Raw genomic sequence first — 114,693 nt, 5'->3', positions numbered from 1 at the left:
ATCTTGCGATCGAGCTTGAGCTCGGCGTTACCGGTGCCCTTGAACTCCTCGAAGATCACGGTGTCACCCGTGGAGCCGGTCTCGACCATCGCCGTGGCGATGATGGTCAACGACCCGCCGTGCTCGATGTTGCGCGCGGCGCCGAGGAAGCGCTTCGGCGGGTACAGCGCGGTGGAGTCCACACCACCGGACAGGATGCGACCCGAGGCCGGGGACGCGTTGTTGTACGCACGCCCCAGACGGGTGATCGAGTCCAGCAGCACGACGACGTCCTTGCCCTGCTCGACGAGGCGCTTGGCCCGCTCGATCGCGAGCTCGGCGGCCTGCGTGTGATCTGACGGCGGACGGTCGAAGGTCGAGGCGATGACCTCGCCCTTCACCGAACGCTGCATGTCGGTGACCTCTTCCGGACGCTCGTCGACGAGCACCACCATGAGGTGGCATTCCGGGTTGTTGCGGGTGATCGCGTTGGCGATGTCCTGCATGATCGTGGTCTTACCGGCCTTGGGCGGTGACACGATCAGGGCGCGCTGCCCCTTACCGATCGGCATGATCAGGTCGATGACGCGGGTGGTCAGCCGGTCGGGCGTGGTCTCCAGGCGCAGCCGCTGATTCGGGTACAGCGGGGTGAGCTTGGTGAAATCGGGACGGTTCTTGGCCGCCTCGACGGGACCGCCGTTGACACTGTCCAAACGCACCAGCGGGTTGAACTTCTGCCGCGGGTTCTGCCCGCCGCCACCCTCGCCCTCGCGGGCAACCCGGACCGCACCGGTCACCGCGTCACCGCGGCGAAGACCGTTCTTGCGGACCATGTTCATCGACACATACACGTCGTTCGGCCCGGCCAGGTAGCCCGAGGTGCGGACGAATGCGTAGTTGTCCAGGACATCGAGGATGCCGGCCACCGGCTGGACGACGTCGTCCTCGCGCAGTTCGGTGTCGTTGCCACCCTCGGCGCCACGCTCACCACGACGGCGACGGTCGCGGTCACGGAACCGGCGGCCGCGACGGCCCTGACGGCCGTCCCCGTCCCCATCGTCATCGACGTTGGAAGAGGAGTTGCCGCCCCGGTTCTGCTGGTTGTCCTGCTGATCGGACTGCTCGCGACCCTGACCCCGGTCCTGCTTCTGGTCGCGGTCCTGCTTCTGGTCGCGGTCCTGCTTCTGGTCGCGGTCCTGCTTCTGGTCGCGGTCCTGCTTGTTGTCGCGCTTGTCGTCCTGCTTGTTGTCGGCCTTGTTGGCCGCGTCGGACTGCTCGCGCTTGTCGCGCCGATCCTGCCGGTCGCGCTTTTCCTGCCTGGCCGGCTTCTCCTGCGGCTCGGCGGCAGCCTCAGCGTTCTTGACGCCGGCCTCGGCCGCGGAATCGGCCTTCGCCTCAGCCTTGGCGGATTCACCGGCGGCCTCGCTACCAGCGTCTTTACCGGCGTCGTCCTTGACGGCATCGGCGGCCGGGGCACCGGCCTGACGCGTAGAACCGCGGCGCTCACGGCGACGCGTCGCCGGCTGCTCGGCAGCCTCGGCGCCGGCGTCCGGCTGGACGGCGGCGGGGGCCTGCTTGGCCTCGGTGGTGGCACCGTTGGATTCGCCACGGTGGGCGCGAATAGCTGCGATCAGCTCACTCTTACGCAAACCGGACGCGCCTTCAACGCCGATTTCCTTGGCCAGCGCTCGCAACTCAGGCAGCACCATGGTCGACAGCGCCGCGGGCCGGGCGCTCGAAGCGCGCCGCGCGGTGTCGGTTCCGGGCGCAGAGGCAGCAGCCGGCGTTGTGGCGTCAGCGGTCGCAGTGCTTTCAGATGTCACGGCGTTCTGTAGATCCCCAGCGCCATTTGCGCTGTCAGCCGTGAAGAGGTCCGTATCTGTCACGGATTTCCTTTCTTTCCCTCGCGCATCATGTGGTGCGAGGGTTCCCCAAAGGTCGATGCGCGTTCAGCTGAACCGCTGACCGCGTAGCTCACACCGTCGCCTGCGCAACGGCGATCGCCAGGATTCGCCGATATAAGGCGAACCGTCAGTCCACGAGTAGAACACAAGAAGATTGGGTGGTCGTCCTGGTGTCGACGCAGGCAGAGACCCTGCGAGTGCTGGACGAGAGCGAGAATATCTCGCTTTGGTGAAGTAATCAAGCAACGTGGACGCTTGGCGTGTGGCGTTTGCTTCTTCTCGCGCCGCTCAATCGTCAATTCCTGGCGGCCACACCCGACGTCCAGCGGACGCCTGCTCCGACCGACATCTCCCTGACGGTGAACCCGTTGGCAGTGCCGTAATCCATGGCCTCATCAGGCAATCCCACCTGAGAGCTGAGGCCCAGAACCGTAGGTCCGGCCCCGGACAGCACCGCTGCCACCCCACAACGCCGCAGGAGTCCCAGGTATTCCGCGGAGGCCGGCATTGCCGCTGCACGTTGTGGTTGATGCAACACATCCTGCGTGGCGGTCATCAACAGATCGGGCCGCTCGGTCAGCGCCACCACCAGTAGGGCGGCGCGGCTGAGGTTGAAGCGGGCATCGACGTGACTGACCTGCTCGGGGAGCACGGCCCGGGTCTCGGCGGTGGACGACCGCTGCTGCGGCACCGCGGGGAACAGGCGGATATCCGGATGCACCCGCACCGGCACGGCGCGGTACCTCGGCCGGCCGTCGTCATCGGTTTCGGTCCAGGACACCACGGCCCCGCCCAGGACGGCCGCTGCAGCGTTGTCCGGGTGACCTTCGAACTCACTGGACAGCTGGATCAGCTGATCTTCGGTCATCGGATCCGAACCAGCTTGCGCCACAAGGCCATTGACTACCGCCAGGCCACCGACTACCGCAGCGGCCGATGATCCGAGCCCACGCGAATGTGGAATTTCGTTGCGGCAGCGCACGATCAGGCCGGCGGCACGGTGGCCCGTGGCCTGCAACCCGGCCTCGATCGCGCGGACCACGAGATGCGTCGCGTCCAGCGGAACGTGCCCTGCGCCCTCGCCCTCAACCTCTAGCCGGAGGCCGGATTCGGTTGTCTCGACGATGATTTCGTCGTACAGACTCAGCGCCAACCCCAGGCTGTCGAAGCCTGGTCCGAGGTTGGCACTGGAGGCTGCGACAACGGCAGTGGCCGTGAGTCCGGCGGGCAGGGTCTGATTCACCAGGCTCAGACCAGTCCGAGTTTGGCGACGACGGCGACGGGATCGACGGGCACCGGGGTGACGGTGGGCATGTCCTTGAGTGCGGTATCTGGATCCTTGAGGCCGTTGCCGGTGACCGTGCAGACCACTGTCGAGCCGCGCTTGACCCAACCGTCCTCGATCGACTTGAGCAGGCCCGCCACGCTGGCGGCCGACGCGGGCTCGACGAACACCCCTTCGCTTCGGGCGATCAGGTGGTACGCGGCGAGGATCTCCTCGTCGGTGGCCGCCAGGAACCGGCCCTTGGACTGCTGCTGGGCCTCGACCGCACCGGACCACGACGCCGGCGAACCGATGCGGATGGCGGTGGCGATGGTCTCGGGCTCCTTGACCGGCTCACCCAGCACCAACGGGGCGGCACCGGCCGCCTGGGTGCCGAGCATGCGGGGCAACCGCTCCGACAGCCCATCGCGGTGGTACTCGGTGTAGCCCTTCCAGTACGCGGTGATGTTGCCCGCGTTACCCACCGGCAGCGCGTGCACGTCGGGGGCGACGCCCAGTGCGTCGACGATCTCGAACGCGGCGGTCTTCTGCCCCTCGATGCGGTACGGGTTGACGGAATTCACCAGCGCGATGGTCGGGAAATCGGCAGTGATCTTGCGGGCCAACTCCAGACAGTCGTCGAAGTTGCCGTCGACCTGGATGATCTTGGCGCCGTACATGACGGCCTGCGCGAGCTTGCCCATGGCGATCTTGCCCTGCGGGATCAGCACGGCACAGGTGATGCCGGCCTGAGCCGCGTAGGCCGCTGCCGAGGCCGAGGTGTTGCCGGTGGAGGCGCACAGGACGGCCTCCTGACCGCGGGCCAGTGCCTCGGTGACCGCCACCGTCATGCCGCGGTCCTTGAAGGACCCGGTCGGGTTCAGCCCCTCGACCTTGAGATGCACTGTGCAGCCGGTGAGTTCGCTCAGGCGCTTGGCATGGATCAGGGGCGTGCCGCCCTCGAGCAAGGTGATCGGCGTCCAGTTGTCGCCGATCGGGAGGCGATCTCGGTAGGCCTCGATCAATCCCGGCCAGGGCCGGTGCACCGGCCCTGCGCTGGTCTTTCCTTGCGTCCCGGGGTTCATGCGTTCGTTCCTTCCATACGCAGCACGCTGTTGATGGTCTGCACCACGTCGAGATCGGCCAGCGCCTCGACGGTTTCCGAGAGCGCGGCATCGGTGGCCCGGTGGGTGACCACCACGATGCGCGCACCACACGGCCGGCCCTCGTCGTCGACCATGCCCTCCTGGCGCACCTCGGCGATGCTGACCTCGCGCTTGGAGAATTCTGCTGCCACTGCGGACAACACGCCCGGCCGGTCCGAGACGTTCATGTTGACGTAGTAACGGGTGGGGATGAACCCGATCGAGGCGATCGGCAGCTTGGCGTACTTGGATTCCCGCGGACCACGGCCACCCTGGACGCGGTTACGGGCGGCCATCACGACGTCGCCCATCACGGCCGATGCGGTCGGCGCTCCCCCCGCACCCTGCCCGTAGAACATCAGCCGGCCGGCCGCCTCGGCCTCGACCACCACCGCATTGAAGGCGCCGTTGACCGCGGCGAGCGGGTGCGTCAACGGCACCAGCGCCGGGTAGACGCGTGCCGAAACACGTTGCTTGCCTTCATCAGTGGTGAGCCGCTCGCAGATGGCCAGCAGCTTGATGGTGCAGCCGAGCGAACGGGCGGACTCGAAATCAGCCGAGCTCACCTTGGTGATGCCTTCGCGGTAGACGTCGTCGGCGGTAACCCTGGTGTGGAATGCGATGGAGGCCAGGATTGCGGCCTTGGCCGCGGCGTCGTAGCCCTCGACGTCGGCGGTGGGATCGGCCTCGGCGTATCCCAAGGCACTGGCATCGGCCAGCGCCGAGCTGTAATCGGCTCCGGTGCTGTCCATCTCGGACAAGATGTAGTTGGTGGTGCCGTTGACGATTCCGGCCACCCGCAGCACGGTGTCACCGGCCAGCGACTGGGTCAGCGGGCGGATGACGGGGATCGCCCCGGCCACCGCGGCTTCGAAATACAGGTCGACGCGCGCCTTTTCGGCGGCCTGCGCCAGTTCGCCGGTGGACTGTGCCATCAGCGCCTTGTTGGCGGTGACCACTGACTTGCCCTGTTCGAGGGCGGCCAGGATCGCCTTGCGGGCCGGCTTCACCGGACCCATCAACTCGACCACGATGTCCACGTCGTCGCGCGACACCAGTTCGATGATGTCGTCGGTGAGCAGGTCCTCGGGCACGCCACGGTCACCGGAGACCTTGCGTACCCCGATGCCACGCACCTCGAGCGGGGCGCCGATGCGAGCGGCGAGATCGGTGGCGCTCTCGTTGATGATGCGCACCACTTCACTGCCGACGTTGCCCAGCCCCAGTACCGCTACGCCGATGGGCTTCTCACTCATTGACCACTCACCTCCAGGCTCAAAAGATCGTCGACGGTCTCCCGACGGAGCACCAACCGCGCTTTGCCGTCTTTCACGGCCACCACGGCAGGTCGGCACAACAGGTTGTACCGGCTCGACATCGAGTAGCAGTAGGCACCGGTTGCGGCAACGGCCAGTAGGTCACCGGGCACGACGTCGTCGGAGACCCAGGTGTCGCGGACCACGATGTCACCGGTCTCACAGTGCTTTCCGACGATGCGTGCCAGCGTCGCAGGGGCGTCGCTGGCGCGGGACACCAGGCGGGCGTCGTACTCGGCGTCATACAGCGCCGGGCGGATGTTGTCGCTCATCCCGCCGTCGACGCTCACGTAACGTCGCTGCGCGGTGGTGCTGATCGCCACGTCCTTGACGGTGCCGACCTCGTACAGCGTGATGGTCCCTGGCCCGGCAATCGCGCGGCCCGGCTCCACCACGAGCTTCGGAGTCGGCAGGCCGACGGCCTCGGACTCGCTGCGCACGATGGCCTTGAGTTTGTCGGCCAGTTCCTTCATCGGCGGCGGGTCGTCAGACGGGACGTACGAGATCCCCAGTCCCCCACCGAGGTCGATCACCGACATCTGCGAAGTCTTCTCGACACCGAACTCGGAGACGACGTCACGCAGCAGGCCGATCACCCGGTGGGCGGCGACCTCGAATCCGGCCACGTCGAAGATCTGGCTACCGACGTGGCAGTGCAATCCGACGAGACGCAGGTTGTCGGTGGCGAACACCTTGCGCACCGCTTCGATCGCCGCACCGCTGGCCAGCGACAGCCCGAACTTCTGGTCCTCGTGAGCGGTCGAGATGAACTCGTGGGTGTGCGCTTCCACTCCCGGCGTCACGCGGACCAGCACGTCCTGGACGATGCCCGCGGCGCCGGCGACACCGTCCAGACGCTCGATCTCGATCAGGGAATCGACCACCACATGCCCAACCCCGGCCTTGACGGCCATGGTGAGCTCGGCGACAGATTTATTGTTGCCGTGCAATGTGATTCGATCCGACGGGAAGTCGGCATGGAGCGCCACTGCGAGCTCTCCCCCGGTCGCGACATCCAGCGACAGGCCTTCGGCGTTGACCCAGCGGGCGATCTCGGTGCACAGGAACGCCTTGGCCGCGTAGTGCACGTGGTCGCCGCCACCGAAGGCTGCGGCGATGTCGCGGCAGCGCGACCGGAAATCGTCCTCGTCGATCACGAACAGCGGGGTGCCGTACTCGGCCGCCAGATCTGTGACCGCCACTCCGGCGATCGACACCACGCCGTCAGCGCCACGAATCAAGTTGCGCGGCCACACGTTCGGCGCCAACAGCAGGACTTCGTCGGGGCTCTGCGGTTTGACGGGAGCGCCGGGGTGATGGATCTCTTCGGCGTGCCGGGGTCCGGCGGGATGTGCGTTCACATCCGCTCCGGGGCGGTCACACCGAGGATGCCCAGACCGTTGGCGATCACCTGGCGGGTGGCCTCGCACAACGCCAGCCGGGCCGCGTTCAGATCGCCCGGGTCCTCATCGCCCTGCGGCAGCACACGGCAGGCGTCGTAGAACCGGTGGTAGTCGCCGGCCAGGTCCTCCAGGTAGCGGCACACGCGGTGTGGTTCACGCAGTTCGGCAGCAGTCTTGAGCACCCGGGGGAACTCGCCGAGGTTGCGGATCAGGATGCCCTCTTTGTCGTGGGTCAGCAGATCCAGGTGGGCGGTATCCGCGGTGACCCCCAGATCGGCGGCGTTACGGGCCAGCGCCGACAGCCGCGCGTGCGCGTATTGCACGTAGTAGACCGGGTTTTCGCTGGACGCACTGGACCACAGCGCCAGATCGATGTCGATCGGGGTATCCACCGACGAGCGGATCAGCGAGTACCGGGAGGCGTCGACGCCGATGGCCTCGACCAGATCGTCGAGGGTGATGACGGTGCCGGCGCGCTTGCTCATGCGCACCGGCTGGCCGTCGCGGACCAGATTGACCATCTGGCCGATCAGCACCTCGACGGTGTCCGGGTTGTCGCCCAGCGCCGCGGCAGCGGCCTTCAGTCGCGCGATGTAGCCGTGGTGGTCGGCGCCGAGCATGTAGATGCACAGGTCGAATCCGCGCTGACGCTTGTCCAGGTAGTAGGCCAGATCGCCGGCGATGTAGGCCGCGTTGCCGTCGCTCTTGATGACGACACGGTCCTTGTCGTCGCCGAATTCGGTGGTGCGCAACCAGGTTGCGCCGTCCTTCTCGTAGATGTTGCCGGTCTCGCGCAGCTTGGCGATGGCCTGCTCGACGCGGCCGGAGGTGTGCATCGAATCCTCGTGGGTGAACACGTCGAAGTCGGTGCCGAACTCGTGCAGCGATTCCTTGATGTGGGTGAACATCAGGTCCACGCCGATCGCGCGGAACGTCTCCTGCTGCTCGTCGGCGGGTAGGCCCATCACATCGGGACGCTTGGCCAGCACGGAGGCGGCGATGTCGTTGATGTAGGCGCCGGCGTAGCCGTCTTCCGGGGCCGGCTCCCCCTTGGCCGCGGCGACCAACGAGCGGGCGAACCGGTCGATCTGTGCGCCGTGGTCGTTGAAGTAGTACTCGCGGGTGACGTCGGCACCTTGAGTTGTCAGCAGCCGGCCCAGCGCGTCGCCCACTGCGGCCCAACGAGTGCCGCCGATGTGGATGGGTCCGGTCGGGTTGGCCGAGACGAACTCCAGATTGACCTTCTCGTTCAGCTCGGTGGAGTTGCCGTATCCGGCGGCCGCGGTCAGCACGTTCGTGACGATGACACCCTGCGCGGAGGCTTCGATCCGCAGGTTGACGAAGCCGGGCCCGGCGACGTCGGCGGCGGCGATGCCATCGGCCGCGGCCAGGGCGGTGGCCAGCCAGCCCGCCAACTCGCGGGGGTTGACGCCGACCTTCTTACCGAGCTGCAGCGCGAGGTTGGTCGCGTAATCGCCGTGCTCGAGGTTGCGCGGACGCTCGACCGTGACGGTGTCGGGCAGCGCGGCGGTGTCCAGGTCGTGTTCGGCCAGCACCGCGGCGGCAGTGGCCTTGAGCAGCTCAGCAAGGTCAGCGGGGGTCACGAGGGTCCATCCTATGGTCTGGGGTCCCCGCGCCCCGAATCCGTATTCGCTCCCCCATGCGCTACGCTATCCAAGCCCAATCGGCGCAGCTGATCTCCAGCCCGCGCCCCCGTAGCTCAGGGGATAGAGCGTCTGCCTCCGGAGCAGAAGGCCGCAGGTTCGAATCCTGCCGGGGGCACTCTTCAAAATCCGGCTCTACCTGGGTAAACGGGTCACGCGGGGCTATTACTGCCCTTCGACCACGCCCACGCTGTCAGTCGCCAACCGTCGTCACCGTTGCGGAGGGCGACCGTGAATACTCCCCCGTTCTGCACGATCTGTTGGCCCTTGAGGTCGAATGTCATCGTCGTCGGGACGACGACGTAGCCGCAGTCCCCGTTGACATCGACGTGCCGAGGCTCGCCGAGCGTTACGTAATAGCCCGACGCACCGACATGCTCACCTTCAGCAAGGACGTCACGCCACCATTCCTGACTGGCCGTCGACCCCTGCCATACATGCGGAGCCATTCCGTCGAGAATCTGCATCGGATCTGCGCATGCCGCTGCCAACGCATCCACGTCACCCCGATTGAACGCATCGATGTACTCGCCGACCGCCGCCATCGGTTCATTTGGTAGAGGCATCGCAGGTCCTCCTTGCGGTGGTTGCTACTTCAGGAACGCTAGGCCCCACCGTCCGCGGCCGCGTCGGAACAAGAGCTCTATAGAATATTTTCTATAGAATTTGAGGAAGGATGCCACATTGTTCACCTTGTCCGCCGAAGAGCAGGCCATCGTCGAAACCGTCCGCGACTTCGTCGACAAGCAGGTGCGCCCCGTCGTCCGTGAACTCGAACACGCCAACACCTACCCCGAGGACCTCATCGAGGCGATGAAGCAGATGGGCATCTTCGGCCTTGCCATCCCGGAACCGTATGGCTTCGCCGCTGTTTCGATGCCCTGCTACGCCCAGGTCACCGAGGAACTCGCCCGCGGCTGGATGAGCCTGGCCGGCGCGATGGGCGGGCACACCGTGGTGGCCAAGCTGCTGCTGCAGTTCGGCACCGAGGAGCAGAAGCAGCGCTACCTGCCTCGCATGGCCAGCGGGGAACTCCGCGCGACGATGGCCCTGACCGAACCCGGTGGCGGCTCCGACTTGCAGGCCATGCGGACGGTCGCGACGAAGGACGCATCCGGCTATGTGATCAACGGGTCGAAGACCTGGATCAGCAACGCACGCAAGGCCGGACTGGTCGCGCTGATGTGCAAAACCGATCCGGCTGCCTCCCCCGCCCACAAGGGTGTGTCGATCCTGTTGGTGGAGAAGGTCCCTGGTTTCACGGTGTCCAAGGACCTGCCGAAGCTCGGCTACAAGGGCGTCGAGAGTTGCGAGATCAATTTCGTCGACTGCCACGTGGATTCGGAGGCACTGCTGGGCGGCGTCGAGGGACGTGGATTCGCGCAGATGATGAAGGGCCTCGAGGTCGGGCGGATCCAGGTCGCCGCCAGGGCAACAGGTGTCGCCCGCGCCGCCTTCGACGACGCGCTGCAGTACGCCCAGGACCGCGAGAGCTTCGGTGTGCCGATCTGGCAGCACCAATCCGTGGGCAACATGCTGGCCGACATGGGCACCAAGCTGTATGCCGCACGCAGCCTGTTGCTCGACGCGGCGGAGCGGATCGACGCGGGCGGGCGGTGCGATATGGAGGCCGGCATGGCCAAGTTGTTCGCCTCCGAGACCGCGATGGAGATCGCGCTGAACGCGGTGCGGATCCACGGCGGCTACGGCTACTCCACCGAGTACGACGTCGAACGCTATTTTCGGGATGCGCCGTTGATGATCGTCGGTGAGGGAACCAACGAGATCCAGCGCGGCGTGATCGCGAAGCAGTTGGTCAAGCGCGGCGGAATCGACATCTGAGGCATGACCGCGAACGCGAAGAGACGTACGCCCATGCGGTTGTCCGACGTCGTCTCGGCCCACGTGCGCGAGCTCATCGTTTCGGGGCAACTGCATTCGGGAGAGTTCATCCGTCCGGAGGCGGTCGCCGACGAGCTCGGGGTCAGTGCCACCCCGGCGCGCGAGGGGCTGCTGCAACTTCAGACCGAAGGATTCCTGTCCGTCGAGCCTCGACGTGGCTTCATGGTCACCGCCCTGTCGAGCGACGACATCCGCGACATCTACGACGCCCAGGCGCTGCTGGGCGGGGAACTTGCCGCCCGCACCGCCACGACAATCACGCCGGAGACGGTCGACGAGCTCGAACGGATCCAGGATGCGCTCGAACGTGCCGCTGCTGCCAAGGATTTCGACGAAGAGGAACGGCTCAACCATCAGTTCCACGCCCTGATCTACCGGCTGAGCGGATCACGCAAGATGCGCTGGCTGATCAAGACGACACTGGCGTACGCGCCCCGCAAGTTCTTCGCCGCGGTGGACGGGTGGCCCGAGGCGTCCGCCCAAGATCACCGCGCCATCATCGAGCATCTGCGGGCAGGCGACCCCGAGAATGCCCGGGCCGCAATGGCCCAACACATCCGTAACGCCGGTGCACTGCTGGCCGAACACCTGTCGCAGAACGACGCCTCCGCCTGATCATCACTTCACCCGACAGTGCGGTTTTGGCAAACGAAAGTTTGAATCCATCGACACGCCAGTTTCGAGGGCCCTGCCTGCTGTGAACAGACTGCGGAACCGGTCGCCGAAGCAGCTGAACAAAAGCCTTTGGCAAACTGCCCCAAAGGTATACAGTTGCCGCAACGTTTCAGCATTCCATCGGGGGGACAACAGCATGCAGAAGCTCGTCGCAGCGGCGGTGGCCGCCGCAGCCTTGGGTGCCGGACTCGCACTCGCCGCGCCGGCCGCGGCCGCACCGAACTGCTCCGACATCGTCGACAAGATCAACAGCGAGGACGGCTACGCGCCCACCAGCGGTGAGAAGTGGTCCTGCGCCACCGAGATTCAGGCGAACAAGTGGGCTACCTTCCCGGGCAGCATCACCGGTAAGTGGAGCAACTTCCCCGCCAGCGCCGCCGATAAGTGGGCCAACGCCCCCGGCGACGTCGCCAAGAAGTGGAGCGACTTCCCCAAGAACCTTCAGGACAAATGGTCCGGTGGCGGCGACGAGGAGGAGTAAGCCTCCGAACACCGCCTCACATCAGTGGTGATCCGTTTACAGCGGGTCACCACTGATCTGTTTCGGCTCCTACCCCACTCCGAGTGCGGTGAGCAGTGCCTCGCGATGTGCGACAAACTCGGGGTTGCGGTAGGTGCGGGCGTCGGGCGTCTGAAAATCGAGATCGCGATCGACGACAAAGGATCCGCCGTCGAGCACGAGCACGCGGTCGGCCAGGGTCACGGCCTCGTCGACATCGTGGGTCACCAGCAGCACCCCGGGTTCGTACTTCGCGCACAGCTCTTTGAGCAGATGGTGCATGCGAACCCGGGTGAGGGCGTCGAGAGCGCCGAAGGGCTCGTCGGCCAACAGCAGCGCGGGATTGCGCACCAGTGACCGGGCCAGTGCCACGCGTTGCTGCTCACCACCGGACAGCTCGTACGGCCAGGCCTGCTCGCGCCCGGCCAAGCCGACATCGGCGAGCACCGAACTCGCCCGGTGTCTGATCTCGTGGCCCGACAAACCGAGCGCGACGTTGTCGAGCACCCGCGACCACGGCAGCAGCCGGGAATCCTGGAACACCACCGACACGTCGCGGGCGACGAACAGGTCCCCGGCGCCGGCAACGCCGTGGTCGAGGCCGGCCAGTGCACGCAGCAGCGTGCTCTTACCGGAGCCGCTGCGTCCCAGCAGGGCCACGAATTCACCCTTACGGATCGTCAGGTCAACAGCATCGAGAATCGTTGTGCCGCCGAATGATCGGCTCAGTTGCCGGACAACGGCAACTTCTTCGGTCAGGTTCCCAGTGCGCGCCGCCACGACAAGGCTCTCCTTTCGACGGCCCGAACCGCATAATCCCCGGTGAGCCCGAACACCGCGTAGACCAACAGTCCGACCACCACAACGTCCAGCTGCCCGTACAGCCGGGCCTGGGTCATCAGATAGCCGATGCCACTGGTCGCATTGACCTGTTCGACGACCACGAGCGCGGTCCACGAGATGGTGACCGCGAGCCGCAGTCCGGTGAAGAACCCGGGCAGCGCCCCCGGGATCGCCACCTTGCGGATGAACTGACTGCGCGACAGCCCAACGGTTTCGGCCAATTCCACGTGACGCAGGTCGACGCCCTTGAGCTGGGCGGTGGTGTTGATGTAGACGGGGATCAACACACTGGTGGCGATGATGATGATCTTCATGGTGTCACCGATGCCGAACCAGATGATCGCCAGCGGGATGATGGCCAGGGTCGGCACCGCCCGTTTGACCTGGACCGGCCCGTCGACGATGGCCTCCCCGATCCGGCTGAGCCCGGAGATCAGCGAAAGTGCCAAGCCGAGTGTCACTCCGATGGCCAGCGAGATCGACGCCAGTTTCAGGGAAGCCAGGATGTTCGCCGGCAACCGGCCGTCCGACCACATCTCGCCGGCGGTGCGCAGGATGTCCAGCGGCGGCGGCAGGGTGCGAGGATCAAGGATGCCGAGTTGCGAGGTGGCGATCCAGATCGCCAGCAGCAGTAGCGGTCCGATCGCCAGCGACGCGGGGATCGCCCGACCTGGCCCCAACCGGCGCCGCCGCTGCGTTCCCGATCGGTGCTCCAGGTGCGGATAGTCATGGCGCTCGGCCGCATTCGGCTCTGACCTCACCGTCGAACCGGGGGCCGCCTGGACGGTGGTCACTGGTTGCCCGCCGTCGTCGCGTTGAGATGGGCGAAGCGGGAATCGAATTCGTCCTTGGCGTGCAGCTCTTTCCCGGGAAACGCGCCGGCTTGCTGGAGCAGGTCGATGGTCTCCTGCTGGGTGTTGATCAGCCCATCGGTGAATCCCGGCACCGAGGAGCGTCCGTCGGCTGCCGCGATGGCCTTGGCATCCTCCGGACTGACCTTCTGATCCTTGATCAGGTACTCGTCGATCCAGGTCTGCTTGTTGTCGTTGAGCCACTGCTCGGCGCGGTACCACGCGATGACGAACTCGCGGATGGCCGCGGCGCGGGCCGGATCGGACAGTGCTTCCCGGCTGGCGTACACGTAGTACAGACCGGGATAGGCGCCGGGAGCATTGGGGATTTCGATGCTCCCCTCCCCCTTGGTGGAGGCGAGGTAGCGGACGCGGTCCGGTTGCTTGAGCACCGCGGCATTGACCTGGTCGGCACGCAGGCCGTCGGCGAACTCGGCCAGGCCCAGATTGATCGGCTGCACGTCCTTGATGCTCAGGCCGACTGACTTCAGATTGCGCAGCACGACCGCCTGCTGCGCCGTGCCCTCGTTGATCGCGATCTTCTTGCCGGCCAGGTCTTTCAGCGATGCGATGCCAGAACCCGGTGAAGTCGCCAACACCAGCCCGTTCCCGTCGTACTTCACCGCTCCGACGATCGGCACCCCAGCGTCCGAATACTGCGCGAGGATAGGCGGCACGTCGCCGACCCGACCCAATTGCGCATTGCCGGAACGGATTGCCTCCAGGCGCAGCGGCCCGCTGCTGAAGTTGGCGTAGGTGACATCGGCGCCGAGCCGGTCCTGCTCACCCGAGAGTTTGAACAGTGTCTTGAGCCGGTTCGCGTCGTCAGCCACCACCAGGCTGGTGCCCTTCGGAACCGCCACCGGAATCGGTGCGTCGGCCGACAGGCCGCCGGCACCCGAAGCACCGGATCCGGACGACTGGCAGGCGGCTACCACGCTCGCGACGAGGCCGGCGGCCAGAATCACCCGAGTCACGCGGGTCAAGGGATTACGCATGTCGGATTCCTTGTCAGCTCGCCGCCGACACGGCCGCATCCGTGTCGGTACTGAATCGGTTGGCGGGCCGGTCCAAACCGAGGTGATCACGGAGTGTGGTGCCGGTGTATTCCTCGCGGAAGATGCCGCGGCGCTGCAACTCTGGGACCACATGGTCGACGAAATCGGCCAGTGACGACGGCAACGCGGGAGGGATGAGGTTGAATCCGTCGGCCGCACCGGTGGCGAACCATTCCTCGATGGTGTCGGCAACCTGCTCGGGTGTGCCGGCGAACAGCCGGTGCCCGCGTCCACTGCTGAGCCGCAGCAGCAGTTCACGGACGGTGAGGTTCTCGGTTTCGACCAGACGCTTCACCAGCGCGAGCCGGCTCTTGATGAACGTGTCGCCCGGGTCCTCGGACGGGAAGCTCAGTTTCCGTTCGAGATCGTCCTTGGTCACCGCGAAGCCGACGATGGCGCTGAGTTGATCCAGCCCGTAATCAGGCACGGTGAGATCCTCGAAATCGCGCTGACGCTGGTGCGCCTCGGCTTCGGTGCTGCCGATGATCGCCGACAAGCCGGGCAGGACGTGCACCTGGTCGGGGTTGCGACCATGGCGGCGGACGCGCGCCTTGACATCTCGGTAGAAGTCGCGGGCCTCTTCCAGCGTGGGCTGTGCGGTGAAGATGGCCTCGGCGTACCTGGCGGCGAGATCCTTACCGGGCTCGGATGATCCGGCCTGGAACAGCACCGGGTGCCCCTGCGGAGAGCGCGGCACTTCCAGCGGCCCGGCCACGTCGAAGTATGCCCCGGAATGGTTGATGGCATGGATCTTGGCCGGATCCACGAAGCGCGGCGCCACCTTGTCGCCGACGATCGCGTCGTCTTCCCAGCTGTCCCACAACTTCAACGCAACCTGAAGAAACTCGTCGGCACGCCGGTACCGCTCCGCGGGGTCCGGGTGACTCGGCACCCCGAAGTTGGCCGCGGCTGACGCGTTCGCCGTCGTCACGACGTTCCAGCCGGCCCGGCCCCGGCTCACATGGTCCAGCGTGGCAAACCGCCGCGCCAGGCCGTACGGGTCGTTGTAGGTGGTGGACGCCGTCGCAATCAGCCCGACACGCGTGGTGGCCCCGGCGAGCGCGGCGACCAGGGTGACCGGGTCCAGGGCGTCGAACGGGCGGAACTCGGTCTGGTCCTTGAGCACTGGATGGTCGGCGAAGAAAACCGCGTCGAGTTTTCCGCGTTCGGCGATGCGGGCCAGTTCGATGTAGTGGGCGATGTCGGTGATGCCCGCCAGATCGGTCTCGGGAAGGCGCCAGGCCGCTTCGTGCTGGCCGATATTGCGCAGAAATGCGTTGAGGTGCAACTGCCGTACGGGCGCAGCCATGGCGACGAGCTCCTTTGGTCTTCCGAACCGGGCTGCGTCTATTTCAGGGGGCGGGCTGCGCTGCGAGAACAGTTAGGATCAGCGAAATTTCAGCTAACCCCGCCGCACATCAGCCCAGGCCGGTCCACTTCTTCAGAACCTTGCCCGGGAAGCCGCCCCACTTCTCGGCCGTCTTACCGGGGAAGGTCGCCCACTTCTCGGCCGTCTTGCCGGGGAAACCGCCCCACTTTTCAGCCGTGTCACCGGGGAACTTCGTCCATTTGTCGACGATGGGGCTCTCCGGCAGGTCGACCCCGCCGGTGAGCGCACTCTTGGCGGCGTCGGTGACGGCATCGGTGACCGAAGAGGACACGCGATCACACGGCGAGCACCCGACGGTGCTGTTGCCCTTGGAGTCGGCCGAAGCCGGTGCGGACAGCGTCACGGCGGCACCGACGGCCCCCGCTGCCAAGGCCGTGGCGATCAAGCTCTTCTGGATCATGAGTTCCCCAACTGTCGTATCCGCCGCCGCCCGACGGCGACGCCAATTTGACACGCTAGTCCCAGAACCCCGCGAACGCCGCGCCATGCCAGGCGCCCGAGATGGTTTGCTGTAGCTGACCGAACCCCGGGAGCCCGTCAGCTGCGGCCCGTCACACCCCGGCACGCGGGCCACCGAAATCGAACAGCAGGTAACCGACAGGTGAACTACTGCTGGGCAAGCGTATTCACCATGTATTTCCCGAAGTTTCAGGGTGGCGCCCACAGCACTCCTCTTGCCGGCAGCACCGGGAAGCTCCATGCACTTTCGAGACCCAGACCACGTGGCACGCTTCCGAATGATCTTGCTCACGGTTTGCTGAAACAGCCGCGACGGAAGAACTCAGGCGAAGGCTTTGGCCACCTCGGCCACCCGGCGCAGCTGGTCGATATCGGAACTGGTCGGGATCAGGTGCACCTCGTCGGTGCCGATGCCCTCGAACTTGCCGAGCACCTCGATCAGTTCCTCTTCGGTACCGGCCCACCCGGTCATGGGAGCCATGGCGTCGACGTACTCGGCCGGGATCCAGTTCATGTACCGGCGCAGGTGCCGGTGCACCTGGGCGCGGGCCTCCTCGGGCTTACCGATCGCGAACCAGAACGAGGTGGCCAGGTGCGGCTTGGGTTTACCGGCCGCCGCCCACGCGGTCCGGGCGACGTCGAACAACTCGGCCTGGCGAGCCAGATCCAGATCCAGTGTTGTGCCGGCCACGCCGTCCGCCCAGACCGCGGCATCCCGGATGGTCTTGGGCCCGATGGAGCCGATCTGCAGGGGTGGCCCACCGCTCTGAACCGGTGGCGGCCCGACCGGGAGCACCGATTCGGTCACCTTCTCCCCGGCCCACACCCGCTTCATCACCGCGACCCGCTCGGCCATGCCCCGCCGGGTCTGGGACTCCGGGTCAGCGCCGACCGCGTGATAGTCCTCGTGACGGCCGCCGACACCGATGCCCACGGTCAACCGCCCGCCGCTGAGCAGATCGCCGGTGGCCAGGCCTTTGGCCAGCATCACCGGATCGTGCAGCTGCGGCACCACCACCGTGGTGACCAGCCGCACCCGGTCGGTCCACGCCGCCAATGCGCCCAGCAGCGTCAGGCTGTCGGGATTGTCGAAGGCGATGCGCTCACCCCAGCACAGCGACGAGAACGGGCCTTCGTCGATGACACGCGCCCAGGAACGCAGCGTCGTCGCATCCAACTGAGGTTCCATGACCGGCATCGTCATACCCACGCGCACGCACGGATTCTGTCACGTCCGGGTGGCAGCATGAACCCCATGGCCATCACCACGTCCTCGGTCGCACATGTGCGGCTCACAGTCACCGATATCGAAAGGTCCCGGCAGTTCTATGAGAGCGTTTTCGGCTGGCCGGTCCTCATCGAGCTGCCCCAGGACGCCGACGTCGCCGCCCGAGCTCGGCTGAGTTTTCTGTCCGGCGGGGTGATCTACGACGCCGGAGCAACGCTGATCGGCCTGCGCCCGGTAGGGCGCGATGCGTTCGACGAGAATCGAACGGGGCTGGACCATCTGGCCTTCCGGCTGAGGAGCCTCGCGGAACTGAACGATGCCGCGCTGCACCTCGATGATCTGGCTATCGCGCACGAACCCGTCAAGGACATCGGCCCCTCCTACATCCTGGAGTTCCGCGACCCGGACAACATCGCGTTGGAGCTCACCGCACCCAAGTAGGCTTCAGCGCCGCAGCCCGGCGACCCTGAGCAACTCGGGGCGTCGGAGCACCAGTCCGATCCACATCAGCACGCCGAGGTAGACCGCGAACAGCGTGTGGCTGAACAACGGTGCCTCGACCCGCATGTTGGCGGTGACCGCGCCGCCGAGGTAGGCCGTGATGCCAAGCGCGCCCAGCACCGCCGTGCGCGGGACGGCATAGACAATGACGCACGCCGCCAGGACGATTCCCATCACGAGAGCTTGTCCACTGGGAAAACCGAGAGCAGCAGTTCCGTCCTTGACCTGCTGGGGAAGTGTGAACTTGCCGAATGCGTCGAACACGAGAAAGGCGCCGACGAGCCCGCTGATCCCTATTCCGATCTTCCGGCTCAGCGACTTGTCGGCAGGGCCTTGGGCATGGGTGTCGGGAGTAGACAGAACGGCCATGGTTTGCTCCTCGGGTCTCAGGGGTGACAGCGGGTAGACCGGACCACCCGGCCAAACTCATCGCCGGAGAACAGGGGTGGTTATCCCCCAGCAGGCTCTGGGGAAAACGCTGTGTCGCCGGGCCGCACAACTTCGTAGGTTGGAGGCATGGTCGCAATCAGCGAAACCGCCCTGCCCGCACCTGTCCCGTCCGCGTCCGGGCCCGTTTCGAAATCGCGCAACATCGGTGTCGTGCCGACCGCGTCGATGATCACCGGTGCCGCCGTCGCGCTCGTCTGGTTCTGGATTCCGTTGTCCATCATGGTCATCGGGGTCTCATCGATTCCGTCGGTGATCGGATTCCTGCTCGCCGGGGTGGTGTTCATCTACCTGATGCGCGGGGTGGAACGGCTCGAGCGGACCCGCAGTGAAGCCGTGTTCGGTTTCGGAATCGGTATCCCACCCCGCCGACTCTCACCGCATACGGGCTTCCAGGGCTGGGCGCATCAGCTGTGGCTGGACGTCAGCAGTACCCGATTCTGGAAGGGCGTCTGCCACCACTACCTGCGGATGACCTATGACATGCTCGCCACCGGCCTCGCCTTCGCTCTGCTGTCCTTCGCCTTCCTGGGCCCGGCCGCCGCCGACGCCATCCGCCACAGCGACAACGATGCCGGTCTGGTTTTCCTCTCCCCACCGATCGCGTGGCTGCTGGCGATCGTCGCCGTCATCGCCGCGGTAGCCATCCTGGTGCTCGCCCCGGCCGTGGATGCCGCGATCGACCGATGGCTGCTGTCGCCGTCACCCACCGCGGCCCTGGAATATCAGGTGAACGCGCTGGCCGATGCCCGGCAAGGTGCGGTGTCCTCGGCACAGACCGAAAGGCACCGCATCGAGCGGGACCTGCACGACAGCGTGCAGCCCCGCCTGGTGTCCCTGGCCATGACGATCGGCCTGGCGCAGACAAAGCTGGATTCGGACCCGCCCGCCGCCAAGGCGCTGATCGCCGAGGCTCACGACGACGCCAAGGCCGCACTCGTCGAACTGCGCAACGTGGTGCGCGGCATCGCGCCGACGATCCTGTCGGACCGAGGTCTGGACGCAGCACTGTCCTCGGTGGTGCAACGTGCCGAAACCTCTGGGGTACCAACCACATTGCACATCGATCTGCCCCGAAGGCTGCCCGATGAAGTCGAATCGGTCGCCTACTTCGTGGTGGCCGAGGCGTTGACCAACATCGCCAAACACGCCAACGCATCGGCGGCGGTGGTCACCGTGCGCCTCGATGACAGCGCCAACGTGCTGCACGTGTCGGTGTTCGACGACGGTCAAGGCGGCGCCGTCGTCGACGCCGGCGAAAATGCCACCGGCCTGCGCGGACTGGACGAACGCGTACGTGCCGCCGGCGGATCCTTCGCGGTGTCCAGTCCCACCACGGGTCCGACGATCGTGACGGCGGTGCTGCCATGCGCATCGTGATCGCCGAGGACTCGGCGCTGCTGCGGGCCGGTATCGAGCGGATCCTGGCCGACGCCGGGCACGAGGTGGTGGCCGGGGTGCCCGACGCCACCAACCTGCTGCGACTCGTCAACGAATACCACCCCGACCTGGCCATCCTCGATGTCCGGATGCCGCCGACGTTCACCGACGAGGGTATCCGGGCTGCGGCCCTGCTGCGCAGCCAGAATCCCGAGTCGCCTGTGCTGGTGCTCTCGCACTACGTCGAGGAGCGTTACGCGGCCGATCTGATCGCTTCGGACACAAGAGGATTCGGGTACCTGCTGAAGGACCGGGTTGCCGACGTACCGGCATTTCTCGACGCCGTCGAGGTGGTGGGTGGCGGCGGCACGGTGCTCGATCCAGAGGTGGTGTCACAAATCCTGGTCCGTTCGGCCCGACACAGTGTCCTGGACCAGCTGACGCCGCGCGAGCGCGACGTCCTGCAACTCATGGCAGAGGGCAGGACGAACTCGGCGATTGCCGCCGCATTGCACATCTCGGTCGGCTCGGCCGAGAAACACATCGCCTCGATCTTCACGAAATTCGACCTCGCTCCCGACGAGAGCGAGAACCGCCGCGTGCTCGCGGTGCTGCGTTACCTCGAGACCTAGACCGAACATCCCCACCGGGAAGGACTTTCATCGTGACCACCATCGCTCCTCCGCCACCGGTCAACCCGCCGCCTCAGCTGACCCCCGGCGGACGCACCGCCTTCCGTCTCGCCCTCATCGCCGCAGCGGCGCTGCTCGTGGCCGGTTCGGTGGCATCGCTGGGTGTCGCGGCGTGGGCCGTGAGCACCGTCCGCGTCGTCACCGATCACGAGGCCCTACCGGGCACGATGCGATCACTCGTGATCGACACCGCTCGAATCCCCTTCGCGATCCGGATCATTGCGGACCGCGAAACCCGGGACGCCGCCGCGGACCTGCGCCTGGTGAACACCACCCACAGTGGTGCACACCGGCTCGAGGTCACCACCGACGGCGACGAGACCCGGATCGCGGTAGTGGGCAACCCTTCCCGTGTCCTGGAATGGGCCCGGGGCGGCGAGATCACGGTCGCCGTACCGCCCGAGCAGGCCCGCCGGCTGACGGTGCGCACCGAGCAGGAGATCGGCGCGGTGATCGCACAGGCGGACCTGGACCAGTTGATCGCCCGCACCACCGACGGTCCGATCATCCTGCGGGGTGCTGCCCGCCGCGTCGAAGCCCACACTGTGAACGGTGAGATCTTCTCCCGCTCCCCTATCGCGGTCACCGAACAGTTCAACGCCACCACGTCTGACGGTGACATCGCCGTCGACTTCGGCGACGCGGCACCGCGGCAGGTCGAGGCGGTGAGCCGCACCGGTGATGTGACGATCGGTCTGCCCGGGCGGGGGCCGTATCTGGTGCATGCCCAGTCCGGGTCCTCGACCCAGGTGCGTGTGCCCGAGACGACCGTCCCCGATACTGCAGTCGCCGAGGTCACGGTGCGCTCCGATGACGGCGACGTGGTCGTCGAGGATGTCGGCCTCGGAGAACGCTAGCGGTCCGGGGTCAACCCTTCGATGATCTCGGCCACCGAACCCGAACGGGCCTGGCGCCACCCGGTTCCCGCCCACACATTGGTGGCCTGTGGATCGCCGGCGGCTACCGAGGCCTTGCGCACCGGGCTGGTCAGGTAATGGATCTCGGGGTAACCCAACGGGGCCTGCCCATCGTGCTCGGTGATGAACCGGTTGCGCAATCCGCGAGCATAGCGACCGGAAAAGGCGCGCGTCACAACGGTTTCAGTGAAATCGGGACTCTGCAGGGCAGCCCGGTGTACGGGGCTAGTACCGGATTCATCGGCCAGCAGGAACGCCGTGCCGAGTTGGGCCGCCACCGCGCCGGCTGCCAGAACGCCCGCAACGTCGCCGGCGCCGATCAGCCCGCCCGCGGCCGCGACCGGAATGTCCACCGCCGCCAGCACCTCGGCGAGCAAATGGTCCAGTGGTTGCGATGCGGGCGAGGCGCCCGGATCGAACGTGCCGCGGTGTCCACCGGCTGCGGGCCCCTGGACGGCGAGGGCATCGACCCCGCGGCTCACCGCCAGCCAGGCTTCGTCCAGCGTCGTCACGGTGCCTACGGTGCTGATCCCGGCGCTGCGCAACCGGGCGATCTCGGTCTCGCCCGGCAGGCCGAAGGTGAACGAGACCACCTGGGGCCGTAGATCGAATACCGCGTCCAACTTGGCGGCCCACGCGTCGTCGTCGTACCTCGGCTCACCGAGTGCCACCCCGTAGCGCCGCGCCTCTCCTGCCAATTCCCCGGCGTACGCCTGGATCTGCTCGGAGGTACCCGCACTGGGCTGGGGCGCGAACAGATTCACCCCGAGCGGTTCGGACGTCAAACCGCGTGCCGCCGTGACCCTCTCGGCGAGCGCGTCGGCCGTCAGATAACCGGCCGCCAGGAACCCGAGCCCGCCGGCGTTGCTGCTGGCTGCGGCCAATTCCGGCGTCGAGGGTCCGCCGGCCATCGGCGCCACGATCACCGGACGTCGCAGCCCGCGAATATCGAATGTGCCCATCACCGCACCGCCTTTCCGAACAACAGGACGTCCTGAGGTTCATCACTGATATTCGGGAACATCGCGTACCGCGCGAGCCTTCCCTCCAGTGACAGACCGCACCGGCGCAGTACGCCGGCCGAACCCGCATTGTCGACATGACAGTAGGCCGCGACCCGGTACACCTTCGGATCCAGATGTACGTCGGCCAGCATCAACAAAACCGCTTCCGACATCAGACCGCGTCCCCACCACTGCCGGGCCAGGCAGTAACCGAGTTCCGCCGAGTACGGCTGCGGGCGTCGCCGAGCACACAGCCCGGCCACCTCGCCGTCGACTTCGATCAACCAGGTCTGCTCGTCACCGACGTTGAACAACGTCGTGATGACACGGCGAGTCTCGGCCACCCCCGAATGCGGGCGCCAGGACAGATACTTCGTCACCTCGGGATCGGAGGCGATCCGGGTGTACAGCGCTTCGGCGTCCTCGACGACCGGTGGCCGCAGCCGCACCTGTGGCCCGGCCAGGATCTGGGTGTTGGGCATGGCTCCATCCTGCACCGTTGCCGGGGCGCGCGGACAATGCGGCACCTCGCGCCGTCGCAAGTCCACTTCACCGGTGACGCGCCTTGTCGCATGACAATCCCCTCAAATCCTCAGCGGAGCAGAACAATTGCCCCCACGCCATCACGGTCTACCCGAGAAGGCGGCCGTCCCGGGTGCCGACAATCGGTGCGCTGCGCGGGCACAGCATCGACTTAAGATGGGAACGTGGGGTTGACGCTTGGGGTAGATCCGACCGCGTTGCACGCGGCAGCCAGCGATATCCGTCAGGTGGGAGCTGACATTCCCGAACTCACGGTCAGCTCGGCGCTGGGTAACACGGGCGCCGCGCTGTCCACACTGGCCACCGGTGAAGCATGTCAGCGGGCGGCAACGGTGCTCGAATCGGCCTGTCAGCGCTTGTCAGGCGGCCTAACCGAGTTGTCTACAAAGCTGCGCACCGCGGCCCAGATGTACACCGACGCCGACGCTCAATCGGGTGCTGCGCTGAAAAAGACGATGAATCGGTGACGGTCACCGTTTCCGCGGTCCAGAACTCACGTCCTGAGCAGTTGGCTGAAGCCGCACAACACGCGGCGCAGTCGGCGACTCGGGTCGACCAGCAGGTTGCGACGCTTCGCGCGAGTCTCGCCCGATTGACGGCAGGCTGGCGCGGTGACGCTTACGGAGCGGCTTCCGCCACTACCGAAAGGCGTATCGCCGAGCACGAGAAAATGGCCGGGACCCTGCGTCGTATGGAGTCGGTGCTTGCCGGCGGAGGCAATCAGCTGACCACCACGCGCACCAACGTGGTGACGCTCGTCGACCAGCTCAAGAGCCAGGGTTGGCAGGTGGCGGATGACGGGACGGTGTCCATCCGCCCTGGCAGCGCTCTGGAACAGTTCGCGAAACTCAACCCGGTCAACGCGATACGACTCCAGACGCTCGCTGCTGACGCCTCAGTCCGGATGAAGACCATGCTCGCCGAGTTCGACACTCAAGATCGCGTGCTGGCCAAGGCGATCCATGCAGCAAGTTCCGATGTCAGCGGTCCATCCGATGTCGGTGGTCCGGGCGATGACGGCGGTGATCCGGCGAAGCGCAAATGGACAGACAAGGACCTGTTTCCTCACGACCCGACGGCCGCCGATATCCAGCAGGACCAAATCGGTGACTGCTATCTCGATTCGACGTTGGGCGCTGTCGCCAACGCCAATCCCCAGAAGATCAAGGATCGCATCAAATACGACGACGGCACGGGCAATTTCGACGTGACGCTGTGGGACGGCCACGAGTGGAAACACATCACAGTCACGCAGGACGACATCAACACCAACATCGACAAGCACGGTGCCAGCCGACTCGACAACGGCGATCCCAACGCTCCGCTGTGGCCGGCTGTCATGGAGTCGGCATACGCGAAGCTCAAGGCACCAGGGTCCAACATGAACGACGCGCTCAACACGATCGGCAAAGGCGGTCAGACCAAGGACGCCCTGGAAGCTGTGACAGGCAACCGGGGCGACACCTTGGTTCCCGCAGATGCCTGGCGCACCGGGGACCACATCGACTCCAGGATCACCGAGGCACTGGCCAATCATCAGCCGGTCACCCTGTCCACCAGCTCCGACGCTGGGCCGTTGGTGCACAATCACGCATATATCGTCGAGAGCATCAGCGGCACCGGAAACAATGCCACGGTGACCCTGCGGAACCCATGGGAATCCAATCCGAACGGAGGAGGACCGCTGATCACCATCCCGATGAGCGTCTTGATGGGATCTGGTACCCCGAGGTGGGGCGACCACCCCGTCAGCGGCATCAACATAGGCAACATGTGATGAGGGCACCGATGTTCGTGTGGATCTTGGTCGTGCTGATCGTCGCCGCCTTCGCGGGCGGCGGCTATGTCTTCTACCAGTACCGAGTCGCGCAGAAGTCGGAGCTTGCTGACATCCCGCCCTACATGATGACCCAGCAGTCGTATCCGATCGATTCGTTGCCGGCGGCCGCGCGCACGTCGGCCGAGGACGCGCTACGGACATTCGTCGCCGGCGTCGAGCCTGGCTTCGCCATCGTGGGAGAGCGGTTCTTCGCGGCAAAGGGACATGTCATAGGAGATGCACTGCGGCACAGCGTAAACGACCACCTAAGCGAGGTATCGAATTACCAGCTGGACGGTCAGGGCGACAGCTCGAACTTCTACATGGTGTGGCGGCGCGACAACCAACTACAGCGCTGGTTCTCCGATCACCGGATCGTGGCGGCCGTGCTGGACGCGCCAGTCGAGTCAGGCGCCACCGACGGGCAAATCTTCGTCTACGGGTACTTCGAGTTGGCGCCGCGCTGAGCTCTGCGAGCGGATCCGACGGTGCATCCGGCGGAAGTTGTGTCGCACCGTTGCCGGGGCGACCCGTCCAACGGTTTACTGGACTGATATGGCAATCACCTTCAACCACACCATCGTCGCCGCCAAGGATCGGCAGGTCTCGGCCGAGTTCTTCACCGAGTTGTTCGGCCTGCCCGGCCCCCAAGAATTCGGTCCGTTTCTCGCCGTGACTCTCAATCACGGCGTCAGTCTTGATTACGCCCAGGTGGGTCCTGACGAGGAAGTCCGGCCGCAGCACTACGCATTCCTGGTGTCCGAGGACGAGTTCGACTCGATCTACGGCAAGATCCGCGACCGCGCCATGCAGCACTGGGCCGATCCGCACGGTCAGCATCCGGGCGAGATCAACCACAACGACGGCGGCCGTGGGGTCTACTTCCAGGATCCGTCGGGGCATTACCTGGAGATCATCACCCGACCGTACGGCGGCTGACCGGCTTCAGCGATGGCCGCGCTCGTGTTCCTGATCGCGGTAGTCGTTGGCCAGCGTGTCCACGTGGCCAGGCAGCGACCCGGCCGCCACATCGGCCAGGCTGGTCTCCTCCAGGACCGAACGCATGCTGGCCCGCAGCGCACGCCAGACGTCGGTCAGCGCCGCCGTCGGGCCGGAGTACGGCAGATCGCCCAGACCGATGTCGCGCACGCTGGCCAGCGGTCCGTCGATGCAACGCAGCACGTCGGCGATGCTGATCTCGCCGGCCGGCCGCGCCAGTTCGTAACCGCCATCGCGGCCTCGGTGGCTGCGGACCAGGCGGTCCGTACGCAACACGGTGAGAATGTCGACGAGGAACTGCGCCGGGATGCCCTGCGCCTTGGCCAGGTCATCGGTTTTGACCAGCTCACCATCATCGACCGTCGCGAGCTGAACCATGGCTCGGACGGCATACTCCGCCTTCGCCGACATCCGCATGCTCAGGATTGTGCCAGTTCAGTCATCGCGCACCGATGTGGGAAGCGGGAGCCCCGGCCGCGTCGTCACGCCTAATCCTGGATACCTGCGGCATCCGGGACGACGATGGCGAACAAATCCGACATCGCGGCCAGGCTCGCCGTCTGCATGACCGCAGCCGGAACCGGTGCGCTGTCCGGGCCGGCGAGCGTGCGGGTGGCGGTCGCAGCGGCCACCACGGTCGGGGCGTAGCCGAGATTGAAGGCGCCACGTGCGGTGGAGTTGACGCACATGTGCGTCATGAATCCGGCCAGCAGCAGGTTCGAGGCCCCCAGGCCCTTCAACCGGTTGTCGAGATCGGTCTGCACGAACGAGTTGGGGAACTGCTTGACCACCACGGGTTCTCCCTCGCGTGGGGCCACCGCTGCGACGATCGCGCCGCTTTCCCCCTCGATGTCATACAGCGAGCCGGGGCCGTCGGAGTGCTGGATGTGGATGATCGGGATGCCCGCACTGCGGGCCCGGTCGAGGAGTTGGGCCGTCTGCTCGAGTGCGGCCTGCACTCCTTCGAGCTCCATGATCCCCTGGGTGTAAGTGTTCTGGCAGTCGATCAGGACCAGGGTGGAATCGGCGAGACGGGCCGGTGCGGCGGGGAGGCTGGCCAGTTCGCGCAGCGTGGGGCGGCTCATTTCGATGAGCCTAGTGATGGGCGGCCGTGGTTAGGCTGCATTGGTGGGACTAGCGGACTGGTCGAGCGGCAAGGTCAGACTCGTGATGCTGGCAGCGGCGGCACCGATCATGCTGGCCATGGTCGTGTCGAAGTATCACGAAGAGACTGTCCGCAGGGAAGATCCGAGTGCCGACTGCATCCACGCGGATCAGGCGGCGCAACAGTTGGCATTCATCCTGCCGGCTGCCGGCCACAAGGGGTTGCCCTGGCACGCCGCCGATGCGGCCCGCGAGGATGCCCTTGCGACTGACGCGGTCGCCGCCATCCGCGATGAGGCCGCAGCCATCGAGGATTGGTCGTTGCGCGGCAGCGTGACGAGACTGGCCGACCATGCCGAAAAGCTCAGGGCCAGTTACCCGCGCGAATTGCAGGCCACGCTGACCGCGCTGCACGAACTCCAGGACGCCTGCCCGAACGTCGCCAGCGGCCCTCCGCCTTCGGACATTTCACCGATACCGCCGGCAATGCCATAGCGCGGTCACCCCGCCGTGACGGCCAGTACCCGCTCAGCCAGCTCCGGCCGGCACACGATTAGGTCGGGCAGCGTCGGATCGGCCGAGTTGTAGACCAACGGCGAGCCGTCGATCCGCGAGGTATGCAGGCCGGCCGCACGGGCCACCGCGACGGGCGCAGCCGAATCCCACTCGTACTGACCGCCGGCATGCACATACACATCGGCGACACCGCGGACCACCGCAGCGACTTTGGCTCCGGCCGAACCCATTTCGACCAGCGTCCCGTCGAGGGCCTCGCGCACGGCCAGTGCCACCGCGGGCGGCCGGGTGCGGGACACCACGACCCGCGGCGCGCCGTCGAACGGACGCGGTGCGGCCACCTCGGGCGTGGACAGCGTGGTGTTCTGGGCCGGCAACGCGACCGCCCCGGCCACGAGTTCGCCCGCACTCCACAGGGCCACGTGCACGGCCCAATCGTCACGGCCGAGTTCGGAGAACTCCCTGGTGCCGTCGAGCGGGTCGACGATCCATACTCGGTCGGCACTCAGTCGGGTGGGGTCGGCCCGCTCATCGGCCGTGGCCTCCTCGGACAGTACCGAGTCACCGGGAACCAACCTGGCCAACTCGGCCATCAGGAAATCGTGGGACTGCTTGTCCCCGGCTGCCTTTCGCTCGGCAGCCGAGGCATCGGCGAAGTCGGCACGGACGTCGAGCAGCAGATCCCCGGCCCGGGTGGCCAACCGGGCGGCCAACTCATGATCGTTCACGAACGTGATTCCAGCAGCTCGATCACCTGTTGTGCCAGCTCGTCGGTACTGAGGTCCGGAGTGAGCCGCAGATCCGGGTTCTTCGGCCGCTGATACGGGCTGTCGATACCGGTGAAGTGGGTGATCTCACCGGCACGCGCCTTGGCGTACAGGCCCTTGGGGTCGCGGCGTTCGCAGTCCTCCAGCGGGGTGTCGCAGAACACCTCGTAGAAGTCCAGCCCGGCATCGGTGGTCACCTGCCGGGCCAGCGCGCGATGCTCTTCGAGCGGGCTGATCGCGGGGACCAGCACAACCTGTCCGGAGTCGGCCAGAATGGCCGCGATGTGAGCCAGCCGGCGCTGGTTCTCGGCCCGATCAGCCATCGAGAAACCCAGGTCCGCGTTCAGCCCGTGGCGCAGGTTGTCCCCATCCAGAACGTATGCCGGAACACCCTTTTCGAGCAGCTTCTGCTCGACGAGAACCGCCACCGAGGACTTGCCCGAGCCGGACAGTCCGGTGAACCACACGGTGCGGCCCTTCGACAGCCGATCCTCGGCGGTGCACAGCGACTCGTGCCGAACTGTGTTGGGGCTCGCGATGTCATGGCGGGTCTCACGCAACACCATGCCGGCGCCCACGGTGCCGTTGGTGGTGGGATCGATCAGGATGAACGATCCGGTGGCGGCATTGCGGCTGTATTCGTCGAGCAGCAGCGGTGCCTGGGTGCGCAGCGAGACACGGCCCAGCTCATTGAGTTTGAGCGCAGTCGCGGACTTGTCCCGGTGCAGGGTGTTGACATCCAGCCGGTAGTCCAGTCCGGTCACCTTGGCCCTGGTGGTGCGGGTGGTGTGCTTGACCAGGTATTCGCGGCCGGGCTCCAGTGACGATGCGTCGGCCATCCAGCACACCGTGGCGTCGAACTCCTGGGTGACCCGGGGCTGGTTGTTGGGCCGGGCGATCATGTCGCCGCGGGAGATATCGATATCGTCGGACAGGCTGATCGACACCGCCATCGGCGGGAAGGCCTCGTCGACCACGCCGCTCGGGCCGTCGATCTGGGTGATGCGCGTGGGCTTTCCGGCCGGCAGCACGATCACGTCGTCCCCGGGACGCAGCACACCGCTGGCCACCGTACCGGCGTAGCTGCGGTGATCGGCGTGCTCGTGGGTCTGCGGCCGGATGACGTACTGCACCGGGAAACGTACGTCGACGAGGTTGCGGTCACCCGCGATGTAGACGTCTTCGAGGTGACTCAGCAGCGACGGGCCCTCGTACCAGGGCGTCACATCGGATTTGGTCACCACGTTGTCGCCCTTGAGCGCCGACAGCGGGATGGTCGTCACGTCGTGCACGTCCAACCGGGCGGCGAACGCATGGAACTCGTCGCGGATCGCCTCGAAACGTTCCTGGTCCCAGTCGATCAGGTCCATCTTGTTCACGGCCAGCACGATGTGCTGGATGCCCAGCAGCGACGCCAGGAACGCGTGGCGGCGCGACTGCTCGAGCAGTCCGTGGCGGGCGTCGACCAGCACGATCACCAGCTGTGCGGTGGACGCTCCGGTCACCATGTTGCGGGTGTACTGGATGTGCCCCGGGGTGTCGGCGATGATGAATTTCCGCTTGGCCGTGGCGAAGTAGCGGTAGGCGACATCGATCGTGATGCCCTGTTCCCGCTCGGCGCGCAGGCCGTCGGTGACCAGTGCCAGATCGGTGTAATCGTGGCCGCGTTCCTTGGAGGTGCGCTCGACGGCGGCCAGCTGATCCTCCATGACCGCCTTGGAGTCGAACAACAGCCGACCGATCAGGGTGGACTTGCCGTCGTCGACGGAACCCGCGGTGGCGATGCGAAGAAGCGTTGCCATGTCAGAAATACCCCTCGCGCTTGCGATCTTCCATTCCGGCCTCGGAGATGCGGTCATCGGCGCGGGTGGCGCCACGCTCGGTGAGCCGGGACACCGCAGTTTCGGCGATGACCTCCGAAACCGTTGCGGCCGTGGACTCCACACATCCGGTGCAGGTGACGTCACCGACGGTGCGGAACCGCACGGTCTTCTCGATCACCGGTTCGTCCTTGCGGGGCTGCAGGTACTTGTGCACCGCGAGCAGCATGCCGTCGCGCTCGAACACCTTGCGCTGGTGTGCGTAGTAGATGGACGGCAGCTTGATCTTCTCGGCGCCGATGTAGGACCAGATGTCGAACTCGGTCCAGTTGGAGATCGGGAAGGCACGGATGTGCTCGCCCTTGTGGTGCCGCCCGTTGTATAGGTTCCACAGCTCGGGGCGCTGCACCTTGGGGTCCCACTGGCCGAACTCGTCGCGGAAGGAGAACACGCGCTCCTTGGCGCGGGCCTTCTCCTCGTCGCGCCGGGCACCGCCGAAGGCGGCGTCGAACTTGTTCTCCCGGATACCGCGCAGCAGCGTGACGGTCTGGATCGGGTTGCGCGACGGGATGGTCTCCACCACGCGACCGGCATCGATGTCGTCCTGCACCTTGGCGACGACCAGGCGCGCGCCGTAGTGCTCGACGAGCTCGTCGCGGGCCTCGTAGACCTCGTCGAAGTTGTGACCCGTGTCGACGTGCATGACCGGGAACGGCAACCTGCCCGGCGCGAACGCCTTGACTGCCAGGTGCAGCATGACGATCGAGTCTTTGCCGCCGGAGAACAGCAGCACGGGCTTCTCGAACTCCGCGGCAACCTCGCGGATGATGTGGATGGCCTCGGCCTCCAGCGACCGGAGGTGGCTCAGCTCGTAGTTGCCGGCCCGTCCGGATTGTTGATCGGTTTTCTGTGCGGCGGTCATCACTTCCCCATTAAGTTGGTAGGAATGGCCAGAATTGCAAGCATGGCCAGGAATCTAGCTGCCCGGTCCCCGCGGTGTCAATGGCGTGCACTGTCACACCCGGTGCCCGCTGACGTGGGCGCCTGCCTGCCGTGGCAGTCGCACGGTCTCGACGATTGTCAGCGCCAGCAACGCACCCAGGATCAGATAGGTCAGCGAATACGAGCTCCATTGGCTGAGCAGCAGCGCCGCCACCGCGATGCCGAGCCCGGCCGCCAACTCCTGCACCGAGGCATTGAGGGTGTTGGCATGCGTCAGGTGTTCCCCGTCGACGTCGGAGAACGCCAGGCTGTTGTAGGCGGTGAAGCCGATCGACCGCAGCGCCCCGCTCAGATAGAGGACGACAGCCATCACGACGACCGGCAGCCCCGGCCGCAACGCGGCCAGCAGGCCGAAACAGGCGACCGACGCCAACCCGTTGACCAGGAGTACGGTCCGGATACCGAACCGACGCATCAACGGTGTGGTCAGCGGCTTGATGGTCAGGTTCCCGGCGAACAGCGCGGCCACCATGACGCCGGCGGCCAGCGGCGTCCAGCCGAACTCCAGCTGGAACTGCAGCGGCAGCAGAAACGGCACCGCGGTGATCACGAGCCGGTACAGCGATCCCGCTGCCACCGTGATCCGCAGCGTATGTACCCGCAGCACCCGCAACTGCATCAGCGGGGACGACGCGGTGAGCAGTCGCCACACCGCGCCGGCCAGCAGCAGGACCGCCGCGGCACCGCACCCGGTGACCAGCCCCCAATCGGTCCCCGAGACCCGGATGTGCTCCAGCGCGACGAGGGCCGCAGCAATCCCCGAGCCGAGGGCCAGCAGGCCCGGCCAATCCAGCCGCCGGACCGTGGACTGTGCCTCGCCGTGGACGAGTTTGATCGCGAGAACGATTCCGATCACGCCGATCGGAATGTTGACCGCGAAGATCCACCGCCAGCTGCCCAGGGTCGCGATCGCCCCGCCCAGCACCGGAGCCAGCACCGGTGCGGTCAGGGCCGGCCAGGTAAGTAGCGCGATGGCCCGGACGAGGTCGGACTTGCCACTGTGCCGCAACACCGCCAGCCGGCCGACCGGCACCATCATGGCGCCGCCGGTGCCCTGCAGGATCCGCATCAGCACCAGCATCGGCAGCGACGTGCTCACGGCACACCCGAGGGAGGCCAGCGTGAACACCGCGATCGCCCCGATGAACACCCGCCGGATTCCGAACCTGTCGGCCAACCATCCACTCGCCGGGATCAGTACCGCCACGGTCACCAGATAGGCCGAGATCGCCACGTTGACGTCGATGGCCTCGACGCCGAACGACGCGGCGATCAGCGGGATGGCCGGCGCGATGACCGTGGCATCCAAGATTTCCATGAACAGCGCGCCGGCCACCAGCAGCGCCATACTCCTCGGGAACCGCGGATTCACGGGGCGGTTACCCCACAGGTAATTGAGACACTGACCACCCGCGGCACACACTGGCGGCCATGAGTATCCAGACCGGCCCCGAGGTCATGGCGCAGTTCCTGCCGCGGTCGCCGTTCGTGGCCAAGCTCGGCATCGTCGCCGAAACGCTCGAGAGCCCCGAGGTCCGGCTGCGGTTGCCGTGGGATCCGTCGAACATCACGATCGCCGACATGGTGCATGGAGGTGCGATCGCCGCATTGGCCGACGTGACGGTGATGGCCGCGGCCTGGGCACGGGCCGAGGTTCCGGATTCGCTTCGCGGAGTGACGGTCTCGATGACGATCAACTATCTGGCACCGGCCCGGGCCACCGATCTGATCGCCCTCGGGCGCGTGCTGCGTCAGGGTAGGTCCCTGGTGAACTGTGACGTCGATATCGCCACTCCTGACGGCGAGGCGGTGGCGAAAGCCATCGCAACGTACAAGGTGGGGTGAGCGGGCACCCGCTACAGGGTCACCTCGTCGAGCTTGCCGGTGGCGACGTCGAAGATGAAGCCGCGCAACGATTCGTGCTTCGTGACGAACGGACTGGCCTCGATGCGACGCAACGACTGACGCACGTCCTCGGCCAGGTCGACGAAGGACTCGGCGGCCCAGTTCGGCTTGATACCGGTCTCGTCCTGGATCTGCTGTTTGAACCCGTCATCGGTGAAGGTGAGCATGCCGCAATCGGTGTGATGGATCAGGATGATCTCCCTGGTGCCGAGCAGCCGTTGGCTGATGGCCAGCGACCGGATCTCGTCGTCGGTGACGACGCCGCCCGCATTGCGGATCACGTGCGCCTCACCGTCACCCAGGCCGAGGATCCGGTAGACGTCCAGCCTGGCATCCATGCACGCGACCACCGCGACGTGCTTGCTGGGCGGCAGCGGCAACGGCCCCGAGAAGGTCGTGGCATAGACCTCGTTGTTGGCCAGGTACTGGTCGGTGACAGACATGAATCGACGCTAACCCCGAGCCGCGACCAGGGCCAGAGGAAGAATCAGGCTGAGCCGATGGATACCCCGAGGCGGCGGCCGTCCTGCCGGGGGGATGTGGACGGCCGCCGCGGTCTGGGGGGTCAGGCGAGCGGTGCCGCCAGGTCGTACACCGGGACGTCGCCGACCACGCTCTTGGAGAAGTGCTGCCTCACCCAGGTGGTGATTTCTCCTGCGCTCCCGCTCGGATCGCGAGGCGGTCCGGGTGGGCCGCCCCGACTGCCCTCGGACCGATCGAGGAAGTAGCGGACCTGGCCGTCGGCGACGTACCGCTGGAACTGCGCGAGCGTGGGCGAGTTGTCACTGCCGGTGAACCCGCCGATCGCCATCAACGACTCGCCGGTCTTGAGCTCAAGATCGCTGACTTGCATCGAGCCCACGCTGGCTGCGGCCCAGCGACCATCGGTACCAGCGATCAACTCGGCCAGTGCCGGGTCGTCGGCCCGCCCGAAGCCGGGAGGCCCTCCTGGACCTCCCGGCCCACCGAAGCCCATGTCCCGGTTGGGGCCCGAGGTCGCCATGGGCCCACCGCCGTGGACCTTGGCCACGGTCTCGATGGTGTAGGCGCCGGTCGCGGCGAGCCCGAAGACCATGGCCGCCAGCGCCACCACGACAGGCAACTTGCCCGGACGGTGGGCAGTGATCGCCAGGACGACGGCCGTCAGCACCGAGCCGACCAACACGATCCAGCGCAGCGCCGGTAGCCAGTCGGGCGTCCGGTTCAGCAGCACGAACGCCCACACCCCGGTCCCGGCCAGCATGACCGCCAGCGCCGCACGAGCCGCGAATCGTGCACGAACCCGCCATAATTCGACGACGGAGATGCCCACCAGCGCGGCGACCGCGGGCGCCAGCGCCACGGTGTAATAGGGGTGGATGATGCCGTCCATGAAGCTGAACACCACCGCGGTGACCAGCGCCCAGCCGCCCCACATCAGCAGACCCGCCCGCAGGCCGGCCGTCCGCGCGGTGCGCCTGGTCAGCCACAGTGCAGCCACCAGTCCGAGCAGCGCGGCGGGCAACAGCCACGACGCCTCGGTGCCCATGGACATCCCGAACATCCGGCCGATGCCGGGGTCACCGCCGAACATCAGGTTGGGACGCCCGCCGGGGCCGTGCCCGAAACCGGGTCCACCCGGTCCCGGACCGGTGCCGGGCCCTGAGCCCTCCCGGCCCAGGATGCGTTGCAACCCGTTGTAGCCGAATGCCAGTTGCAGCAGGCTGTTGTCGGTCGATCCGGCGATGTAGGGCCGCGAATCCGCCGGCCACAGTGCCACCATCGCGATGTACCAGCCCGACGAGACGATCATCGTTGCCGCACCGATCAGCAGAGTGCCCAACCGTTTCCACACGCCGGCCACGGGCGCGGCGACGAGGAACATCAGGGCCAACCCCGGCACCACCAGGAAGGCCTGCAGCATCTTGGTCAGGAAGGCAAAACCGAGCGCACACCCCGCCAACGCCACCCACCCCGCGCTGGCCCGCGCCGACACCGGACCGACCGCACGGACCATGAAGTACGCCGCCAGCACCAACAACAGGACCAACAGTGCATCGGGATTGTTGTAGCGGAACATCGAGGCCGCCACCGGTGTCAGCGCCAGCGCCGTCCCGGCGATCAGGCCGGCGCCGGGTCCGCTGGTGCGCCGCACGGTGGCATAGAGCAGCGCCACCGCACCGACACCCATCAACGCCTGCGGCAGCAGCATGGTGAACTCGTTGAAGCCGAACAGCCTGCCCGACAACCCCATTGCCCACATTGCGGCCGGCGGTTTGTCCACGGTGATGGCGTTGCCGGCATCCAGCGACCCGAACAGCCAGGCCTTCCAGGACTGGGTACCGGCCTGGGCCGCCGCGGCGTAGTAGCTGTTCGCCCACCCCGAAGACCCGAGCCCCCAGAGGTAGAGCACCGCTGTGCCGGCCAACAGAGCCCAGTAGGACGGCCGAACCCAGCGCGGGGCCAGGGCCTTCGGTGATTCCGCGATCTGCGCCGCGGCCTCGGGTGGCACGTCAACGGTGGTCGTCATAGTTCTACCCCTCGATTCGGTGCAGCGGCCTGCCCCGTCCGCGAGGGATGGAATACCCACCCCCGCAACAGGACGAAGCGCACCGCGGTGGCCAACAGGTTGGCCGCCACCAATACGGCAAGCTCGACACCGCGGTGCGGCACGGGCGCCACGATGTGCAAGAGTCCCAACGATCCGCTCGTGATGGTCAGCGCGACCCCGAACACCGTCAGACCCTCAAGGTGATGGCGGGTAACGTTGCCCGCCCCGGCGATCCCGAAGGTGAATCGACGGTTGGCAGCGGTGTTTCCGACCGCGGTCACCAGCAGCGCGATCAGGTTGGCGGCCTGCGCACCGACCCCGGCCCGCAGGGCGGTGAACAGCAGCAGGTAGGCCAGCGTGGAGACCACGCCGACCGCGCCGAAGCGCACTGCCTGGCGCAGCAATGACCCGGGGGCAGCCGATTTCCGCGACGATCCGAGCTGTGCGGCGATCGTGTTCACCGGAATCGACCCGTTGGCGAAGCCGCGCAGCAGCCGGCCGATGCCCTTGAGGTCGGCGGTGGCGGTGGCGAGAATGTCCACTCGGCTGTCCGGATCGTCCACCCAGTCGACCGGAACCTCGTGGATGCGCAGGCCGCTGCGTTCCGCGAGCACCAACAGCTCGGTGTCGAAAAACCAACCGGTATCGGCCACATGTGGCAACAACTGGCGGGCAACGTCGGCCCGAATTGCCTTGAAACCGCACTGCGCATCCGAGAACCTCGCCGCCAGAGTCGATTTCAGGATCAGGTTGTAGCAGCGCGAGATGAACTCACGCTTGGCACCGCGGACCACCCGTGAGCCGCGGCCCAGCCGGGTGCCGATGGCCAGGTCGGAGTGGCCGGAGATCAGTGGTGCCACCAACGGCGCAAGCGCGGCCAGGTCGGTGGACAGGTCGACGTCCATGTAGGCGAGCACCGGCGCGTCCGAGGTCGACCACACCGCGCGCAGTGCGCGTCCGCGCCCCTTCTCCTCCAGCCGGACCACCCGCACACCGTCGAGCTCGGCGGCCAGCTCGGCTGCGATGCGCGGGGTTTCGTCGACGCTGGCGTTGTCTGCGATGGTGATGCGGACCGGCACCGCGAAGTTCTCGGCGAGATACCGGTGCAGCCGGCGCACCGAATAGGCGAGCGCGGCCTGCTCGTTGTACACCGGCACGACGACGTCGAGCACCGGCACTCCGGCCTCCCGGGCGGCGAGGCTGGCGTTCGGCCGCGACGCGAAACGAAAACGCTGCTCGGGTTCTTCGACCAAAGTTGTCATGAGTTCATCGTTCTCCGCAGGCTTGTGATCCGGGTTGGGCGAAGCTATGCGCCGGCTATGTGTTCGTCGCACGCTGCGTCAGGTCGTAGAAGGTGACGTCGTCGACGGTGACCGGGTTGTAGTGGGCCTGGACCCATTCCGCGATCTCGATCGCCGCCTGGCTGCCGCTGGGCGTATGTCCGCCGAATCCGCCGGCCATGATGCGGGATCGGATGAAGTAGTGGATGGCGCCGTCATCCACGAGGCGCTGGAACTCCTGAAGTGTGGGTGCGGGATCGGTGCCGTTGAAGCCCCCGACCGCCATCACCGGTGCGCGGGTGGCCAATTGATAACCCGCGGCATTCGACGAACCCACCACGGCCGCCGCCCACTGGTAGCGGTCGGCATCGGCTGCCAGGGTCGCGGTCACCGCCGGCCCGGGTTCGGGAGCTGCGAACATGCCTCCGAATCCCCCACCACCGCGCGATGGACCGACGGACGGTATCGCCCCGGTGTGCGCGCCGGCAGCCGTCGCGATCGAGTACGCGGCCGGACCGGCCAGGCAGGCCACGATCGCCAGCGCCGCCGTCACCCGCACCATCGGGCGCTCCAACCGCCCCACCACGAGCAGCAGTACCGCGGCTCCCACACCGACCACTGCCACCGCAGCCCGCAGCCACGGATACGCATCGTCGTTGCGGGCCAACAGCACCGCGGCCAGGATGGCGGTCACCAGCACCGCACCCGACATCGCCGTGGCGGCTCGGATGTCGGCGCGGCACTTCCACAGCAGCGTGGCGCCGATACCGATCACAGCGCCGATCGCCGGGGCGAGCGCCACGGTGTAATACGGATGGACGATGCCGTTCATGAAGCTGAACACCACCGCGGTGACCAAAAGCCAACCACCCCACAGGATGAGACCGGCACGGGTCGGGTCGGTGCGGGCGGCCCGGCGGGTCAGGTAGAGGCCGGCCACCAGACAGATCAGCGCCGCGGGCAGCAGCCAGGCGATATCGGCGCCCATCTGCGATGCGAACAGCCGGCCCGGGCCGACGTCGAAATTCAGGTTGCCCAGGCCGCCCGTTTCATCGCCGGTCAGCCGGCCCAAGCCGTTGTACCCCAAGGCCAATTCGACGATGCTGTCGTTCTGCGAACCACCGATGAAGGGACGCGATGAGGCCGGCCACAGCTCCACCAGCACCAGAAACCAGCCACCGCTGACGATCATGGCGACCAAGGCCGTGACGACGTCGAGCACACGCCGGCCCAGCGGACGGTTCCCCCCGATCAGCGCCGCCGCGGCGAAGGCCGGCAGAACCAGGAACGCCTGCAGCATCTTGGCCAGGAAGCCGAAGCCGACCGCGGCCCCTGCAGCGACGAACCACCAACGGCTGGCGTTCTTTTCGATCCCGCGCTGCACGCAGTACGCCGCCACGACGAGCAGCAGCACCAGCAGCGCATCGGGATTGTTGAACCGGAAGATCAACGCGGCCACCGGCGTCAGTGCCAGCACTGTACCCGCCAACAGGCCGGCTCGCGGTCCGGCCGCTCGGCGCACCGCCGCGTAGAGTACCGCGACCGCGCCGACCCCCATCAGCGCCTGCGGTACCAGGACACTCCACGAGCTCAGCCCGAACAGGCGCACCGAGAGGTCGATGATCCACAGCGCCGTGGGCGTCTTGTCCACGGTGATGGCGTTGCCGGCGTCGCTGGACCCGAACAGCATCGCGGTCCAGTTCTCGGCGCCGGCCTGAGCGGCCGCCGAGTAGAAGGCATTGGCCCACCCGCTGATCGACAGATTCCACAGGTAGAGCACCGCGGTGCCGGCCAGCAACAGACCGAGGGCGATGCGTTGGGCGGTCGAGGTCGAGCTGAGGGGCTTCGACCGGTCGGGTGTCGCCACCTGCACCTCGGCAGCGGGATGCGCGGCAACAAGGGTCACCACTTCATATTTGTCGTGGCTGCTAGGTGCCCGATTGGTCCGTCCTGTGCGTGCCCTGTGAGCTCTCACCCGGGAGACGCACCACGAACTCGGTCGAACCCGCCGTACTGCTCACCTCGATGGTGCCGCCGTGTGCCTTCACCACCGCGGCCACGATCGCCAGGCCCAACCCGGTGCTGCCCTCGCGCCGCGAACGCGACGAGTCGCCGCGGGCGAATCGTTCGAACACGTCGGGCAGCAGTGTCGCGGGTATGCCGGGACCGTCGTCGGCGACGGCCAGGAGAACGGCACCGACGTCGGGTTTCAGCGACACAGTCACCGAGGTACCGGCAGGGGTGTGTGTCCGCGCGTTGGCCAGCAGATTCGCCAGCACCTGATGCAGCCTGGCCTCGTCGCCTTCGACCACCACCGGGTCTTCGGGCAGATCCAACGACCACTGGTGGTCGGGGCCCGCGACGTGAGCGTCGCTGACCGTGTCGACGATCAGCCGGGACAGATCGACACTGTCGCGTTCCAGTGGGCGACCGGCGTCGAGGCGGGCCAGCAGCAGCATGTCCTCGACCAGTTGTGTCATGCGCGTGGTCTCGGACTCCACCCGGTTCATCGCATGGGCCACGTCGCCGGGCAGCTCGTCTCGCTTGCGCTGGGCCAACTCGGTGTAACCCCGGATCGCGGCCAGCGGTGTCCGCAGTTCGTGACTGGCGTCGGCGACGAACTGGCGCACCCGGGTCTCACTGGCGTGCCGGGCCGACAGCGCGCTGGCGATGCGGTCGAGCATCCGGTTCAACGAGGTGCCGAGCTGGCCGACTTCCGTGTGGGCGCTGGCCGGGTCGACCGGGACGATCGGTGTGGGCAACTCCACCTCGCCACGGTCGAGCTCGAGATCGGCCACCCGGCGCGCGGCCGCCGAAACGCGTGAGAGCGGGGCCAGCTGGCGCCGGATTATCAGGGTCCCCGCGGTGGTCGCGGCGATCAGCGCGATCACCGCCAGCACACAGAACATCCCGAGCACCCACAGCAGGGTGTCGTCGACGACGGCGGTCGGCAGCCCGGTCACGATGGTCTGCGGCCCGCCGTGGCGCGGGTGCAGGCCGATCAGCCGGTAGCGGCCCAGCCCGTCGACGTCCACGGTTTCGGGATCCCGGGTGGCCGGAATCTGGGACAGCTGGGCGGCCGCAGCCGCGCTGACCTCGACGCGGTCCCCCTCGGCGGTGATCACCCCCGCGTCCACCGGCCGACTCGGTGCCACCACCGCCCCGACCGTGCGTGCGGCCTGACCCGGTGCGTTGAGGAATCCGGGACCCGGCCCATCCTCGGGGTCGAAGGGAACGCGGTGATGACGACGCATGCCCGGTGGCGGCGGGAATCCGGGTGGCGGAGGCGGCAATTCGAAGATGGCGGCCGAACGCCGGCCGGCCTCGATCAGTTGATCGTCGAGTTGGTTCATCAAAAACCGTTGCAGCGCAAACTCTGTCGCTACGCCGATGCTCGCGCACACCACCGCCAGCAGGGCTACCTGGGTGACGACCAGCCGAGCGCGCAGCGACCAGGTCCGCGGTGACCACCACCGGGTCGCGCTCACCGGCCCGGCCGTCACCTCAGCGGGCGGGCCGGAGGACATAACCCGCACCGCGCAACGTGTGGATCATCGGTTCCCGTCCGCTGTCGATCTTCTTGCGCAGATACGAGACGTACAGCTCGACGATGTTGGACCGGCCGCCGAAGTCGTAACTCCACACCCGGTCCAGGATCTGGGCCTTGCTCAACACCCGCTTGGCGTTGCGCATCATGAAACGCAAAAGCTCGAACTCGGTGGCGGTCAGGGTGATCGGGTCACCGGCGCGGGTCACCTCATGACTGTCCTCGTCGAGTACGAGATCGCCGACGACGATCTTGGCGCCGCCGTCTTCACTGGTCACCCCGGTGCGCCGGAGCAGCGCCCGCAGCCGCAGCACCACTTCCTCCAGGCTGAACGGCTTGGTGACGTAGTCGTCGCCGCCGGCGGTGAGACCGGCGATGCGGTCCTCCACTGAATCCTTGGCGGTCAGCAGCAGCAACGGCAGGCCGGGAATCTGTTCGCGCAGTTTGCGCAGGACGTCAAGACCGCTCATATCGGGCAGCATCACGTCGAGGACGACCACATCGGGCGGGTTCTCCCGGGCCGCGGCGATCGCGCTCGCGCCGTCGCCTGCTGTGGCGATGTCCCAGCCCTCGTAGCGCAACGCCATCGACACCAGCTCGGCCAGTACCGGCTCGTCGTCGACCACCAGGACCTGGATCGGGTTGCCATCGGCACGGCGCATGACGGCGCGCCCGGACTCGGAATCGGTGCCATTGGTCGTCCCGTTGGTCGCAGTGCTCACCCGCTCATTATTCGCCCGCTCGTTAGGCCCAGACTGAGCGCTCTCTATGCGCCAGCTGTGAAGAATCCCCACATCCGGGGCAGAGGCCATACACAGCCGACACCCAGACAGCACCGGCAGCGTGGATCGCATGAGCATCCGACCCACGGTGGCCGCCGTCGGCATCGCAGTGGCTGTTGCGGGGCTCGGCGGCGCGGCCGTCTACGCCGCCACCGATACTCAGGGCCCGGGCGATCACGGCGCCTGGCAACCGCCCGACCGGCCCGATCCCGCCACGATCCACAGCGAGGCAGTGCTGGCCGGCCGCGACGGCGGCTACCGTACGACGCTTGTCCAGACCGGCACGATCACCGACCTGAGCGCATCCTCGGTCACCGTGCGGAGCAACGATGGATTCACCCAGAGCTACTCCCTGCCCGACGCTGCCAAGCCCCCGTTCGGGGTCAACGACCGGGTCCTGATCAAGGCCACCCGCAACGGGTCGGCACCAGCGGACAAGCCGACCGTCGCCAGCATCGGCGAGGCGCCCGGCCGTTAACCGTTGCCGTACCCGTCAGGCAGCTCGACCTTGACCTTCGGCTTCGCGAAAGAGGTCTCGAGTTCGGTGGGAGCCGTTGTCTTGGTTACGGTTTCACCGACATTGACCGCCGGCACCGCCCCACTGCTCGGCGCTTGGGCCATCAGGGCACCGAACGCGCCCATCGCTGCCAGTGCGATCGCTCCGACGCCGGCCATCGCGTACTTCGTCCGCTTACTGCGTTCGTCTCCTGTCACACAGACCTCCCTACCGGGGCCTGTGGACGGGGTAAACCCGACCTCACCGGCACCGGTCGGTGAGATCCGCCGCGATCAGTGTGGTGTGGCAAACCCCGACGGCGTGGTCGCGGAGACCGTAGGCGTGCCCTTCGAAGTCTCGGGGGCCGTCGGCGGAGTCGTCTCGGTGACGGTTTGGCCAGTGGTGATGGCCGGCGGTTCCACCCGCTGCTGCGCGCCGCTTAGGCCACCGCCCAGCCCCACCCCGAGGACCGCCGTGGCTAACCCGCCGATCGCCCCGACCCCGGCTGCGATCAGTTTGAGATTTCGCTGATTGTTTTCCTTCGCGCTACCCAATGCGCTCACCTCCCGCGCGACGTATAGCCGCAGCGGGTGGCGGTGAAACCACTTACCCGGCGCGTATCCGCGCGCTCAGTGCGTGGTGGCGAACCCGGACGGCGGCGTGTACCCCTTGATGGCGGGCACAGCCATCGACACCACCGGCGCGGTCGGCGGCGTCGTCTCCGTACTCGTCTGACCGACGTTCATGTGGGATCCGGAAGCCACTGCTTGCGTACCGGCCCCCATCCCCAGGTGTACGTCCGAGACCGCTCCGAACACGCCCAGCCCCACCACTGCCGCCCCACCGGCGACCGCAGCGATCACTTTCACATTCTTCAGTCCGCTGACCTTCATGTATTTCAGTGAACCCCTGATTTCTATGCCGAGGCTGTGGCTCCACTGTCTATTACCCACCGAGTGCGGGCGCGCCGAACGCACACATCGCCGCGCTGACCGGATTCCGGTTCCCGGCTGCTCTACCCTGTCTGGCATGCAGCCGTGGGCGGGAACAACCGGATGACGCGCTTCCTGGCGCGCCGGCTGCTCAACTACATCGTGTTGCTGGCCCTGGCCTCGTTCCTCACGTTCACGCTGACGTCGCTGAACTTCAAACCCCTCGACAGCCTCGAGCAGCGCAATCCGCGGCCCCCGCAATCGGCGATCGACGCGAAAGCCGCTGAACTCGGCCTCGATCAGCCCATTCCGCTCCGCTACGCGAACTGGGCAGCCGATGCCGTCCGCGGCGACTTCGGCACCACGGTGACCGGCCAGCCGGTGGTCGACGAGTTGTGGCGACGCATCGGGGTGACCCTGCGGCTGCTCGTCATCGGCGCGATTTCGGGCGCCGTGATCGGCGTGGTGGTCGGGGCCTGGGGTGCGATCCGCCAATACCGGCTGTCCGATCGCGTCATTACCGTGCTGTCCCTGCTGGTGATCAGCACGCCGTCCTTCGTGATCGCCAACATGCTGATCCTGGCCGCACTCAACGTGAACTCGATTCTCGGCGTTCAAATTTTCGAGTACACGGGGGAAACGGCGCCGGTGCCCGTCGGCGGCGCCTGGGACCAGTTCGTCGACCGGCTACAGCACCTCGTGCTGCCGACGTTCACCCTGGCGCTGATGGCGATCGCCGGATACAGCAGGTACCAGCGCAACGCGATGCTCGACGTGCTCGGCCAGGACTTCATCCGCACCGCGCGGGCCAAAGGCCTGACCCGGCGTCGCGCCCTGTTCAAGCACGGGCTGCGGACCGCACTCATTCCGATGGCCACCCTCTTCGCCTATGGGGTGGCCGGGCTGGTCACCGGCTCGGTGTTCGTCGAGAAGATCTTCGGCTGGCACGGCATGGGCGAATGGGTGGTGCAGGGCATCGCCACCCAGGACACCAACATCATCGCGGCCATCACCGTGTTCACCGGCACTGTGATCCTGGTTGCCGGCCTGCTCTCCGACGTCATCTACGCGATGCTCGATCCGAGGGTGCGCGTCACATGACCCAGACTTCCGCCCCCACCGGTGATGCCGCCGCGGCCCGCTCGGGCCTGCACACCGAGGAGTTCGCCACCCGGCGCACCCTCGTGTTCCGGCGGTTCCTGCGCAACTGGCCCGCCGTGGCGTCGCTGACACTGCTGGTGATCATGTTCGTGGCCTGCTACGCGCTTCCGTCGGTCCTGCCCTACAGCTATTCGGACCTCGACTACTACGCGCTGCAGGAGCCGCCATCGGCCGACCACTGGTTCGGCACGAACGCCCTCGGCCAGGACATTTTCGCCCAAACCCTGCGCGGTATGCAGAAATCCATGCTGATCGGCATCTGCGTGGCCTTCATCTCGACCATCATCGCCGCCACGGTCGGCTCGATCGCCGGATACTTCGGCGGCTGGCGCGATCGCACCCTCATGTGGATCGTCGACGTGCTGCTGGTGGTACCCAGCTTCATCCTGATCGCCATCGTCACGCCGCGGTTGAGCCAGTCCGATCGGGTGTTCTGGCTGATCGTGCTGCTCTCGGCGTTCAGCTGGATGATCAGCTCACGCATCGTGCGCGGCATGACCCTGAGCCTGCGGGAACGCGAATTCGTCTTGGCTGCCCGCTATATGGGTGTCAGCAGTTGGCGCATCATCGTGCGACACATCCTGCCCAACGTGGCATCCATCCTGATCATCGACACCGCGCTCAATGTCGGCGTGGCGATCCTGTCCGAAACCGGTTTGAGCTACCTGGGATTCGGCATCCAGGCGCCCGACGTATCGCTGGGCACGCTGATCGCCGACGGCACCAAGTCAGCGACCACCTTCCCCTGGGTGTTCCTGTTCCCGGCCGGCGTATTGGTGCTGATAATCCTGTGCGCCAACCTGATCGGTGACGGCTTGCGCGACGCACTCGACCCGGGAAGCGGCCGGTTGCGACGGCGGCGTCGGCAGCGGAAGGACGGCGGCCGATGAGCCGGCTACTCGAGGTATCCGATCTGACGGTGGACTTCCCCACCGATACCGACGCGGTACACGCAGTGCGGGGCCTGAACTTTCACGTGGATTCCGGTGAGGTGGTCGCACTCGTCGGGGAGTCCGGCGCCGGGAAATCGGCCAGTGCCATGGCGGTGGTCGGGCTGCTACCCGAGTTCGCCGAGGTGTCCGGGTCGGTGCGGCTGCGTGGCGAGGAACTGATCGGGCTGTCCGACGCACAGATGTCACGGGTCCGGGGCAACACCATCGGCACCGTTTTCCAGGACCCCATGTCCGCCCTCACCCCGGTCTACACCGTGGGCGATCAGATCGCCGAGGCGCTCGAAGCCCACAACCGCAACCTCGGCCGCCGCGCGGCCCGGTCCCGGGCGGTCGAACTGCTGGAGCTGGTCGGCATCGCCCAACCGGAACAGCGCGCCCGATCCTTCCCGCACGAGTTGTCCGGCGGCGAACGCCAACGGGTGGTCATCGCCATCGCCATCGCCAACGATCCCGACCTGCTGATCTGCGACGAGCCCACCACCGCTCTCGACGTCACGGTGCAGGCCCAGATTCTCGACGTTCTCAAGACCGCGCGCGACGTCACCGGGGCCGGAGTTCTGATCATCACCCACGACCTCGGCGTGGTCGCCGAATTCGCCGACCGGGCCCTGGTCATGTACGCCGGGCGGGCCGTCGAGGACGCTCCGGTGGCCACGCTGTACGAGAAGGCCCGGATGCCCTACACCGTCGGCCTGCTCGGCTCGGTGCCACGCCTGGATGCCGCGCAGGGCACCCGCCTGGTGCCCATCCCCGGTGCACCGCCGTCGCTCACCACGGAGCCGCACGGTTGCCCGTTCGCCCCACGTTGCCCGCTGGCCATCGACGAATGTGAGGCCGCCGAGCCAGAACTCATCGAGTTGGCGCCGGATCACCACGCCGCGTGCATCCGCACCGATCAGGTCAGCGGGCGCAGCGCCGCCGAGATCTACGAGGTACCAGGCGCTGCCGGAACCACCACTGAGAAACGTGGCACCGACGCCGACGTGGTGCTTCGGGTGCACAACTTGTCCAAGACCTACAAGCTGACCAAAGGGGTGGTGCTGCGCCGGCAGGTCGGCGAGGTCCGCGCGGTCGACGACGTCAGCTTCGACCTGCGCAGTGGCCGCACGCTGGGCATCGTCGGTGAGTCCGGTTCGGGCAAATCCACCACCCTGCATCAGATCTTGAATCTGACTGCACCGCAATCAGGTTCGATCGAAGTACTCGGCTCCGACGTAGCCACCCTGAACCGGAGGACGCGCCGCGGACTGCGCACCGATCTTCAAGTGGTGTTCCAGGATCCGGTAGCTTCGCTGGACCCGCGGCTACCGGTGTCTGATGTGTTGGCAGAGCCGTTGACCGCCAACGGTTTCGACAAACCACGGATCGACCAGCGGGTGGCCGAGCTACTGGAGTTGGTGGGCCTTCGGCGCGCCGACGCCGGCCGCTATCCGGCCGAGTTCTCCGGCGGGCAGAAGCAGCGCATCGGGATCGCCCGCGCCCTGTCGTTACAGCCCAAGATCATCGCGCTCGACGAACCCGTCTCCGCGCTGGACGTCTCCATCCAGGCCGGGATCATCAACCTGCTGCTGGACCTGCAGGACCAGTTCGGCCTGGCCTACCTGTTCGTCTCCCACGATCTGTCGGTGGTCAAGCACCTGGCCCACGATGTCGCGGTGATGTACAAGGGCGCGGTCGTCGAACAGGGCTCGGGCGATGAGGTGTTCGCCAACCCACAGCACGCCTACACCCGCAAGTTGCTGGCCGCGGTTCCGCAACCAAAGCCGGTCAACGGTTAGGTATTGCCGCATCCACCGGTGTCGGCATCTAGCATCGACGGGGTGAGCGGGTTCAAGCGGTTCAGGTTCCAGCGTTTCGCCGTCGTCGCAGCAGTCACCGCACTGGCTCTGGCCGGGTGTTCGGGCGGCGAACGGGAAGCCCCGTCGGCCGGCGGCAACGCCGAGCTCGGCACCACCAACGACATCAATCCGCAGGACGTCGCGAACCTGCGTCAGGGCGGCAATCTGCGCCTTGCCCTGACCGAGTTCCCCTCGAACTTCAACCCGCTGCACCTCGACGGCAACACCGGCGACGTCGGCGCGCTCACCAGGGCCACCATGCCGCGCACGTTCGTGATCGCCGCCGACGGATCGGCGACGGTCAACAGCGACTACTTCACCAATGTCGAACTGACGGGCACCAACCCCCAGGTGGTCACCTACACGATCAACCCCAAGGCGGTGTGGACCGACGGCACGCCGATCACCTGGGAGGACATCAAGTCCCAGGCCGAGGCCAACAGCGGCAAGGATCCGGCGTTCGTCATCGCTGCGCCCAACGGCTTCGAGCGGGTGGCCTCGGTGACCCGCGGCGTCGACGACCGCCAGGCCGTGATGACATTCGCCAAGCCCTACGCGGACTGGAAGGGCATGTTCGCCGGCAACGGCCGGCTGCTGCCCAAGAGCATGACCTCCACCCCCGAGGCCTTCAACAAGGGTCAACTCACTGCGCCCGGGCCGTCGGCGGGCCCGTTCATGGTGACCAACGTCGACCGGGGCGCTCAACGGATCACGTTGAGCCGCAACCCGAAATGGTGGGGTACCCCGCCGCTGCTGGACACCATCACCTACCTGGTGCTCGATGACGCCGCCCGCATCCCGGCGCTGCAGAACAACACCATCGACGCGACCGGCACCGCGTCGCTGGACGAACTGACCATCGCCCGTAAGACCGCGGGGATCAGCATCCGACGGGCACCGTCCGCCAGCTGGTACCACCTGACCTTCAACGGGGCACCCGGCTCGATCCTGGCCGACCCGGCGCTGCGCAGCGCGGTCGCCAAGGGCATCGATCGTCAGGCGCTCGCCAACATCACCCAGCGGGGTCTCACCGACAACCCGGTCCCGCTGAACAACCACATCTTCGTCGCGGGTCAGCAGGGTTACCAGGACAACGCCGCGTCGGTGGCGTTCGATCCCGAGAAAGCCAAGGCCGAACTCGACGCCCTGGGCTGGAAAGTGCCTGAGGGACGGCAGTTCCGGGAGAAGGACGGCAAGGAACTCGTCATTCGCAACGTGTTCTACGACGCGGGCAGCACCCGGCAGGTAGCCCAGATCGCGCAGAACATGCTCGGCCAGATCGGGGTGAACCTGAAGCTCGACACCAAGCCGGGTACCGGGTTCTTCACCAACTACATCATCAAGGGCGACTTCGACATTGCCCAGTTCGCCTTCCTCGGCGACGCTTTCCCACTGAGTTCACTGACCCAGATCTATGCGCAGGACGGGGCCAGTAACTTCGGGAAGATCGGCAGCCCGGAGATCGACGCCAAGATCGAGCAGACGCTGGAAGAACTGGACCCGGCCAAGGCACTGACCCTGGCCAACGAGCTGGACAAGATGCTGTTCGACGAGGTGTTCAGCCTCCCGCTGTTCCAGTCACCCGGAAACGTCGCGGTGCGCAGCAATCTGGCCAATTTCGGGGCCCCCGGCCTGGCCGACACCGACTACACCAAGGTCGGTTTCGTCAAGTAGGCCGTTCCCGCGTTTTCGCGGTCGGCACCGCCGACTCCACGGCGGTGGCCGCCGCGATGGCCGATACCGCCGCCCGGATCAGGGGACGCGCAGGCAAGGCGTCCAGTTCATCGCCGGTGGCCGGAAGTTGTTCGGACACACCGTCGCGCACTGCACGGATCACCGCAAAAGCGGCACGTTCCCTGGTGTCGATCACGCTGTGCACCACCGTCGGCATCCGAACCAACACGGCCCCGGGCACCAGTTGCGCGATCCGCTCGGCAACAGCCGGCGGCGTGGTCAGATCCCGGCCGCCGGACAGCACGACGGTGGGCCAGTGAAAGTTCGGCAATTCGGCCGGTAGGTCGAATGGTTCGGCCTCGAACGGTTCGAAGAACTTCGCGCTGCCGATCATGTCGGCCATCTCCAGCGCAGGGTCCAGCGGCAGGCCGTCGGGCACCCCGGCATAGTTCAATTCGCGGAAGGCAATCCGCCCGACGAGGTCTACCTCGTTGCGGTACGGCGCTTTTCGTGCCGATATCCGACTCAGCCGGGCGAGCGCAGACCACACCACCGTGCGCCCGCGCAGCAACAGGTCGAGCTGGCGGCCCAGCAGGTCGGCGCCGCCGAAACCGTACAGCAGACCGGCCAGTTCCCCTCCCCTGGTGGCCAGCGCCCCGTCGGCCACCAGGCGCCGAACCTTGGGTGCCAGGTCCGCGGTCTCCGGGACCGCACCCTCCCACAGGAGACCCCGAATGGCACTGCGCATTGCTTCGATATCGGCGGTGGACAGCAGTGGCGAGTCCAGCACCATGGCCGCCAACCGGTCCGGATGGCGGACACCGAAACCGGCGGCGACATAGCTCCCGTAGGAGGTGCCGTACAGCACCGCGTCGCGCACGCCCGCGTCGTCGAGCACCGCGGCGATGTCATCGACCACCTGCTCGACGGTGATGGCCGCCGGCGGCAGATCCGCACCCGCGTCGGTGTGCCGCGACATCCCGATGCCACGGTGCTCGATCATGATCACGTCGAATCCGGCCGCGGCCGCACGTCTACGCAACGACCGGTACGGCAGGATCGATGCCACGCCGGGGCCGCCCGGGATGATCACCACCGGGTGCGCCGATTTGCGCCCGGCCCGCACGTAGAACAGGTCGAACTGCTCGTCAGAACCCGGACTGACCGGGCGTCGCACCGCCCGCACCCCCGGTAGCGCAGCCAGCTTGTCGTGCACCCGCCTGCGCTTGGCGCTCATCGTCATTGCGCTCCATTGTGCCGCGCAACGCTCAGATCAGATAGATGGCGAAAATCGCCCCGAACAGCACCACCAGCCAGCCGTCCGTGGCGAGTTTGAGCCACTTCGGTGCCGTTCCGACCTCCATGAACTGCCGGATGATCAAACGGGACTTGATCAGTGTCAGCACGAGCACCAGCGCGGTGATCGGCACGCTTGCCCGCAACGCGTCCGAATACTGTGCCGGTGCCAACCACCAGGATCCGACGGTGATGGCGACCAGCACCAGCCACGTCTGAGTCACAGCCTTGTCGGTCATCGTCACCTCACCACGTACAACAGGCCGAAGATGATCACCCAGAGCAGGTCGACCATGTGCCAGTAGACCGCGCCCGCCTCCACGACCGACGCGCGGCGGCGGGACGGGTTGCGTAGCTCCCGCACGATCACGCCCAGCACGATGAGCCCGATCAAGACGTGGATCAGGTGCACACCCGTCAGCACGTAGTAGAACGAGTAGAACATCTCCGAATTGGTGTGCCCGTTCCGGATCTTGACCACCCATTCATAACCCTTGCAGGCCATGAACATCAGGCCGCCGACCCCGCCGGCGCAGGTGAGTCGGACGGCTGCTTCGTGACGGCCGGCACGGGCCGCCAGTACCGCACGAGCCACCAACCACGAACTGGTCAGCAGGATCACCGTGTTGAGGACACCGATCGTGATGTCGAGATGCTGTTGGGCACGCAAGAATTCGTCCGGATGCATGGCCCGGTAGATCATGAAGACGATGAAGTAGCCACCGAAGATGACGAGATCTCCGAGCACCATCACCCACATGTGTCCGTCACCGGGCACGTGCTCCGACGTTGCCCGGGGTTGTGAATCAGTCTGCGTCATTGCATGCCGCCTCACGCATCGCTGCCTGCCTCAGTAACACGATCAATGCCGAGAGCCAGACAGAGAACACCACCACCGCCCACCAGAACGCGATCGACCCGTTCCAGGCGAACGGCCCCGACTGGAACAGGAACATCTGGGTGGCGATCACCTCGGTGATGATCTGCCAGATGGTCACGTAGGCGAACCACGCCGGGAAGATGTTGTTCTTGTCGTAGAGGATGGCGATCGCAAATACCAGGTAAGCCGCCGTAAAACAGCCCAACGAGCCGTTGTAGGAAAGCATCCCGAGGTCATAGAGCAGGCTGATCAGTTCCGGGTCGCGGTCGGGCCGGAAGGCAGCGGTGAGAAAGCACACCGATACCAACAGGAAGCCGGGCACCGCACCGACACCCATGCCGCCGATATAGCCATAGGCGAAAGCCGAGCCCACCGACATGCGCTTGATCTGGTAGGCGACCAGACCGTTGGTCATCGCCGCGCCGCCCAGCAGGATCAGCAGCAGACAGAAACCGACCTTGATGGTCAGCCCGTGTTCGGTGAAGAACGCCACCTTGTCGGCCGCGGTGACATCGGGCCGGGGTGGCGGCGTCACTCGGGTCAGGATGCAGATGATGACACCGAATGCCCCGTACCAGGCCGGGAAGAACCAGGTCATCAGACGCACATCGGGCCTGCCCGGTGGCGCCTGGGTCAGGACGGTCACGCCTGAACCCTTCCTTCGGCGACGCCCTCGGACACCGCCTGGCTGATCACCGCACGGCGCAGCACGAAGAACATCACGATGACGAAGAGGGCGAAAGCACCGTTGCGCAACCAGAAGGACAGCACGCCGTCCCAGGCCAGCGGCCCGGTCTGGAACACCGCCGCGCCGGCGGCGGGGACCATCGCCACCGCGGTGGCCAGCGAGTAATGCCCTACCCAGCGGGGAAACACCGGGGCGGGCCCATTGTCGAAGTGGACCGCGACGGCCAGCAGCACAAACTGTGACACCACCATGCCGACCGGCGCGACGAACACGATCCACGCCAGGTCGTTGAGAAGCATGACCAGCTCGGGGCTGCGGTCCGGACGAAACGCGGCCACCAGGAAGAAGACATTGGACAGCGCGAAGATGGTGGCACCGCTGACCACCGCGGTGAGATAGCAGTAGGCGAATACGTGGGTCTGGCCCTTCATGCGCTTCATCTGGACGACGATCACCATGAAGAACGGCAGAATCAGGATGCCGCACAGGTTGAACGTCACCTGGCTGAACCGGATCCACGCGGTGTGATCGGCGTAGAACTCGGCGACCTGCTGTGCATTCCAGGTCGGCGACATCGGTGGCCAGAAGCCGGGGAACGCCAGCAGCGCCACCACCAGCACCACACCCACCGCCGGCCCGGTCCACAGGCTCACCCACTGGGCCTTGATATTGCCGGCTTTCGGCAGGTCTTGAACCTGCTCCAGGATCTGCACGCCAACCTCCAAAACTGACTCCAGTCAGAACCGATCGTTGTCGAAACCGTAGCGGCAGTCCGGAAGAAATGAAAGACCGATACTGAGTACAGTCAGTTTCCTGATGTCATAGCATCGGGACTGTGCTCACCGGATCGCCACGCAGCCGCAAGGGCCTGCAGACACGGGAGCGATTGTTGGGCGCAGCGATCTCCGAGTTCAAACACAACGGCATGGCCGCGGCCGACACCGCCGCGATCGCGTCGGCCGCCGGCGTCGCTCACGGCACCTTCTTCTTCCACTTCCCCACCAAGGAACACGTCCTGGTGGAACTGGAGCAGCGCGAGCAACTTCGCATGGCGACCGAGCTCAGCCGCTTCTTCGACACGCCGCACGACGTGTGCGCCACCCTGTCCGAATCCGTACGCATGCTCGAGAAACTCGAACGACGCCTGGGCGACCGTCTGTTCAAAGACTTTCTGGCCCTGCACTTTTCCACCACCCGGCCACCGTCGGAGGAATGGGCCCGTCACCCTGTGATCGTCGCGCTGGTCGAGGAGCTACAGCGGGCTCAGGAGCGCGGCGAGATCCCGGCCGAAGTGGACGTGATGCACAACGGCGTGTCATTTCTGGTCGGCCTCTACGCGCTGTTGATCACCATCCCGCACACAGCCGAGGTCCGGGCTCCGGTGATCGCCGAGTACCTGACCACCTACCGGTACGGCTTGCGGGTTCCTGCCTTAGGTTCGGGCTGATCCAAACGCGTGCCCACCGATAGCCGGTGCGGATACAACAGTGCCATGACCACCGTCGAGAACGTGACCCGTGTTTTGCCCGGTACACCGGAATGGGATGACCTGCTGGCCTCGATCGCTGCGGGCGCCAAGGACCGCGACCTCAACGACGAGAATCCCTTCGACCAGGTCGCCGCGCTCAAGCGCGCCGGGTTTGGCACCCTCCGCCTGCCCGAAACCCTCGGCGGCGCCGGATTCACTGTGCCGCAGCTGTTCTCCGCGGTGATCGACGTGGCCAAGGCCGATCCCATCGTGGCCCACATCTTCCGGACCCACTTCTGGTTCACCGAAGAACGCCTGCGCAGCGCCGACGATCCGGTGTCCAAGCACTGGCTGGGCAAGATCGCCGGGGGGAAGCTCTTCGGCAACGCCTTCAGTGAGAAGGGCTCCCTGGCGGTGGGCAGCCTGGTGTTCAATACCCGGCTGCTGGCCGACGCCGACAACCCGGGCGCCTTCCGGCTCACCGGCGAGAAGTACTACAGCACCGGCACCTTGTTCTCGGACTATCTGACCGTGACCGCCACCACCGATCACGACTCGGTGGCCAACGTCCTGGTGCCCACCGACCGTGACGGAGTACGGCTCGTCGACGATTGGGACGGATTCGGCCAGCGCCGCACCGGAACCGGCACCACGACGCTCACCGATGTCGCGGTCGCGGCCGACGAGATTCTGTCCGACACACAATATGACGCCGAACCGGTGCCCACCGTCCAGTACGCCGCGCTGCAGTTGTTCATCCACGCGGTCGTCGCCGGCATCCTGGCCAATGTCGTCGACGACGGTGTGGCGCTGCTGCGCTCGCGAGAACGCAACTTCAGCCACGCCGTCACCGAGCGGCCCACCGACGATCCCCTGCTGCAACGCCAGCTCGGCGTTCTGGCCAGCACGGCCTACGTCGCCCGGGCCGCCGTGTTGGACGCGGCGGCGGCGATCGGCGCTGCCACGGATTCTGCCGTCGACGGCGTGCCCGATGCGCGGCTCGCCGCGGTGCCCGATGCGCGGCTCGCCGCGGAAGCCCAACTCAAGGTCGCCAAAGTCAAAGTGCACCTCGACGACGTCGCCCCCGAGGCCGCCACCCGCCTGCTGGAGCTGGGTGGCGCCAGCGCAGCTTCCCGGCAGCGCAACCTGGACCGGCACTGGCGCAACATCCGCACCATCACGTTGCACAACCCGGTGGCCTACAAGGCACGGGTGATCGGCCAGAACCTGTTGCACGGCACGCCCATTCCGGCCAACGCCTACTTCTGATTCCCTGGTGATTTGTGGAGTTTCAACCGTGCTGAGCGCGGCTGAGACTCCACAAATCGCAGGGTGTGAGTGCCTCAGCCCGCGATCAGGTCGGCCGCTTTCTCGCCGACCAACACACTGGGCGCGTGGGTGTGACCGCGGATGAGCGTCGGCATCACCGATGCGTCGGCGACCCGCAACGCCTCGACTCCCCGGACCCGGAGCTGAGGGTCGACCACGCTGTCCTCATCGCTGCCCATGCGGCAGGTGCCGACCGGGTGATAGAGGGTGTGCGACACCGATTCCAGTGCACGCATGAGTGTCTCGTCATCCAGCGTGGAGGCATTGAGCGGCCGGGCCACCTTGCCGATCACGTCCCGCAGAGCCGGGGCCTGGGCGATCTCGGCAGTGATCCGCAGGCCGGCCATCAGCGCGGTTCGGTCGGCTTCGTCGCTCAGGTAGCGCGGGTCGATGATCGGCTTGTCCATCGGGTCGGCGGAGGCCAGCGTGATGGTGCCACGGCTGCGGGGTTTGAGCAGGATGGGTCCCATCACGATGGCGTGACCGTACGGATCGCCGATGCCCTCGTCGAAGAAGGGAGCCGGAGCGAAGATCAGCTCCAGGTCCGGAAGGTCCAATTCGGCCCGGCTGCGGACGAACCCGTAAGCCTCACCGACATTCGAGGTCAGCATGCCCCGGCGCCTGGCCAGATAGTTGACGAGCTCGAACGGCTTCTCGGCGGCGAACAGGCTGTCGTCGCGGACCTCGAATCCCAACGGAACCACCAGGTGGTCAAGCAGATTGCCACCCACGCCAGGCGCGTGCCGGATCACCTCGATACCGTGGCCGGCCAGCTGATCACGGTCGCCGATGCCCGACAGCATCAGCAGCTGCGGTGAATTGATCGCACCCCCGCACAGGATGACCTCGCGGCGTGCCGTCACCACATCCCGAACACCGCCCTTCTCGAATTCAACTCCGACAGCGCGGTTTCCGGCGAAGACGATCCGGGTGACGGTGGCCTCGGTGACCAGGTCGAGATTTCGGCGGCGCAACGCCGGCTTGAGATAGGCGTCGGCGGTACTCCAGCGGGCGCCGCGACGCTGAGTCACCCTGGTCTCGCGGAACCCGTCGTGCCCGCATTCCCTGGCTGCGGTCAGCCACGCTGCCGTCGAACTGCGCGGACTGCGCTGCGCCGCGACGACAAGCGGCCCGGCCTCGATCCGCTTCAGGTACTTTTCCAGGCTGGCGTAATTCCAGTCGGCACCGGCGTGCTCGCCCCACTCGTCGTAGTCGGCGGGGAAACCCGGTACCCACATCATCGCGTTCATCGACGACGAGCCGCCCAGGGTCTTGCCACGCGGCCAGTAGATCTGGCGACCGCCGAGCTGCGGTTGGGGCTCGGTCAGGTAATTCCAGTCGACTTCGCTGCGGAACAGCTTCGAAAATGCAGCAGGGATATGGATGAATTTGTTGCGGTCGCGCGGCCCGGCCTCCAAGGCCAGCACCGACACGTCCGGCTGGGTACTCAGCCGATTCGCCAGTACCGCGCCTGCCGAACCGGTCCCCACCACGATGTAGTCAGCCTCCACGTGGCGGAGTGTATGGCCCCGGCGCGGCCGATCGCGGCTAATTCGATGTGGTGGTCAACTCGATGTGGTGCGCGCCGCCGACGGCGGCGTACCGCTCCGGGCTGCAGGTCAACACGATGACCTGCCCGTCCCCGCCGACCGCGTCGAACACGGCACCCATCTTGGTCAGCCGGTCCGGATCGGTGAAGCCGAGCGCGTCGTCGATGATGACGGGCACGCTGTCCTCCTTGGCCACCATCGTGGCACCGGCGAGCCGCGCGACGATGGCCAACTGCTCCTTGGCGCCGCCGGACAGCGATTCGTACGGGACCGTCCGGCCGGCCAGCGTGCGGGTCCGAATGTTGAGATCGCTGTCGACCTCGATCTCGAAATCCTCACCGAATACGAGCCGGCCCAGCCGCTGCACCTCGAGGCGGAAGGGATCGGCGTAGCGCTGACGGGTGGCATCGCGGTGGCGCGCCATCACTGAGCGCAGTGTCTCGGCGGCACGGGCCCGACGATGCACCCGAAGGTACTCGGTGTGGGCATGCTCGCGTTCGGTCTCGGCGGTATCGAGGTGCCCCTTGCGCCCCTGGGTGCCGTACACCTTGAGTTGTGCCGCCAGCTCCCGCAGCCCGTTGGCCGCCTCCCGGTGGCGAGTATCCAACACCTCGGCACAGCGGACCGCCTCCTCGAACGCCGCCTTAACCGAATCCGGTGCAGTGGCAGACAGTTCGGTGCGCAGTCCGGCCACACGGACTGCGGTGGCGGTGGCCTCCTCGTCGGTGACCTGGGCCTTCACCGCCAACTCGTCGTCACCGGCCTGCGCCCGCTGGAGCTCCAACCGACCGCCGGCTACCGTCAACTCGGCTTGCGCTGTGGTGAGCTTCTCCCGCAGCACGCTCTGGCGGGTCGACTTCTCCGTCAACTTCTGGGCCGCCGCGGCGACCACCTTCCGGCTGGTCTCACTGTCGGTCACCGCCTTGCGGTGCAGCGCCACCGCGGTATCGAGTTCGCTTCGGGCGGCCGCGATATCGGCGGGCCCGGCCAGCTCGAACAAGCCGGCCTCATCGGGCTGCCCGGCACGCAGTTGCGCCAGCCGGTCTCGCAGATCCGCCAGCTGGTCATCCCCGGTGAGGGCCTCGACCGTGGCGCGCAACCGATCCCGGCTGCCGAGCAGTTCCCGGCGCCGGCCGTCGAGGACCCGTGCGGCATCGACGCCGTCGACGCTGGCTGCCGCCAGCGCGGCGGTCAGCACATTCTGCGCGTCGTCGAGACGGGCCTGTGTCTGCGCGGCCGGGGCTCCCGGCACCACGCGGACGGTGAGTACGCCGGGCACGTCGATCTCGGTGTCGGCGGTGGTGTTGACCGACCACGGTTGGCCGGCCGCCAAGGACACCTGCGCCTCGTCGACCCGGACATCGCGGTCAGCGACTGCCACGAGTTCGATACGCGCCGAGGCGAGTTCGGCCTGCCCCGCCGCGCGTTCCACGGCGGCTGCCGCCGCCTCGATGGCCCGCATCCCCGCATCGTCGAGCTTGATCCCGTCCAGTTCGCGCTTGACCCGGTCGAGATCACGCACGGCGGCGTCGATCTTGCTCAGCCGGGTGGTCAACCGATCGGCCTCGTCACGGTCGGTCATCCGCGCCAGGGTGCCGCGAGCGGCCTCCACACGGGCTTCGCACTCCTGCGCTGCCACCCGAGCCTGTTGGGCCGTGGCTTCGGCAACCTCGTGAACCTCACGGGCCGTGGTGGTTTCATCGTCGGCCACGTCGAGCGCGGCCTGCAGTTCGGTGATCGTGGCGGCCCGCTCGTCGAGGTCGGCACGCAGCCGCCGGCGTGCGGTGAGCGCGGCGGCCGCCGCCGCCTGCGCCACCCGGGCCGCGTCGGCCACCACCTCGGCCTCCTTGAGCCGTTGCACCAACGCGGCAACCGCCTCGGCCGCTTTACGGGCCGCGGCCAGGCCGGCCTGCGCCGCTTCGTGTTCAGCGGACAGTTCGCCGACCTCGATGCTGAGTTCGGCATGCCGGCGCACCGCATCGTCGACCTCAGCCACCGCCGCGGCGCGGTGCGCCACTTCCTCCTCGGCCGCGGCCAGTCGCTTGGTCACCGCAGCCCACTCGCCGGTGGGCCGGCCGGTGGCGGTGAAATAGCGCAGATACTCGACGTCGATGCGTTCGATCAGCAACGGCTCGTCTCCCGAGAGCGCCACCGCCTCACCCGCGGCCACGTCCAAGGCCCGGGCCAGCGCGTCCGAACCAGACAGGTCGACCGGAGCGGTCGAGCTGGACTGCAACACCCGCTGGGCCTGCCACAGGCTGGTGTCCACGGTCTCGGCGAGCATGGCCAGCACCCGCTCGTGCGCCTCGTCGCCGCTGAGCTGCTCGCGTACCGGCGCCAGCACGGTCAGCTGGGTTTCGGCACGCTTGTGAAAACGCTTGCGGTACATGAAATGGTAAGGGCCGGTGGAGATTTCGGCCATCACCTCGGCACCGACATCGGCATGAGTCGGCTTGACCTGCTTGACCTCCTTCTTGCCCGAGCGGTCCTTGGCCTCGAGCAGCAGATCCAGTGCCTCGATCATCGAGGACTTACCGATCTCGTTGGCGCCGCTGACCACCACCACACCGTGATCGGGGAACTCGATCTCGCGGTGGGCGACGCCGCGGTAGTTGGTCAGGACCAGGCGGTGCAGTTTCATGCCGCACTTCCCCGATCCACCAGGCGCAGCAACAACCCCAGCGCCGCCCGCGCGTCGTCGGCTCCGGCCCCGTCGGTACGGGCGGTGGCCACCAACTCGTCCACGGCAGCCGCCGCGAACCCGCCGATACCCAAGTCGTCGAATTCGCCGTCGGCGGGCAGTACCGCGATCTCGGTGTGCCGCTCCCACTCGGTGAGGGCGGCGAACAGCCGGGCGTACCTGTCGAGGCAGGCGTCGAGCGCGGCCTTGTCCGTCACGGTCAGTGAGCCCGTCAACGCCAGGCGCACCACGGTGCGTTCCTTGTCCGCCAACAGATCCAGATTGAGATCCAGATCGGCCACGTCGCGGTCGGTGTCCACCTCACGGCGCAGCGTGATGAAGCGCCAACGGCCCACCCGCTGCGAATCCACCCGCACCGGACGGTGTCGATCGGTCTCGTCGATATCGACCACCAGGACATGCCCCGGATCGGATTCGATGTCGTCGTAGTTGGTCACCTCGGGTGAACCGGAATACCACACCCGGCCGGTCGACCCGACCTCGGTACGGGAGTGCTTGTCCCCCAACGCCACATAATGCACCGCACCGCGCGCCAACGCGTCCTCGACGACGCCCAGCCGGATCACCGACGGCTTGTCCTTGTCCGGATCGAGGATGTCCACCCCGCCGTGGCCCACCACCACCCGGGTGGTCCCGTCGGCGGGCAGATCGGCCAGCACGTCACCCACCAGGTCGGAGGTAGGCGCCTTGGACCGCCACGGAGCGGCAACGATCTGCAGGCCCGGTCGCACCTCGTGCACCCCCGCGCGATCGAGGACCACCACGTTGTCCGGGCATTCCGCGGTGAACAGCGCGCTGGTGTAGACCGAGGCGGCATCGAGCGGATCGTGGTTGCCCGGCAGCAGATACACCGGCACCCCGATGGCACGCATGGCCTCCAGCGACAGGCTGACCTCCCGCGGTGCCAGCTGGTTGTGCTCGAACACATCACCGGACACCACGACGAACTCCGCACCCGTGGCCGCGGCCACCGGGCCGAGGGCCGAGACCGCTTCGCGGCGCGCCGCCGAGTAACGGGGCTGGGCCTCGCCGTCACCGGTGCTGAGGAAGTGACGGGTCATGCCGAGCTGCCAGTCGGCGGTGTGCAGAAAACGCATCGGCCCCGTCCTTTCTCGTCGGCTCATCTTTCGAGCAAGGCGAGTGTAAAACCGGGGGCCGACAAGTCCCGGGACCTGCGGCGGCATGGCCCCGCCCGGTTGCCGATACCGTATGACGCATGGCTAACCCGATTAGTCCGATCAGAACCCTGCTGCTGATGCGCCACGCCAAGTCGGGCTACCCCGACGGGGTCGCGGACCACGACCGCCCGCTGGCCGCGCGGGGCATCAGGGAAGCCGGGCTCGCCGGGGACTGGATCCGGGCCAATATCGCCGAGGTGGACGCAGTGCTGTGCTCGACAGCGACGCGGACCCGTCAGACATTGGAACTCACCGGCGTCGACGCGCCCGTGCAGTACGCCGAACGCATCTACGACGCCAGGCCGGGCACCGTCATCGACGAGATCAACGGTGTCGCGTCACGTTTCGGCAGCGATCCGTCGACGGTTCTGGTGATCGGCCACGAGCCCGCCATGTCCGCGGTGGCACTCGGCCTGGCGGACGGCTCCAACCGGACTGCTGCGGAGAGCATTTCACTGAAGTTCCCGACCTCGGCGATCGCGGTGCTGCGCACCGACGGCCCCTGGGACCAGCTGGCACTGGGCGGCGCGACACTGGTGCGTTTCCACGTGCCCCGCTAGGAGTTGGTGGCCAGCGTCAGTTCCATGAGCTTGGTGGCCATCGGGCAGGCATCGATCCCCGGTGCCTGCGGGTTGACCCACCAGCCGACCACGCCGGCCGCATCGCTGGCCACGCCGCAAGCCCCGTTGAGCCCGTTGGGCCTCATGATGATCGAATCCACGCCGGCGATCCGGCGCTGTTCGATCGCGTACTGCAGCTTCTCCGCGGTCTGACGCTCGTTGTCCAGGCTGCCCTGCTCGTACCAGAACCGGGTGATGTCGACCAGGCCGGCCGGGTTGGCCGCCTGCCAACGACACACCGCGCCGACGAACGTGCTCTGGATGTCCAGCGGATCGGCACCCACGGTCTTGGCCAGGATGTCCGTGGTCAGGACATCACATTCCTTGAGCAGGTTGGGATAGGTCTTCTCGGACTTGTTGTTGCTGGGCCCACCACCGGAGCCCTCCTTGGCCGCGGTCCCGTCAACCGTGGTGGTGCACCCGGTCAGCCCGACGAACACCGCCAGCGCGCCCATCAGCGGGGCAAGCCGTCGCGTCATCATTTGGAATTCACAATCGACTGGCGGGTCAGCTCCTTGGCGACCTCACACGGATCGGGATAGGGCTTCTGGTCGAAGCTCACGGACCACTCGATGAAATCGTCATCGAACTGGATACCGATCTCACACAGGTTCACGTCACCGGCCTTGAGCGGGTTCTCCCCGACGGCGATGAAACCGCCGTGGCCCTCGATGTTGATGTCCTCCACGCTGGTCCGCGACAGCTCCTCGGTCTTGCGTTCCCGGCCGATCGGGCTGCCCCGGAACCAGGTGAACGAGAAGTGCGGGCCCAGGATGCTGCCGCCCTGCAACCACTGGCAGCCCGAGGAATTGGTCGCGGTGTTGACCAGTCCCTGAACTTGGGTCAGCTCCGTCACCGTCTGATCGCTCACGCCGCCGCAGTGTGGAAAGTGCGGACCGTGCTTACCCGCGCCACCGGCACTCGGCGCCTCGGTCTGCGGAACCTGGGGGGACGTGGGCTCGTCGGTCGAGCACCCGGCGAACACCGGGACCATTGCCGCAGCCAATATCGCCAAGGCTCTGGCATTGCGGAGTAGTGGCTTGGTGGCCGTGCGGACCGTCACGCCATGCACTGTAGCTGTAACACCTATGCCCGATAACGACATACCGACTGACCTGGACTTTCACCGAGCCGGACACGGCGGCGGCTGCACACTGCCGTCAGCCCGCGGTGTGCGAGAGTAGCCAGATGCTCTGGGCGCTGCTGCGACAGTACGTGCGGCCGTACCGGCGGCTGCTCGCCATAGTCGCGACACTGCAGGTGATCAGCACTCTGGCGTCGCTCTACCTGCCGACGGTCAACGCGGCCATCATCGACGACGGGGTGGCCAAGGGCGACACCCGGCGCATCGTCGAACTCGGCGCAGTGATGCTCGGTGTCACCGGTCTGCAGGTGGCATGCGCGATCGGCGCGGTGTTCTTCGGATCGCGCGCAGCCATGAGTTTCGGCCGCGACCTGCGCTCGTCGGTCTTCCACCACGTCACCACATTCTCGGCCGAGGAGACCGGCCGCTTCGGCGCCCCGTCGCTGCTGACCCGTACGACCAACGACGTCGGCCAGATCCAGCAACTCCTGCAGATGACCGCCACCATCCTGATCACCGCCCCGATCATGTCGATCGGCGGAATCCTGATGGCGTTGCACCAGGACGCCGGACTGTCATGGCTGCTTCTGGTGAGCGTGCCGGTGCTGGCACTGACCAATTACTGGATCATCAGGCACCTGATGCCGATCTTCCGCCGCATGCAGCGGTTGATCGACGGGATCAACCGGGTGATGCGCGATCAGCTGTCCGGCATCAGGGTGATCCGGGCCTTCGCCCGCGAACCCGTCGAGCAACGGCGCTTCGCCGACGCCAGCGAGGCCCTGTCGACCACCGCGCTGGAAGCCGGGAAATGGCAGGCGCTCATGCTGCCGGCGACCACCCTGGTGATCAACATCTCCAGTGTCGCGCTGATCTGGTTCGGCGGGCTGCGCATCGACTCCGGCCACATGCAGGTGGGCTCGCTGATCGCGTTTCTGGCGTACTTCATGCAGATCCTCATGGCCGTGCTGATGGTCGCCGTACTGGGCGTGATGCTGCCGCGTGCCTCGGTGTGCGCCGAACGCGTGACCGGGGTGCTGGCCACCCGGCCACGGATCACCAGCCCGGCCGATCCGGTCCGTCTGCAGACCGTCACAGGCGAGATCGTCTTCGACGACGCGTCGTTCAGTTACCCCGGTGCCGATCGACCGGTGCTGCAGCAGGTTTCGTTGCGCGTGCCGAGAGGAACCACCACCGCAGTGGTGGGATCCACCGGCTCGGGAAAATCCACCCTGCTCGCCATGATCTGCCGTTTCTACGACGTCACCTCCGGTGCGGTCCGCATCGACGGCGTGGATGTCCGGGAACTCGACCTCGAGCTGCTGTGGGCATCGATCGGGCTGGTCCCCCAACGCGGCTACCTGTTCTCCGGAACCGTCGCCGAGAACCTGCGCTACGGCGCCGCTCCGGGAACCGAACTCACCGAGGAACAGATGTGGGAGGCGCTGCGAATCGCGGCGGCCGACGACTTCGTGGCGGCCCACCCCGACGGGCTCGACCGCCCGGTGGCCCAGGGCGGCATCAATTTCTCCGGTGGGCAGCGCCAACGGCTCGCGATCGCGCGCGCCGTGATCCGCAGGCCCTCGATCTATCTGTTCGACGACGCGCTATCGGCACTCGACGTACACACCGATGCCCGGGTGCGCTCCGCCCTGCGCGAGGTGTCGGCCGACGCCACGGTGGTGATCGTGTCGCAACGGATCTCGACCGTGATCGAGGCCGACCAGGTGATCGTGGTCTCCGACGGCCGCATCGTCGGCCTCGGCACCCACGAGACGCTGCTCGCCGACTGCCCCACCTATGCCGAGTTCGCCGCATCGCAGGCGGTCACCGCCGGGGGCCCGCGGTGACCGGGGCCGTGCTGCGCCGCAGCGGCACACCCGCCGCGCCGGTCGAACGCACCCGGGACTTCCGCGGGTCGGCCCTGCGCCTGCTCAAACGGCTGGTGCCGCAACGGGGTCTGGCGATCTCGGTGGTCTTGCTCGGGGTGGGCGGTATCGCGATCGGCGTGATCGGCCCACGGATTCTCGGTCACGCCACCGATCTGCTGTTCAACGGAGTGATCGGGCGCGAACTGCCCGCGGGGCTGACCAAGGAGCAGGCCATCGCGGCAGCCCGGGCCCGCGGAGACACCACGTTTGCCGACCTGCTGTCCGGGATGAACGTCGTTCCAGGCCAAGGGGTGGACTTCGCGGCGGTGGCCCGTACGCTCGCCCTGGCGTTGGGCCTGTATCTGCTTGCCGCGGTGCTGGTTTGGCTGCAGGCTCGGTTGCTCAACGTCACGGTGCAACGCACCATGGTGGCGTTACGGGCCGAGGTCGAGGACAAACTCCACCGGCTTCCGCTGTCCTACTTCGATTCCCGTCAGCGCGGCGAGGTGCTCAGCCGGGTCACCAACGACATCGACAACGTGCAGACCTCGGTGTCGATGACCATCAGCCAACTGCTGACGTCGGTGTTGACGGTGTTCGCCGTGCTGGTGATGATGCTGACCATCTCGCCCCTGCTGGCACTGCTGACCGTCGTCACGGTGCCGCTGTCACTGTGGGTGACTCGCTGGATCACCCGTCGCTCTCAGCCCTTGTTCGTGGCGCAGTGGCGCAACACCGGTCGGCTGGCGGCTCACATCGAGGAGACCTACAGCGGATTCACCATCGTCAAGACCTTCGGTCATCGGGAGGCGGCTCAGCGCCGGTTCGACGAACTCAACGACGAGGTCTACCGGTCCAGCATCGGGGCGCAGTTCTTCTCGGGTCTGGTCGGCCCGGCGACGAGTTTCATCGGCAACCTCAGTTATGTGGCCGTTGCGGTGGTAGGCGGTCTGCAGGTGGCAGGAGGACAGATCACCCTCGGCAGCATTCAGGCGTTCATCCAGTACGTGCGGCAGTTCAACCAACCGCTGGGCCAGGTGGCCGGGATGTACAACACACTGCAGTCCGGAATCGCCAGTGCCGAGCGGGTCTTCGAGCTGCTCGACGCCGAAGAGCAGTCGCCCGAACCGGAGCCGGCCCTGGAAATCCGCAGTGGCCGCGTCGAGTTCGACCGGGTGAACTTCAGCTATCTCCCCGGCACCCCGGTGATCGAGGACCTCTCCCTGCTTGCCGAGCCCGGAAGCACCGTGGCGATCGTCGGACCGACCGGAGCGGGCAAGACCACGTGTGTGAACCTGCTGATGCGCTTCTACGACGTCGATTCCGGCCGGATCCTCATCGACGGTGTGGACATCTCGACGGTGAGCCGGCAGTCCCTTCGATCCTCGATCGGCATGGTGCTGCAGGACACCTGGCTGTTCGGCGGCACCATCTACGACAACATCGCCTACGGCCGGCCGGATGCCTCCGAGGACGAGGTGATCGAGGCGGCCAGGGCGGCCTATGTGGATCGGTTCGTGCACACGCTGCCCGACGGGTACGCCACCCGCGTCGACGACGACGGCGGCGCCATCAGCGCCGGCGAGAAGCAGTTGATCACGATCGCCCGTGCGGTGCTGGCACGACCCCGCATGCTGGTGCTCGACGAGGCCACCAGCGCGGTGGACACCCGCACCGAACTGCTGATCCAGCATGCGATGGCCGAATTACGCCGGGACCGGACGAGTTTCATCATCGCCCACCGCCTTTCGACGATCCGCGATGCCGACGTGATCCTGGTGATGGACGCCGGCCGCATCATCGAACGCGGCACCCACGAAGAACTCATGTCGCGGCATGGCCGGTACTGGGAGATGACGCAGGTTTAGCCTCCAGATTCCATTACAAATTGTAGTGTCGGTGTAATGACCGCCAGTACCGTGCACACGTTCTGCCGGTACTGCCTGGCGTCCTGCGGTCTGGAGGTGACGGTCGAGGACGATCGCGTCGTCAAGATCGCCCCCGACAAACTGAACCCGCACAGCTGGGGCGATTTCTGCGCGAAGGGCCGCACCGCCGGCCAGATGGTGGAACATCCGCGCCGCATCCTCGCGCCGATGCGCCGGGTCGGTGACACGTATGTCGAGGCGACCTGGGACGAGGCGATCGCCGATATCGCACAACGGATGAACCACATCATCGATGCGGACGGCCCGGATGCGGTGGCGGCCTACTACGGCAATCCGGCCGGGTATTCGTCGTCGAATCTGGTGTTCATGAACGCCTGGCTGGACGCCATCGGCACCTACAACCGCTACGCCGTCGGATCGGTGGACCAGAACGCGCTGCACGTGGTGGCCGAGGCCATGTACGGGTCACCGTTGATGGTGCCGGTGTCCGATGTCGACAATTGCGACTACTTCCTGATCGTCGGCGCCAATCCGGCTGTGAGCGCATGGAATTGGGTCGAATCGGTGCCGGGCGGCTGGCGCCGCGCGCTGGCCCGGCAGAAGCAGGGAGCCCGCATCGTCGTGGTGGACCCGATCCGCACCGAGAGCGCGCAGGCCGCGGACCTGCATCTGCCGGTTCGTCCCGGCGCGGACTGGGCGCTGCTGCTGGCGATGGTCAAGGTGATCCTCGACGAGGGGCTCGAGCATCGCGCCGACTGCGCCGAGCTCGCCGTCGGGGTGCCTGATCTACGTGCCCTGGTCGCCGATGCCGACCTCGACGATCTGGCCGCCCGCTGCGATATCGCCCCCGAGCTGATCGAGCGGGTGGCACGCGAATTCGCCTCGGCGCCAGGGGCGATGGTGATCACCCGCACCGCGGTGTCACTGCATACCGCGGGGACGGTGGCCGAATGGCTGGGTCATGTGCTCAACCTGGTCACCGGGCGGATGGACCGCCCCGGTGGGCGCCGCTTCGAACCAGGCTATGTCGACACGCTGCGGCTGGCCGGTCTGGCGGCCACCCGCCCGCACACCAGTAGAGTGGCCGGGCGCGAGCTGGTGGCCGGGGCGCACGCTCTGGCCGAGCTGCCCGACGAGATCACCACGGCGGGCCGCGGCCAGATCCGTGCGTTGCTGATCAATTCCGGTAACCCGGTGATCTCCGGGCCCGACGGGGCCCGGCTCGACGAGGCACTGGGCCAGCTCGAGCTGCTGGTGGCCATCGACCTGGTGCAACGCGAGAGCCACCGGCACGCGCATTGGCTGCTGCCCGCGGTGCACTGGCTGGAACGCGACGATCTGCTGGCCTTCACCAGCGGCATGCACGACGAGCCGTATGTGCAGTACGGCGTGAAGGCCGTCGAGCCACCCGCAGGTGCCCGCGAAGAGTGGCGGGTGTTCACCGACCTGGCGCTCGCCATGCACCGCCCGCTGTTCGGCGCCAAGGGCTTCAACGGCTTCGTCCGCGCGACGCGCCGGCTGGCGGCGCGGACCCGGCGGCCCCGGTTGGCGTTCGGGCCGCACTGGATGGACCGGCTGATCATCCTGACGTCGCGAAAGGTCGACGGACACAAGCTCACCTGGCGCGAACTGAAGGCACACCCGCATGGCCTGGTGCTCGGACCGCGGCAGTTCGGCCGGTTCCGCGAAGCGTTGCGCACCTCGGACCACAAGGTCCATGCGGCCCCCGCGGAGTTCGTGGCACGGGCCCGCGAACTGCTCACCACATCGGATCTCGAAGCGCCGGAAGGATTCCCATTCCTGCTCGGTAACCGGCGCCGACGGCACTCGATGAACTCGTGGCTGAACGAATTGCCCGGCCTGCATCCCGGCGGCAAGGACAACGAGATACTGCTGCACCCCGAGGACGCCGCGGCGCTCGGCGTGACGGCGGGCGACCGGGTGCGGGTGGTCTCACCAGTCGGACAGCTGGAGGTGACAGCGGCCCTCAGCGACCGGCCCCGGCGCGGCGTCGTCGTCCTCGATCATGGCTGGGGCTCAGGGGTATTCGACCCTCGCCACGGGAGCCCACGTGAGTCCTACGGCGTCAACCGCAACCTGCTGGCCGACCGGGCATCGATCGATCCGCTCTCGCAGACCTCAGCACTGGGGTCGGTGTACGTGGGAATCGAGCGGCTCTAGGCGCCGGGACCCTCGGCCCGCAGATCGTCGACTGCCTTCATGGCGTCGCGCAGCTTGTCCAGCCACTCCTCGGTGTGCTCACCGACCAGGCGCACCGACCAGGCCAGGGCATCCGAGCGGGACCGGGCCACACCGGCGTCGACCAGGGTGTCGAGCACCTGCCGTTCGGGCTGCTTCAGGCGGGTCATCACCGGTACAGCGATGTGCGTGAACAGGATTCGCTCCGGTTCTGCGTCGCCGGTACTGATTTCCACCCCCCAGGAGACCTTACGGTCGAAACGGCCCTGCGCGTCGTCGGCGATGCGCATGCGCTCGCCGCGCGTCTCCTCCCGGAACCTCGAGGCGCGTCCCGACGCACGGGCTTTGGTCTCGGCTTCTTCCGGATCGGGAAGCCGGCCGATGACGGTGATCTCCTCACGGTCGACGACCACGATCGGATCGCCCGTGAACCAGGTGTCGGGCAATCGGCCCGCGAACCACTCGGCGGCCTCGTCCGCGGACCGGCGATGGTGTTGATGTTTGGTCATGATTACATGATTACACTGTTACACCGCTGATGGGGCGGCGTTCACCCCCGGCGAACACGGGGTGCCGCTTTCCGGGGTCAGTTGCGCTTGAGCAGGAGCGCGGCACCACCGGCCAACACCAGGGCCACCAACAGGAGCCCCGCCCAGCCCGCGCCGGCGATCCACCACACGGCGCCAAGCACAACGATCACCGGTGACACGGCGAACAGCACCATGCCGGGGTGCTGCTTCAAGACCGCGAGCGCGCCCTGGGCGCGGATCGGGTCGATTTCCTTTGCCATGCCACCAGAATGCCAGGGGTTGGCCGCGTTCGTAACTTGTAACCTGGTCTCGATCTCGACTCCCCCACCCGAATCAAGGAGAAACCGTGAGTACACCCGGACAACCCGGTTGGCTGCCCGATCCCGAAGGCCGCTTCGAATACCGGTGGTGGGACGGGCAATCCTGGACCGATCAGGTATCCCATCAGGGCCAGGCCGGCCGGGCGCCGATGGGTGCAATGCCGCAGCAGGAGCAGCCCCAACAGGCTCAGGCTCAACCCCAGGGTGACGGGTTCGCCGGCATCAGCGGGGATCTCGTCGACGGGCGGTTCAGTGAGAAAGAGGCGACCCCGATCGCCAACCAGAACCAGAAGATGCTGCGGGTGCGCCTGGGCGAACCTTTCATGGCCCGACAGGGCTCGATGGTCGCCTATCAGGGCAACGTCGACTTCGCGTTCGAAGGCGGCGGCGCAACGAAGTTCATCAAGAAAGCCCTCACCGGTGAAGGCCTTCCGCTGATGCGTTGCCAGGGCTCCGGCGACGTATTCCTGGCCGACCAGGGTTTCGACGTCCACCTGCTGCAGCTGACCAACTCGGGCCTGTCGATCAGCGGCAAGAACGTGCTCGCCTTCTCATCCAGCCTGGACTGGAACATCGAGCGGGTCCGCGGCGGCAGCATCGCCACCGGCGGCCTGTTCAACACCACCCTGCGCGGCACCGGGTGGGTGGCGCTGACCACCGACGGCCCGCCCGTGGTGCTCAACGCGGCCGAGGCGCCGACCTTTGCCGATACCAACGCCGTGGTGGCCTGGTCGGCCCATCTGCAGACGCAGCTCAAGACCAGTTTCAAGGCCGGCGCACTGATCGGCCGCGGCTCCGGAGAGGCCCTTCAGGTCGCGTTCCACGGCAACGGTTTCGTGATCGTGCAACCGTCGGAGGGCGTCACCGTTCCGATGCAGTGAGCGATGCGGGCGCCAGCGCCCCGCCGTCCCGCATCAGCACATAGAGCGCCGCCGCGGACACCAGCCCGATTGCCGTGAGGCCCAGCCACACCAGTTCGGCCAGGCCCGCGGCGCGCGCCGCGCCGATCAGCGAGCCGGTGGCCACGTTGCCCAGCAGGATCCCGATACCCACGACGGTGTTGTAGAACCCGTAGTGGGTGGCCACCAGCCGATCCCCCGACAACGTGACGACGGTGTCCATCTCGAACGGGAACACCGCGGCCGAGCCCAGCGCCAGCAGCGCCGACGAAGCGAGCAGTGCCGCCACCGCGGCGGCGGTACCGAACCGGCCGCCGTCAGGCACCACTGCCATCGGAACGAAGGCCGCCGCCAGTACCAGCAGGCCGACCACCAGGCTGCGCCGCGGCCCCCAGCGGTCGGCGAACCACCGCGTGATGCGGAGCTGCCCGCCCACCGCGATCAGGCCGGACACCACGAATATCGCTGCTACCAAGGATGTTTCGTTGCCTTGCCGCAGCTCGGCCGCTTGCAGCGGCAACGCCAGGTACACCTGGAAGGACAGCACGTAGGTGCCGATCATCGCCACTGCGAACAACAGGAACCCGCGGTTGGCGACGACGCTGCGCCAGTCCTCGAGCACCGAACTCCGCTGCTCGACAGGTTCGGCACAGTGCTTCGGTAGGGCGAGCAACTGAGCCACCGTGAGGACCGCGAATACCCCGGCCGCCACCGCTGCAGTGACCCGGAAATCGAAGACCAGCAGCGCCATTCCGGCCAGCGGACCCAGCAGGATCCCCGCCTGGTAGAACACGTTGAACGTGGCGAAGGCCTCGACGCGGCGGTCCCCGGCATCGGCGGCCAGGTAGGCCCGCACCGCGGGGTTGAACAGGGCTCCGGCGAAACCTGTTGCCGCCGAGGCGATCAACATCGCGGGCAGCGAGTCCGCGACGACGAGCAGCCCGAACCCGGCGGTGCGCAGCAGACACCCGGCGACGATGAGGGGTTTGTACCCCAGCCGGTCGGCCAGGGTGCCGCCGACGATGAACATGCCCTGCTGAGAGAAGTTGCGAACGCCCAGCACCAGCCCCACCGCCCACGCGGCGAGGCCCAGCGGCCCGGCCAGATAACCGGCCAGGTACGGCATCAGCATGTAGAAGCCCAGGTTGATGCCGAACTGGTTGACCATCAACAGCCGGCTCGGTAGGTCGAAACTGCGGAACTGCGCGACGACTCCGCTCACTACGCCACCGCCATCGGGTCGGAGACCGTCTCGCAGCGGGTCCAGGACTGCACCACGCGATCGCCGGGACCCTCGATCGTCTCGGGTTCGTCGGCCGGTTGATGATCGAGCAGGCCGAGCTCCCGGCAATACTCGTCGTTGTACACCGTGTCGAAGTATCGCTGCGGCCCGTCAGGGAACACTGCGGCAATCGTGGTGCCGGCCGGCTGGTTTCGGGCCGCCCAGCCGGCCACCAGACCGACCGCCCCGACGCTCCATCCCCCGCTCGCGTAGTAGGTCGACGCCAACTTCCGGGCGGCCCACACCGCGTCGGCCGGTGCCACCCAGTGGACTTCGTCGAACGCGCCGTAGTCCACGTTGCGGGGGTAGATGCTCGAACCGAGGCCCCGCATGACGCGGGTCGCGGCAGGCTGGCCGAAGATCGTCGAACCGATCGTATCCACCCCGATCAGGCGCAGATCCGGGTTGAACTCACGCAGCACCCGCGCCACGCCTGCCGAATGCCCGCCGGTACCGACCGAGCAGACCAGCACGTCGACACGACCGATCTGGGCGTTCAGTTCCAACGCGAGCGGCCGGTAGGCCTCGACGTTGTCGGGATTGTTGTACTGGTCGGGATACCAGGCGGTGTCGTCGGCAGCGAGCAATTCGGCCACCCGGTCCCGCCGGGCCTGCTGCCAGCCCCCGGTGGGATGTGGTTCGGTGACCGTTGAAACCTCGGCACCGTAGGCCGTCAACATGCGCGCGATGATGGGCTCCAGGCCCGGATCGGTCACCAGGGTCACCGGATGGTGGTAGATCGTTCCCGCGAACGCGAGGCCGAGACCCAAGGTGCCACTGGTTGATTCGATGATGCGGCCGCCCGGTTTCAGATCACCGCGGGCCCGGGCCTGCTCCACCATGTGCATCGCGGGGCGGTCCTTCATACCGCCCGGGTTGAAGCCTTCGAGCTTCGCCCAGAATCCGCGCTCGGCATCGGTGAACGGAGTGGACACCCACAGGGTGGGAGTGTGGCCGACCATGGTGTTGGGCCCACGGTTTCGGCGCAGAATGTGGAACGAACGGGTGGACAGGGCATGGTTCATGAATTCGTCGATTCTGTATCTCCGGCCGCGCCGAAGCGCGGCAGCTGATCTGGACAGTGTTGGAGCACTGGCAGATCAGCGGCGCGCGATACAGATCCTGATCAGAAGCGCTTGACCGGCGACCGGGATTCGGTGACGGTCAGGTGGACCCCGCTGTGACCGCACCGCGGCGCACCCGCACAGCACCGCACAGCCGACGATGAACGTCACCACCGACAAAGCGACCGCTGCAGCGGTGGCCCGGGGCAGCACTGCCGCGGTGAAACCTTCGGGCGCGTGCGGCGCCCAACCATCGCTGACGTGCGGGTGGTCGAGCATCATCAGCTCGGCGCCCTCGCCGAACGCGGCAGCAACCGCATGCGGCAGGTGCGCCGGCTGATCGTGGCCGGGCACCTGCCACTGCCCGGCCAGCGCGGCCGCCCACAGGGCGACCGCCATCATGACTGCCAGCCGTTTCATCGGAATCGTCTCAGCCGCAGGCTGTTACTGACCACGAACACCGAGGAGAACGCCATCGCGGCACCGGCCAGCATGGGGTTGAGCAGTCCGGCCGCCGCCAGCGGCAACGCCGCGACGTTGTAGGCGAACGCCCAGAACAGGTTGCCCTTGATGGTGGCCAGGGTGCGCCGGGACAGCCGGATGGCATCGGCGGCGGCCCGCAGATCACCGCGCACCAGGGTCAGGTCGCTCGCCTCGATCGCCACATCCGTGCCGGTACCCATGGCCAGGCCGAGGTCTGCCTGGGCCAGCGCCGCGGCGTCGTTCACGCCGTCGCCGACCATGGCCACCACGCGGCCCTCCCCCTGCAGCCGTTTGATCACATCAACCTTGTCCTGCGGCAGCACCTCGGCATAAACCTCTTGCACACCAACCTGTTCCGCAATCGCGCGGGCGGCTGCCTCGTTGTCGCCGGTCAGCATGATCGGATCCAGACCGAGGGCACGCAGCTGCCCGATCGCCTCTTTCGAGGTGGCCTTGACCGCATCGGCGACCACCAGCACGGCGCGCGCCTGCCCGTCCCACCCCACGGCAATCGCCGTGCGGCCCAGGGCCTGAGCGTCGCGCATTGCGGTGTCCAGCTCCGGTGGCAACAGTTGAGCCCAGTCGGCGAGCAACTGACGCCGGCCCACCACCAGGGCGTGGCCGTCGACGACGCCCTGCACCCCTAGGCCTGCCACGTTGGCGAAATCCTCCACCGCGGGCAGCTCCCCGATCTTGTCGCGGGCCCCTTTCGCGACGGCCCGCGCGATCGGGTGCTCAGAGCCGTCCTCGACCGCCCCGGCCAACCGCAGCACTTCGGTGGGATCCTCACCGGGCGCGGTGATCACGTCGAGCAGCGTCATCGCCCCAGTGGTCACCGTCCCGGTCTTGTCCAGCACCACGGTGTCCACCCGGCGGGTGGACTCCAGCACTTCGGGCCCTTTGATCAGGATGCCGAGTTGGGCACCGCGGCCGGTGCCGACCAGCAGCGCGGTCGGGGTGGCCAAGCCCAGCGCACACGGGCAGGCGATGATCAGCACCGCCACCGCAGCAGTGAAGGCAGCCGCCACCGATCCGCCGGTACCCAGCCAGAAGCCGAGCGTGCCCACCGCCAGCGCGATGACGATCGGCACGAAGACCGCGGAAACCTTGTCCGCCAGGCGTTGTGCCTGCGCCTTGCCGGATTGCGCGTCCTCGACCAGCCGGGCCATCTGGGCCAATTGGGTATCGGATCCGATCCGGTTGGCCCGCACCACGAGCCGCCCGCCCACATTGACCGTGGCGCCGACCACCTGATCGCCGGAACCGACTTCGACCGGGACCGATTCACCGGTGAGCATCGAGGCGTCCACCGCCGACGAGCCGTCGACCACCTCACCGTCGGTGGCGATCTTCTCGCCGGGCCGGACCACGAACTCGTCGCCCACGGCCAGCGATTCGATGGGAATGCGTTGTTCCACACCGTCTCGCAGGACCGCGACATCCTTCGCGCCGAGTTCGAGCAACGCGCGCAGCGCTGCCCCGGCCCGCCGCTTGGACCGTGCCTCGAAGTACCGCCCGGCCAGGATGAAGGTGGTGACGCCGGCGGCGACCTCCAGGTAGATGTTCCCGGTGCCGTCGGTGTGCGAGATGGACAGCGAGAACGGATGCGTCATCCCCGGCATCCCGGCGGTACCCCAGAACAGTGCGTACAGCGACCAGCCGAACGCCGCGATGGTGCCCATCGAGATGAGCGTGTCCATGGTCGCGGTGCCGTGCCGCAGATTCGTCCAGGCGGCACGGTGGAACGGCAATGCGCCCCACACCACAACGGGTGCGGCCAGGGTCAGCGAGAGCCACTGCCAGTTGGTGAACTGCAGCGCAGGGATCATCGCCATGGCCACGACCGGGACGGTCAGTACGGCCGAGACGATCAGCCGGGTGCGCAACACCGCGGTCGGATCGTCCTCGACATGGTTCTCGCCCGGTTCGGTTGCGGGCAGTTGTGCTGTGTAGCCCGCGGTTTCGACGGCCTCGATCAGCTGTTCAGGCGTCACCTCACCCGCGACGTCGACGGTGGCCTTCTCTGTGGCGAAGTTCACCGTCGCGGTGACCCCGTCCAGGTGGTTGAGCTTCCGCTCGATCCGTCCGGCGCACGAGGCACACGTCATCCCGCCGATCTCCAGTACGACGTGGCCGGTCGCGGTGCTCACGGTGCCCCCTCAACGGTGAATTCGGCGGTGTGCACCGCGTCGCGGTGTTTGAAGTCCAGGAACAACCGGTAGGTACCGGCGCTGGGAAGTGTGGTGTGGAAGGCGATCTGTGGGCCCGGTGCAGTAGCCGGGTCGGCCGCATCGCTCATCGGATGGACGTGCAGGTAAGCCAGGTCCGACGCGCGCACCGCGACCAGGTGCCCGTAGGCGCCCAGGTAGGGCTGCAGATCGGTGACGGGCTTGCCGTCCCGGCTGACCGACAGCGTCAGCTCCGATGGTTGACCGGCCTCGGCCACCCCCGCGAGTGTGACGGTGTACCCGTCGACCGTGGTGGTGTCGGCCTGCCCGGGCAGTGGTTGCGGCTGGTACTTGCCCGCCACGGTCATGTCGGCGCCGACCGTGGCCGCACGGCCGTCGGCCGGTACGAAGTCGGCGAATACCCGGTAGTCACCGGGCTCGGCCAGATCCAGCGGGACACTCCACATGCCGGACTTGTCGAGCACCGGATGTACGTGCTGATAGTCGGCGAGATCGCGGCGCACCACGATCAGGTGCAGCAGCTTTTCGTGGCTCGTGACGTACTCGGTCACCGGGGCGCCGGTGCTGTCGAAGATCCGGAACCGCAGCGGTACCGCGTCGCCGGACGGCAGCGCGGCCTCATCGAGTTGCAGCGTGTAGCCCGCCGCGTGACCGGAGTCATGGCCTGCGGCCGGGGCGCTGCCCGGCATGATCGCCGAGCCGATCCCGAAGGACACAGCGAACACCACGACGAGTCCGACGACGAACCCGATGAGCTTCTGCGGCGCACTCATGATCGTCGGCCGCTTCAGCCCGCGACGGCGTAGCCGGCCTCGGCGACCGCATCGTTGATGGCCGACGGATCCAGCTGGTTGTCGCTGTCGATGGTCACCCGCCCGGTCGACAGGTCGACCTCGACCGTGCGCACGCCCGGGAGACCGCCGACCTCTTCACGCACCGACGTGACGCAATGCCCGCAGGTCATGCCGGTGACGGTGATGGTCTGGGTATTCATGCAATCTCCTCCTGAACCAGCTTCGTTGTTGATTCATACTATACCCCCCTAGGGTATCAATTCCAGCTGTCCCCTGCCCGGCTGCTGCACTATGGGCACATGCAGCAGACACCGGGCGGCTACCGGGCCCTCGTGGTCGACGACGAAGCCCCGTTGGCCGAGGTCGTCGCCAGCTACCTGACCCGCGAACAATTCGAGGTCACCGTCGCACACGACGGGTCCGAAGCACTTCGCCTGGCCCGCGAGGTCGACCCCGACGTGGTGGTCCTCGACCTCGGCCTGCCCGGCATCGACGGCGTGGAGGTCTGCCGATCGCTGCGCACCTTCTCCGACGCCTACGTGGTGATGCTGACCGCCCGCGACACCGAGGTGGACACCATCGTCGGCCTGTCGGTGGGTGCCGACGACTACATGACCAAACCGTTCAGCCCGCGGGAGCTGGTGGCCAGGGTGCGGGCCATGCTGCGCCGGCCGCGCGTCTCCTCCTCCACGGCGACAGATGGCCGGGTGTTCGGTGCGCTGCGTATCGACGTCGACGGTCGCCAGGTTTTCCTCGATGACGAACCGATCATGCTGACGCGCACCGAGTTCGATGTACTCGGTGCCCTGTCGGCTCGACCCGGCGTGGCACTGAGCCGTCGGCAACTCCTCGAATCCGTGTGGGAAACCACCTATGTCGGCAACGAACACCTCGTCGACGTCCACATCGGTCACCTCCGCCGCAAACTCGGCGACGACCCGGCCAATCCGCGGTACGTGATCACGGTGCGTGGCGTCGGATACCGCATGGGCACCGGACAGGACAGCCAGCGATGACCGTCGGCCTGCGTACCCGGCTGCTTTCGGCCCAGGCCCTGGTACTGGTCGCGGGCGCCGGCACCACCGGCCTGGTGGCCGCCATCGTCGGACCGCCGCTGTTCCGCGAACATCTGCACCGCGCAGGGGTTTCCGGTGACTCGGCTGAACAGATGCACGCCGAAGAGGCCTACGTCTACGCCACGGTGATCTCGATCGCGGTCGCATCCTGCGTCGCGATACTGGCGGCCCTGATCGTCACCTGGTACGTCGGCAGGCGCCTGCAGCGGTCGTTGACCGAGGTGGCCGAGGCCGCCACCGCCATTGCCGACGGCCATTACGACTCGCGGGTGCCCCCGGCCCACCTTGGCGACGAATTCGACTCCCTGGCAAGTTCCTTCAACCAGATGGCCGGGCGCCTCGAGGCCGTCGACGCCGGCCGGCGCAGGCTGTTCAGCGACCTTGCTCATGAGATCCGAACTCCGGTTTCGGTATTGGAGGCCTACTTCGAGGCCATCGAAGACGGCGTGAGAACCCTTGACCCCGAGACCGTCTCGATGCTGCGCCAGCAGACCCACCGGCTTGTCCGGTTCGCCGGTGACGCGGCGGCCCTGGCCAAGGCCGAGGAGAGCCCGGCCACGATCACTCCGGTACCGGTGGCGACGCACACCGTGGTGACCGCCGCCGTCGCCGCGGCCCAGGACCGGTTCGACGACAAGGGTGTGACGCTGGATTGGCGCGCAGCCGAGGATCTGCCCCCGCTGTGGGCCGATCCCCACCGACTGGCGCAGATCCTGGGCAACTTGCTCGACAACGCACTGCGGCACACCCCGGCCGGCGGACAGGTGACCATCAGTGCCGCCCCCGGTTCCGAGCGCGGCACCGCCACGCTGACAGTCACCGATACCGGCGAGGGCATCTCCGCCGAACACCTGCCCCATGTCTTCGAACGGTTCTACCGGGCCGACGCCGCGCGCGACCGCGACCACGGCGGATCAGGCATCGGACTCGCCATCGTCAAGGCCCTGGTCGAAGGGCACCACGGCCGGATCGAGGTGAACAGCCCGGTGACCCGTTCGGGTGCCGGGACCACCTTCACGATCACCCTGCCGACCGGTTAGAGCGAACCCAGAATCTGGCGCATGGTGTCGATCTCCTGCTGCTGCGTCTTCACGATGGTGCGGGCCATCTCGATCGCAGCGGCGTACTGACCGTCCTTGATCTCATCCTGAGCCATGGTGATCGCACCCTCATGGTGAGCAATCATGTGCGTCAGGTACAGCTTGGCCGCCTCGGCGCCCTGGGCGTTGCGCAGCGCGGTCATATCGGCTTCCGACACCATGCCCTGCATGGCCGGCATGCCGCCGTGGTTCATGTCGCCGTGGCCCATGTCGCCGTGGCCCTGCTGCGGCATCGGCGGCATCGGCGGGTTGCCCCACTGCTTCAGCCAGCCCTGCATCTGCGCGATCTCCGGAGCCTGGGCCCCCTTGATCTGGGTGGCCAGGTCAGTCACCCGCGCATCGATGCCCGGCTTGGCCAGCAGCACATCGCTCATCTCGACCGCCTGCTGGTGGTGCGGAATCATGTGCTGGGCGAACATCACATCGGCGTCGTTGTGAGCCGAGTTGTCCGCTGTGCCAGGAGCCTGCGGCGTGGCCGCCACCGAACTGGCAGTCGTCGCATCGGCGGCCCCGTCGGTGGACTGGCTGCTACAGCCGGCCACCAGAACCGCCGCGACCACCGCGCCGGCACTAAGCATCATCAGTTTCGTCATGGCTCCAGCGTCCCGAGGGTCGATGTGGCTGCCTTAGTCGTTCGATGAAGATTCGATAAAGGTCGGTGCGATCCGGGCCCGGAAGAGCTTGACGTCGTTCTTGACACCCTTGAGGTGGCGGGCCCCGGCGAACGACCAGCTGAACCGGTCCGCCTCACGGACCGCCGCCTTGGTGGACTCCGCGACCAGCACCGTCCCGGGCCGCGCGGCCCCGGTAACCCGACTGGCCAGATTCACCGAGCCACCGAACCAGTCACCGGCCCGGCTCACCGCCGGACCGGTCGCCAGCCCCACCCGCAACCGCGGGAAGCCCTCGTCGGTTTCGGTGGCCGCCACCAGCTGCAGCGCCGCATCCAGAAGTGACGCCGCGTCCGTGCTGACCAGCATCACCGCATCTCCGATGGTCTTGATCAACCGCACCGGGCCGACCGCCACCTCGCGTGCCGCGTCGGCCAGCCGATTCGCCAGCCGCTCAAGTTCTTCGGGCGCCACCATCTCGCCGAGCCGGGTGAAGCCCACGATGTCGGCGAACGCGATGGTGACCAGCCGCGCGCCGGGCAGCTGGACGCCCTCGGCCCGCTCGGAAGCGCTGACCGCCTCGGTCTCCATCGCGTGGCGCAGTTGCACGAACAGCATGTCGGAGATCATCGGCCCGATCAACGGAGCCGCCTCGGCCACCAGCGCCTCACTCGCCTTGGCGGTTTCCAGTTCCGTTGCCCCGGGCGTCAATACTGCCGCGAGCGCGGCGTGGCGCATCACTTCGGCGGCCCGGCCGAGGCCCTCGGAGAGCACCCGGGTGATCATCACGATCTGATCCGGGGCAATGCCGAGCTCGAGGAAACGCTCGGCGAAACCCACCGCCTCGGCGTCGGCCCGCAGCAACACCGCCGCATCGGGGTCGTCGACAGTCGCCAGCGACATCGCCCGCTGCAACCGCTGCACCAGCTCGACGTCCAGCCCCGTCTGCTCGCTGATCTCGCGGGTCGACACGTAGGTGCCGTCGTCTCCGGCCACGCGGCGCGAGGCCAGCAGCATCGGGGTGTCGGCCTGGCGGATCTGATCGGCGCTGATGCCGCGGGCCAGAAGCCATTCCACGAGCTCGGCACGCTGTGCGCCGGCTTCGCCGTCGAGCCCGTCAAGGAGTGTGGAGTCGGCCACCATCAGGTCAAGGTATACCCACGGGCCACATGAACTGCCGGAGCTGTCGAGGAAGCGAGCAATGAAGTCATGTCCTGGGGGTAACGGACGTCCACGACCACCGAATCCCCGAAGCGGTACGGCTTGCCGGCCACCAGGCCGACGAACTGCTTACGCAGCCGCGACATCTCGGCGCGCACAGTCACCACCCTGGACCGGTCGCCGTAGAGATCCTCGGCGAGCTCCGGCGCCGACCTGCCCTGCTGGCTGGTCGCCAGGACGAACAGGATCTCGGCGTGGCGACTGGAGATACCGCGCCGCCAACTGCCGAACTGGCCGGACATTTCCAGCGACGGTTCACCATCCCGTAGGTCCAGGATGACCCGCGACGGCTCCGCGCTGGGCTCGGCGGCATCGGCCACCCGGACCAGCCATCCGCCCGGCAGCGCCTCAACGTCGCACATCCCCAACGGCGGAATCCACACCCGGCCAGGTAACCCGTTCTCGGGCAACAAGATCCGGTTGTGCAGCGGCAAGGAGTCCACCGCCGCAACCCAGCCCTCGGGATCGACTGCCAGCGCCGGACTGCCCACCCGGGCAAGGATGGGCGCCGCCACTGCACGCAGCCGGTTCAACGTTCTGTCATGCGCCTCGCGCAGCTGCGATTCCGCGAGCCGCGCCACCAGGTCCACCAGGGCAATCGTTGTCGGGTGCACTGTGGAGGCCGGGCCGGATACGTCCACGATGCCGATGACCTGACCGGTACGAGGATCCCGGATCGGCGCCCCGGCACACGTCCACGGGTGGTGGCTGCGCAGGAAATGCTCGGCCGAGAAGATCTGCACCGCTCGATGCGAGGCGAGCGCGGTACCGATCCCGTTGGTGCCCACCGCGTTCTCGCTCCAGGTCGCGCCCTCGATGAAGCCGAGGCGATCGGCGAGGCTGAGCACGCGCGGGGAGCCGGACCGCCACAGCACCCGACCCCGGGCGTCGGCCATCACCAGGATGTTGTCTTCCTCGATCACCGAATCCAGCCCCCGCGATACGTCACCGAGGATGGCGACCAGACCGGACGTTTGCCGCAGCATGTCCAACCCAGCGGTCTCGACGCACGGCGGGGTGTGATGATCCGGGTTTATCCCCCTCGATCGCAACCGATTCCAGGAATCCTCGATGACCGCGCGAGGCCGAGCCGGTGACCGATCACCAGACATCGTGGCGTCGTACACCTCAGACAGCAGTCTGGCGTAACGGCGCGGGTCGTCACCCACGGCAACCGCAGGTTCGGGGATGCGGGGTCCGGGCATCATCGCTGATTGTGCTCCATATCACATCGAGATGCCAACCCTGAATTACCGATACACCACCCCACCGAATCGCGGTCACTCACACCGTCGACGAAAGTCGTTGTTTTCGAAACGATCTCGGGTCACGATTCTTCTCCGTTCGGGTTGACCAGAACTTTCATCTTCTTGCCGGCGTGCAGGGCTTCGAATCCCTCGTCGATCACCTCGTCGATCCCGATGCGCGTCACCCACCCCCTCGTGTCGTACACCCCCTGCGCCATGAGATCGATGACGGCCTCGAAGTCTGTTGACGTGTAACACAAAGAGCCCTGGATGCGGGATTCGTTCATAACCAAGTTGAGCAATGGTGTCGGCAGCGGTTTTTCGTAGATCGCGACGCTGACGGTCGGTTTGCGCGCACCCACGCACGCGGTGGCCGCCGCGATGGCAGGCGCCACCCCCGCAGCATCGAATGCCGCATCGGCGCCCCGGCCGTCGGTCTGATCGGTGATGAACGCCGGGACGTCGAGGGCGGTGGGATCCAGGGTCTTGGCGCCGAGCGACTCGATCCCGGACCTGCGGGTAGGCGAGGGTTCCACGACGAACACGTCATTGAGCCCTTTGCCCCGCAGCGCGAACCACAGGCCGATCCCGATCGGCCCGGCCCCGAAGATCACCGCGGTGTGTAGCGGGCCGACCTCACCGAGGGTCGCGGCGTGATAAGCCACCGACATCGGCTCGACCAGCGCACCGAGCTCGAGAGAGACATTGTCGGGAAGTCGGTGCAACATGTCGGTCGGCACCACGGTGTATTCGGCCATACCGCCGTCGGACATCAGGCCGTGAAAGCCGATCTGCTGACAGATGTTGTAGGTGCCGGCCCGGCACGGTGCGCAATGTCCGCATCGATAAATCGGCTCGACGGCCACCCGGTCTCCCGGCGCGAAGTCGATGACGCCCGCACCCACCTCGGTGATGGTTCCGGAGAACTCGTGGCCCATGGTCAGCGGCAGCTGCCGCCCGGTCAAGGGATGCGGTTCGGTCGGTACGAAAATCGGGCCAGCATAGTATTCATGCAGGTCAGTGCCGCAGATTCCGTTGAAGCCCACCTTGATCTTGACGGTGCCCGGCACGGGGTCAGGCTCGGGGACATCGGCGACTTCGACCTTGTTCGGTCCGTGGTACACGGCTGCTCTCATAGGGCCGTTCTAGGCGACCAGCCGGTTGCGCCGTAAGGGTTGCAAGACGTTGCGGTCTCAAATGCCGGGTCGGTTGCAACCCCGTGCAACCCTTGTTGCAACGTTCGGCACCGTGTGGGCTGGGCCACATGACACAGACCACCGCCGCACCGCTGGCCACACTGTCACCGCAGGACCGGGTCAACGCCTGGCTGGCCGACTTCGAGTCCGCCCTGGCAGACCGGGATATCGACCGCGTTGTCGGGAAGTTCGCCACCGACAGCTTCTGGCGGGACCTGGTCGCCTTCACCTGGAACCTCAAGACCCTCGAGGGCCGGGACAGCATGGCCGACATGCTGACCACACGACTGGACGACACCGAACCGTCCGGGTTCCGGACGGCGGAAACCCCGACCGAGGAATTCGACGGGGACCACGTAGTCACCTCGGCGTTCATCGAGTTCGAAACGGCGGTCGGCCGCGGCAAGGGGCACCTGCGACTGCGGGACGAATTGGGCTGGACCCTCCTGACGACACTCCAGGAGCTCAAAGGCCACGAGGAACGCAAGGGTGCCAACCGTCCACTGGGCGCTGTGCACGGTTCCGATCCCGACACCCGGTCATGGGCCGAGAAGCGTCTCGACGAGGAGCTGACGCTGGGCTACTCCGAGGAGCCCTACACCCTGGTGATCGGCGGCGGACAAGGCGGCATCGCGCTGGGCGCCCGGCTGCGCCAACTAGGGGTGCCGGCCATCGTCGTCGACCAACACGAGCGACCCGGCGACCAGTGGCGCAAACGCTACAAGTCGCTGTGCCTGCACGACCCGGTCTGGTACGACCACCTGCCGTACCTGCCGTTCCCGCCGAACTGGCCGGTGTTCGCACCCAAGGACAAGATCGGCGACTGGCTCGAGTTCTACACCCGGGTCATGGAAGTGCCCTACTGGAGCTCGACCACCTGTCTGTCGGCGGCATATGACGAAGACGAACAGCGGTGGACTGTCGAGGTGAACCGCAACGGCGAGGCGGTGACACTGCGGCCCGTGCATCTGGTGCTGGCGACCGGCATGTCAGGCAAGCCCAGCATCCCCACACTGCGGGGCCAGGAAGTGTTCCGTGGCGACCAGCACCATTCCAGTCACCACCCCGGCCCGGACCGCTACGTCGGCAAGCGCGCTGTGGTGATCGGCGCCAACAACTCCGCGCATGACATCTGTAAGGCGTTGTACGAGAACTACGTCGACGTCACCATGGTACAGCGATCCTCGACGCACATCGTCAAGTCGGACTCGTTGATGGAGCTCGGTCTGGGTGACCTGTACTCGGAGCGCGCAGTGGCCGCCGGAATGACCACCGAGAAAGCCGATCTGACCTTCGCGTCATTGCCATATGCCATCATGGCCGACTTCCAACGGCCTATCTACGATGCAATCCGCCAGCGCGACAAGGACTTCTACGCACGGCTGGAAGCCGCCGGATTCGATCTGGACTTCGGCGACGACGACTCCGGCCTGTTCATGAAGTACCTTCGCCGCGGCTCGGGCTACTACATCGACGTCGGTGCCTGCGAGCTGGTCGCCGACGGCAGCATCAAGCTCGCGCACGGAGAGGTCGACCGGCTCACCGAAAACTCGGTAATCCTTGCCGACGGCACCGAATTGCCCGCCGATGTGGTGGTTTACGCCACCGGGTTCGGCTCGATGAACGGCTGGGCAGCCGACCTGATCAGCCAGGAAGTCGCCGACCGGATCGGCAAGGTGTGGGGCCTGGGCTCGGGAACCACCAAGGACCCCGGCCCGTGGGAAGGCGAACAACGCAACATGTGGAAGCCCACCCAACAGCCCAACCTGTGGCTCCACGGCGGCAATCTGCACCAATCCCGGCACTATTCGCTGTATCTGGCGTTGCAGCTCAAGGCTCGCTATGAAGGCCTGGCAACGCCGGTGTACGGACTGCAGGAGGTCCATCACCTGAGCTGAAGACCTACGACATGGCGCCCCGAACGTGAATCCCCCCACCGCCGTTCGGGGCGCCCGCGTGCGCGGGTATACATGCGAGGGTGACAGAGCTGCTGCACGGGCTGGACCCCATCGCCGGCCGGGAGCCCCGCGTACTGATCCTGGGAAACATGCCGAGCGTGCTGTCGCTGGCCTCCGGTCAGTATTACGGCAATCCGCGAAACGCGTTCTGGCGCATCACCGGATCCCTCTGCGGGTTCAGCGCCGATGCGCCGTATCAGGATCGGATGGCAGGCCTCCACATACACCGCATTGCCGTGTGGGACGTGCTGCGGTCCTGCCGAAGGGTGGGCAGCCTGGACTCAGCTGTGGAACGGGACAGCATGGTGCCCAACGACTTTGCCGGGTTCTTCGCAGCACACCCCACGCTCCGGCAGCTGGTGTTCAACGGGGCTGCCGCCGAGTCGAACTACCGGCGTCTGGTGGGCACCCCTCCGGTTCCCTGCGTCCGGGCACCGTCGACCAGCCCCGCCCAGACGATGCGCTATGAGGACAAACTGAAGGCCTGGCAGGCCGCACTGGGAGTTCTGGACAGTTAGGCCGGCGTCGTCGCAAGCCGTTGCTCGATTCACTAACCCATGGGAAAAGTCCCATCGTGCCAGTGTGGCAACCCGGCCCCTCCGACGTTGCTGCGTTCTATCCTCGATGCAGCGGGTTCTCCGACGGCCGGGGGCTTCGAATGACGGAAACTGCGACATGCCGCGCGTGTGGCACCGAGCCGCGGGCAGGTGCCCGGTTCTGCGACGTCTGCGGCGCACCGGTCAAGGTGGCGCCTAACGCCGAATACAAGCAGGTCACCGTCTTGTTCGCCGACGTGGTTCGCTCCATGGACATCGCAACGACGCTGGGCGCCGAACGGCTCCGCGAGATCATGAGCGAGCTGTTCAACCGCTCCGCCGCGGTAGTCCGCCGCTACGGCGGCACCGTCGACAAATTCACCGGCGACGGCATCATGGCCATATTCGGAGCGCCCGTGGCGCTGGAGGACCACGCTTTTCGGTCCTGCCTGGCTGCATTGGAGATCCATCAGCAGACCGCACTCCTGGCCGTGCAGGTGAAGGCCCGCGATGGCCTCGACCTGCAGTTGCGAATCGGGTTGAGTTCGGGTCAGGTCATCACCGGCGAGGTTGGCACCGACACCATGAGCTACACCGCGATCGGCGAGCACGTCGGCATGGCGCAACGCATGGAATCGGTCGCCCCACCCGGCGGCGTGATGCTCACAAATTCAACCGCAAACCTGGTCAAAGACACCATGAAGCTTGCCGACCCCGAGATGGTGCAGGTAAAGGGCGCCAGCCACAGGACTCGGGCCCGCAGGCTCCTCGAGGTCAATTCCGCACACGACCTACTCAGTGTCGGCGAGTCGAACCTCGTCGGCCGGGGCTGGGAATTGTCCGCCGTAGAGGGCATTCTCGAGCGCTCGGTCCAGGGGCACGGCAGCATCGTCCTGCTGGTCGGCGGGCCCGGGATCGGCAAGAGCCGGCTGGTCAGCGAACTCGCGGCCAAGGCCACTGCGCGCGGGGTCCCGGTGCACTCGACATTCTGTGAGTCGCACACCACCGAAATCCCGTTCCATGCCATCGCTGGACTTCTGAAGGCAGCATTCGGCGTCGCCGAACTCGACCGCGCGGCGGCGCGTACGAAGGTCCGGACCCAGATTCCCGACGACGCCCCGGAAAGCCTGCAGCTGCTCGACGACTTGCTCGGCATCGCCGACCCTGACGTCGTCCCACCGGCGATAGACCCAGACGCTCGGCGGCGCCGGCTCACCACCCTGGTCAACGCGGCATCGCTGGCGCGGACGACACCGGCGGTCTACGTCATCGAGGACGCGCACTGGATCGACGGCGTCAGCGAATCGATGTTGTCGGATTTCCTGTTGGTGACACCGCAAACCCCCTCCATGGTCGTGATCACCTACCGCCCCGAATACCACGGCGCACTGAGTCATGTCCATGGCGCGCAAACGATTGTGCTTACCCCACTGAATGATTCGGAGACCTCCACGCTGATCACCGAGCTACTGGGAAGTGGCGACGGGGTGGCCGACTTGACCGACACCATCGCCGCGCGCGCTGCCGGCAACCCGTTCTTCGCGCTGGAGATCGTGCGCGACCTGACCGAACGCGGTCTGCTCCGTGGCGAGCGAGGTGCCTACGTGCTGTCCGACGGGCACCGTCGCGTGAGCGTCCCTGCCACCCTCCAGGCCACCATCGCCTCGCGCATCGACAGGCTTGAACCGGCGGCCAAGCGAACCCTGTGCGCCGCGTCCGTCATCGGTTCACGGTTCAGCGCCGGTTTGTTGACCTGCCTCAACACCGAGCCGGTGTTCGAGGAGCTGATCGAAGCCGAACTCATCGATCAGGTGCAGTACACGCCTCATGCGGAGTTCGCGTTCCATCACCCGATGGTGCGGACCGTCGCATACGAATCACAGCTCAAGGCCGATCGCTCAGAACTCCACAGGCGTCTGGCCGACACCATCGCCGACCGCGAACCCGGACAAGCCGACGAAAACGCGGCATTGATTGCCGAACACCTGGAAGCCGCCGGTGACCTACGGGCGGCATACGCCTGGCACATGCGCGCCGGGGCGTGGGCCAACAGTCGCGATACCGCTGCGGCGCAAGTGTGCTGGGAGCGCGCCCGCCAGATCGCGGACTTGTTGCCCGCCGACGATCCGGACCGGGCGGCGATGCGGATAGCACCACGCACACTGGTGTGCGGCAATGGCTTCCGAAGCAAGGTAACTGTCTCCGGTGCCCGATTCGAGGAACTTCGTGAGCTGTGCGAGGCCGCCGGGGACAAGGCATCATTGGCGATCGGCATGGCAGGGCTGACCGGTGAACTGATGCTGCAAGGCCGGGTACGCGACGCGGCGCGACAGGTTTCCGAGCACATGACGCTGATCGAGTCGATCGGCGATCCGACACTCACCGTCGGACTGTCCCCCACCCCGATCGCCCTCAAGATCGAGAGCGGCGAAATGGGCGAAGTGCTGCGCTGGTCGCAGACGGCAATTGACCTGGCCGACGGCGACCCCACCAAGGGCAACTTCATCATGGGTTCACCGCTGGCAGCCGCCTTCGCGGCCCGCAGCATCGCGAAATGGGCTCTCGGTCTTGATGGTTGGCGTGCGGATCTGGAACACGCGCTCGCCATGGCACGCACCACGGACAAGTTCTCGCACGCGCTCGTCATCACCTGGACGTACTTCACCACGTTGTCCAGCGGGGTACTGCTCGCCAGCGACGAGGCGATACGTGACATCGACGACGCCCTGCAGATAACCGAAGGAGCAGGCGACGATATCGCGCTCGGCCTGGCCCGGGTGACCATGGGATATGCCTTGCTGAATCGAGAATCTCCGGCGGACCGCGAGCGGGGATTGACGATGCTCGGCGAAGTCCGGCAGATGTGCCTGAGCGGACGGTTCTATCTGTCCGAACTTGTGGGCATCGACGTTTACACCGCACGCGAGCGCGCCAAACGCGGTGACCGCGCCGGCACGATCCGGATACTGCGCCAGGCGATCGACGACCTGTTTCACACCGGGCAGCTTCCGTACAACATCCTGGCGACAGGCATCCTCGCCGAGACCCTCGTGGACAGGGGCGCCAAGGGGGACCTGGCCGAGGCTGAGGCCGCCATCAACAGACTGATGGCAATCCCCGTCGAAGATGGCCTCATCCTTCGCGACATCATGCTGCTGAGGAGCCGGGCCCTGATCGCCCGCGCGAAAGGCGACGACGCCGGCTACCGCGAATTCCGCGACCGATACCGAGACATAGCGAGCAGGCTCGGCTTCGAAGGGCACATCGCCCTGGCCGCAGCGTTGCCCTGAGCTCTCACGAAAATCTGCCACGCGCGTGTCGTGGGTGCATGGCATAATCGAACACGTGTTCGAAGTCGATTCTGCTGCTGACCTGATCGACCGGGTCAGTGTCGGGGCGCGGGCCGAATCGGCGGCGATCGCGGGCCGCCTGGCGGCGATCGGGGAACTCGACACCCGCCGTGCACACGAACTGGCCGAATCGATCTTTTGGACCACCGACCCCTTCGCCGAAGTGTCTGCTGAAATCTCGGCTGCCCTGCGGATCAGCCGGCACCGGGCCGGCACCCAGATCCACCACGCCCGCGTCCTGCGCGACAAACTGCCCCTGGTCGCAGCGCGCTTCGCGGCCGGGGACATCGACTATCGGGTGGTGCAGATGATCATCGCCCGCACCGACATCGTCGATCCCTCGGTGTGGTCAGGCCTGGATGAGGAACTGGCCACCCGTGCACACCGATGGATGCGCCTGTCCGAAAACCAACTCCGCGACCGGATCGATCAGTGGATCGCCAAACTCGACCCCAACGGGGTGCGGGTGCCACCGAATGTGGCTGAGGATCGGTTTGTTCAGGTCGAGGTGGGCAGCCCGGGCAAGGCCACGGTGTGGGCCAATGTGGATGTCACCGACGGGGCCGCCCTGGATCAACGTCTGGACGCGTTGGCCGACACCGTGTGTGAGCACGATCCCCGCACCCATGCCCAGCGCCGGGCTGATGCGATCGGCCCGCTGGCCCGCCTGCAGTCCCAACTGCAATGCCTGTGCGGGTTACCCGACTGCCCGGCCGGCCAGCAGCGGGCCGCGGCCACTGCCGCAATGGTCCATGTGTTGGCCACCGAATCGACCCTGGACGGCACCTCCGATGATCCTGGCTATCTGCCCGGCTACGGGATCCTGCCCGCCGAGACGGTGCGCAACCTGGCCGCCAACGCCAAACACAAACCGGTGGTGGTACCCGCCACTGACACCAGCACCCACACCGACACCGACACCGACACCGACACCGACACCGAGAACACTGCGCAGACGGCCCACACCGAGAACGCTGACGCCGGCGCGGCTGAGCCGCAGTACCGCCCGTCGGCGGCGTTGAGTGAGTTCATCCGGTTCCGGGATCTGACCTGCCGATTCCCCGGCTGCGATGCCCCGGCGGTGGTTTCCGATATCGACCACACCGTGCCCTACCCACTGGGGCCGACACACCCCTCGAACACCAAACTATATTGCCGCGCACACCATCTGGTGAAAACCTTCTGCCCCGGCTGGACCGACCGCCAACTACCCGACGGCACCATCGAATTCAACTCACCCACCGGACACACCTACACCACCGAACCCCACGGCGCCGCCATGTTCCCCACCCTGGCCCAACCCACCGGGAACCTGAACCTCCCCGAACCCGAGCCGCACGCCCCAGAGACGAACCGCGGCGCCAAGATGCCCACCCGCCGCCAAACCCGCGAACAAGACCGCCAAGACCGCATCGCCGAAGAACGACGGCTCCGCGCCGAAATCAACAACGACCTCGCATTCGAACGCGACTTCCAAGCCTGGATCGCCGAACACTACGAACCACCACCACCCTTCTGAGTACTGATCGCGTACTCACCCGGTGTGCTGCCCAGCATGGACCGGAAGTCGTTGATGAAATGAGCTTGGTCGTACCAGCCGAGTCGCACTGCGAGATCGGCGAAATCGACTCCGGGCACGGTCTCGATCTCCAGCGCCGCCTGCTGCAGGCGGTACCTGCACAGCACCCACTTGACCGTTACCCCGACGTACCGGCGGAACACCCGCTGGGTGGTCCGCGTACTCCACGGTGAGAGCGTCATGACCTGCTCCACGCGATGCAATGACGCGTCGTCACGCATCCGCTCGATCAACGGCACCAACGCCCGGTACGTTTCGTCCAACGGCGCTTCCGAAGCCGAGATCGTGGCATCCAGGCGGGCGCGGACGGTGTCCACGTCCGCCCCCAGAAGCACTGGCGCACCGAATAATTCGTCATCCACCGGAACAACCCGCCCGGTCATTGCGGCAGCGTCACCGCCGAACCGGGCGGTGAAACCGCCGGGCCGGAATCGAGCCCCGACCACCCCGCCCCGACCGCTGATCGTGATGCGGAATACCTTCGGCACCACCCCGTGCAGCAGCGTGCTGGGCAACCGATAACCATGGCGCACAACATCATCACCCCACTCACGGGTGAGATGCATGGCAGGGAAGGTGATCACCGTGCTCTCGAAGGGCCCGGCCTCGTGCCGGTCCCAGGTCACCGACCAGTAATGTTCGACGAATCTCGCGGCCTCCTCCGACGGCGCCCACCGGTGGAGGTCGAAAGCCGAAGCACTGCCTGCACGGCCGACCACGCCGCGCATTGGCGCGTTTTTCCAAGCGGCCACGCACCCCAGCCTACGAAACTGGCTGACATGAGTGTCACACCGATTCCAGCGGGCTACACCAGCCTGACCCCGTTCATCTGCGTCGACGGCGCGGCCGAGGCGATCGCTTTCTACCAGAACGTGTTCGGCGCCACGGTCATAGAGCGGATGGACGGCACCGACGGCACCGTCTCGCACGCCGAACTGGACTTCGGCAACGGCCGGCTGCAACTCGGCGATCCGCAGGAAGCGTTTCAGATCACCGCTCCCCTGCCGGGCGCCTCGGCAACGTACTCGTTGGGGCTCTACTGCCCCGATGTCGACGACGTGGTCGCCCGCGCGGAGAAGGCCGGGGCGACTATTCGCGAGCCCGCGCAGACATTCGTCACCGGTGACCGGTTCGCGTCCGTCCTCGACCCATTCGGTCTGCGCTGGACCGTCATGACCCGCGTCGAGAACTTCACGCCGGCCGAACGCGAACGTCGCGTCGCCGAATGGGCAGCCACCGCCGGCGGCTAACGTGACGGGATGTCTTGCGTGTTCTGCGCCATCGTCGCCGGGAAAGCCCCCGCCATCCGCATCTACGAGGACGACGAGTACCTGGGCATTCTCGACATCAGGCCGTTCAGCCGAGGCCACACCCTGGTGATCCCGAAGCGGCACACCGTCGACCTGACCGACACGCCGCCGGCGACCGTGGCCGCGATGACGAGTATCGGCCAGCGCATCGCGCGGGCCTCCCGTCGGTCCGGGCTGCACGCCGACGGCAACAACATCGTGATCAACGACGGCAAGGCCGCCTTCCAGAGCGTGTTCCACATCCATCTGCACGTGGTGCCGCGCCGCAGCGGCGACAAGCTGTCCTTCGTCAAGGGCATGGTGGTGCGCCGAGATCCGGACCGTGAGGAATCGGGGCGCCTGTTACGTGCAGCGGTGGCGCAGCTCGACGAATCCGCGCAGGAATGAGCGCATGAGCGATCTCCCCCGCGTCGAGCAGGTGGGCTTGCGGCTGTTGCACATCCACGACCTGCTCTACCAGAAGTCCAACGGGCTCATCGGTCACCGGATCCCCGGTATGCCGCCGAGCCTGCTCCTGCACACCACGGGCGCCAAAACCGGCGAACCCCGGATCAATACGTTGAGCTATGCCAAAGACGGCAAGGACTACCTGGTGGTGGCGTCGATGGGTGGTGCGCCGCGTTCACCGGGCTGGTATCACAACCTGAAAGCCCACCCGCGCGTCGAGATCAATGTCGGGACCAAGCGACTCGGTGTCATCGCCAAACCCGTGCTACCGGACGCTCCCGATTATCAGCGGCTGTGGAAGATCGTCAACGACAACAATTCTCACCGCTACGAGGCTTATCAAGCCAAGACCAGCCGGCCGATCCCGATCGTGGTGCTCACGCCCTAGAACAGCTCTTTGGCCAGCAGTTCGAGGGTGGTGTCGCGCGCCGCCGCGGTAGCCGGATCGACACCACGGCGGGCCGAGGCCACGGGGTTGACCATGACCTCGTCGACATCGAACTCTTCGGCCAAGGCCCGGACCTGCTCGGCCGCCTCGGTGGGCGAACCGACCACGGCGCGCCGCAGACCGGAGGACACAATGGCCTGTGCCTGTGGAGTCATGGTGGTCGCCTCGGCATCCTCGACGAGATCGAGGGGGCCGAGCGGCTGGCCGGTGCGCAGCCGGCCCATCATCTGCAGCTGAGGCAGCAGAAGTGCCTCCGCTTCTTCCCTGGTCTCAGCCACCGAGGCGTTGACGGTCAGGAAGGTGACCGGCTCGGGCGCCAGGTCGCTGGGCTGGAATTCGTCGCGGTAGACGGCCAGCGCCTCCGCGGTGCCGTGCCCGGAGAAATGGTGGGCGAACACGTAGGGCAGCCCCTTGGCCGCGGCCAGGTGCGCCGAGTACATCGACGAACCGAGTAGCCACATCCGCGGTTCGGTGACCGCCACCGGCGTCGCCTTGAGCACGTAGTTCTCCCGCATCAGGTCACGAGGCAACGGCACCCGGACACCGCGGGCACCCATCAGCGCCACTACGTCGTCGAGGTACTGCGGGAACGCTTCGATATCGCGATCGTCGCGTCCGGCGGCGCCACGAAGGGCCAGCGACGTGACCGGATCCGAGCCCGGCGCCCGACCGATACCGAGGTCGATGCGGCCGGGGTGGGCGGCCTCCAGCAGCGCGAACTGCTCGGCCACCGCCAACGGCGCATGGTTGGGCAGCATCACCCCGCCCGAGCCCAGCCGCAGCTGCGTGGTGTGCGCGGCGAGATGCGCGATCAGCACCGGCGGGCTGGTGGCGGCCACCGCGGGCATGTTGTGGTGCTCGGCGAGCCAGTAGCGCGTGTAGCCCAGCCGGTCGGCGGTCTGCGCCAGGTGAGTCGTGGCAGTCAGCGCATCGGCCGTGGACTGGTCGGTGCGCACCGGGACGAGGTCGAGGACAGAAAGCCGCATGACAACGTCAACGTCACGAGCCGTCCGGTTCGTTCCCGCCCGACTCGGCCACCAGGCACCTGGCGGTGGTGAAGATGTCATCGAGCATGGCCGCCGTGAGCCGGCCCGTGAAGGTGTTCTGCTGGCTGGGGTGGAAGCAACCGAGCAGGGTGACCGAGCCGAACGCGGAGGTCAACGGCACCGTCGCGCCGTGGCCGAACTTGGGCGCCGGTTTGATGTTCGAGCCGATCAACTCCAGTGCGGCTCGCCACGCGAACCCGCCCAACGCGATGACCACTCGCACCGACGGCCCCACCAATCGCCATTCGGCCTGCAGCCAGGGCGCACAGGTGGCCCGCTCGGCCGGGGTGGGCGCATTGGCAGGCGGTGCGCAGCGCACCGCGGCGGCCATGCGGGTGTCGATCAGTTGCATGCCGTCGGCTGCGTCGACGCACATGGCCTGATTGGCCAGCCCGGCCCGATGCAACGCGGCGAACAGGAAATCCCCGGATCGGTCGCCGGTGAACACCCGTCCGGTGCGGTTGGCGCCGTTGGCGGCCGGGGCCAGCCCGACGATGAATATGCCGGGTTGCTCAGCGCCGAACCCGGGGGCCGGCCTACCCCAATATGGTTGATCGGCAAAGGCTTTCCGTTTGGCCACGGCCACCTCTTCACGCCAGGTGACCAGCCGGGGACAGGCCCGGCACACTGAGATCTGTGCGTCGAGGCCCTCCACCGTGGCGGCCCGCGCCGCCAGCCTCCGCGCCTGTGCTGCTGATTTGGCCACCGGGGTGGACGGTGTCGCCGGATCACCAGGCCAGCCCGAGCCCGGCGGCACCGGCGAGGTGAACGAGTCCCCGGTCCGCGGATGTGGGAGCTGGGACATCGACACCCCTCCACTGTGCCGGAAATTCCGTCGCGACGGGTGCGGGCACGCTGCTAGATTCGGCCGCGATAGCCCATGACCGACACCAAGCGCGGCCCACTGCTGCTGATCCTGTTCGCCGCGCTGACGGCCGGGGCGGGCAACGGCATCACGATTGTTGCGTTCCCGTGGCTGGTGTTGCAGCGCAATGGATCCGCGCTCGACGCGTCGGTTGTCGCGATGGCCGGCACACTGCCGCTGTTGGTCGCCACCCTGATCGCCGGGGCCGCCGTCGACTATCTGGGTCGCCGACGCGTCTCGATGATCTCCGATCTGCTGTCGGCATTGTCGGTCGCCGCGGTTCCGATGCTGGCCCTGATATTCGGGGTCGACGCGGTCAATGTCGCGGTGCTCGCGGCCCTGGCGGCGCTCGGCGCCTTCTTCGATCCGGCCGGGATGACCGCGCGAGAGACCATGCTGCCCGAGGCCGCGGGCCGGGCCGGCTGGACCCTGGACCACGCGAACAGCGTGTACGAGGCGGTGTTCAACCTGGCCTACATCGTCGGTCCCGGGATCGGCGGCCTGCTGATCGCCACCCTCGGCGGGATCAACACCATGTGGGTGACTGCGGGGGCATTCTGCTGCTCGATCCTGGCCATCTCAGTGCTGCGACTGGAAGGCGCGGGTACCCCGGACCGCACGGCACTGCCCGAGGGTGCATGGGCGGGAATCGTCGAGGGATTGCGATTCGTCTGGCACACACCGGTATTGCGCACACTGGCGATCGTCGACCTGGTAGCCACCGGGCTCTACATGCCGATGGAATCCGTTCTCTTTCCCAAATACTTCACCGACCGCGACGAGCCGACCCAACTGGGCTGGGTGTTGATGGCGCTGAGCATCGGCGGGCTGATGGGTGCGCTCGGCTATGCAGTGCTGTCGAAATACATGAGCCGACGGGCCACCATGCTGACGGCGGTGATCACGCTCGGCGTGGCGATGACGGTGATCGCGTTCCTGCCACCGCTTCCGCTGATCCTGGTGCTGTGCGCGATCGTCGGGTTCGTCTACGGGCCGATCGCGCCGATCTACAACTACGTTATGCAGACCACCGCGCCGCAGCATCTGCGCGGCCGGGTGGTCGGGGTGATGGGCTCGCTGGCCTATGCCGCGGGCCCGCTCGGACTGATCCTGGCCGGGCCCCTGGCCGACGCCGCCGGGCTGCACGCGACGTTCCTGGCCCTATCGCTGCCGATGCTGCTGCTCGGGCTCGTCGCGCTGTTCCTGCCGGCGCTGCGCGCGCTGGACCTAGCATCGAAGCCGTGAATGCCGCCGCACTGCCGATGCTGATCGGTGAACTCCCCGAAGGGGTCGTCGTCACCGACCCCGACATCCTGGCCTCCTACCGCCAGGACCGGGCCGCCGATCCGTCGGCGGGCACCCCGCTGGCCGTGGTCCGGCCCACCCGCACCGAGGAAGTTCAAACCGTGCTGCGCTGGGCCGGCGCCCACCGGGTGGCGGTGGTGCCGCGTGGCGCGGGCACCGGATTGTCCGGCGGTGCGACAGCGCTCGACGGCGGCATCGTGTTGTCCACCGAGAAGATGCGGGACATCACCGTCGACCAGGTCACCCGCACAGCCGTGGTGCAGCCAGGTCTGCTCAACGCCGAGGTGAAGAAAGCCGTCGCGGCACACGGACTCTGGTACCCGCCCGACCCGTCCTCGTATGAGATCTGCAGCATCGGCGGCAATGTCGCCACCAACGCGGGCGGCCTGTGCTGTGTCAAGTACGGCGTCACCACCGACTACATCCTGGGCCTGCAGGTGGTGCTCGCCGACGGCACAGCGGTGCGCCTGGGCGGGCCGAGGTTGAAAGACGTTGCTGGCCTGAGCCTGACCAAGCTGTTCGTCGGCAGCGAGGGCACGCTGGGTGTGGTCACCGAGGCGACGCTGCGACTGCTGCCGCCACAGCATTCACCGTGCACCGTGGTGGCCACGTTCGACTCGGTGGAGGCCGCCTCGAATTCCGTCGTGAACATCACCGGCAAGATCCGGCCGTCCATGCTGGAGTTCATGGATTCGGTGGCGATCAACGCCGTCGAGGACAAGCTCAAGATGGGCCTGGACCGCAACGCCGCGGCGATGATGGTGGCAGCGTCCGATGACCGCGGCGCCGCGGGTGCCGACGACGCCGCGTTCATGGCTGACGTGTTCACCGAATGCGGTGCCACCGAAGTGTTTTCCACCTCCGACCCCGACGAGGGCGAGGCCTTCGTCGCGGCCCGTCGTTTCGCCATCCCAGCCGTGGAGGCCAAGGGCTCATTGCTGTTGGAGGACGTCGGTGTGCCACTACCCGCGCTGGCCGAACTGGTCAGCGGGGTCGCTGCGATCGCGGCACATCGGGATCTGCTGATCTCGGTGATCGCCCATGCCGGGGACGGCAACACCCACCCGCTGATCGTGTTCGACCCGGCCGATGCCGACATGGCCGCACGTGCCCAGCTGGCTTTCGGCGAGATCATGGATCTTGCTGTGGGACTGGGCGGCACCATCACCGGCGAGCACGGTGTGGGCCGGCTCAAGCAGCCATGGCTGGCCGGCCAGATCGGACCGGACGCAATGGAACTCAATCACCGCATCAAGCGGGCGCTGGACCCGCAGAACATCCTCAATCCCGGCGCGGCGATCTAGGTCACGCCCAGCAGATACAGCAGTTCCGTTGAACGCCACCAGATCAGCGCGAGGAAGGCCAGCAGCACCGCCACCGAGACCCCGGCCTGGACGGCATTTCGACGCGCAGGCGGGGCATACACATAAGCCGCCGCGATTCCCGCGCCGGTGACCAGGCCGCCGACGTGGCCCTGCCAGCTGATCGCTCCGGTGCCCAGTGCGGGCCCGGCGAACGTGAACACCAGGTTGATGACGACCACCGCGGCGATCATGCGGACGTCGAGGTTGAGTTTGCGGGCCACCACGAAGATCGCCCCGAAGAGGCCGAAGATCGCGCCCGAGGCACCCGCCGTCGCGCTGTTCAACGGAGACAGCAGGTAGACCAGCACCGAGCCGCCGAGCCCGCTGAGCGCATACAACGCCCCGAACCGCAGCCGGCCCAGCCATTGCTCCAGCGGCGGACCCACCACGTAGAGCGCCCACATGTTGAACAGCAGATGCATGGCGCCGTAATGCAGGAACATCGAGGTCACCAGGCGGTAGTACTGGTCGTGCGCGGCGACGCCCGGCGGCCACAGGGTGAGCTCCTTCTCCAGATTTCCCGCGGCCATCTGCAGGACGAACATCACGACGTTGACCGCGATCAATGCGTAGGTCAGGATCGGCGCCCCGGTACGGGCCACCCCGCCGAACTGGGTGCGCTGCGTCCGCACCGATTTGGCGCCCTCGCCGACGCAGTCCACGCACTGATGGCCCACGGCCGCCGAGCGCATGCACTCCGGGCAGACGGGACGCTGGCACCGCGCGCACCGCACATACGTGGGTCGGTCCGGATGCCGATAACACGTCGGCGTCTGAGCAGGTAGCTGCGGCGTGCCAGGGGTACTCATCACGCCCGAGCCTATCCGGCGGCCGCTATTGACACTGATGCCGTAGATGTCGTACCAATAAGACATGGCAGCGACTTTGTCTCATAGCCCCGCCCGGTTCCAGCCCGCCGACGCCGACACCTGGCCCAACCCTTGGCCCATGTATGCCGCGCTGCGCGACCACGATCCCGTGCACCACGTGGTGCCCGACGAGTCTCCGGAACACGACTACTACGTGCTGTCCCGGCACGCCGACATCTGGGCGGCCGCCCGTGACCACGGCACCTTCTCTTCGGCGCAGGGCCTGACGATCACCTACGGCGAGCTGGACATGATCGGGCTCGCCGACAACCCGCCGTTCGTCATGCAGGACCCACCGGTGCACACCGAGTTCCGCAAGCTGGTCTCGCGCGGGTTCACCCCACGCCAGGTGGAAGCAGTGGAGCCGAAGGTGCGGGAGTTCGTCATCGAGCGCCTCGAGGGGTTGCGCTCGAATGGCGGCGGGGACATCGCCGCCGAGTTGTTCAAGCCGCTGCCGTCGATGGTCGTCGCGCACTACCTCGGCGTACCCGAGTCCGACCGGGACCAGTTCGACGGCTGGACCGACGCGATCGTCGCGGCCAACAGCTCGGCCGGCGGCATCACCGCGGCGATGGGCACCGCCGGCGCCGCGGTGGCTTCGATGATGGGCTACTTCTCCGAGCTCATCGAACGGCGCCGACGCGAGCCCGGCGACGACACCATCTCGCACCTGGTGGCGGCCGGCGTTGGGGCTGACGGCGACATCGCGGGCGTGCTGTCGATCCTGGCCTTCACGTTCACCATGGTCACCGGCGGCAACGACACCACCACCGGAATGCTCGGCGGCACAGTGCAACTCCTACAGCAGCGGCCGGACCAGCGTCGGCTCCTGATCGACGAACCCGAGCTGATCCCGGGCGCGATCGACGAGTTCCTGCGGCTGACCTCCCCGGTGCAGGGCCTGGCCCGCACCGTCACCCGCGACGTCACCATCGGCGACACCACCATCCCGGCCGGGCGCAAGGCGCTGTTGCTGTACGGCTCGGGCAACCGCGATGAGCGCGAATTTGGCGACAACGCAGCCGAACTCGATGTGCGACGCGCACCGCGCAATATCCTGACCTTCAGCCACGGCGCACACTTCTGCCTCGGCGCGGCCGCCGCCCGGATGCAGTCCCGGGTCGCACTGACCGAATTACTCTCGCGCTACCCGGATTTCGAGGTCGATCTGGATTCGGTGGTATGGGCCGGCGGCAGCTACGTGCGGAGGCCGTTGAGCGTGCCGTTCCGAGCAGGGACCTGATGTCCCGCGACTGGTTGTCGGCGCGGCGGTCCGAAGTGGCCGCCGACCACATCCTCGACGCCGCCGGCTCCCTGTTCACCCTCAAGGACGCGGCGACCGTCGGCATGCACGAGATCGCGGCGGCCGCAGGCTGTTCCCGTGCCACGCTGTACCGCTATTTCGAGAATCGCGATGCGCTCTACACCGCTTACGTACACCGCGAGGCACGGTGGTTGTACGAAGAGGTCAGCGAACAGGTGGCCGCGGTCACCGATCCGGCGCAACGCCTGATCGAGGGCGTGGTCACCGCGCTGAAAGCGGTACGCGACAGCCCAGCACTGTCCTCTTGGTTCGCCACCGCGCAGCGGCCTATCGGTGGCGAGATGGCCGAACACTCCGAGGTGATCCGCGCGCTGGTGGAGGGCTTTGTGCGTTCGCTCGCCGGTGGAGCCGGCGGCAACGACCAGGTGGGCCGGCGGGCCCGGTGGCTGGTGCGGGTCATGGTGTCGCTGCTGGTGTTCCCCGGCGGCGACGAGGCAGACGAGCGCACCATGCTGGCTGAGTTCGTCGCTCCGCTGGTCATCCCGGCACAAGCACCTGCCGAGTAGCCGATTGCCGGGCGGCACGCGCCGGCCTGCCCCATACTTTCGACTATGGCCAACCATCCGACGCCGCTGCCGCCGATCCCGGCCGTCACCAGCATCGCGGAGACGGTGACCGCCATCGACACCATCACGGACTGGGCCGTGGAAAACTCAAGCCGATTGGGCTATTTCGCTGCCTTGTACAAGCGGATCACCATCGCGGTCGGTACCGCCGTCGAGGAAGGGGCATTCGAGGACGGGCCTCGGATGGACCGGCTCGACGCGGCGTTCGCGTCCCGGTACTTCGATGCGCTGAACGGCTACTTCCACCCCGACCGGTATCCGAAACCCACCCGGTCGTGGCGGGCCACTTTCGAGTGGGCCGCCAAACCCGCGCCAATCCTGGTGCAGCACATGCTCGCCGGGGTCACCGCCCACATCGTGCTGGACCTCGGAATCGCGGTGCAGGGTCTGGTCGGGGCCAACAAACTGCCCTCGCTCCACAAGGATTTCGACACCATCAACGCGGTGCTGGCCAGCCAGATCGCCGGGGTGGTCAACGACATCAACGAACTGTCACCGGCGCTGGCCGATATCTATGCCGTGCTCCAACAGCATCAGATCTTCGTCCTCAACGAAGCGATCCGGTCCCTGCGTGACAGCGCATGGCGGTTCGCCACCGTACTGGCGCTGGAACCAGGATTCGCGCGGCCGACCACGATCTGGGCGCGAGACCTACAGGTGAGCCGGCAGGCGCAGGCGGTGTTCGACCCACCCAGCCTGGTCGGCGCCTTCGATCTGGCCATCAAGGAGATCGCCGCGCGAGAGAGCCGCGATGTGGCCCACAACGTCGCGGTACTCGACGAGATCGCCGCAACACCCGCCCCGATCCAGACTGCGCTCTAGAACCGGCCGTCAGGCCGCCCAGTAGGCCTGCGCCTTGATGGATTTGCGCGGGATCCCGTACTCCTCCCGGAATACCCGCGCCACCGCCCGAGTGGTGCGGTTGTCGCAGGCGACCCAGCCGAAGTGGTCGGAGGCGTCGAACGCCGATGCGCTGACGGCTTCGAGCAGACCATCCTGGGCGCGGTCCACCCAGGTGATCTCGGCGTCACCGGTGACCGGGAGTTCACGGTCGTCGTCGTGCCCGGCTTCCAGGAAGACGCGGGCCGGAGCGTCGCCGATCGCGTCCAGCAGAGAATTGATGGCAGGCAGCGAGGCGGTGTCGCCGACGATGACGTACCCCGCCGGCGCCGGCTCGGGCAACGCGAAGTCGCTGCCGAGGACCGTCACCTCCAGGACGTCGCCGGGCTGGGCCGCCGCGGCCCAGCCAGTGGCGATGCCGTCGTGCATGGCGAAATCGATGTCGACGGTTCCGGCCTGCGGATCGGGATTGACCAGCGTGTAGCCCCGCTGATGAGCCTTGCCGCCATTGGGAAACCAGCCCCGCACCCACATCGTCGGGTGGACGTGCTGTTCGGCGAGCAGCCGCTGGGCGCGGAAATGCAGTCTCAGGTAGTTCGGCGTGAACTCGGTAGCGCCGGTCACCGTCAGCTCGTAATCTCCGCCCCGCCAAAGCTTGACCAGGGCTCCTTCCAACCCGCGCGACGCCTTCTGCTCGCCCATGTGCACCTCCCGAAGTTCCCGTTCGTTAGGTAAGCATACCCTAACTACAAGATCAGGAGCGGACGCGCGTGAACCGGTGCAGCAACCAGGCCGCCGGAATGGTGAACACCATCGTGAGCACGAACAGGTTGAACATCGACCCGGTGTAGACCGGATCCCGCATCACCTCGACCATGACCAGTTCCATGATCATCAGGTGGATCAGGAAGATCTCGTACGAGATCTCACCGAGAAAGACCATCGGCCGCGAACCCAGAAACCGGTTGTACCAACCGCGGTCGCCGAGCGCGGGCGGCGCCACCAGCAAGGCCGCGATCACCGCGTAGAAAAACGTCTTGACCAACGCCTCGCTCAACTTGGCGGGCGACGTCGTCGGCTCCCCCGCGAGCGGCGTCGACGCGATGAAATAACACACCACCGCCAACGGCACACACACCATGGCGTAGCCGCGCACTTTCAGCTGCCCCAGCACCGTCAGTGCCATCCCCGCCACGAACCAGGCCATGTACGTGGGCAGCCACAGCCGCGCTCCGTCAGGCAGGCCGGTGGAAACGTGCACGATCGTCAGCCATATCGGCGACACCGCGGCCAGCACCGCCAGGCCGAAGAACAGCAGCCCCGGCCGCCAGCGCCGCCGGCACAACACCACCAGCAGCAGATAAGCCACCAGCGGCAATGCAACGTAGAACGCCGCCTCCACCGCCAGGCTCCACATCTGGGTCAGCCCCTGATGCAGATAGGCGAACAGATAGTTGTCCGTGTAGATCTGGGACAGCGTCAGATTGCGGAACAGGCCCATCCAGGTGTGGCCAGGGTTCGGGCCCGCGGTGCGAAAGTGGTACAGCAGGTAGGCGATCAGCACCGTCACCACATAAGCCGGCATGATCCGCCGGACCCGGTGCCATGCGTAACGGCGGACGGACGGCGGTGTGGCGGCGGTGGCCGCGGCTGGATCTGATTCGCGGCTCGCCGCGGCGACCCAGGGCCGGAACAACAGAAAACCGCTGAGCACGAAGAAGATCGGCACACCTATCTCGGCCCGCGAATACACCAGCCCGAGATAGCCCTGCCCGTACTTGCCGGTCGTGTAGGCCGCGTGGGTCAGCACCACCAGAATGGCGGCCACCGCGCGGATCCCGGTCAGTGACGCGACCCGCGAGGACCCCGGACCCCCGGAGGCCACCGCGTCTACCGACTCGAGGCCACCCTGATCCGACGGCTCCTTCACGCTTCCGGAGACCGTCACTTGGTCTTCCGGTGCGGCTTCCCCGAGCGGTCGCGGTGATCAGGACGGCCCTTGTACTCACGCCGCGGCCCACGGTCGGCGCGTTCGACGTGCTCCGGCTCCAGATTGATCAGCATGCCCGAGATGCGAGTGTTCTCCAGCGCTTTGAGCGTCTTGCTGGGCAACTTCTCGGGCAGCTCGACCAGCGAGTAGTCGCCGCGGATGGTGATGTGACCGAACTCGTTGCGGTGCAGACCGCCCTCGTTGGCAATAGCGCCCACGATGTGGCCCGGCCCGACCTTGTGCCGCTTGCCCACCGAGATCCGGTACGTCGCCAGGCCTTCGGGTCGCGGACGCTCCTTGCGCGGGGGCCGATCATCCCGGTCGCGATCCCGCTCTTTGCGCTTCTCCGGCGGCGGCTCGGTCATCAGGAACTGTTCGCCGTTGCGCGATTGCAACGCGAGCGCCGCGGCGATATCGACCATCGGCACGTCGTTCTCGCGCTCGAAGTCCTCGATGATCCGGCGAAACAACTCCAGCCCGTCGGCGTTGAGCGAGTCGGTGATCGAGTCACGGAACTTGGCCACCCGCTGCGCGTTGACATCGTCGACGCTGGGCAGCTCGGCCTCGATGACCTTCGACCGGGTGTGCTTCTCGATCGACTTGAGCAGGTGGCGCTCACGCGGGGTGACGAAAAGCAGTGCATGTCCGGAACGGCCGGCCCGGCCGGTGCGGCCGATGCGGTGCACATAGGACTCGGTGTCGTGCGGGATGTCGTAGTTGACGACATGCGAGATCCGTTCGACGTCCAGGCCGCGGGCAGCGACATCGGTGGCGACCAGGATGTCGATCGTGCCGTCCTTGAGCGCGGCGATCGTGCGCTCGCGCTGGGCCTGGTTGATATCGCCGTTGATGGCCGCAGCCGCGAAACCGCGGGCCTTGAGCCGCTCGGCGACCTCCTCGGTGGCCTGCTTGGTGCGGACGAACACGATCATCGCGTCGCCCTCTTCGACCTCGAGCACCCGCGTCAGCGCGTCCAGCTTGCGCGCACCGGCCACCTGGATGAACCGCTGCGTGATGTTCTCGGCGGTGGCGGTCTTGGCCTTGACCGTGACCTCGACCGGATTGTGCAGGTATTTGGTGGTGATCTTCCGGATGGCCGGCGGCATGGTGGCCGAGAACAGCGCCACCTGCTTGTACTCCGGAGTGTCGGCGAGGATCCGCTCGACCTCTTCGGCGAAGCCCATGGTGAGCATCTCGTCGGCCTCGTCGAGCACCAGGTAGTCCAGGTTCGACAGATCCAGGGTGCCGCGCTCGAGGTGGTCGATCACGCGGCCCGGGGTACCCACCACCACCTGCGCACCGCGCCGCAACCCGGACAGCTGCACGGTGTAGGACGCGCCGCCGTAGATGGGCAGCACGTTGACCGCGGGCAGATGCGCGCCGTACCGGCCGAATGCCTCCGCTACCTGCAATGCCAACTCACGAGTCGGGGCCAGTACCAGTGCCTGGGTGGCCTTGCTCGACGTGTCGATCTTGGACAGGATCGGGATGGCGAAAGCCGCGGTCTTGCCGGTACCGGTCTGAGCCAGGCCGACCACGTCGGAGCCGGCCAGCATCGCCGGAATGGTCGCGGCCTGGATCGCCGAAGGCGACTCGTAGCCGACATCAGTGACTGCCTTCAACACCGCAGGGTCAATCTGCAGGTCGGCAAACGTTGGGGCGGTATCCCCCGAATCCGGTTCTGGCGAGCTCATCGGTTCAGAAGTCTAGTGCCAATCGACGGGAATCCCGGCCGCGCGCCTGCACAAACCCGCCGCGGGGTCGCGGTAGGTTGCCCAACTGTGAAACGGGTCGCAGTGTTCGCGATGGCTCCCGGGGTCGTCTTGACGGCCGTGCTCACGCTCGCAGGGTGCGGATCGGGCGATTCCACGGTCTCGAAAACCCCCGAGGCCAGCGTCAATCCAGCGCCGGTCCAGGCATCGAAACCTGCCGCGAAGGCCGCCCCCACGACGGCACCACCGGCGGCCGACCCGTGCGCGGTGAACCTGGCCGCCCCCGAGATCGCCAAGGCCGTCTCCGAATTGCCCCGCGACCCCCGCAGCAATCAGGCCTGGAGCCCCGAACCGCTGGCGGGCAACTACAACGAGTGCGCGCAGCTGTCGGCGGTGATCGTCCGGGCCAACACCAACTCCGAACACCCCAACACCCGCGCCGTGTTGTTCCACCTCGGCAAGTTCATCCCCACGGGCGTGCCCGACACCTACGGCTTCAACGGCATCGACAAGACGGGCAGCACCGGTGACACCGTGGCCCTGCAGTACTCCGGCGGACTCCACGGGCTGGCCAGCACGGTGAAGTTCCGCTGGAACGGCGGCGGCGTGGAGTTGATGGGCAACGTGGGCTAGCGCCTTCTTGGCGAGAAGTGTCGGGGCGCTGACCTACAGTGGCACCGTGTTCGTCACCGACGAAGGCGCGTCGGGGCCGACGGTCATCTACAGCGCGTCGGACCTGGCTGCGGCCGCCCGCTGTGAATATGCCCTGCTGCGCTCGTTCGACGCGCGGCTGGGTCGAGGCCCCGCGGTGTCATCTGATGACGAATTGCTTGCCCGCACAGCAGAACTCGGCGACGAGCACGAGCAGCGCCACCTCGAACAGCTACGAGCTGACGCATCACCGTCTGGGGTGACGGTAATCGGCCGGCCCGCCTACACGGTGGCCGGGCTGACATCGGCGGCCGCGGCCACCCTCGACGCGGCACAACGTCGGGATCCGGTGATCTACCAGGCGGCGATGTTCGACGGCCGCTTCGCCGGATTCGCCGACTTCCTGATCTGGGACGGCGCCCGGTACCGGCTGCGGGATACCAAACTGTCCCGGTCGGTGAAGGTCGAGGCGCTGCTGCAGCTCGCCGCCTACGCTGACGTGCTGGCCCGCGCCGGAGTCCCGGTAGCCGACGAGGTCGATCTGGTCCTCGGCGACGGCGCGGTGTCCAGCTACCGCGTCGACGAGCTCCTGGCGGTGTACCGGCCGCGGCGCGGCGCGCTGCAGGCACTGCTCGACGGGCATCTCGCCGCCGGTAGCGCCGTGTCCTGGTCCGACGAAAGTGTGCGGGCGTGTTTCGGCTGCCCGGAATGCGAGCAGCAGATTCGCACCACCGATGACCTCTTCCTGGTCGCCGGAATGCGGGCGAACCAGCGCGCCCGGCTCATCGATGCCGGCATCACCACCACCCATCAGCTGGCCGGCCATACCGGCGCGGTACCCGGGCTGGCCCAGCGCATGGTGACGACACTGACCGGTCAGGCCCGGTTGCAGGTGGCGCCGCGGGTGGAAGCCAAGCCGCCGTATGAAGTCGTCGATCAACAACCGCTGATGCTGCTGCCGGATCCGGACAAGGGAGACCTGTTCTTCGACTACGAGGGCGACCCTTTGTGGACCGTCAACGGGCACGAGTGGGGTCTGGAATATCTGTGGGGTGTCCTCGGGGCGGAGGGCAATTTTCAGCCGTTCTGGGCCCATGACCGGGCCAGTGAACGTCAGGTGCTCATCGATTTCCTGGATCTGGTCCGCAAGCGCCGCAAGCGTTTTCCCAAGATGCACATCTACCACTACGCGCCGTATGAGCGCAGCACCCTGCTGCGGCTCGCCGGCCGCTACGGGGTCGGCGAGAACGATGTGGACGACCTGCTGCGCAACGGCATCCTCGTCGACCTTCTTCCGTTGGTACGCAAGAGCATTCGGGTCGGCACCGAGAACTACAGCATCAAGTCGCTGGAGCCGTTGTACATGGGGACCGAACTGCGCGACGGTGAAGTCACCAAGGCCACCGATTCGATCACCGAGTATGCGCGCTACTGCACGCTGCGCGAGGCCGGTGAGCACGACGAGGCGGCCACCGTGCTCAAGGAGATCGAGGAGTACAACCGCTACGACTGCCATTCCACGCACCGGCTGCGGGACTGGCTGATCACCCGGGCGTTCGAAGCCGGCGTCCCGCCGCGCGGCCCCCAACCGGTACGCGACGGCGCACCGATCGAGAAGGCCGACGCCACCGATCGCAAGCTGCTCAAGTTCGCCGGCGACGGAGTCCAACCACGAACAGCTGAGCAGCAGGCGGTGGCGCTCGTCGCCGCGGCCCGCGGTTTCCACAAGCGTGAGGACAAGCCGTTCTGGTGGGGCCATTTCGACCGGCTCAACAATCCGGTCGACGAATGGGCCGACAGCACAGGTGTTTTCGTTGCGGAACAGGCGCAGGTCGTCACCGACTGGCACACCCCGCCGCGTGCCCGCAAACCGCAACGGCAGGTCCTGCTGACCGGCGCCATCGACGCCGGCGAACTGAGCACCGAGGTGTACGCGCTGTACACCCCGCCGGCACCGGCCGGCCTGTCCGACGACCCGGACCGGCGCGGCTTCGGCAGCGCGACCGTCGTCGGCTGCGACAACCCGGAGGCACCCACCGAGGTGCTGATCACCGAACGCCAACCCAAGGACGGCGACACCTTCGCCCAGGTGCCGTTCGCACTGACCCCCGGGCCACCAGTCAACACCCGCCCCCTGCAGGCATCCATCGACAGCACCGCCACCACCGTCGCCGCGGGTCTGCCGAACCTGCCCGCCGACGCGGTGACCGACATCCTGCTGCGTCGCCCGCCACGCACCGTCAGCGGCCGGACGCTGCCCCGCACCGGTGAGACCGCAGCCGATATTACGGCGGCCCTGCTGGATCTGGATTGCTCCTACATCGCGGTGCACGGACCGCCCGGCACCGGCAAGACCCATACCTCGGCGCAGATCATCGCCCGGCTGGTCAACGAAAACCGTTGGCGCATCGGCATCGTCGCGCAGTCCCATGCGGTGATCGAGCATCTGCTGGAGCAGGTGCTCGACGCCGGAGTGGACGCGGTCCAGGTCGCCAAGAAGCGCAAGGTCGCCGACCCGCGGTGGACCGCGATAGGCGAAAACCACTATCCCGCGTTCATCGCCGACCATCCCGGCTGCGTGATCGGTGGTACCGCATGGGATTTCGCAAATGAGACGCGAGTGCCGCGGCAGTGCCTCGATCTACTGGTGCTCGAGGAAGCCGGCCAGTTCAATCTCGCCAACACCATCGCTGTGGCGCCGGCCGCGCGCAATCTGCTGCTACTGGGCGACCCGCAACAGCTCCCCCAGGTCTGTCAGGGCACCCATCCGGCACCGGTCGACGATTCCGCGCTGGGCTGGCTGGTCGAGGGAGCACACACACTGCCGGCCGAACGCGGTTACTTCCTGGATCATTCGTTCCGGATGCATCCGGCGGTATGCGGGCCGGTGTCGCGACTGTCCTATGACGGCCGGCTGCGCTCGCACGAAAAGGTCAGCGCGGCACGCAAACTCGACGATGTCGCACCCGGCGTGCGCGTGCTCGAAGTGCCGCATCTGGGCAACTCGACCGACAGTCCGGAAGAGGCCGGGGCGATCGTCACGGCCATCACCGGCCTGCTGGGCACCACCTGGACCGACGAGTACGGCAGCACACCGCTGGGGCAGGACCACATCCTGGTGGTCACCCCCTACAACGCGCAGGTGACGACGGTGCGTCGGGCACTCGACGCAGCGGGTCTGACCGACGTGCAGGCAGGCACCGTGGACAAGTTCCAGGGCAGGCAGGCGCCCGTGGTGTTCGTGTCGATGACGGCGTCCTCGGCCGCCGACGTGCCCCGCGGAATCGGATTCCTGTTGAACCGCAACCGCCTCAACGTGGCGATCAGCCGGGCCAAGTACGTCGCCTATATCGTGCGCTCACCGCAGCTCACCGACTATCTGCCCGGACAGCCGGACAGCCTGATCGCACTCGGCGCGTTCCTCGCCCTGACCGATTACGACGGTCTGAGCCTGTGATACACCCGACCCGTGACTGAAACGCTTACCGAAACGCTTGCCGGAATCGTCGGTTCCGGCTATGTCACCACCGATCCCGACGTGCTGGACGGCCGCTGTGTCGACCACACGGGGCGTTACCGCGGACAGGCTGCGGCTCTGGTCCGACCCGGCACGGCCGACGAAGTGGCCGCGGTGCTGCGCGCCTGCCGCGACGCGGGAGCGTGTGTCACGGTGCAGGGCGGCCGCACCTCGCTGGTGGCCGGGACGGTGCCGGAGAACGACGACGTCCTCCTGTCGACCGAGCGGCTCACCGAGATCGACGCAGTCGACACCGTCGAGCGGCGGGTCAGCGTCGGCGCCGGGACACCGCTGGCCGCAGTGCAGCGAGCCGCCGCGGCGGCCGGACTCGTGTTCGGCGTCGACCTGGCCGCACGCGAATCGGCGACGGTGGGGGGCATGGCCTCCACCAATGCCGGCGGCCTGCGCACCGTCCGTTACGGCAACATGGGCGAGCAGGTGATGGGGCTGGACATCGCGCTGCCCGACGGGTCGGTGATCCACCGGCACAGCCACGTGCGCCGCGACAACACCGGCTACGACCTGGCCGCACTGTTCGTCGGCGCCGAAGGCACCCTCGGGGTGATCACCGCCCTGGACCTGCGACTGCACCCCACCCCCACCCACCGCGTCACCGCGATCTGCGGATTCGCCGACCTGGACACACTGGTCGACGCCGGGCGCATCTTCCGCGACCTCGACGGCATCGCCGCCCTGGAACTGATCGACGCCCGGGCCAGTGCGCTGACCGCCGAGCGCCTGGGCGTGGCCGCCCCGGTCGAGGGCGCCTGGCAGTTGCTGATCGAATTGGCCGCAGACAGCGACCAGACCGAACGCCTGGCCGACGCGCTGGAAGGCGCCGCCATCTGCGGCGAACCCGCTGTCGGCGTCGACACGGTTGCCCAGCAGCGCCTGTGGCAGGTGCGCGAATCAGTGGCCGAGGTGCTCGGATTGTTCGGCCCGCCACTGAAATTCGACGTCTCCCTACCGTTGTCGGCGATCCGCGGCTTCGCCGATGCAGCCACCGAATTGATCGCCGGCCATGCACCCGACGCCATTCCGGTGCTGTTCGGCCACATCGGTGAGGGCAACCTGCACCTGAACGTGCTGCGCTGCTCCACCGACGCCGAGCCGGGACTGTACGCCGCGATGATGACGCTGATCGCCGAGCACGGGGGCAACGTCAGCTCCGAACACGGCGTGGGTTCACGCAAGCGCGATTACGTGGCGATGTCTCGCACCGACGCCGACATCGCGGCCATGCGCACCGTCAAAGCCGCATTCGATCCGGGCGGCTACCTCAATCGCGCTGTGCTGTTCGCTCGTCCCGCTCGGCCATGAACTCGGCGTAGATGTTCTCCCACTTCTCGGGGTCCTCAGCCAGCGGCAGCAACCGGAACGAATCGGTCACCGCATCGTCGCCGTCACCGTCGACGCGGTCATGGCTCACGGTGAACTCGACATAGTCGTCGTCATCGTCGTCGCGGGGGTCGAGATAGGGCTCCGGGCTCGGCGCGACCGTGGGCTCGGCGCCGAACCCGAGCAGGAACAACGCCGCCACCACACCGAACAGCGCAACGAACGCAGGCAGCAGCATGGACTGCGACATCGCCGCGGCGAACGGCTCGTGCAGGAACTCCGGCAACTCGGCCACTGCACCCTCACCACGAGGCGCAGCACTTGCCGCACCCGGCAGTTCCGCGCCGATCCGCTGCGTCATGTACGCCGCGATCCCGGCGCTGCCGAGCACCGACCCGACCTGGCGCGTCGCGTTGTACACACCGGATCCGGCGCCGGCCAGGTCCTGCGGCAGGTTGCGCGTCGCGGTGGCCGCCAACGGAGACCAGATGAACGCCATGCCGATGCCCATGACCAACTGCGGCAGCAGCAGCCGCCAGATCGGCGTCGTCGGCGTCATCTCGAACGCCAGCCAGGTCAGCCCGATCGCGATCGCCGAGAAACCGAACCCGATCACCGGTGTCGGATGTGCCCGGTCGACGATGCGGCCCACGACCGGCGCCAACACGCCGCTGGCGATCGCGGTCGGAGCGGTCAACAACGCCGAACGGATCGGCGACAGCCCGCACACGGTCTGCGCGTAGAACATCAACGGCAGGATCATCGCCGTCACCGCGAACCCGACCGTCGCGACGCCGACATTCGCCAGGCTGAAGTCGCGATCCTGGAAGATCCGTAACGGGATCAACGGCTCGCTCGTGTTGACCGCCTGCCAGCACACGAACGCCACCATCACCGCGATACCGACCGCTCCGGTGGCCCACACCCACGGTGCCCAGTCCCGCGACTGGCCCTCCTGCAGCGCGAACACGATCAGGAACATGCCGACGCCGGACAGCACCACGCCGAGGACGTCGAACCGGTGGAGTTGGGTGGGCAGCACCGGCACCAGCCAGACCGCGAGGGCGAGGCCGAGGATCCCGATCGGCACGTTGACGAAGAAGATCCACTGCCAGCCCAGCCCACCGACCAGGACGCCGCCGGCCAGCGGTCCGACCAGGGTGGCCACCCCGGCGGTCGCACCCCACACGCTCATCGCCACGCCGCGCCGCTCCGGCGGGAAGATGCGGGTGATCGTCGACAGAGTCTGCGGGGTCAGCAGGGCCGCCCCGATGCCCTGCACCACGCGGGCCGCGATCAGCATCCCGAGGCTGCCGGCCAGACCGCACCACAGCGAGGCGGCCGTGAACACCGCCAGGCCGGCCAGATAGAGGTTCTTGGGCCCGTACACATCGCCCAGCCGTCCCGCGACGAGCAGCGGCACTGCATAGGCGAGCAGGTACGCGCTGGTGACCCAGATGACGCCGTCGTAGTCGGCGCCGAGCTGCTCCATGATCGTCGGGTTGGCGACCGCGACGATCGTCGCGTCGACCAGGATCATGAAGAAGCCGACCATCATGGCCCACAGCGCGTTCCACGGATTCTCCGGACGCGCGGGCACACTGCCCTGCGGGCTCGGGGTGCGGGCGTTCAGCGCTGGAGACATGTCGAATGTGGTGGGTTGGGCCTGGGTCCGACCTTTGTTGGGTTGTTGGTGGGCGCAGCCGACGCTACCCGGGAGCGGGTCAGGCCGGTTCGACAACCGCCCCTGGAGCTACGTCGAGTGAGTCGCCTGAGTATTCGCCGAGGTCGTCGTCGCCGTTACGCAGACCGACCACCAGCAGCGCCACCAAGGCGATCGCCATTCCCGCCGTCATCACCCACGACAGCGCCAACGCACCATTGCCCAGCGCCCCGATCGCGGGTGCCACCGCGGCACCGAGGCCGAACTGCGCCGCGCCCAGCAGCGCGGCGGCCGTCCCGGCAGCGTCGGGATGCCGCGACAGCGCCACCGCCGGGGCATTGGGGAGCACCAGACCCATCCCGGCCAGGATCGCCAGCACGGGAACGACGAACGCGGCCAGCCCGCCCACGTGCGCGACGGTCAGCACGACGAACACCACCCCGGCAAGGGTCGACCAGCCCAGTGCCGCCACCGTGATGGCCTGTGGCGAGAACCGGCGTAGCAGTACGACGTTGAACTGGGTGGAGCCGATCAGCGCGACCGCGCCCGCCGCGAACACCAGCGCGAATGCCTGCTGGTCCAGGCCGTAGTCGCCCTGCAGGACGAACGGCGCCGCCGAGATGTAGGCAAACAGTCCGGACATGCCCAGAGCGGCGACCAGAACGAGAATGACGAATCGCGCGTCACGCAGAAGCTCGGCGTAGGTGCCGACGATTCCACGCACCGCCAGTGGGCGGCGGTGCGAAACCGGCAACGTCTCGGGTAGGGCGAGCGCCGCCATCGCCAACAGACCTCCGGCCACCACCACCAGTGCGACGAAGACCCAGTGCCAGGACCCGTGCAACAACACGGCCGCCCCCAGCGACGGGGCCAACACCGGGGCGACCCCGAGCACCAGCATCAACCGCGACATCACCGTGGCCGCCACCGTGCCGCTGAACAGATCACCGACCACGGCGATGGCCACCACCGAGGCCGCCGCCGCACCCATGCCCTGCAGACCGCGAGCCACCCCGAGCGTCACGATGTCGGGCGCCAGCACACACAGCACCGAGGCCACCATGTGCAGCACGATGCCCGCCATCAACGGGCGCCGGCGTCCCAGCGAATCCGACAACGGGCCGACGATCAGCTGCCCCAGGGCCAGACCGGCCAGAGTTCCGGTGAGTGTCAACTGCGACACCGAGGAGGAGACCGAGAGCTCCTCGGCGATCCGCGGCAACGCCGGCAGGTACATGTCGATGGTGAGCGGGCCCAGCGCCACCAGGGCGCCAAGGACGAGAATCATCCGGATCCGGCCCGGCATCCGACTGTGCGCAGCTACCGATGTCGTCTGGTCCACGTCGGGCGATGATGCCATGAAGCTGAACAGCCCCGCATCTCGGTTTTTTGTTCCCGTGACAGCCGTCACCCTCGGGCACCGGCAGCCTGTCGTCGTTCGTTCTCCCTGCGTCAGGCCACGGGTTAGCCTGGCAACCAACGATGGGTTCACAACTGGGAGGCCCCGAAGTGTTTGCGCGGTCGAAGTCGCAACTACCGGCGAAGGTCGAGGAGACCGAAGACCCGAGTGCGGCGGCCAAGGTGCTGTCCCAACTGATCGAACGCAGCTCGCGCGTTCAGGCCCCCGCCGTCAAGGCCTACGTGGACCGGTTGCGCAGCCACCAACCCGATGCCACCCCGGCCGAGATCGTCACCCGACTGGAGAAGCACTATCTGGCTGCGGTGATGGCCAGCGGCGCCGCCGTCGGTTCGGCCGCCGCGTTCCCGGGCATCGGAACCCTGGCCGCACTGTCGGCCGTGGCCGGCGAGACGGTGGTGTTCCTGGAGGCCACATCGGTGTTCGTGCTCGCGGTCGCCGAGGTGCACGGCATCCCCGCCGAGCACCGCGAACGGCGCCGTGCGCTGGTGCTTTCGGTCCTCGTCGGCGAGGACAGCAAGCACGCCATCGCCGACTTGCTGGGCAGCGGGCGGACCAGCGGTGCGTGGCTGTCCGACGGCGCAGCAACGCTGCCGTTGCCCGCGGTCTCGCAGCTCAACTCCCGGCTGGTCAAGTACTTCGTCAAGCGGTATACGCTCAAGCGCGGTGCGATGGCTTTCGGCAAGATGCTGCCGGTGGGCATCGGCGCTGTCATCGGCGGGGTCGGCAACCGGCTGATGGGTAAGAAGATCGTTGCCAACGCCCGCCAGGCGTTCGGCGCGCCCCCGCCGCGGTGGCCCGCAACGTTGCATGTGCTGCCGTCCGCTAACCCCTAGGCCCATGGTGACCTCAGGTGGCGCTGAAAGGCGATAGCCTTTATGCGGCGGTCCAGCGGGGTCGACCGCCTACAGAAGAACACAAGCGGCAAGCCTCCTTGTGACGGCGAGCCGGACACAAGAATCGAGGCGAGTGTCTGCCGTGAGCAGTTCACCTTCACCATTCGGGCAGAACGAGTGGTTGGTCGAGGAGATGTATCGCAAGTTCCGCGAGGATCCCTCTTCGGTGGATCCGAGTTGGCACGAATTTCTGGTCGACTACTCCCCTGAGCCCACCACCGACAACACCGTCGCCAACGGTCAGGCGACCGCACCGGCAGCGCCTGCCGCCGCACCGCCAGCAACTCCCGCCCCGCCTGCGGCGCCCACACCGCCTGCGGCGCCCGCACCGGCGGCTGCGCCCGCCAAGGCTGCACCGGCCGCACCGGCCGCACCGGCCAAGCCGGCGAAATCGGGCCCCACACCTGCCGAAGGCGACGAGTCGCAGGTACTGCGCGGCGCCGCGGCGGCCGTCGTCAAGAACATGAACGCCTCGCTGGACGTGCCCACCGCGACGAGCGTGCGGGCCATCCCGGCCAAGCTGATGATCGACAACCGCGTCGTCATCAACAACCACCTCAAGCGCACCCGCGGCGGCAAGGTGAGCTTCACCCACCTGCTCGGCTACGCGATCGTGCAGGCGGTCAAGAAGTTCCCGAACATGAACCGGTACTTCGCCGAGGTCAACGGCAAGCCCGCCGCAGTCACACCGGGCCACACCAACCTGGGTCTGGCCATCGACCTACCCGGAAAAGACGGCAACCGCTCACTGGTCGTGGCTGCGATCAAACGTTGCGAAACAATGCATTTCGGCCAGTTCATCGCGGCCTACGAGGACATCGTGCGCCGCGCCCGCGACGGCAAGCTGACCGCCGAGGACTTCTCCGGCGTGACCATCTCGCTGACCAACCCGGGCACGATCGGCACCGTGCACTCGGTGCCGCGGCTCATGCAGGGCCAAGGCGCGATCATCGGCGCCGGCGCCATGGAGTACCCGGCCGAGTTCCAGGGCGCCAGTGAGGAACGCATCGCCGACCTGGGCATCGGCAAGCTGATCACCCTGACCTCGACCTATGACCACCGCATCATCCAGGGCGCGGAGTCGGGTGACTTCCTGCGCACCATCCACCAGTTGCTGCTGGACGACGAGTTCTTCGACGAGATCTTCCGCGAACTCGGCATCCCGTATGAGCCGGTGCGCTGGCGCGTCGACAACCCGGACTCCATCGAGCACAAGAACGCCCGCGTCATCGAGCTGATCGCGGCCTACCGCAACCGTGGCCACCTGATGGCCGACATCGACCCGCTGCGGCTGGACAACACCCGCTTCCGCAGCCACCCCGACCTCGACGTCAACACCCACGGGCTGACCCTGTGGGACCTGGACCGCGAGTTCAAGGTCGACGGGTTCGCCGGCAAGCAGTACAAGAAGTTGCGCGACGTGCTGTCGGTGCTGCGCGATGCCTACTGCCGCCACGTCGGTGTCGAGTACACCCACATCCTCGAACCCGAGCAGCAGCGCTGGATCCAGGAACGCGTCGAGGTCAAGCACGACAAACCGACCGTCGCGGAGCAGAAGTACATCCTGAGCAAGCTCAACGCCGCCGAGGCGTTCGAGACGTTCCTGCAGACCAAATACGTCGGGCAGAAGCGCTTCTCGCTGGAAGGCGCGGAGACCGTCATCCCGATGATGGACGCCGTGATCGACCAGTGCGCCGAGCACGCGCTCGACGAGGTCGTCATCGGCATGCCGCACCGCGGCCGGCTCAACGTGCTGGCCAACATCGTCGGCAAGCCGTACAGCCAGATCTTCACCGAGTTCGAGGGCAACCTCAACCCGAGCCAAGCCCACGGCTCCGGCGACGTGAAGTACCACCTCGGCGCATCCGGCAACTACATCCAGATGTTCGGCGAGAACGACATCCAGGTGTCACTGACCGCCAACCCCTCGCACCTGGAAGCCGTCGACCCGGTGCTCGAAGGCCTCGTCCGGGCCAAGCAGGATCTGCTGGACCCCGGCCGCGATGCCGACGGCTCCGGCGAGTACCCGGTAGTCCCGCTGATGCTGCACGGCGATGCTGCGTTCGCCGGACAGGGCGTCGTCGCCGAAACCCTGAACCTGGCGCTGCTCAACGGTTACCGGACCGGCGGCACGATCCACATCGTGGTCAACAACCAGATCGGGTTCACCACGGCGCCAACGGATTCACGCTCCAGCGAGTACTGCACCGACGTCGCCAAGATGATCGGCGCACCGATCTTCCACGTCAACGGCGACGACCCGGAGGCCTGTGCCTGGGTGGCACGGTTGGCAGTGGACTTCCGACAGGCGTTCAAGAAGGACGTCATCATCGACATGCTGTGCTACCGCCGCCGCGGACACAACGAGGGCGACGATCCGTCGATGACCCAGCCGTACATGTACGACGTCATCGACACCAAGCGCGGCTCCCGCAAGGCCTACACCGAATCTCTGATCGGCCGCGGCGACATCTCGATGAAAGAGGCCGAGGACGCCCTGCGCGACTACCAGGGTCAGCTGGAGCGGGTGTTCAACGAGGTCCGCGAGTTGGAGAAGCACGCCGCCGAGCCCAGCGAATCGGTCGAGGCCGACCAGCAGATCCCGCAGCGCCTCGCGACCGCGGTGGACAAGTCGCTGCTCGCCCGCATCGGCGACGCGCATCTGGCCCTGCCGGACGGATTCACCGTGCATCCGCGCGTCAAGCCGGTGCTGGAGAAGCGCCGCGAGATGGCCTACGAGGGCAAGGT

General features: G+C 67.0%; 105 protein-coding genes and 1 tRNA gene (2 of these 106 cut by a window edge). 45 read left to right on the top strand and 61 right to left on the bottom strand.

From position 1 onward, the window contains the following. From rho to argS, 6 genes are all read right to left on the bottom strand, one after another. Positions 1-1,865, bottom strand: the 5' portion of a protein-coding gene (gene rho, locus ACZYZF_RS17805; protein ID WP_463746536.1) for a transcription termination factor Rho. It extends 238 nt beyond the left edge of the window; the window shows 1,865 of its 2,103 coding nt (coding positions 1-1,865); it begins with the start codon at positions 1,863-1,865; its stop codon lies off the left edge, out of view. A gap of 313 nt (positions 1,866-2,178) precedes the next feature. Beyond that, positions 2,179-3,126, bottom strand: coding sequence for a homoserine kinase (thrB, locus tag ACZYZF_RS17800; RefSeq protein WP_463746535.1), 948 nt, complete (start codon positions 3,124-3,126; stop codon positions 2,179-2,181). A gap of 5 nt (positions 3,127-3,131) precedes the next feature. After that, positions 3,132-4,232 (bottom strand): threonine synthase, encoded by a 1,101-nt coding sequence (gene thrC / locus ACZYZF_RS17795; protein WP_463746534.1) that lies wholly within the window; start codon positions 4,230-4,232, stop codon positions 3,132-3,134. Next, a complete protein-coding gene (locus ACZYZF_RS17790) occupies positions 4,229-5,548 on the bottom strand; it encodes a homoserine dehydrogenase (RefSeq protein ID WP_463746533.1) in 1,320 nt (439 codons plus the stop codon). Before ACZYZF_RS17790 ends, thrC begins: the two co-directional genes overlap by 4 nt. Continuing rightward, positions 5,545-6,930, bottom strand: coding sequence for a diaminopimelate decarboxylase (gene lysA, locus ACZYZF_RS17785; RefSeq protein ID WP_463746595.1), 1,386 nt, complete (start codon positions 6,928-6,930; stop codon positions 5,545-5,547). The genes ACZYZF_RS17790 and lysA overlap by 4 nt, the downstream gene beginning before the upstream one ends. A 35-nt stretch (positions 6,931-6,965) precedes the next feature. Next, positions 6,966-8,615 (bottom strand): arginine--tRNA ligase, encoded by a 1,650-nt coding sequence (gene argS / locus ACZYZF_RS17780; RefSeq protein WP_463746532.1) that lies wholly within the window; start codon positions 8,613-8,615, stop codon positions 6,966-6,968. A 105-nt stretch (positions 8,616-8,720) separates the two neighbouring features. Between argS and ACZYZF_RS17775 the strand changes: the two genes are divergently transcribed. Beyond that, positions 8,721-8,793 (top strand) — tRNA-Arg (locus ACZYZF_RS17775). 34 nt (positions 8,794-8,827) lie between these two features. On the opposite strand, the gene ACZYZF_RS17770 is transcribed toward ACZYZF_RS17775, so the two are convergent. Next, entirely contained in the window at positions 8,828-9,241 is a 414-nt protein-coding gene (locus tag ACZYZF_RS17770) for a YybH family protein (protein WP_463746531.1), read from the bottom strand. A 118-nt stretch (positions 9,242-9,359) separates the two neighbouring features. Between ACZYZF_RS17770 and ACZYZF_RS17765 the strand changes: the two genes are divergently transcribed. The 3 genes from ACZYZF_RS17765 to ACZYZF_RS17755 all read left to right on the top strand — a co-directional run bounded on the left by ACZYZF_RS17765 (position 9,360) and on the right by ACZYZF_RS17755 (position 11,733). Next, the gene (locus ACZYZF_RS17765) at positions 9,360-10,517 is read left to right on the top strand and encodes an acyl-CoA dehydrogenase family protein (protein ID WP_463836362.1); all 1,158 of its coding nucleotides are present in this window, start codon (positions 9,360-9,362) and stop codon (positions 10,515-10,517) included. 3 nt (positions 10,518-10,520) lie between these two features. Further along, on the top strand, positions 10,521-11,192 hold the full coding sequence (locus ACZYZF_RS17760; RefSeq protein WP_463746529.1) for a GntR family transcriptional regulator: 672 nt from the start codon (positions 10,521-10,523) through the stop codon (positions 11,190-11,192). A 196-nt stretch (positions 11,193-11,388) separates the two neighbouring features. Further along, positions 11,389-11,733, top strand: coding sequence for a hypothetical protein (locus tag ACZYZF_RS17755; RefSeq protein ID WP_463746528.1), 345 nt, complete (start codon positions 11,389-11,391; stop codon positions 11,731-11,733). Between the two features lie 69 nt (positions 11,734-11,802). On the opposite strand, the gene ACZYZF_RS17750 is transcribed toward ACZYZF_RS17755, so the two are convergent. From ACZYZF_RS17750 to ACZYZF_RS17725, 6 genes are all read right to left on the bottom strand, one after another. Beyond that, the gene (locus ACZYZF_RS17750; protein WP_463746527.1) at positions 11,803-12,531 is read right to left on the bottom strand and encodes an ABC transporter ATP-binding protein; all 729 of its coding nucleotides are present in this window, start codon (positions 12,529-12,531) and stop codon (positions 11,803-11,805) included. Next, a complete protein-coding gene (locus ACZYZF_RS17745) occupies positions 12,507-13,388 on the bottom strand; it encodes an ABC transporter permease (protein ID WP_463746526.1) in 882 nt (293 codons plus the stop codon). Before ACZYZF_RS17745 ends, ACZYZF_RS17750 begins: the two co-directional genes overlap by 25 nt. Then, positions 13,385-14,443 (bottom strand): ABC transporter substrate-binding protein, encoded by a 1,059-nt coding sequence (locus ACZYZF_RS17740; protein ID WP_463746525.1) that lies wholly within the window; start codon positions 14,441-14,443, stop codon positions 13,385-13,387. Before ACZYZF_RS17740 ends, ACZYZF_RS17745 begins: the two co-directional genes overlap by 4 nt. Before the next feature lie 13 nt (positions 14,444-14,456). Next, positions 14,457-15,812 (bottom strand): LLM class flavin-dependent oxidoreductase, encoded by a 1,356-nt coding sequence (locus ACZYZF_RS17735; protein ID WP_463836361.1) that lies wholly within the window; start codon positions 15,810-15,812, stop codon positions 14,457-14,459. A 109-nt stretch (positions 15,813-15,921) separates the two neighbouring features. Then, on the bottom strand, positions 15,922-16,293 hold the full coding sequence (locus ACZYZF_RS17730; protein ID WP_463746523.1) for a hypothetical protein: 372 nt from the start codon (positions 16,291-16,293) through the stop codon (positions 15,922-15,924). Between the two features lie 381 nt (positions 16,294-16,674). Next, complete coding sequence (locus ACZYZF_RS17725) at positions 16,675-17,556, bottom strand: LLM class flavin-dependent oxidoreductase (RefSeq protein ID WP_463746594.1); 882 nt, start codon at positions 17,554-17,556, stop codon at positions 16,675-16,677. A gap of 51 nt (positions 17,557-17,607) precedes the next feature. Here ACZYZF_RS17725 and ACZYZF_RS17720 point away from each other — a divergent pair, with 51 nt between their 5' ends. Beyond that, on the top strand, positions 17,608-18,021 hold the full coding sequence (locus ACZYZF_RS17720; protein WP_463836360.1) for a VOC family protein: 414 nt from the start codon (positions 17,608-17,610) through the stop codon (positions 18,019-18,021). Between the two features lie 3 nt (positions 18,022-18,024). Here the strand turns inward: ACZYZF_RS17720 and ACZYZF_RS17715 are convergent, their stop codons facing one another. After that, positions 18,025-18,450 (bottom strand): DoxX family protein, encoded by a 426-nt coding sequence (locus tag ACZYZF_RS17715; RefSeq protein WP_463836359.1) that lies wholly within the window; start codon positions 18,448-18,450, stop codon positions 18,025-18,027. Between the two features lie 147 nt (positions 18,451-18,597). Between ACZYZF_RS17715 and ACZYZF_RS17710 the strand changes: the two genes are divergently transcribed. Genes ACZYZF_RS17710 through ACZYZF_RS17700 form a run of 3 tightly spaced genes read left to right on the top strand, consistent with a single transcriptional unit; the run spans position 18,598 to position 21,457 of the window. Next, a complete protein-coding gene (locus ACZYZF_RS17710) occupies positions 18,598-19,908 on the top strand; it encodes a sensor histidine kinase (protein WP_463836358.1) in 1,311 nt (436 codons plus the stop codon). After that, complete coding sequence (locus ACZYZF_RS17705; RefSeq protein WP_463746519.1) at positions 19,896-20,540, top strand: response regulator transcription factor; 645 nt, start codon at positions 19,896-19,898, stop codon at positions 20,538-20,540. The genes ACZYZF_RS17710 and ACZYZF_RS17705 overlap by 13 nt, the downstream gene beginning before the upstream one ends. Positions 20,541-20,572: 32 nt before the next feature. Further along, positions 20,573-21,457 carry a DUF4097 family beta strand repeat-containing protein gene (locus ACZYZF_RS17700; protein ID WP_463746518.1) on the top strand — a complete coding sequence of 295 codons (885 nt, stop codon included), beginning with the start codon at positions 20,573-20,575 and terminating at the stop codon, positions 21,455-21,457. On the opposite strand, the gene ACZYZF_RS17695 is transcribed toward ACZYZF_RS17700, so the two are convergent. Next, positions 21,454-22,479, bottom strand: a complete 1,026-nt coding sequence (locus ACZYZF_RS17695) for a nitronate monooxygenase (protein WP_463836357.1) — start codon at positions 22,477-22,479, stop codon at positions 21,454-21,456. The two genes, ACZYZF_RS17700 and ACZYZF_RS17695, sit on opposite strands and share 4 nt — an antisense overlap. Further along, a complete protein-coding gene (locus ACZYZF_RS17690) occupies positions 22,479-23,003 on the bottom strand; it encodes a GNAT family N-acetyltransferase (RefSeq protein WP_463746516.1) in 525 nt (174 codons plus the stop codon). The genes ACZYZF_RS17695 and ACZYZF_RS17690 overlap by 1 nt, the downstream gene beginning before the upstream one ends. A 225-nt stretch (positions 23,004-23,228) precedes the next feature. On the opposite strand from ACZYZF_RS17690, the gene ACZYZF_RS17685 reads away from it, so the two are divergent. The 4 genes from ACZYZF_RS17685 (at position 23,229) to ACZYZF_RS17670 (ending at position 25,822) form a co-directional block, all read left to right on the top strand. Further along, positions 23,229-23,531 (top strand): type VII secretion target, encoded by a 303-nt coding sequence (locus ACZYZF_RS17685; RefSeq protein ID WP_463746515.1) that lies wholly within the window; start codon positions 23,229-23,231, stop codon positions 23,529-23,531. Further along, complete coding sequence (locus ACZYZF_RS17680; RefSeq protein ID WP_463746514.1) at positions 23,528-24,841, top strand: C2 family cysteine protease; 1,314 nt, start codon at positions 23,528-23,530, stop codon at positions 24,839-24,841. Before ACZYZF_RS17685 ends, ACZYZF_RS17680 begins: the two co-directional genes overlap by 4 nt. Further along, a complete protein-coding gene (locus tag ACZYZF_RS17675) occupies positions 24,841-25,350 on the top strand; it encodes a hypothetical protein (RefSeq protein WP_463746513.1) in 510 nt (169 codons plus the stop codon). The genes ACZYZF_RS17680 and ACZYZF_RS17675 overlap by 1 nt, the downstream gene beginning before the upstream one ends. 88 nt (positions 25,351-25,438) lie before the next feature. Further along, entirely contained in the window at positions 25,439-25,822 is a 384-nt protein-coding gene (locus ACZYZF_RS17670) for a VOC family protein (protein WP_463746512.1), read from the top strand. A 6-nt stretch (positions 25,823-25,828) separates the two neighbouring features. Here the strand turns inward: ACZYZF_RS17670 and ACZYZF_RS17665 are convergent, their stop codons facing one another. Together ACZYZF_RS17665 and ACZYZF_RS17660 are read right to left on the bottom strand one after the other, a co-directional pair. Continuing rightward, positions 25,829-26,299 (bottom strand): Rrf2 family transcriptional regulator, encoded by a 471-nt coding sequence (locus ACZYZF_RS17665; protein WP_463746511.1) that lies wholly within the window; start codon positions 26,297-26,299, stop codon positions 25,829-25,831. Between the two features lie 71 nt (positions 26,300-26,370). After that, positions 26,371-26,967, bottom strand: coding sequence for a cysteine hydrolase family protein (locus ACZYZF_RS17660; protein WP_463746510.1), 597 nt, complete (start codon positions 26,965-26,967; stop codon positions 26,371-26,373). 43 nt (positions 26,968-27,010) lie between these two features. On the opposite strand from ACZYZF_RS17660, the gene ACZYZF_RS17655 reads away from it, so the two are divergent. Next, complete coding sequence (locus tag ACZYZF_RS17655) at positions 27,011-27,481, top strand: hypothetical protein (RefSeq protein WP_463746509.1); 471 nt, start codon at positions 27,011-27,013, stop codon at positions 27,479-27,481. Between the two features lie 5 nt (positions 27,482-27,486). On the opposite strand, the gene ACZYZF_RS17650 is transcribed toward ACZYZF_RS17655, so the two are convergent. The 4 genes from ACZYZF_RS17650 to ACZYZF_RS17635 form a co-directional block, all read right to left on the bottom strand. Next, positions 27,487-28,230 (bottom strand): 3'(2'),5'-bisphosphate nucleotidase CysQ, encoded by a 744-nt coding sequence (locus ACZYZF_RS17650; protein WP_463746508.1) that lies wholly within the window; start codon positions 28,228-28,230, stop codon positions 27,487-27,489. Further along, complete coding sequence (gene cysC, locus ACZYZF_RS17645; protein ID WP_463746507.1) at positions 28,227-30,071, bottom strand: adenylyl-sulfate kinase; 1,845 nt, start codon at positions 30,069-30,071, stop codon at positions 28,227-28,229. The genes ACZYZF_RS17650 and cysC overlap by 4 nt, the downstream gene beginning before the upstream one ends. Before the next feature lies 1 nt (position 30,072). Further along, positions 30,073-31,011 (bottom strand): sulfate adenylyltransferase subunit CysD, encoded by a 939-nt coding sequence (gene cysD, locus ACZYZF_RS17640; protein WP_463746506.1) that lies wholly within the window; start codon positions 31,009-31,011, stop codon positions 30,073-30,075. Between the two features lie 93 nt (positions 31,012-31,104). After that, positions 31,105-32,439 (bottom strand): MFS transporter, encoded by a 1,335-nt coding sequence (locus tag ACZYZF_RS17635; RefSeq protein WP_463836374.1) that lies wholly within the window; start codon positions 32,437-32,439, stop codon positions 31,105-31,107. Between the two features lie 83 nt (positions 32,440-32,522). Here ACZYZF_RS17635 and ACZYZF_RS17630 point away from each other — a divergent pair, with 83 nt between their 5' ends. Next, positions 32,523-32,936, top strand: coding sequence for a PaaI family thioesterase (locus ACZYZF_RS17630; RefSeq protein WP_463836356.1), 414 nt, complete (start codon positions 32,523-32,525; stop codon positions 32,934-32,936). Positions 32,937-32,947: 11 nt separating this feature from the next. Here ACZYZF_RS17630 and ACZYZF_RS17625 read toward each other — a convergent pair whose 3' ends face one another. From ACZYZF_RS17625 to ACZYZF_RS17600, 6 genes are all read right to left on the bottom strand, one after another. Beyond that, the gene (locus tag ACZYZF_RS17625; RefSeq protein ID WP_463746504.1) at positions 32,948-33,439 is read right to left on the bottom strand and encodes a beta-class carbonic anhydrase; all 492 of its coding nucleotides are present in this window, start codon (positions 33,437-33,439) and stop codon (positions 32,948-32,950) included. Between the two features lie 122 nt (positions 33,440-33,561). Continuing rightward, positions 33,562-35,505, bottom strand: coding sequence for an ArnT family glycosyltransferase (locus ACZYZF_RS17620; protein WP_463836355.1), 1,944 nt, complete (start codon positions 35,503-35,505; stop codon positions 33,562-33,564). Next, on the bottom strand, positions 35,502-36,788 hold the full coding sequence (locus tag ACZYZF_RS17615) for a bifunctional glycosyltransferase family 2/GtrA family protein (protein ID WP_463746502.1): 1,287 nt from the start codon (positions 36,786-36,788) through the stop codon (positions 35,502-35,504). Before ACZYZF_RS17615 ends, ACZYZF_RS17620 begins: the two co-directional genes overlap by 4 nt. A gap of 55 nt (positions 36,789-36,843) precedes the next feature. Further along, a complete protein-coding gene (locus tag ACZYZF_RS17610) occupies positions 36,844-38,679 on the bottom strand; it encodes an ArnT family glycosyltransferase (RefSeq protein WP_463836373.1) in 1,836 nt (611 codons plus the stop codon). Between the two features lie 55 nt (positions 38,680-38,734). Beyond that, positions 38,735-40,333 (bottom strand): sensor histidine kinase, encoded by a 1,599-nt coding sequence (locus ACZYZF_RS17605; protein WP_463746501.1) that lies wholly within the window; start codon positions 40,331-40,333, stop codon positions 38,735-38,737. Next, complete coding sequence (locus tag ACZYZF_RS17600) at positions 40,311-41,015, bottom strand: response regulator transcription factor (RefSeq protein ID WP_044521442.1); 705 nt, start codon at positions 41,013-41,015, stop codon at positions 40,311-40,313. Before ACZYZF_RS17600 ends, ACZYZF_RS17605 begins: the two co-directional genes overlap by 23 nt. Before the next feature lie 190 nt (positions 41,016-41,205). On the opposite strand from ACZYZF_RS17600, the gene ACZYZF_RS17595 reads away from it, so the two are divergent. Continuing rightward, positions 41,206-41,613 (top strand): hypothetical protein, encoded by a 408-nt coding sequence (locus ACZYZF_RS17595; protein WP_463746500.1) that lies wholly within the window; start codon positions 41,206-41,208, stop codon positions 41,611-41,613. Here ACZYZF_RS17595 and ACZYZF_RS17590 read toward each other — a convergent pair. Together ACZYZF_RS17590 and ACZYZF_RS17585 are read right to left on the bottom strand one after the other, a co-directional pair. Continuing rightward, positions 41,610-41,849, bottom strand: a complete 240-nt coding sequence (locus ACZYZF_RS17590) for a hypothetical protein (protein WP_463746499.1) — start codon at positions 41,847-41,849, stop codon at positions 41,610-41,612. The two genes, ACZYZF_RS17595 and ACZYZF_RS17590, sit on opposite strands and share 4 nt — an antisense overlap. 411 nt (positions 41,850-42,260) lie before the next feature. Then, positions 42,261-42,524, bottom strand: a complete 264-nt coding sequence (locus ACZYZF_RS17585; RefSeq protein WP_463746498.1) for a hypothetical protein — start codon at positions 42,522-42,524, stop codon at positions 42,261-42,263. Positions 42,525-42,686: 162 nt separating this feature from the next. Here ACZYZF_RS17585 and ACZYZF_RS17580 point away from each other — a divergent pair, with 162 nt between their 5' ends. Genes ACZYZF_RS17580 through ACZYZF_RS17565 form a run of 4 tightly spaced genes read left to right on the top strand, consistent with a single transcriptional unit; the run spans position 42,687 to position 48,189 of the window. Then, a complete protein-coding gene (locus tag ACZYZF_RS17580; RefSeq protein ID WP_064879614.1) occupies positions 42,687-43,664 on the top strand; it encodes an ABC transporter permease in 978 nt (325 codons plus the stop codon). Continuing rightward, positions 43,661-44,614: an ABC transporter permease gene (locus ACZYZF_RS17575; RefSeq protein ID WP_463746497.1), complete on the top strand. Its 954-nt coding sequence runs from the start codon at positions 43,661-43,663 to the stop codon at positions 44,612-44,614. Before ACZYZF_RS17580 ends, ACZYZF_RS17575 begins: the two co-directional genes overlap by 4 nt. Continuing rightward, positions 44,611-46,455: an ABC transporter ATP-binding protein gene (locus tag ACZYZF_RS17570; protein WP_463746496.1), complete on the top strand. Its 1,845-nt coding sequence runs from the start codon at positions 44,611-44,613 to the stop codon at positions 46,453-46,455. Before ACZYZF_RS17575 ends, ACZYZF_RS17570 begins: the two co-directional genes overlap by 4 nt. A gap of 42 nt (positions 46,456-46,497) precedes the next feature. Then, positions 46,498-48,189, top strand: a complete 1,692-nt coding sequence (locus tag ACZYZF_RS17565) for an ABC transporter family substrate-binding protein (protein WP_463746495.1) — start codon at positions 46,498-46,500, stop codon at positions 48,187-48,189. On the opposite strand, the gene ACZYZF_RS17560 is transcribed toward ACZYZF_RS17565, so the two are convergent. The 5 genes from ACZYZF_RS17560 to ACZYZF_RS17540 are packed head-to-tail and all read right to left on the bottom strand — an operon-like array spanning position 48,182 to position 51,766. After that, positions 48,182-49,432, bottom strand: coding sequence for an alpha/beta fold hydrolase (locus ACZYZF_RS17560; RefSeq protein ID WP_463746494.1), 1,251 nt, complete (start codon positions 49,430-49,432; stop codon positions 48,182-48,184). The genes ACZYZF_RS17565 and ACZYZF_RS17560 overlap by 8 nt on opposite strands. A gap of 25 nt (positions 49,433-49,457) precedes the next feature. Next, positions 49,458-49,724, bottom strand: coding sequence for a cytochrome C oxidase subunit IV family protein (locus ACZYZF_RS17555; RefSeq protein WP_463836354.1), 267 nt, complete (start codon positions 49,722-49,724; stop codon positions 49,458-49,460). Between the two features lie 2 nt (positions 49,725-49,726). After that, positions 49,727-50,305, bottom strand: coding sequence for a cytochrome c oxidase subunit 3 (locus tag ACZYZF_RS17550; RefSeq protein WP_463746493.1), 579 nt, complete (start codon positions 50,303-50,305; stop codon positions 49,727-49,729). Then, positions 50,292-50,963 (bottom strand): hypothetical protein, encoded by a 672-nt coding sequence (locus tag ACZYZF_RS17545; RefSeq protein ID WP_463746591.1) that lies wholly within the window; start codon positions 50,961-50,963, stop codon positions 50,292-50,294. Before ACZYZF_RS17545 ends, ACZYZF_RS17550 begins: the two co-directional genes overlap by 14 nt. 44 nt (positions 50,964-51,007) lie before the next feature. Further along, positions 51,008-51,766, bottom strand: a complete 759-nt coding sequence (locus ACZYZF_RS17540; protein ID WP_463746492.1) for a hypothetical protein — start codon at positions 51,764-51,766, stop codon at positions 51,008-51,010. A 122-nt stretch (positions 51,767-51,888) separates the two neighbouring features. On the opposite strand from ACZYZF_RS17540, the gene ACZYZF_RS17535 reads away from it, so the two are divergent. After that, positions 51,889-52,500 (top strand): TetR family transcriptional regulator, encoded by a 612-nt coding sequence (locus ACZYZF_RS17535; RefSeq protein ID WP_463746491.1) that lies wholly within the window; start codon positions 51,889-51,891, stop codon positions 52,498-52,500. 45 nt (positions 52,501-52,545) lie between these two features. Continuing rightward, entirely contained in the window at positions 52,546-53,790 is a 1,245-nt protein-coding gene (locus ACZYZF_RS17530; protein ID WP_463746490.1) for an acyl-CoA dehydrogenase family protein, read from the top strand. A 74-nt stretch (positions 53,791-53,864) separates the two neighbouring features. Here ACZYZF_RS17530 and ACZYZF_RS17525 read toward each other — a convergent pair whose 3' ends face one another. Genes ACZYZF_RS17525 through ACZYZF_RS17515 form a run of 3 tightly spaced genes read right to left on the bottom strand, consistent with a single transcriptional unit; the run spans position 53,865 to position 59,198 of the window. Then, positions 53,865-55,361 carry a GMC family oxidoreductase gene (locus tag ACZYZF_RS17525; RefSeq protein WP_463746489.1) on the bottom strand — a complete coding sequence of 499 codons (1,497 nt, stop codon included), beginning with the start codon at positions 55,359-55,361 and terminating at the stop codon, positions 53,865-53,867. Positions 55,362-55,398: 37 nt separating this feature from the next. Beyond that, a complete protein-coding gene (locus tag ACZYZF_RS17520; RefSeq protein ID WP_463836353.1) occupies positions 55,399-58,041 on the bottom strand; it encodes an AAA family ATPase in 2,643 nt (880 codons plus the stop codon). Next, complete coding sequence (locus tag ACZYZF_RS17515; protein WP_463746487.1) at positions 58,038-59,198, bottom strand: metallophosphoesterase family protein; 1,161 nt, start codon at positions 59,196-59,198, stop codon at positions 58,038-58,040. Before ACZYZF_RS17515 ends, ACZYZF_RS17520 begins: the two co-directional genes overlap by 4 nt. 119 nt (positions 59,199-59,317) lie before the next feature. Between ACZYZF_RS17515 and ACZYZF_RS17510 the strand changes: the two genes are divergently transcribed. Then, positions 59,318-59,839 carry a SixA phosphatase family protein gene (locus ACZYZF_RS17510; RefSeq protein ID WP_463746486.1) on the top strand — a complete coding sequence of 174 codons (522 nt, stop codon included), beginning with the start codon at positions 59,318-59,320 and terminating at the stop codon, positions 59,837-59,839. Here ACZYZF_RS17510 and ACZYZF_RS17505 read toward each other — a convergent pair. Next, positions 59,836-60,378, bottom strand: coding sequence for a DUF3558 domain-containing protein (locus ACZYZF_RS17505; protein WP_463746485.1), 543 nt, complete (start codon positions 60,376-60,378; stop codon positions 59,836-59,838). The two genes, ACZYZF_RS17510 and ACZYZF_RS17505, sit on opposite strands and share 4 nt — an antisense overlap. Beyond that, positions 60,378-60,971, bottom strand: coding sequence for a DUF3558 domain-containing protein (locus tag ACZYZF_RS17500; RefSeq protein ID WP_463746484.1), 594 nt, complete (start codon positions 60,969-60,971; stop codon positions 60,378-60,380). The genes ACZYZF_RS17505 and ACZYZF_RS17500 overlap by 1 nt, the downstream gene beginning before the upstream one ends. A 116-nt stretch (positions 60,972-61,087) precedes the next feature. Here ACZYZF_RS17500 and ACZYZF_RS17495 point away from each other — a divergent pair, with 116 nt between their 5' ends. From ACZYZF_RS17495 to ACZYZF_RS17485, 3 genes are read left to right on the top strand one after another with little or no spacing between them, the layout of a single operon-like run. Further along, a complete protein-coding gene (locus ACZYZF_RS17495; protein ID WP_463836352.1) occupies positions 61,088-62,833 on the top strand; it encodes an ABC transporter ATP-binding protein in 1,746 nt (581 codons plus the stop codon). Then, the gene (locus ACZYZF_RS17490; protein WP_463836372.1) at positions 62,800-64,722 is read left to right on the top strand and encodes an ABC transporter ATP-binding protein; all 1,923 of its coding nucleotides are present in this window, start codon (positions 62,800-62,802) and stop codon (positions 64,720-64,722) included. Before ACZYZF_RS17495 ends, ACZYZF_RS17490 begins: the two co-directional genes overlap by 34 nt. A gap of 36 nt (positions 64,723-64,758) precedes the next feature. Continuing rightward, positions 64,759-66,924 (top strand): molybdopterin-containing oxidoreductase family protein, encoded by a 2,166-nt coding sequence (locus ACZYZF_RS17485; protein ID WP_463836351.1) that lies wholly within the window; start codon positions 64,759-64,761, stop codon positions 66,922-66,924. Here ACZYZF_RS17485 and ACZYZF_RS17480 read toward each other — a convergent pair. Both ACZYZF_RS17480 and ACZYZF_RS17475 read right to left on the bottom strand, forming a co-directional pair. Then, positions 66,921-67,451: a hypothetical protein gene (locus ACZYZF_RS17480; RefSeq protein ID WP_463836350.1), complete on the bottom strand. Its 531-nt coding sequence runs from the start codon at positions 67,449-67,451 to the stop codon at positions 66,921-66,923. The genes ACZYZF_RS17485 and ACZYZF_RS17480 overlap by 4 nt on opposite strands. Positions 67,452-67,528: 77 nt before the next feature. Continuing rightward, positions 67,529-67,732 (bottom strand): hypothetical protein, encoded by a 204-nt coding sequence (locus tag ACZYZF_RS17475; protein ID WP_463746480.1) that lies wholly within the window; start codon positions 67,730-67,732, stop codon positions 67,529-67,531. A gap of 86 nt (positions 67,733-67,818) precedes the next feature. Here ACZYZF_RS17475 and ACZYZF_RS17470 point away from each other — a divergent pair, with 86 nt between their 5' ends. Next, on the top strand, positions 67,819-68,673 hold the full coding sequence (locus ACZYZF_RS17470) for an AIM24 family protein (RefSeq protein ID WP_463746479.1): 855 nt from the start codon (positions 67,819-67,821) through the stop codon (positions 68,671-68,673). Here the strand turns inward: ACZYZF_RS17470 and ACZYZF_RS17465 are convergent. The 6 genes from ACZYZF_RS17465 to ACZYZF_RS17440 form a co-directional block, all read right to left on the bottom strand. Further along, the gene (locus tag ACZYZF_RS17465; protein ID WP_463746589.1) at positions 68,654-69,859 is read right to left on the bottom strand and encodes an MFS transporter; all 1,206 of its coding nucleotides are present in this window, start codon (positions 69,857-69,859) and stop codon (positions 68,654-68,656) included. The two genes, ACZYZF_RS17470 and ACZYZF_RS17465, sit on opposite strands and share 20 nt — an antisense overlap. 53 nt (positions 69,860-69,912) lie before the next feature. Further along, positions 69,913-70,998 (bottom strand): PLP-dependent cysteine synthase family protein, encoded by a 1,086-nt coding sequence (locus tag ACZYZF_RS17460; RefSeq protein WP_463746478.1) that lies wholly within the window; start codon positions 70,996-70,998, stop codon positions 69,913-69,915. A 75-nt stretch (positions 70,999-71,073) separates the two neighbouring features. Next, complete coding sequence (gene lpqS / locus ACZYZF_RS17455; RefSeq protein ID WP_463746477.1) at positions 71,074-71,457, bottom strand: putative copper homeostasis (lipo)protein LpqS; 384 nt, start codon at positions 71,455-71,457, stop codon at positions 71,074-71,076. Continuing rightward, positions 71,454-73,670, bottom strand: coding sequence for a heavy metal translocating P-type ATPase (locus ACZYZF_RS17450; RefSeq protein WP_463746476.1), 2,217 nt, complete (start codon positions 73,668-73,670; stop codon positions 71,454-71,456). Before ACZYZF_RS17450 ends, lpqS begins: the two co-directional genes overlap by 4 nt. Further along, the gene (locus ACZYZF_RS17445) at positions 73,667-74,482 is read right to left on the bottom strand and encodes a hypothetical protein (protein ID WP_463836349.1); all 816 of its coding nucleotides are present in this window, start codon (positions 74,480-74,482) and stop codon (positions 73,667-73,669) included. The genes ACZYZF_RS17450 and ACZYZF_RS17445 overlap by 4 nt, the downstream gene beginning before the upstream one ends. A 14-nt stretch (positions 74,483-74,496) precedes the next feature. Further along, positions 74,497-74,703: a heavy-metal-associated domain-containing protein gene (locus ACZYZF_RS17440; RefSeq protein WP_463746474.1), complete on the bottom strand. Its 207-nt coding sequence runs from the start codon at positions 74,701-74,703 to the stop codon at positions 74,497-74,499. A 99-nt stretch (positions 74,704-74,802) separates the two neighbouring features. Here ACZYZF_RS17440 and ACZYZF_RS17435 point away from each other — a divergent pair, with 99 nt between their 5' ends. Further along, positions 74,803-75,519, top strand: coding sequence for a response regulator (locus ACZYZF_RS17435; protein WP_463746473.1), 717 nt, complete (start codon positions 74,803-74,805; stop codon positions 75,517-75,519). Then, positions 75,516-76,619, top strand: coding sequence for a HAMP domain-containing sensor histidine kinase (locus ACZYZF_RS17430; protein ID WP_463746472.1), 1,104 nt, complete (start codon positions 75,516-75,518; stop codon positions 76,617-76,619). Before ACZYZF_RS17435 ends, ACZYZF_RS17430 begins: the two co-directional genes overlap by 4 nt. Here the strand turns inward: ACZYZF_RS17430 and ACZYZF_RS17425 are convergent. The 4 genes from ACZYZF_RS17425 to ACZYZF_RS17410 form a co-directional block, all read right to left on the bottom strand. After that, on the bottom strand, positions 76,616-77,272 hold the full coding sequence (locus ACZYZF_RS17425; protein WP_463746471.1) for a DUF305 domain-containing protein: 657 nt from the start codon (positions 77,270-77,272) through the stop codon (positions 76,616-76,618). The two genes, ACZYZF_RS17430 and ACZYZF_RS17425, sit on opposite strands and share 4 nt — an antisense overlap. Positions 77,273-77,305: 33 nt before the next feature. Continuing rightward, positions 77,306-78,433, bottom strand: coding sequence for an adenylate cyclase regulatory domain-containing protein (locus ACZYZF_RS17420; protein ID WP_463746470.1), 1,128 nt, complete (start codon positions 78,431-78,433; stop codon positions 77,306-77,308). Beyond that, a complete protein-coding gene (locus ACZYZF_RS17415) occupies positions 78,433-79,716 on the bottom strand; it encodes a GAF domain-containing protein (RefSeq protein ID WP_463746469.1) in 1,284 nt (427 codons plus the stop codon). Before ACZYZF_RS17415 ends, ACZYZF_RS17420 begins: the two co-directional genes overlap by 1 nt. Before the next feature lie 122 nt (positions 79,717-79,838). Then, a complete protein-coding gene (locus ACZYZF_RS17410) occupies positions 79,839-80,894 on the bottom strand; it encodes a 2,3-butanediol dehydrogenase (RefSeq protein ID WP_463746468.1) in 1,056 nt (351 codons plus the stop codon). Positions 80,895-81,022: 128 nt separating this feature from the next. Between ACZYZF_RS17410 and ACZYZF_RS17405 the strand changes: the two genes are divergently transcribed. The 4 genes from ACZYZF_RS17405 (at position 81,023) to ACZYZF_RS17390 (ending at position 88,317) form a co-directional block, all read left to right on the top strand. Then, positions 81,023-82,852, top strand: coding sequence for a flavin-containing monooxygenase (locus ACZYZF_RS17405; RefSeq protein WP_463746467.1), 1,830 nt, complete (start codon positions 81,023-81,025; stop codon positions 82,850-82,852). A gap of 80 nt (positions 82,853-82,932) precedes the next feature. After that, the gene (locus ACZYZF_RS17400; RefSeq protein ID WP_463746466.1) at positions 82,933-83,430 is read left to right on the top strand and encodes a DNA-deoxyinosine glycosylase; all 498 of its coding nucleotides are present in this window, start codon (positions 82,933-82,935) and stop codon (positions 83,428-83,430) included. 140 nt (positions 83,431-83,570) lie between these two features. Next, entirely contained in the window at positions 83,571-86,738 is a 3,168-nt protein-coding gene (locus ACZYZF_RS17395) for an ATP-binding protein (protein WP_463836348.1), read from the top strand. A gap of 55 nt (positions 86,739-86,793) precedes the next feature. After that, positions 86,794-88,317, top strand: coding sequence for an HNH endonuclease signature motif containing protein (locus ACZYZF_RS17390; protein WP_463836347.1), 1,524 nt, complete (start codon positions 86,794-86,796; stop codon positions 88,315-88,317). Here ACZYZF_RS17390 and ACZYZF_RS17385 read toward each other — a convergent pair. Then, complete coding sequence (locus ACZYZF_RS17385; RefSeq protein WP_463836346.1) at positions 88,293-89,129, bottom strand: AraC family transcriptional regulator; 837 nt, start codon at positions 89,127-89,129, stop codon at positions 88,293-88,295. The genes ACZYZF_RS17390 and ACZYZF_RS17385 overlap by 25 nt on opposite strands. Before the next feature lie 27 nt (positions 89,130-89,156). Here ACZYZF_RS17385 and ACZYZF_RS17380 point away from each other — a divergent pair, with 27 nt between their 5' ends. Genes ACZYZF_RS17380 through ACZYZF_RS17370 form a run of 3 tightly spaced genes read left to right on the top strand, consistent with a single transcriptional unit; the run spans position 89,157 to position 90,522 of the window. After that, positions 89,157-89,627, top strand: a complete 471-nt coding sequence (locus tag ACZYZF_RS17380; protein WP_463746462.1) for a VOC family protein — start codon at positions 89,157-89,159, stop codon at positions 89,625-89,627. Positions 89,628-89,636: 9 nt separating this feature from the next. Next, the gene (locus ACZYZF_RS17375; RefSeq protein WP_463836345.1) at positions 89,637-90,074 is read left to right on the top strand and encodes an HIT family protein; all 438 of its coding nucleotides are present in this window, start codon (positions 89,637-89,639) and stop codon (positions 90,072-90,074) included. 4 nt (positions 90,075-90,078) lie between these two features. After that, on the top strand, positions 90,079-90,522 hold the full coding sequence (locus ACZYZF_RS17370; RefSeq protein WP_463746460.1) for a nitroreductase family deazaflavin-dependent oxidoreductase: 444 nt from the start codon (positions 90,079-90,081) through the stop codon (positions 90,520-90,522). Here the strand turns inward: ACZYZF_RS17370 and ACZYZF_RS17365 are convergent. Together ACZYZF_RS17365 and ACZYZF_RS17360 are read right to left on the bottom strand one after the other, a co-directional pair. Next, a complete protein-coding gene (locus ACZYZF_RS17365; protein ID WP_463836344.1) occupies positions 90,519-91,568 on the bottom strand; it encodes an LLM class flavin-dependent oxidoreductase in 1,050 nt (349 codons plus the stop codon). The two genes, ACZYZF_RS17370 and ACZYZF_RS17365, sit on opposite strands and share 4 nt — an antisense overlap. Before the next feature lie 13 nt (positions 91,569-91,581). Further along, the gene (locus ACZYZF_RS17360) at positions 91,582-92,433 is read right to left on the bottom strand and encodes a uracil-DNA glycosylase (RefSeq protein WP_463836343.1); all 852 of its coding nucleotides are present in this window, start codon (positions 92,431-92,433) and stop codon (positions 91,582-91,584) included. A 75-nt stretch (positions 92,434-92,508) separates the two neighbouring features. Between ACZYZF_RS17360 and tap the strand changes: the two genes are divergently transcribed. Next, on the top strand, positions 92,509-93,738 hold the full coding sequence (tap, locus tag ACZYZF_RS17355; protein WP_463746457.1) for a multidrug efflux MFS transporter Tap: 1,230 nt from the start codon (positions 92,509-92,511) through the stop codon (positions 93,736-93,738). Positions 93,739-93,755: 17 nt separating this feature from the next. After that, a complete protein-coding gene (locus ACZYZF_RS17350; RefSeq protein WP_463746588.1) occupies positions 93,756-95,102 on the top strand; it encodes an FAD-binding oxidoreductase in 1,347 nt (448 codons plus the stop codon). Here ACZYZF_RS17350 and ACZYZF_RS17345 read toward each other — a convergent pair. Continuing rightward, positions 95,099-95,971 (bottom strand): rhomboid family intramembrane serine protease, encoded by an 873-nt coding sequence (locus tag ACZYZF_RS17345; RefSeq protein ID WP_463746456.1) that lies wholly within the window; start codon positions 95,969-95,971, stop codon positions 95,099-95,101. The two genes, ACZYZF_RS17350 and ACZYZF_RS17345, sit on opposite strands and share 4 nt — an antisense overlap. A gap of 64 nt (positions 95,972-96,035) precedes the next feature. On the opposite strand from ACZYZF_RS17345, the gene ACZYZF_RS17340 reads away from it, so the two are divergent. The 3 genes from ACZYZF_RS17340 to ACZYZF_RS17330 are packed head-to-tail and all read left to right on the top strand — an operon-like array spanning position 96,036 to position 98,743. Next, complete coding sequence (locus ACZYZF_RS17340) at positions 96,036-97,274, top strand: cytochrome P450 (RefSeq protein ID WP_463746455.1); 1,239 nt, start codon at positions 96,036-96,038, stop codon at positions 97,272-97,274. Continuing rightward, a complete protein-coding gene (locus ACZYZF_RS17335; RefSeq protein ID WP_463746454.1) occupies positions 97,274-97,861 on the top strand; it encodes a TetR/AcrR family transcriptional regulator in 588 nt (195 codons plus the stop codon). The genes ACZYZF_RS17340 and ACZYZF_RS17335 overlap by 1 nt, the downstream gene beginning before the upstream one ends. A gap of 45 nt (positions 97,862-97,906) precedes the next feature. Then, entirely contained in the window at positions 97,907-98,743 is an 837-nt protein-coding gene (locus ACZYZF_RS17330; RefSeq protein ID WP_463746453.1) for a DUF5995 family protein, read from the top strand. A gap of 9 nt (positions 98,744-98,752) precedes the next feature. Here ACZYZF_RS17330 and ACZYZF_RS17325 read toward each other — a convergent pair whose 3' ends face one another. Genes ACZYZF_RS17325 through ACZYZF_RS17315 form a run of 3 tightly spaced genes read right to left on the bottom strand, consistent with a single transcriptional unit; the run spans position 98,753 to position 102,445 of the window. Beyond that, complete coding sequence (locus tag ACZYZF_RS17325) at positions 98,753-99,463, bottom strand: siderophore-interacting protein (RefSeq protein ID WP_463746452.1); 711 nt, start codon at positions 99,461-99,463, stop codon at positions 98,753-98,755. A gap of 52 nt (positions 99,464-99,515) precedes the next feature. Next, the gene (locus tag ACZYZF_RS17320) at positions 99,516-100,709 is read right to left on the bottom strand and encodes an acyltransferase family protein (RefSeq protein ID WP_463746451.1); all 1,194 of its coding nucleotides are present in this window, start codon (positions 100,707-100,709) and stop codon (positions 99,516-99,518) included. Continuing rightward, positions 100,706-102,445: a DEAD/DEAH box helicase gene (locus tag ACZYZF_RS17315; protein ID WP_463746450.1), complete on the bottom strand. Its 1,740-nt coding sequence runs from the start codon at positions 102,443-102,445 to the stop codon at positions 100,706-100,708. The genes ACZYZF_RS17320 and ACZYZF_RS17315 overlap by 4 nt, the downstream gene beginning before the upstream one ends. Positions 102,446-102,556: 111 nt before the next feature. Here ACZYZF_RS17315 and ACZYZF_RS17310 point away from each other — a divergent pair, with 111 nt between their 5' ends. Genes ACZYZF_RS17310 through ACZYZF_RS17300 form a run of 3 tightly spaced genes read left to right on the top strand, consistent with a single transcriptional unit; the run spans position 102,557 to position 107,951 of the window. Then, positions 102,557-103,096: an LppP/LprE family lipoprotein gene (locus tag ACZYZF_RS17310; RefSeq protein ID WP_463746587.1), complete on the top strand. Its 540-nt coding sequence runs from the start codon at positions 102,557-102,559 to the stop codon at positions 103,094-103,096. Between the two features lie 46 nt (positions 103,097-103,142). Then, positions 103,143-106,571 carry a TM0106 family RecB-like putative nuclease gene (locus ACZYZF_RS17305; protein WP_463746449.1) on the top strand — a complete coding sequence of 1,143 codons (3,429 nt, stop codon included), beginning with the start codon at positions 103,143-103,145 and terminating at the stop codon, positions 106,569-106,571. Between the two features lie 12 nt (positions 106,572-106,583). Continuing rightward, the gene (locus tag ACZYZF_RS17300) at positions 106,584-107,951 is read left to right on the top strand and encodes an FAD-binding oxidoreductase (protein WP_463836342.1); all 1,368 of its coding nucleotides are present in this window, start codon (positions 106,584-106,586) and stop codon (positions 107,949-107,951) included. Here the strand turns inward: ACZYZF_RS17300 and ACZYZF_RS17295 are convergent. After that, complete coding sequence (locus ACZYZF_RS17295; RefSeq protein WP_463836341.1) at positions 107,911-109,614, bottom strand: DHA2 family efflux MFS transporter permease subunit; 1,704 nt, start codon at positions 109,612-109,614, stop codon at positions 107,911-107,913. The two genes, ACZYZF_RS17300 and ACZYZF_RS17295, sit on opposite strands and share 41 nt — an antisense overlap. Positions 109,615-109,693: 79 nt before the next feature. Next, positions 109,694-110,992 (bottom strand): multidrug effflux MFS transporter, encoded by a 1,299-nt coding sequence (locus tag ACZYZF_RS17290; protein ID WP_463746446.1) that lies wholly within the window; start codon positions 110,990-110,992, stop codon positions 109,694-109,696. Positions 110,993-111,141: 149 nt separating this feature from the next. Between ACZYZF_RS17290 and ACZYZF_RS17285 the strand changes: the two genes are divergently transcribed. Beyond that, the gene (locus ACZYZF_RS17285) at positions 111,142-111,885 is read left to right on the top strand and encodes a hypothetical protein (RefSeq protein WP_463746586.1); all 744 of its coding nucleotides are present in this window, start codon (positions 111,142-111,144) and stop codon (positions 111,883-111,885) included. 193 nt (positions 111,886-112,078) lie between these two features. Beyond that, positions 112,079-114,693: the 5' portion of a multifunctional oxoglutarate decarboxylase/oxoglutarate dehydrogenase thiamine pyrophosphate-binding subunit/dihydrolipoyllysine-residue succinyltransferase subunit gene (locus ACZYZF_RS17280; RefSeq protein ID WP_463746585.1), read on the top strand. It continues 1,057 nt past the right edge of the window; only the first 2,615 of its 3,672 coding nucleotides appear in the window; it begins with the start codon at positions 112,079-112,081; its stop codon lies off the right edge, out of view.

The sequence above is a fragment of the Mycobacterium sp. IDUB_24 genome (assembly GCF_055419385.1).
This window is presented reverse-complemented; position numbering and strand designations above follow the sequence as displayed.

Bases quoted from the DNA above. Each gene is read 5' to 3' on its own strand.
- thrC (WP_463746534.1), bottom strand. From the start codon at position 4,232: ATGAACCCCGGGACGCAAGGAAAGACCAGCGCAGGGCCGGTGCACCGG.
- ACZYZF_RS17790 (WP_463746533.1), bottom strand. From the start codon at position 5,548: ATGAGTGAGAAGCCCATCGGCGTAGCGGTACTGGGGCTGGGCAACGTC.
- ACZYZF_RS17770 (WP_463746531.1), bottom strand. From the start codon at position 9,241: ATGCCTCTACCAAATGAACCGATGGCGGCGGTCGGCGAGTACATCGAT.
- ACZYZF_RS17760 (WP_463746529.1), top strand. From the start codon at position 10,521: ATGACCGCGAACGCGAAGAGACGTACGCCCATGCGGTTGTCCGACGTC.
- ACZYZF_RS17755 (WP_463746528.1), top strand. From the start codon at position 11,389: ATGCAGAAGCTCGTCGCAGCGGCGGTGGCCGCCGCAGCCTTGGGTGCC.
- ACZYZF_RS17740 (WP_463746525.1), bottom strand. From the start codon at position 14,443: ATGCGTAATCCCTTGACCCGCGTGACTCGGGTGATTCTGGCCGCCGGC.
- ACZYZF_RS17735 (WP_463836361.1), bottom strand. From the start codon at position 15,812: ATGGCTGCGCCCGTACGGCAGTTGCACCTCAACGCATTTCTGCGCAAT.
- ACZYZF_RS17730 (WP_463746523.1), bottom strand. From the start codon at position 16,293: ATGATCCAGAAGAGCTTGATCGCCACGGCCTTGGCAGCGGGGGCCGTC.
- ACZYZF_RS17725 (WP_463746594.1), bottom strand. From the start codon at position 17,556: ATGACGATGCCGGTCATGGAACCTCAGTTGGATGCGACGACGCTGCGT.
- ACZYZF_RS17720 (WP_463836360.1), top strand. From the start codon at position 17,608: ATGGCCATCACCACGTCCTCGGTCGCACATGTGCGGCTCACAGTCACC.
- ACZYZF_RS17715 (WP_463836359.1), bottom strand. From the start codon at position 18,450: ATGGCCGTTCTGTCTACTCCCGACACCCATGCCCAAGGCCCTGCCGAC.
- ACZYZF_RS17710 (WP_463836358.1), top strand. From the start codon at position 18,598: ATGGTCGCAATCAGCGAAACCGCCCTGCCCGCACCTGTCCCGTCCGCG.
- ACZYZF_RS17705 (WP_463746519.1), top strand. From the start codon at position 19,896: ATGCGCATCGTGATCGCCGAGGACTCGGCGCTGCTGCGGGCCGGTATC.
- ACZYZF_RS17695 (WP_463836357.1), bottom strand. From the start codon at position 22,479: ATGGGCACATTCGATATTCGCGGGCTGCGACGTCCGGTGATCGTGGCG.
- ACZYZF_RS17690 (WP_463746516.1), bottom strand. From the start codon at position 23,003: ATGCCCAACACCCAGATCCTGGCCGGGCCACAGGTGCGGCTGCGGCCA.
- ACZYZF_RS17675 (WP_463746513.1), top strand. From the start codon at position 24,841: ATGAGGGCACCGATGTTCGTGTGGATCTTGGTCGTGCTGATCGTCGCC.
- ACZYZF_RS17670 (WP_463746512.1), top strand. From the start codon at position 25,439: ATGGCAATCACCTTCAACCACACCATCGTCGCCGCCAAGGATCGGCAG.
- ACZYZF_RS17665 (WP_463746511.1), bottom strand. From the start codon at position 26,299: ATGCGGATGTCGGCGAAGGCGGAGTATGCCGTCCGAGCCATGGTTCAG.
- ACZYZF_RS17660 (WP_463746510.1), bottom strand. From the start codon at position 26,967: ATGAGCCGCCCCACGCTGCGCGAACTGGCCAGCCTCCCCGCCGCACCG.
- cysC (WP_463746507.1), bottom strand. From the start codon at position 30,071: ATGGCAACGCTTCTTCGCATCGCCACCGCGGGTTCCGTCGACGACGGC.
- cysD (WP_463746506.1), bottom strand. From the start codon at position 31,011: ATGACCGCCGCACAGAAAACCGATCAACAATCCGGACGGGCCGGCAAC.
- ACZYZF_RS17635 (WP_463836374.1), bottom strand. From the start codon at position 32,439: ATGGCGCTGCTGGTGGCCGGCGCGCTGTTCATGGAAATCTTGGATGCC.
- ACZYZF_RS17630 (WP_463836356.1), top strand. From the start codon at position 32,523: ATGAGTATCCAGACCGGCCCCGAGGTCATGGCGCAGTTCCTGCCGCGG.
- ACZYZF_RS17625 (WP_463746504.1), bottom strand. From the start codon at position 33,439: ATGTCTGTCACCGACCAGTACCTGGCCAACAACGAGGTCTATGCCACG.
- ACZYZF_RS17620 (WP_463836355.1), bottom strand. From the start codon at position 35,505: ATGACGACCACCGTTGACGTGCCACCCGAGGCCGCGGCGCAGATCGCG.
- ACZYZF_RS17615 (WP_463746502.1), bottom strand. From the start codon at position 36,788: ATGACAACTTTGGTCGAAGAACCCGAGCAGCGTTTTCGTTTCGCGTCG.
- ACZYZF_RS17605 (WP_463746501.1), bottom strand. From the start codon at position 40,333: ATGTCCTCCGGCCCGCCCGCTGAGGTGACGGCCGGGCCGGTGAGCGCG.
- ACZYZF_RS17600 (WP_044521442.1), bottom strand. From the start codon at position 41,015: ATGCGCCGTGCCGATGGCAACCCGATCCAGGTCCTGGTGGTCGACGAC.
- ACZYZF_RS17595 (WP_463746500.1), top strand. From the start codon at position 41,206: ATGAGCATCCGACCCACGGTGGCCGCCGTCGGCATCGCAGTGGCTGTT.
- ACZYZF_RS17585 (WP_463746498.1), bottom strand. From the start codon at position 42,524: ATGAAGGTCAGCGGACTGAAGAATGTGAAAGTGATCGCTGCGGTCGCC.
- ACZYZF_RS17580 (WP_064879614.1), top strand. From the start codon at position 42,687: ATGACGCGCTTCCTGGCGCGCCGGCTGCTCAACTACATCGTGTTGCTG.
- ACZYZF_RS17575 (WP_463746497.1), top strand. From the start codon at position 43,661: ATGACCCAGACTTCCGCCCCCACCGGTGATGCCGCCGCGGCCCGCTCG.
- ACZYZF_RS17570 (WP_463746496.1), top strand. From the start codon at position 44,611: ATGAGCCGGCTACTCGAGGTATCCGATCTGACGGTGGACTTCCCCACC.
- ACZYZF_RS17560 (WP_463746494.1), bottom strand. From the start codon at position 49,432: ATGACGATGAGCGCCAAGCGCAGGCGGGTGCACGACAAGCTGGCTGCG.
- ACZYZF_RS17555 (WP_463836354.1), bottom strand. From the start codon at position 49,724: ATGACCGACAAGGCTGTGACTCAGACGTGGCTGGTGCTGGTCGCCATC.
- ACZYZF_RS17550 (WP_463746493.1), bottom strand. From the start codon at position 50,305: ATGACGCAGACTGATTCACAACCCCGGGCAACGTCGGAGCACGTGCCC.
- ACZYZF_RS17545 (WP_463746591.1), bottom strand. From the start codon at position 50,963: ATGACCTGGTTCTTCCCGGCCTGGTACGGGGCATTCGGTGTCATCATC.
- ACZYZF_RS17530 (WP_463746490.1), top strand. From the start codon at position 52,546: ATGACCACCGTCGAGAACGTGACCCGTGTTTTGCCCGGTACACCGGAA.
- ACZYZF_RS17520 (WP_463836353.1), bottom strand. From the start codon at position 58,041: ATGAAACTGCACCGCCTGGTCCTGACCAACTACCGCGGCGTCGCCCAC.
- ACZYZF_RS17515 (WP_463746487.1), bottom strand. From the start codon at position 59,198: ATGCGTTTTCTGCACACCGCCGACTGGCAGCTCGGCATGACCCGTCAC.
- ACZYZF_RS17510 (WP_463746486.1), top strand. From the start codon at position 59,318: ATGGCTAACCCGATTAGTCCGATCAGAACCCTGCTGCTGATGCGCCAC.
- ACZYZF_RS17505 (WP_463746485.1), bottom strand. From the start codon at position 60,378: ATGACGCGACGGCTTGCCCCGCTGATGGGCGCGCTGGCGGTGTTCGTC.
- ACZYZF_RS17495 (WP_463836352.1), top strand. From the start codon at position 61,088: ATGCTCTGGGCGCTGCTGCGACAGTACGTGCGGCCGTACCGGCGGCTG.
- ACZYZF_RS17485 (WP_463836351.1), top strand. From the start codon at position 64,759: ATGACCGCCAGTACCGTGCACACGTTCTGCCGGTACTGCCTGGCGTCC.
- ACZYZF_RS17480 (WP_463836350.1), bottom strand. From the start codon at position 67,451: ATGACCAAACATCAACACCATCGCCGGTCCGCGGACGAGGCCGCCGAG.
- ACZYZF_RS17475 (WP_463746480.1), bottom strand. From the start codon at position 67,732: ATGGCAAAGGAAATCGACCCGATCCGCGCCCAGGGCGCGCTCGCGGTC.
- ACZYZF_RS17465 (WP_463746589.1), bottom strand. From the start codon at position 69,859: ATGGTCAACCAGTTCGGCATCAACCTGGGCTTCTACATGCTGATGCCG.
- ACZYZF_RS17460 (WP_463746478.1), bottom strand. From the start codon at position 70,998: ATGAACCATGCCCTGTCCACCCGTTCGTTCCACATTCTGCGCCGAAAC.
- lpqS (WP_463746477.1), bottom strand. From the start codon at position 71,457: ATGAAACGGCTGGCAGTCATGATGGCGGTCGCCCTGTGGGCGGCCGCG.
- ACZYZF_RS17445 (WP_463836349.1), bottom strand. From the start codon at position 74,482: ATGAGTGCGCCGCAGAAGCTCATCGGGTTCGTCGTCGGACTCGTCGTG.
- ACZYZF_RS17440 (WP_463746474.1), bottom strand. From the start codon at position 74,703: ATGAATACCCAGACCATCACCGTCACCGGCATGACCTGCGGGCATTGC.
- ACZYZF_RS17435 (WP_463746473.1), top strand. From the start codon at position 74,803: ATGCAGCAGACACCGGGCGGCTACCGGGCCCTCGTGGTCGACGACGAA.
- ACZYZF_RS17430 (WP_463746472.1), top strand. From the start codon at position 75,516: ATGACCGTCGGCCTGCGTACCCGGCTGCTTTCGGCCCAGGCCCTGGTA.
- ACZYZF_RS17425 (WP_463746471.1), bottom strand. From the start codon at position 77,272: ATGACGAAACTGATGATGCTTAGTGCCGGCGCGGTGGTCGCGGCGGTT.
- ACZYZF_RS17420 (WP_463746470.1), bottom strand. From the start codon at position 78,433: ATGGTGGCCGACTCCACACTCCTTGACGGGCTCGACGGCGAAGCCGGC.
- ACZYZF_RS17415 (WP_463746469.1), bottom strand. From the start codon at position 79,716: ATGCCCGGACCCCGCATCCCCGAACCTGCGGTTGCCGTGGGTGACGAC.
- ACZYZF_RS17410 (WP_463746468.1), bottom strand. From the start codon at position 80,894: ATGAGAGCAGCCGTGTACCACGGACCGAACAAGGTCGAAGTCGCCGAT.
- ACZYZF_RS17405 (WP_463746467.1), top strand. From the start codon at position 81,023: ATGACACAGACCACCGCCGCACCGCTGGCCACACTGTCACCGCAGGAC.
- ACZYZF_RS17395 (WP_463836348.1), top strand. From the start codon at position 83,571: ATGACGGAAACTGCGACATGCCGCGCGTGTGGCACCGAGCCGCGGGCA.
- ACZYZF_RS17380 (WP_463746462.1), top strand. From the start codon at position 89,157: ATGAGTGTCACACCGATTCCAGCGGGCTACACCAGCCTGACCCCGTTC.
- ACZYZF_RS17375 (WP_463836345.1), top strand. From the start codon at position 89,637: ATGTCTTGCGTGTTCTGCGCCATCGTCGCCGGGAAAGCCCCCGCCATC.
- ACZYZF_RS17370 (WP_463746460.1), top strand. From the start codon at position 90,079: ATGAGCGATCTCCCCCGCGTCGAGCAGGTGGGCTTGCGGCTGTTGCAC.
- ACZYZF_RS17365 (WP_463836344.1), bottom strand. From the start codon at position 91,568: ATGCGGCTTTCTGTCCTCGACCTCGTCCCGGTGCGCACCGACCAGTCC.
- ACZYZF_RS17360 (WP_463836343.1), bottom strand. From the start codon at position 92,433: ATGTCCCAGCTCCCACATCCGCGGACCGGGGACTCGTTCACCTCGCCG.
- tap (WP_463746457.1), top strand. From the start codon at position 92,509: ATGACCGACACCAAGCGCGGCCCACTGCTGCTGATCCTGTTCGCCGCG.
- ACZYZF_RS17350 (WP_463746588.1), top strand. From the start codon at position 93,756: ATGCTGATCGGTGAACTCCCCGAAGGGGTCGTCGTCACCGACCCCGAC.
- ACZYZF_RS17345 (WP_463746456.1), bottom strand. From the start codon at position 95,971: ATGAGTACCCCTGGCACGCCGCAGCTACCTGCTCAGACGCCGACGTGT.
- ACZYZF_RS17340 (WP_463746455.1), top strand. From the start codon at position 96,036: ATGGCAGCGACTTTGTCTCATAGCCCCGCCCGGTTCCAGCCCGCCGAC.
- ACZYZF_RS17335 (WP_463746454.1), top strand. From the start codon at position 97,274: ATGTCCCGCGACTGGTTGTCGGCGCGGCGGTCCGAAGTGGCCGCCGAC.
- ACZYZF_RS17330 (WP_463746453.1), top strand. From the start codon at position 97,907: ATGGCCAACCATCCGACGCCGCTGCCGCCGATCCCGGCCGTCACCAGC.
- ACZYZF_RS17325 (WP_463746452.1), bottom strand. From the start codon at position 99,463: ATGGGCGAGCAGAAGGCGTCGCGCGGGTTGGAAGGAGCCCTGGTCAAG.
- ACZYZF_RS17315 (WP_463746450.1), bottom strand. From the start codon at position 102,445: ATGAGCTCGCCAGAACCGGATTCGGGGGATACCGCCCCAACGTTTGCC.
- ACZYZF_RS17310 (WP_463746587.1), top strand. From the start codon at position 102,557: ATGGCTCCCGGGGTCGTCTTGACGGCCGTGCTCACGCTCGCAGGGTGC.
- ACZYZF_RS17295 (WP_463836341.1), bottom strand. From the start codon at position 109,614: ATGTCTCCAGCGCTGAACGCCCGCACCCCGAGCCCGCAGGGCAGTGTG.
- ACZYZF_RS17290 (WP_463746446.1), bottom strand. From the start codon at position 110,992: ATGGCATCATCGCCCGACGTGGACCAGACGACATCGGTAGCTGCGCAC.